Here is a 112,125-nt window from a genome sequence, read left to right on the forward strand (position 1 = left end):
CAGGCGGGTGACCGCTTCGGAGGCTCGCAGCTCGTGCAGGGAAACCGTGTAGCCCCTGGGGCGGGTGCTGTTCTCCGACGTCCACAGGTTGGACAGGCAGACGGCGAGCTGCGGGACGGTGCGCAACCCGAAGAACCCGCGGAACCGGCGTTGCGCGATGCGGACCGCCCAAGCCGCGGCGAGCCCGAGGCCGGCCCAGAAGAGGAGATTGGCGATGACATTGGTCGCTATGTCCATCAACACCACGACAGGGTCCCGGTTGCGTCGCGGGAAAGGGGCCAGGGTGATCTGATTGTGAGATCTGAGTTCGGCGTCCGCCGAAGCGTCCCGCTCCTAGGTTCGGGGCCATGGACGAATTCCGCGCCCTCCACATCCCCGGTTCCCCGCTCCTGCTGCCGAACGCGTGGGAGTTCGGCGTCGGCGCTTTCCTCGCCGCGCAGGGCTTTCGCGCCCTCGGAACCACCAGCCTCGGCGTCTCCGCGGCCACCGGCGAACCCGACGGCGCCCCCTCGACGCGGGACGCGACCGTGGGCCTCACGAAGCGCCTGACGAGGCTGGACGTCCTCGTCAGCGTCGACATCGCCGACGGCTTCAGCGCCGACCCCGCCGCCGTCGCCGACCTGGCCGCGGAACTCGGCGACGCCGGTGCCGTCGGCGTCAACCTCGAGGACGGGCTCGGCCCGGCCGACCACCACGTCTCCCTGATCAAGGCCGTCAAGGACCGCGTGCCCGACCTCTTCCTCAACGCCCGCACCGACACCCACTGGGCCGGCGACCACTCCGTCGAAGAAGCCGAGAACCGAGCCAAGGCCTACGCCGACGCCGGCGCGGACGGCCTCTTCGTCCCCGGCCTGGCGGCCCCCGCGGACGTCGAACGGATCGTCGGGATCGGCCTCCCGCTCAACCTGCTGTTCCTCCCCGGCAAGGTCACCTTCGCCGGCCTGGCGGAGCTGGGCGTCGCCCGGGTCAGCCTCGGCTCGCTCCCGTACCGCATGGCCCTGCGGGCCGCGGCCGAGACGGCGCAGGCGATCCGCGACGGCCGCGACCTGCCGCTGAGCCCGCCGGGCTACGCCGACGTCGTCGCGTTGCTGCCGTAATCGGGTTGCCCTGGTCTGCCAGCCTGAAGACCATGACCGACTTCGCCGTTCCGCCCGGCTACCTGAACACGCCCAGCGTCGGCATCCCGCCGGCCCCGGTGGCGGGGGCGGTCGCCGAGTCCGTCGAACGGTGGCGCACCGGCGCGACGCGGCCGGGGGAGTTCGACCAGTACGTCGACCGGTCGCGGGCCGGGTTCGCGCGCCTGCTCGGCGTCGATCCCGGGCGGGTCGCGATCGGCGCGTCGGCCTCGCAGCTGGTCGCCGACGCCGCCGCCGCGCTGCCCGCCGGCACCCGCGTGCTCGCCGCCGAAGGGGACTTCACCAGCGTGACGTTCCCCTTCGCGGCCAACCCCGGTGTGACGGTGACCGAGGTGCCGCTCGAGGCACTGCCGGAGCGGGTCGAGGGCCACGACGTCGTCGCGGTGAGCGTCGTCCAGTCCGCCGACGGCCGGCTCGTCGATCTGCCGGCGCTGCGGGCCGCCGCCGAGGCCGCCGGGGCGGCGGTGCTGCTCGACGCGACCCAGGCCGCCGGCTGGCTGCCCCTGGACGTCGCCTGGGCGGACTGGGTGGTCGCGGCGGGCTACAAGTGGCTGCTGTCCCCGCGCGGCTGCGCGTGGCTGTACGTGCGGCCGGACGCGCAGGAGCGCACCCGGGCGGTCGCGGCGAACTGGTACGCGGGGGAGGACCCGTGGACCACGGTCTACGGCCTCCCGCTGCGCCTGGCCGGCGACGCCCGCGCGTTCGACCTCTCGCCCGTCTGGCTCGCCCAGGTCGGCGCGGCCGCCGCGCTGGAGTACTTCGGCGGGCTGGACCTCACGCAGGTCGCGGCGCACAACACCGGCCTCGCCGACCTGCTGCTCGAGAAGCTCGGCCTCCCGCCGCGCGGCACCGCGATCGTGTCGCTCGACGCCGATCCGGAGCGGGTCGCGGCGGCGGGCATCGTCTCGAGCGTCCGCGGCGGCCGGGTGCGCGTCGGCTTCCACCTCTACAACACCGCTGACGACGTCGAACGCGTCTTACGCGCATTGGAGTGAACGCCCCGGAGACGGTGAACTACCGTATGGCCCCGTGGTTGGTGCGCATTTCACCCCAGGCCCGTCCGACACGGCCCCGCTGGGCGCGGTGCCCCCGCAGCCGCGGCCGCCCGCCCCGGGCCCGCCGCCGAGGGACACCAGGGCCCTGGCGCTGCGCGGCGCCGGGCTGGTCGCGATCGCCGTCGTCGCCGGGCTGCTGTGGTACCTGATCCGGCACGACTCGACGCCGGACGAGCCCGTCGCGCAGCCACCGGCCCAGAACACCGGGCAGTACCAGTTCACCAAGGTCGCCGGCCCGGACCGCGTCAACGACTGCTCGGCCAAGTCCTACGGCCAGACCCAGAAGTTCTTCGAGGACACGCCGTGCCAGTCGCTGGCCCGCGCGCTGTACACGACGGAGACGGGCGGCGCGAAGGCGCTGGTGTCGGTGGTCGTGGTGGGCATGCCGGACTCGACGAAGGCGAAGGCGCTCAAGACCCTCACCGAGAAGGACGGCACCGGCAACGTGACCGACCTGGTCCGGGACAAGACGTTCGCCGGCTCCGGCGTCCCGAGCCTGAGTGGCAAGAACTCGGCGTACTCGTCCAAGGTCGAGGGCACGAACACGACGATCGTGCTGGCCGACTTCTACGACAAGCACACGGACAAGGAACTGATCGAGAAGATCGCCGACGACGCCCTCCGCTTGTCGGCCGACCTCAAGGGCTGACCCGAGCGCCCCGAGCTGCGTGTCGTGAATGACTCATTCATGTCACCAGGCGACATGAATGAGTCATTCACTACGTCCGTGCGGGTCAGCCGGCCTGGCCGGGCATGGCGATCGCCGTGGGCTTCTCGCCCGCTTCGGACCGCCACGGGGTGCCGCGGCGCGAGGCCGCGACCAGCGCGTGCAGCGCCGTCGTGCGCAAACCCGCGTCGTCGGTGTGGTTGATGACCGCCAGCCACGCGTTCGCGCAGTCGGCCTCGGCCGTCGCGACCACCAGCGACGCCGACTTCGCGTCCGTCACCGGCTTCTTCGGGACGTACGCCGCTTCGGGCGCGACCGGGGTCGCCCCGGCCGCCGACAGCATCGTCTGCAGCAGGTCGCGACGCACCGCGTGCTCCGCCGCGCCGGCCTTCTCGGCGTCGCCGAAGTCGCCCGGCAGGAACGCGCTGACCAGGCCGTACACCCAGACGGCGGCGTGCTCGGCGGCGAGCGCGGTCTGCAGCGGGTCCACCGCCTCCGCGGGCGCCGCGCCGGCGGCCGCCACGGGCGCCGGCGCGTCCTCGCCGGGGCCCAGGGCCGGGGCCGTGCGCTGGAGCGCCGCGCAGCCCGCCGCCACCGCCGCGACCAGGCCGGCGCGGTAGCGCGGCAGCCCGCCGACGAGGTCCTCGGCCTGCTTGCGCGCGGTCGCCAGCCGCTCCTTCAGGTCGCTCAGCGCGGCCGGGGCCGGCGGCGTCGCGGACGTCGACGGCTTCGGCCGGTTCAGCCGGTCCACTTCGGACTTCAGCGCGGCCGCGTGCGCCGCGCGCGCGTCGGCGAGCTGGCCGGCGGCGTCGGCGTCCTCGCCCTTGGCCAGCGCCCGCGCGGCGGCGGCGTCCGCCTCGGCGGCGGCCAGCAGCGGCTGCAGGGGGTCGGGGCTCGCGTCGTAGCCGGGCCCGCACGCGGCCAGCGGGACGGCCAGCGCGGCCAGCGCCCCCGCGCGGAGGGCGGCACGACGGGTCAGGTCGGTCGGTCTTCCGGTCACGTCGGCCCATCCTGCCAGGCCCCGGGGCGGCCCCGCCGCTCGCGCGGAGGGAACGGGGGACCGGATAAGCTGGTCCACCACCGACCCGCGCAACCGAGGAGAGCCCCACGTGCCAGGAGAACTCGCCAGCCGGCTTCAGCCGATAGTGGCCGAAGCCGTCACCGCCGCGGGTTTCGACCTCGACTCGTTCGAGGTGCAGCAGGCCGGCCGGCGGCAGCTGGTCAAGGTCGTCGTCGACGCCGACGACGGTGTCGGGCTGGACGAGGTCGCCGAGGTCAGCCGCAAGGTCTCGGCGGCGCTCGACGAAAACGAGCACGTGCTCGCGAGCGCCTACACGCTGGAGGTCACCTCGCCGGGCCTCGACCGCCCGCTCACCCAGCCGCGGCACTGGCGGCGCGCGCGGTTCCGCCTGGTGAAGATCACCCCGGTCGAGGGCACGGCCTTCATCGGGCGGGTCGGCCACGCGGGCGAACACGCCGCCCGCGTCCTCGAAGGCGGCAAGGTCCGCGACGTCCGCTACGCCGACGTGGCGAAGGCGGTCGTGGAGATCGAGTTCAAGCAGCCGCCCGCCGAGGACCTGAAACTGCTCGAAGACGACGCGTCCGGCATGATCGCGGCCGAGACGGAGAAGGGGTCGAAGTGAACGTCGACATCGCCGCGCTGCGGGCGATCGAACGGGACAAGGACATCCCCTTCGAAACGGTGATCGAGGCCATCGAGACGGCCTTGCTCACCGCGTACAAGCACACCGAGGGCCACCAGCCACACGCCCGCATCGACATCGACCGCAAGACGGGCCTGGTGCGCGTGCTCGCGCACACGCTGACCCACGACGGCCAGGTCGACGAGGAGTGGGACGACACCCCCGAGGGCTTCGGCCGGATCGCCGCCACCACCGCGCGCCAGGTCATCCTGCAGCGGCTGCGCGACGCCGAGCACGAAAAGACCTTCGGCGAGTTCTCCACCAAGGAGGGCGAGATCGTCGCCGGGGTGATCCAGCGCGACGCCCGCGCCAACGCCCGCGGCATGGTCGTGGTCCAGGTGGGTGACACCGAGGGCGTGCTCCCGTCCGCCGAACAGGTGGCGGGGGAGTCCTACGAGCACGGCAGCCGGATCAAGGCGTACGTGGTCACCGTCTCGCGCGGCAACCGCGGCCCGCAGATCACGCTCTCGCGCTCGCACCCCAACCTGGTGCGCAAGCTGTTCGCCCTGGAGGTCCCGGAGATCGCCGACGGGACCGTCGAGATCGCCGCCGTCGCGCGCGAGCCGGGGCACCGCACGAAGATCGCGGTCAAGTCCACCGTGCCGGGCGTCAACGCCAAGGGCGCCTGCATCGGCCCGGTCGGCGCGCGCGTGCGCAACGTGATGAGCGAGCTGGCCGGCGAGAAGATCGACATCATCGACTACTCCGAGGACCCGGCCCGGTTCGTGGGGAATGCCCTGTCGCCGGCGAAGGTTGTTTCGGTACGAGTCGTGGACGAGCGGGCGAAGACGGCCCGCGTCGTGGTGCCGGACTTCCAGCTGTCGCTGGCGATCGGCAAGGAGGGCCAGAACGCCCGCCTCGCCGCCCGCCTGACCGGCTGGCGGATCGACATCCGCAGCGACGCCGCACCGGCGGACGACGAGGGTGATCAAGACCACGCCCGTCCACCGCGGCCCGCCGCGACAACCGGTTCGGCTGAGTGAAGGTCGAAGCGCTAGACTCAGGAGTGGTTCGAAGCCCGCGGCGGGTAGCCGAGCACCAGCCCCACCGGAATTCCCCGGTGCGGACTTGTGTCGGCTGCAAGCGGCGGGCATTGATCGGTGAGCTGCTGCGCGTGGTCGCGGTGGCCGGGCGGGTGGTCGTCGACGAGCGTCGGCGGCTGCCGGGCCGGGGGGCTTGGCTGCACCCCGACCCGGACTGCCTGGCCAAGGCCGAACGGCGGCGAGCCTTCCCGAGAGCCTTGCGGGCTCCCGGGGCGCTCGACGCCCGCGAGGTCCGCGAGCACGTCGGGCGCACCACCCCGCACCACGAACCCGGGACGTCCCCGGGGTCGCGAGGAATCAAGGAAGCAGGTCGACCCGTCATGAGTCAGCCGTGAAGCTGAAGCCATGAGCGTCAGACAATAAGGACGAGGTCAGCGGGTTTTCCGCCTGGCCTCCCCTAGATGAGGAGAGTTGTGCCAGGCAAGGCCCGCGTACACGAGCTCGCGAAGGAGCTCGGCATCACCAGCAAGGACGTTCTCGCGAAGTTGAAGGAACAGGGCGAGTTCGTCAAGTCCGCGTCGTCCACGGTCGAGGCGCCCGTCGCCCGCCGTCTCCGCGACGCGTATGCGCCCAAGGGCGCGAAGAAGCCCACCCCCGGCCCGTCGGCGCGCCCCGGCCCGCCGGCCGCCAAGCCCGGGCCCGCCGCCCCGAAGCCCCCCGCGCCTGCCCAGCAGGCTCCGGCGGCCCAGGCGGCACCCGCCCCGGCTCCGGCCGCACCCCAGCAGCAGGCGCCCGCGGCGTCGAAGCCGGCCACCCCGGGGCAGCGTCCCGGCCCCCGGCCCGGCCCGCGTCAGCAGCCCGCCGCGCCCGCACCCCAGGAGCAGGTCCCGGCCGCGAAAGCGGAGGCGCCGGCCGCTCCCAAGCAGGACACCCCGGCCGCGCCCGCGCAGGGCACCGGCTCGGTCGTCCCGCCGAAGCCGCAGGGCCCCAAGCCCGGCGGTCCCAAGCCCGGTCCGCGCACCCCGCGGGTCGGCAACAACCCGTTCGGCGTCGGTTCCGGCGCCCCGCCGCGCCCGCAGGCCCCGCGCCCCGGTGGCGGTCAGGGCGGCGACAACCGCCCGCCGCGTCCCGGTGGCGGTCAGGGCGCCGGTGAGCGCCCGGCCCCGCGGCCCGGTGGCGGCGCCGGCGGCAACCGGCCGAGCCCGGGCAACATGCCCCCGCGGCCGAACCCCGGCATGATGCCGGGCCGCACGCAGCGTCCCGCCGGTCCCGGTGGCGGCGCCCGCGGTGGCCCCGGTGGCGGCGCCCGTGGCGGCCCTGGTGGCGGCGGCGGTCGTCCCGGTGGCGGCGGCGGCGGTTTCCGCGGCGGTCCCGGTGGCGGCGGCGGTGGCTTCCGCGGCGGTCCCGGTGGCGGCGGCGGTGGCGGCGGTTTCCGTCCCGGCGGCGGCACGGGTGCCCCGGCCGGTGGCGGCGGCTTCCGCGGTGGCGGCGGCGGTCGTGGCGGCCCCGGTGGCCGTGGCGGTACCGCGGGTGCCTTCGGGCGTCCCGGTGGTCCCTCGCGCAAGGGCCGCAAGTCGAAGCGGCAGAAGCGCCAGGAGTACATGGACAACATGCAGGCGCCCAGCGTCGGCGGCGTCCGCCTGCCCAAGGGGCAGGGCGAGACGATCCGGCTGCCGCGGGGTGCTTCGCTGACCGACTTCGCCGAGAAGATCGACGCCAACCCGGCTTCGCTGGTGCAGGTGCTCTTCCACCTCGGCGAGATGGTCACCGCGACGCAGTCCGTGTCGGACGACATCCTCGAGCTGCTCGGCGGCGAAATGAACTACACGGTTCAGGTCGTCAGCCCCGAGGAAGAAGACCGCGAGCTGCTGGAGACCTTCGACATCACCTACGGCGACGACGCGGGTGGCGAAGAGGATCTGCAGGTCAGGCCGCCGGTCGTGACCATCATGGGTCACGTCGACCACGGTAAGACCCGCCTGCTCGACACGATCCGGAAGACGAAGGTCCGCGAGAGCGAGGCCGGCGGCATCACGCAGCACATCGGTGCGTACCAGATCGAGACCGAGCTCGAGGGCAACCCGCGGCTGATCACCTTCATCGACACCCCGGGTCACGAGGCGTTCACCGCCATGCGTGCCCGTGGTGCCAACTCGACCGACATCGCGGTGATCGTGGTGGCGGCCGACGACGGTGTGATGCCGCAGACGGTCGAGGCGATCAACCACGCGCAGGCCGCCAAGGCCCCGATCGTGGTCGCGATCAACAAGATCGACAAGGAAGGCGCGAACCCGGACAAGATCCGGCAGCAGCTGACCGAGTACGGCCTGGTCGCCGAGGAGTACGGCGGCGACACGATGTTCGTCGAGATCTCCGCGCGGCAGAACATCAACATCGACGGCCTGCTCGAGGCGATCCTGCTGACCGCGGACGCCGCTCTGGACCTCCGGGCCAACCCGGACATGGAGGCCCAGGGTGTCGCGATCGAGGCGCACCTCGACCGCGGCCGCGGCCCGGTGGCCACCGTCCTGGTCCAGCGCGGCACGCTGCGCGTCGGTGACTCGGTCGTGGCGGGTGACGCCTACGGCCGCGTCCGCCGGATGGTCGACGAGCACAACGTCGACGTGACCGAGGCGCTGCCGTCGCGTCCCGTCCAGGTCATCGGGTTCACCTCGGTGCCGGGTGCGGGCGACACCTTCCTGGTGGTCGACGAGGACCGCGTCGCCCGGCAGATCGCCGAGCGCCGCGCCGCTCGTACGCGCAACGCGCTCAACGCGTCGCGCCGCAAGCGGGTCAGCCTCGAAGACCTCGACTCCGCCTTGAAGGAGACGAACAGCCTCAACCTGATCATCAAGGGTGACAACTCGGGTACCGTCGAGGCCCTCGAAGCCTCGCTGCTCCAGCTGGACGTCGGCGACGAGGTCGAGCTGAACGTGGTCCACCGCGGTGTCGGTGGCGTGACCGAGTCGGACATCGACCTGGCGACCGCGTCCGACGCGATCGTCCTCGGGTTCAACGTCCGCGCCCAGGGCAAGGCGACCGAGCGGGCCACCCGCGAGGGCGTCGACGTCCGGTACTACACGGTCATCTACCAGGCGATCGACGAGATCGAGCAGGCCCTCAAGGGCATGCTCAAGCCGGAGTACGAAGAGGTCGAGCTGGGCCGCGCGGAGGTCCGCGAGGTCTTCAAGTCCTCCAAGATCGGCACGATCGCGGGTTGCCTGGTCATGTCCGGCGAGATCCGGCGCAACGCCCGGGCGCGTCTGCTTCGCGACGGCACCGTCGTCGCGGAGAACCTGCCGATCAGCTCGCTGCGGCGGTTCAAGGACGACGTGGTCGAGGTCCGCGAGGGCTACGAGTGCGGTCTGACCCTCGGTTCGTACGGCGACATCAAGGTCGACGACGTGATCGAGACCTACGAGCAGCGCGAGAAGCCTCGCGCCTGACGCTCGGGTGCCGGGTGCGCGCGGGAGGTTTCCCGTGCGCACCCGGCCCATCCCTACTACACCACCAAAACTGCCTATGTTCGTCGGAGCTCTCGAGCTCGACATCCTGCTCGGCGACGTCCATTCGCTGAAGCAGAAGCGATCCGTGGTCCGTCCGGTGCTGGCCGAGGTGCGCAAGCGCTTCGCCGTGTCGGTGGCCGAAGCCGGGCACACCGACCTGCACCGCCGGACCCTCATCGGGGTGGCCGTGGTCGCCGAAGGTGGCGAGCACGTCCGGGACGTGCTCGACTCGTGTGAGCGGTACGTGGCGAGCCGGCCGGAGTTCGAACTGCTCTCCGTCCGCCGCCGGCTGCTCGGTCCAGACGATTAGATTTCTCTAGGAGAACGACATGGCTGATCCGGCTCGGGCTCGCAAGCTCGCCAAGCGGATCTCGCAGATCGTGGCGTCCGCGATCGAGCATGAGGTCAAGGACCCCCGGCTGGACTACGTGACCATCACGGACACGAAGGTCACCGGCGACCTGCACGACGCCACGGTGTACTACACGGTGCTCGGCGAGAAGCTGGACTCCGTCCCGGACTTCGCCGGTGCCGCGGCCGCGCTCGAATCGGCGCGCGGCGTGCTCCGCACGAAGGTCGGCCAGGGCACGGGCGTCCGCTACACACCGACGCTGACGTTCGTCGCGGACACCATCCCCGAGGAGTCGAAGCGGATCGAGGACCTCCTCGCGAAGGCCCGCGAGGCCGACGCGGAGGTGGCGCGCCGCGCGACCGGCGCCCAGCACGCGGGCGACGTCGACCCGTACAAGGCGCCGCGCGAAGACACCGAAGACGACGAGTTCGCGGAGGAGGAGAGCCGGGGCTGACCCGTGCTTTCCCGCCGTGGCCTGCTCGCCGGCAGCGCGTTGACGCTGCTGGCGGGCTGCTCGTCGGCGCAACCGGCTCCCGGTCCACCTCCGGTGCCGGCACCGACTCGCCCGTCGGCGCCGCGCGACCCGGTGACGGTCCAGCGCATGCACTCGGCCGCCCGCGGCACGGACGTCGACCTGGTCCTCATCACGCCCGAAGGCGTTCCGGCATCGGGCCTGCCGGTGTGCCTGGCCCTGCACGGCCGCGGCGCCCGGGCGCGGACGTTCCTCGACCTGGGCGTTCCCGCGGCGTTGACACAGGCCGTGCGCGAGGGCGTACCGCCGTTCGCGGTGGCCGCCCTCGACGGCGACCACTACTGGGTCGATGTCGGCGAGGACGACGACCCCCAACGCATGCTGACCGACGAAGTCCCGGGCTGGCTGGCGGCCCGCGACCTGCGCCCGGCTTCGGCGGTGTTCGGGATATCCATGGGCGGCTTCGGCGCGTTGCGCTTCGCCCGCGCGCACCCGGACCTGAAAGCGGTCGCGACGGCGAGTGCCGCCCTGTTCGTCAGCTGGCCGGATGCCCGCAGCCGCAAGGTGTTCTCGGACGAGGCCAACTGGCGCGCCGAGGAACCGTTGCTGCACACGGGAGAACTGCGCCCGGACGCGCTCGGCGTCTGGTGCGGCGAGTCGGACCCGTTCCTGGGCGCGGACCGCAAGCTGGTGAAGGCGGTTTCGCCTGCCGTGTCGAGGTTTTCGCCGGGCGCCCACAAGGACGAGTACTGGCGAGGGATCCTGCCGGACGTCCTGAAGTTCGTGGGGCAGCGGCTAAGCTGACGCGCGCGCGAACAGGATCGCCGACGGCACTTCGCTTTCCGGGCGGATCAGCCATTCCGCCTCGACCGTGAACCCGGCCGCCCGGACCCGCCGCGCCAGCCACCACGGCTGGCGCAGGTGGATGTGCACGCGCATCGGGTGCCCGCCGTAGCCCTCGGTCTTCAGGCGGGTTCCCGCGCCGACGTGGTAGCCGATCATCAGCAGGCCGTCCGGGCGCAGCACGCGGCGGAAGTGCGCCAGTGTCACCGGTACCGACTCGTCCGGGATGTGGATCAGCGACCAGGACGCCAGCACACCCGCGACCGACGCGTCGGGCAGCGCGAGGTCCGTCATCGACCCCACCTCGAACCGCAGTTCCGGATGGGCCTGCCGGGCCAGGTCGATCATCCCCGGCGAGAGGTCGATGCCGGACGCGTCGACCCCCAGCGAAGCCAGGTACGCCGTGAAGTGGCCCGGGCCGCAGCCGACGTCCACCGCCGGGCCGCCGACCTCCGCCGCGAACAGCGTCAGCGCCGCCTTCAGCTGCGGCTGCGCGGACAGGGCGTCCGCCATGAACTCCGCGTAGCTCGACGCCACGGTGTCGTACGACGTGCGGGTGTCCGCGAGCCACGTCATCGCGCGCGCAGCCCGTCGAGGACCATGCCGAGCGCGCGCCGCCAGTCCGGGGTCGCCGTCGCCGCCGCGAACACGAAGGCCAGGTCCTCCGCGCGGAAGTCCGTCCGCAGCGCGCCGGCCTCCTGAGCGCGCGAGATGATCCGGTTCATCCGGGAACCGTTGGCCTGCTTGGCTTTTTCCAGTCCGGACGCGGGGTCGAACACCCGCGAGCACACCTCGGTGAAGCCGCGGTCGGAGACCTGCATCAGCACCGAACGTTCGAGGAACAGGACGAAACCCGCCCAAGGGTCTTCGCACGCGAGAGCCTCCGCCAACACGGCCTCAGACTCTTCCAGCACCGGCAGGAACGCCGCCTCGACCAGGTCGGCCCGGGTCGGGAACCGGTTGTAGAGCGTCCCGATCGCGACCTCGGCGCGGCGCGCGACCTCGTCCAGCGGCGCGTCGACGCCCTTGGCGCCGAACACTTCCCGCGCGGCCGCCACCAGCGCTTCCCGGTTGCGCCGGGCGTCCGCGCGCAGGGGGCGTTGCTCGACGGTCACGGTCCGGAGTATAGCCGCGAAGGTTGCCTTCTGATCGGAACCTCACAGTGCCGACGGCCCGCGCCCGCCGGGAGCACAATGGGGGACAGCGGGGCAATCCCCGCGTCGAGGCGGCCACCGAGGGAGGTCGGCACCCGTGCACTCCGATCTCTCCCCGGCCGGGCGCACCGGAGTCCTCCTGGTCGGCACCCGCGGGCAGCGGGGCCCCGGGGAGGTGCTGATCAGGATCAGGGGCGGCCTGGAAACCTTCCTTGCCTGGTCCGACACGGAGCTGGCGAAGGGCACGACCGTCCTGGTCGTGGAAACCCGGGGCCGGCGCGCGGTCGACGTCGTGGCGTGGGACGCCTCGGAACCCACTTCCTAGTGTGCGAAGAAGGACAGCCATGTTCGGGTATCGCGTTCCCGCGCCCAACGAGGCGATGCTGATCTCCGGGGGCAAGCACAGCCAGGGCGACTCGCCGTTCCGGGTCGTCACCGGCCACGGCGCGTTCGTCATGCCGGTCTTCCGGAAGGTCCGGTTCCTCACGCTTTCCATGTGCGAGGCCGAAGTGACCGAAGTGTGCGTCACGAAACAGGCCATCGCCCTCACAGTGCGGGCGGTGATCGCGTTCAAGGTCGGCAACGACACCGAGAGCATCGTCAACGCCGGTCAGCGGTTCCTCTCCGACCAGGACCAGATGTCCGTGCTGACCGGCCGGATCTTCGCCGGCCACCTGCGTTCGATCATCGGGTCGATGACGGTCGAGGAGATCATCACCGAGCGGCAGAAGCTCGCGACCGAGGTGCTGGACGGCTCCGCGGTCGAGATGGCGAAGATCGGGCTCACCGTCGACGCGCTGCAGATCCAGTCGATCGACGACATGAAGCTCGGCTACATCGCGGCGATGGCCGCGCCGCACAACGCCGCCATCCAGCGGGACGCGCAGATCGCGCAGGCCGTGGCGAACCAGGCCGCGGCGGAGGCCGAGCAGAAGTCCCAGCGGACGCAGGCGGAGTACGCCCGGCAGACCTCGATCGTGCAGGCGCAGTACCGAGCCGAGGTCGAGGCGGCGCAGGCCGAAGCCGCCCAGGCCGGACCGCTCGCGCAGGCCAAGGCCCAGCAGGAGGTCATCGACGCGCGCACCGAGCTGGCCCAGCGCGAAGCCGAACTGCGTCAGCAGCAGCTGGTGGCCGAGGTGATCAAGCCCGCCGGCGCGGAAGCCGAGCGGATCCGCACTCTCGCGCTGGCCGAGGCGGAGCGGATGCGCGTGCAGGCCGAAGCGGCCGCGTCGAACAACCGGGTCGCGCTCGACCGGATGCTCATCGACCAGCTGCCGCAGATCGTCAAGGAAGCCGGGCGCGGCCTGTCCGGGGCGAACGTGAACATCCTCAACGGCGCCGACGGCCTGGGCGAGATGGCCGCCGGGCTCGTCGGCCAGGGACTGTCCATCTTGGACTCGCTGAAGCGCGGGCTGAGCACGCCGCCGGCCGCTCCGATCGGAGTGCCGGAAGAGAACGGGCAGGTGACCAAGCCCGAGCTCACGCGGTAGCGCTTTGTCGACTCAAGAAGCGGGCTTCACCGCGACGACCAGGTCACGCAGGATGGCCTGGTCGACCCGGTGGGTGAACTCGTCCCACGGCCCGCCTTCGCGGACGTCGAGCCCGGCCTTGCGCAGCACCTCGACGAGTTCTTCGCGCGGCAGCACGGTGGTGTTCCACGAGATGCCGAGCGCCCCGCCGGGCCGCAGCACCCGCGTCCACACCGGGACGGCCGCGGCGAGCAGGTCGCGCGGGCTGCGCTGCAGGCCCGCCTCGCGGTGGCTGCCGTGCTGGACGCCGTACGGCGCGTCGGTGACGATCACGTCGCACGAGTTCGCCCGCAGCACCTCGTCGGTGGTCAGCGTGTCGGCCTGGAAGTAGGTGAGCTTGCGGGTGTCGCCCGCTTTGTACGCTTCCTTGTCCAGCGCGTACTCGATGTCGAGCCGCCGGCCGAGCCGGACCTTGTTGCGCCGCAACTGACCCGAGTCGGCGGTGTGCTTGACGCGCTTGTTGCGCAGCCACGTCTTGATGAACGCCTCGTAGGCCTCGAAGTCCTTGGCGTCGACGTCCAGGCCGGTGGCGTGCAGGCCGTACATCATCGCCTGGTTCAGCGTGGTGCCGCGGCCGCACAGCGGGTCGAGCAGGTACTTCGGCCGGTCGGAGAACGGGTCCGCGGTCGCCAGCAGCGTCACGTTCAGCAGCAGCTTCGTGAACGACTCGTTGGTCTTGCCCGGGTACTTCTGGATGGTCAGCAGGTCCGAGTCGGCCTTCGCCAGCGGCGTCACGGTGACCGGGCGCAGGACGCCGTCGCCGAGTTCGAACAGCGCGTACAGCGACGAAAGGTTCGACAGCAGCGCGAGGTCGCGCTCGCCGAGGGGCACCGAGCTGGTGAAGCGCACGTACCCGACGCCGCCCAGCTCGACCTCCTCGATCCCGGACAGCTCGGCCGGCAGCACCGCGCCGAACACCGCCAGCTCGGCGCGCAGCAGCGCGGGGGAGGAGGCGGCGTAGACCCGGTTGGCTGACGGGTGGACCAGGATCACGTACTCAGGCATCCCGCAGAGCGTAGCGTGACGCACCGTGACCCCTACTTTGGCGCAGGACATCCGGGACGCGGCCGCGCTGCTCGCGTCGGCGACCGACGTGACGGTGCTCGGCCACGTCCGCCCGGACGCGGACGCCCTCGGCAGCGCGCTCGCCCTCGGCCGGGCGCTGCACCAGCGCGGCGCTCGCGTCCGCGTGTCGTTCGGCGAGCCCGACGAGGCCCCGGAGACGCTGCGGTGGCTGGACGAGGACGGCCTGCTCACCCACCCGGACGACCTGCCGGACAGCGAAGCGCTGCTGGTCTGCGTCGACACGCCGGTGCCGAAGCGGCTGGGCCGGCTCGCCGGGCGCGTCGAGCTCGCCGGCTCGGTGCTGGTGATCGACCACCACGCGACCAACACGTTCTACGGCGGCTGCAACGTCGTCGACGAGACCGCCGAGGCCAGCGCGATCCTCGTGTTCCGGATCCTGGACGCGATGGGCGTCGAGCTCGACGAGCCGATCGCGCGCGGGATCTACGCCGGGATCGTCACCGACACGAGCGGGTTCCGCCGGGCGAGCCCGGAGACGCACCGGATGGCCGCGCGGCTGCTGGAGGCGGGCGTCGACCCGGAGAAGGTGGTGCGGCGGATCGTCGACGAGCGGCCGTTCGGCTGGCTGCCGATGCTGTCTTCGGTGCTGCGTGACGCTTCCCTGGAGCCGGAAGCCGCGCAGGGGCGGGGTTTCGTGCACGCGGTGGTGCGGATCGACGAGGCTCGGACGGTCCGTGGCGAAGAGGTCGAGTCGGTGATCGACGTCGTCCGCTCGGTGCGCGAGGCGGCCGTGGCGGCGGTGCTCAAGCAGGACGTGACGAACCCGGCGCAGTGGCAGATTTCCCTGCGCTCGATCGGCATCGACGTCTCGGCGGTGGCGGCGGAGTTCGGCGGCGGCGGGCACCGGCAGGCCGCGGGCTGCACGATCGCCGGGACCGCGCCGGAGGTCCTCGCCGGGTTGCGCGAGGCGCTGGAGCGGGCGCCGCTGCTGTAGGCACTAGCGGCCTGCCTCGCCGCCCGCGCCTGTCGTCTCCCGAGCGGCCCACCCCGGCCGCGCGGGTCGGACGGCGGGCCGGGAAAGTTCCCGCGTTCCCGCCGGTCAGAACTGTCGGTGCCGGCGGTTAGAGTCCGGTCCGTGGTGAACGTGGAGGAGACGGAGCGGATCCCGGCGAAGCGCGTGCTCGGCCTGGCCGTGCCCGCGCTGGGGGTGCTGGCCGCCGAGCCGTTGTACGTGCTGGTCGACACCGCGGTGGTCGGCCACCTGGGCGCGCTGCCGCTGGCCGGGCTCGCGCTCGGCGGCGTGGTGCTGGCCCAGGTGTCGAGCCAGCTGACGTTCCTGTCGTACGGCACGACGTCCCGCACGGCCCGGCTGCACGGGGCGGGCCGTCGCGCGGACGCGGTGCGCGAAGGCGTCCAGGCGACGTGGCTGGCGGTGCTCGTCGGGCTGGTCGTGCTGGTGGCCGGGCAGCTGCTGGCGTGGCCGATCGCGCGGGCGCTGTCGGGCAGCGACGAGGTGGCCGGCGCGGCCGTGTCGTGGGTCCGGATCGCGCTGTTCGGCGCGCCGCTGATCCTGGTCACGATGGCGGGCAACGGCTGGATGCGCGGGGTGCAGGACGCCGCGAAGCCGTTGCGGTACGTGCTGGCGGGCAACGGGATTTCGGCGGTGCTGTGCCCGGTGCTCGTCTACGGGGCGGACCTCGGGCTGGAGGGCTCGGCGATCGCGAACGTGGTGGCGCAGGTGATCTCGGCGTCGCTGTTCGTCGTGGCGCTGGTGCGCGAGAAGGTGGGGCTGCGCCCGGACTTCAAGGTGATGCGCGCCCAGCTGGGCCTGGGCCGCGACCTGGTGCTGCGCAGCTTGGCGTTCCAGGCGTGCTTCATCTCGGCGGCGGCGGTGGCGGCCCGCACGTCGACGGAAGCCGTGGGCGCGCACCAGGTGGTCCTGCAGTTGTGGACGTTCTTGGCGCTGGTGCTGGACTCGGTGGCGATCGCGGCCCAGTCCCTCGTGGGAGCGGCGCTGGGCGCGAACGCGGCCCGGCAGGCGCGCGGGGTGGCGGCGCAGATCACGGGGTACGGGCTGCTGCTGGGGTGCTTCCTGTGCGTGTTGTTCGCGGCGTTGTCGTGGGTGCTGCCGCACGCGTTCACGTCCGACGCGGGGGTGCTGGCCGAGATCCCGCACGCGTGGTGGTTCTTCGTGGCCCTGCAGCCGATCGCGGGAGTGGTGTTCGCACTGGACGGCGTGCTGCTGGGGGCGGGGGACGCGGCCTTCTTGCGCAACGCGACCCTCGGCAGCGCGGCGCTCGGCTTCCTTCCGCTGATCTGGGCGTCACTGGGCTTCGGGTGGGGTTTGACGGGGATCTGGATCGGGCTGTCGCTGTTCATGGTGTTGAGGCTGGTGTTCGTGCTGGTCCGCTGGCGGTCGGGCAACTGGGCGGTGACAGGCGCGATCCGCCCGGCGTGAGAGGCAGTCGGGTGACGGCGGTTACCTGTGGGCAAGACCACCCGGATAACGGCTATGTTTCGTCGTTGCTTAGGCGCTACAAGTAGTAGGGACGGCAGCGCAGGCGTCCGCCACGAAACGCCGAAACCCTGGAGGAACTTGTGCCGCCCGCCACCGGCCGCGCCACCGCCCGGTCCTGGCTCATCTGGCTCGCCGCCGTCACCGTCTACCTCCTCGCGGTCTTCCACCGCACCTCCTTCGGCGTCGCCGGGCTGCAGGCGGCCGAGCGCTTCGGCGTCGGCGCGGCCGCGCTCGGGACGTTCACCGTCCTGCAGGTCGGCGTCTACGCCGCGATGCAGATCCCGACCGGCGTCCTGGTCGACCGCTACGGCCCGCGCCGCGTCCTGACCGTCGCCGTCCTGATCCTCGGCGCCGGCCAGCTGCTCCTCGGCGTCGCCCACTCCTACGGCCTCGGCCTGCTCGCCCGCGGTGTGCTCGGCCTCGGCGACGCGCTCACCTTCGTCAGCGTCCTGCGCCTGGTCGCCGCCCACTTCCCGGGCCGGCAGTACGCGCTGCTGACGTCGTTCACCGCGGCTGTCGGCTACATCGGCAACCTCGCCGCCACCGTCCCGCTCTCGCTGGTGCTCGACAGCGCCGGCTGGACGCCCACCTTCCTGGCCGTCGGCGCCATCACCGTCCTCTACACCCTGGTCGTGACGCTCCGGGTCCGCGACGTCCCGGCCGGCGAACAGCCACCCGTCCGTGAGGAAGTCCGCCCGCGCCAGCTCGCCCACCAGGTCGCCGAGGCCTGGCGGACGCCGGGGACGCGCCTGGGCTTCTGGGTGCACTTCAGCACGATGTTCGCCCCCAACGCCCTGACGCTGCTGTGGGGCGTTCCGTGGCTCGTGCAGGGCCAGGGCCAGTCGAAGGCCACGGCCAGCGCGCTGCTCACCGTGTTCGTCTTCGGCTCGATGGCCGGCGGCCCGCTGCTCGGCGGCGTGATCGGCCGGCGCCCGTCGCTGCGGATGCCGCTGGTCGGCGGGTACATCGGCGGCGCCGCGCTGATCTGGGCGGTGCTGCTGAGCTGGCCGGGCACGGTGCCCGTGCCGGTCCTGGTGCCCGCCTTCGCGTTCCTCGCCCTCGGTGGCCCGGCGTCGATGATCGGCTTCGCGCTCGCCCGCGACTACAACCCGCTCACCCGCGTCGGCACGGCGACCGGCGTGGTCAACGTCGGCGGTTTCGTGGCGACGACCATCGCCGCCCTGCTCGTCGGCGTGTTGCTGCAGTGGACGGGCGGCAGCTTCCGGCTCTCGCTGCTGGCCATCGTCGCGATCCTGGCGCTGGGCACCTTCCGGATGCTCGTGTGGTGGCGCCGCACCCGCGCCCACCTCTTCCTCGCCGAAGCCCGCGGCGAGGAGCTGCCGGTCCGGATCACCCGCCGCCGCTGGGACGCCGCCCTGCCGGAGACGCCGATCGTGGCCGCGTGACCGAAGCCTGCAGCAGCTGCGGCGCGACCGCGAACCCGCGTCGCTCGTAGGCCGGCACGGCCGACCCCGAGGAGTGCACCGTGACGCGCTCCAGCCCGAGTTCGCAGGCCAGCCGCAGGACGGCCTCGATCAGCAGCCCGCCGAGCCCGCCGCGACGGGCTTCCGGCACGACGTAGACGCTCTGCACGTCACCGCACGCCCTCGTGAACGCCGTCGGCGTCGGCACGCGCGGGGTGACCGCGAGGAACGCCATCCCGAGCACCCGCCCGGCGCGCACCACGACGAGGCAGTGGTGGGTGGCCGCGTTCTCCCGCACCCAGGCGGCGAACTCGCGCACGAACTCCGCGCGGCCGTCGCCGGGCAGGCCGTCCCGCTCGGCCACCCAGCGCCACCGGAGTCCGGCGACGGCGGCCAGTTCGGCGGGCCGGACGGCCCGGACTTCGATCTCCGTCACGCCCCCATCCTGGCGGCTCCGAGCGGCCTGATCGACCCACGATCGGTGGCCAGTAGGGTTTGCCGCGTGTCGAGCCCCAAACCGCCCCGCCGTCCCGCCCCGCCGCCCGGTCTCCTGATCGTCGACAAGCCCGCCGGCATGACGTCGCACGACGTCGTCGCCCGCGCCCGCCGGATCATGGGCACCCGCAAGGTCGGGCACGCCGGCACGCTCGACCCGATGGCGACCGGCGTGCTGGTGCTCGGCATCGAGCGCGCGACCAAGCTGCTCGGCCACCTGGCGCTGGACCGCAAGACCTACCTGGCCACCCTCAGCCTCGGCAGCAGCACCACGACCGACGACGCCGAGGGCGAAGTCCTCACCACAGCGGACACGAAGCAGACCACGGACGAAGACATCGCCACAGGTGTCGAAAAGCTGACCGGCGACATCCAGCAGGTGCCGAGCGCGGTCAGCGCGGTCAAGATCGACGGCAAGCGCGCCTACGCCCGCGTCCGCGCCGGCGAGGACGTCGTGATCCCGGCCCGCCCGGTGACCGTCTACCGCTTCGACGTCCTGGGCATCCGCCACGAGGACGACCACGTCGAGGTCGACGCCGTCGTCGAGTGCTCGTCCGGCACGTACGTCCGCGCGCTGGCCCGGGACCTCGGCGCGGACCTCGGCGTCGGCGGGCACCTGAAGGCGCTGCGGCGCACCACGGTCGGCCCGTTCACGCTCGCCAGGGCCCGGACCCTCGACCAGCTCGAGGAGAAGCCGGAACTGAGCCTGGACCTCGACGCCGCCGTCGCCGCGGCCTTCCCGCGCCGCGACCTCGACGCCGCCACGGCGAAGGCGGTCCGGCACGGCCAGCGCATCCCGGCCGCCGGCGTCGAAGGCACCTACGGGCTCTTCGGCCCCGACGGCCGGGTGCTCGCGCTGGCCGCCGACGAAGAAGGCGTGTCCCGCGCAGTGGTCGTGCTGCTGCCCGCCTAGGGTGGCTCTTGAGAGACGGGAGTCTGACGTGCTGCGGTGGCGTGGGCTGGGGGACCTCCCCGGCGGCTGGGGCCGGTGCGTGGTCACCATCGGCGTGTTCGACGGTGTGCACCGCGGGCACCAGGAGCTGGTGAGCCGGACCGTCGCCGCGGCGGCCGAGCGCGGGCTGCCGAGCGTCATGCTGACGTTCGACCCGCACCCGTCGGAGGTCCTGCGCCCCGGCAGCCACCCGGCGCAGCTGACCACGTTGCGGCGCAAGGCGGAGATCGTCGAAGGCCTCGGCATCGACGTCTTCTGCGTGCTGCCGTTCACCCTGGAGCTGTCCCGGCTGCAGCCGGAGGAGTTCGTGCACGAGGTGCTCGTCGACCGGCTGCACGCGGCCGCGGTGATCGTCGGCGACAACTTCACCTTCGGCGCCAAGGCCGCCGGCGACGTCGCCCTGCTGCGCACCCTCGGCCGCCGGTTCGGCTTCGCCGCCTACGGCGCCGAGCTGCAGGGCAAGGAACTGTCCGAAGAGGACCAGTCGGCGATCACGTTCTCCAGCACCTACGTCCGGTCGTGCATCGACGCCGGCGACGTCGTCGCGGCGGCCGAGGCGCTCGGCCGCCCGCACCGCCTCGAGGGCATCGTCGTGCGCGGCGACGGCCGCGGCCACGAGCTCGGCTACCCGACGGCGAACCTGTCGACGCCGCGCTTCGCCGCCGTCCCGGCCGACGGCGTCTACAGCGCCTGGTTCACCCGCTCGGCCGACCCGGCGCGCCGGCTGCGCGCCGCGGTCTCGGTCGGCACGAACCCGACGTTCTCCGGGCGCGAGCGGACCGTCGAGGCGTTCGTCCTCGACGTCGACGAGGACTTCTACGGCCAGCACGTGGCGATCGACTTCGTGACGCGGCTGCGCGACCAGGTCCGGTTCGCCGACTCGGCCGGGCTGGTGACGCAGATCGACGACGACGTGATCGAGACGAGAAAGGCACTGGAGGTGCCCCCGGACACCCCGACCGGGGGCGAATAGGGGAATTCGCGGTCACGCACGTGACAGCGATGGCAAAATGCGCACGGACGGTGCGCGCGAGCGGGGACAAGGGGAGCGGAACTGGTGGAGGACCACAAGATCGTCCAGCGGAACATCGCGTTGCAGCGCGAGTGGTACGGGGAGCCGCTCGGTGACCGCGTGCGCCGGCTCGTGGTCGCGTTCGACGTTTCGCAGGCGTTCCTGGCCGAGGTCCTCGGGATCAGCGCCCCCATGCTCAGCCAGGTGATGAGCGGGCGGCGGGCGAAGATCGGCAACCCCGTCGTGCTGGCCAGGATGATCATGCTCGAGCGCAAGATCCTGGTGCCCGAGGTCGCCGCCGGCAACCGCGACGCGATGCTGGCCGCGATGGAGGACGTCCGCGACTCCCGCCCGACCGTCGGCCGCGACAACATCCCGGTCATCAACGAAGACCGGCGGGTGCTCGCCTACCTGCGTGACGTCGCCGAGGACGAGGACCTCGGCGAGGCCGCCAAGCGCCTCGACGACGACTTCCCGGCCATCGCCGACCTGCTGCGCCGGGCGGGCAACGGCTCCTGATGCCGGTCCTGTTCAGCGCGCTGCTCCCGCCGGACGACGTCGTCGAGCAGGTCGCCACGGCCCTCGGCGACCCCGGCGACGGCCTGCGCTGGGAGCCGCCGGAGCGCTGGCACGTCACCCTCGCCTACTACGGCCACGACGACGTCGGCACCCGCGCGGCCTGGCTGGCCGACCGGCTGGCCGGACGGGCCGCCGTCGACGTCCGGCTGGAAAAGGCCGCGACGTTCCCCGGGGTGCTGTGGTTGACTGTCGCCGGAGCGGAGCTGACGCCCCTCGCGCACGCCGCGGGGGCCGACGCCGAGGCGAGGCCCTACACAGCCCACCTGACGCTCGCGCGGTTCCCCCGGGAAGAACCGGGGCCCGCCGCGCGTTGGACCGAAAGGCTGGCCCGCTTCACCAGCCGTCGCTGGACGGCGGGCGAGGTGGCGCTGATGACCAGCGAGCGCGAACCGGGTGGCCCCCGCTACCGGGTGGCCCGCGCCTTCGAGCTGGACCGCGCCTGAAGCCGCTGTTCAGGGGGCTGGTAACCTCACGAGCGGGTCCGGCTGCAGTCCGTGGCGGCCGTGACCGTCTTCCCGGCGTGCATCCGGCGTCCGGGGCCGCACGGCACTGATTATTTCGAGGAGCAACACAAGTGGCGCTGTCCACCGAAGAGAAGAAGTCGATCCTGGCCGAGTACGGCGTGCACGACTCGGACACGGGATCCCCCGAGGCCCAGGTCGCGCTGCTGACCAAGCGGATCGTCGGCCTCACCGAGCACCTCAAGGCTCACAAGCACGACCACCACTCGCGTCGCGGGCTCCTGCTGCTGGTCGGCCGTCGCCGCCGGCTGCTGAACTACGTGATGAAGGTGGACATCGAGCGTTACCGTGCGCTGATCCAGCGCCTCGGCCTGCGCCGATAGCTTTACCCGAGGGGGAGTGACCACGCGGTCGCTCCCCCTCGCCACACAAACGGCGCGAGCGCGCACGAGGGTCCGTCCGCCGGTCCTCGGTAGTGGTTCCCGGGAAGAGTCCCGGGGGCTTCGATCGAAGACCGGCCTCATTCCTCGAGCGTCCTCAGGCGAAACGGGTCCCAGGGTGGGAGACTCGCGCCGTACAGAGGAACCAAAGAGGAGAACAATCTATGACCGACTCCACCGGAGTCACCGTGCACGAGACCGAAGCCGTCATCGACAACGGCAAGTTCGGTACTCGCACCGTCCGCTTCGAGACGGGCCGCCTGGCCAAGCAGGCCGCCGGCGCCGTGGTCGCGTACCTCGACGAAGAGACCATGCTGCTCTCGGCGACGACCGCGTCGAAGCACCCGAAGGAGCACTTCGACTTCTTCCCGCTGACCGTGGACGTCGAAGAGCGCATGTACGCCGCGGGCCGCATCCCCGGCGCGTTCTTCCGCCGCGAGGGCCGCCCGTCGACCGACGCGATCCTGACCTGCCGCCTGATCGACCGGCCGCTGCGCCCGTCGTTCGCCGACGGTCTCCGCAACGAGATCCAGGTCGTCATCACCGTCCAGAGCCTCAACCCGGACGACCCGTACGACGTGCTGGCCATCAACGCCGCGTCGGCGTCGACCCAGATCGCCGGCCTGCCGTTCTCCGGCCCGGTCGGCGGCGTCCGCGTCGCGCTGATCGAGGGCCAGTGGGTCGCGTTCCCGACCTGGTCGCAGCTGGAGAAGGCGACCTTCAACATGGTCGTGGCCGGCCGCATCGTGGGCGATGACGTCGCGATCATGATGGTCGAGGCCGAGGGCACCGAGCACACGCTCGACCTGATCGCCGCCGGCGGCACCGCGCCGGACGAGGTCGCGGTCGCCGCGGGCCTCGAGGCCGCGAAGCCGTTCATCAAGGTCCTGTGCGAGGCGCAGCAGCGCCTGGCCGAGGCCGCCGCGAAGCCGACCGGCGAGTTCCCGGTCTACCCGGCCTACCAGCAGGACGTCTACGAGGCCGTCGCGGCGATCGCCACCGACGACCTGGCCCGCGCGCTGCAGATCGCCGGCAAGCAGGACCGCGACGCCGCGACCGACGAGGTCAAGGCCGCCGTCCTGGAGAAGGTCGGCCTCGGCGAGGGCGAAGCCTTCGAGGGCCGCGACAAGGAGATCGGCGGGGCGTTCAAGGCCCTGACGAAGAAGATCATGCGCCAGCGCGTCCTCACGGAGAAGATCCGGATGGACGGCCGTGGCCTCACCGACATCCGGTCGCTCGCGGCCGAGGTCGCCGTGATCCCGCGGGCGCACGGCTCGGCGCTGTTCGAGCGCGGCGAAACCCAGATCCTGGGCGTCACCACGCTGAACATGCTGCGCATGGAGCAGCAGATCGACTCGCTCTCCCCGGAGACGACGAAGCGCTACCTGCACCACTACAACTTCCCGCCCTTCTCCACCGGTGAGACCGGCCGCGTCGGTTCGCCGAAGCGCCGCGAGATCGGCCACGGCATGCTCGCCGAGCGCGCCCTGGTGCCGGTGCTGCCGAAGCGGGACGAGTTCCCGTACGCGATCCGCCAGGTCTCCGAGGCGCTGGGCTCCAACGGCTCGACCTCGATGGGCTCGGTCTGCGCGTCCACGATGAGCCTGTACAACGCCGGCGTGCCGCTGAAGGCGCCGGTCGCGGGCATCGCGATGGGCCTGGTCTCCGACGAGGTCGACGGCGAGACCCGCTACGTGGCGCTCACCGACATCCTCGGTGCCGAGGACGCCCTCGGCGACATGGACTTCAAGGTCGCCGGCACCAAGGACATCATCACCGCGCTGCAGCTGGACACGAAGCTCGACGGCATCCCGTCGGAGGTCCTCGCGGCCGCGCTGAAGCAGGCGAAGGACGCGCGCATCACCATCCTGGAGGTCATCGCCGAGGCGATCGACAGCCCGGACGAGATGAGCCCGTACTCGCCGCGCGTCACCAGCGTGAAGATCCCGGTCGACAAGATCGGCGAGGTCATCGGCCCGAAGGGCAAGATGATCAACTCGATCACCGAGCAGACCGGCGCCGACATCTCCATCGAGGACGACGGCACGATCTACGTGGGCGCTTCGGACGGCCCGTCGGCGGAGGCGGCGATCGACCTGATCAACGCCATCGCCAACCCGCAGCTGCCCAAGGTCGGCGAGCGCTTCCTCGGCACCGTGGTGAAGACGGCCGCGTTCGGCGCGTTCGTCTCGCTGCTGCCGGGCAAGGACGGCCTGGTGCACATCTCCAAGCTGGGCAACGGCAAGCGGATCGCCAAGGTCGAGGACGTGGTCAACGTGGGCGACAAGCTCCGCGTCGAGATCGCCGACATCGACAACCGCGGCAAGATCAGCCTGATCGTCGTCAAGGACGATGAGGCCGCCAAGCCCGCCGAGGGTGACGAGAAGAAGGCCGACGCCGACAAGGCCGACGCCAAGTAAGACGCAAGTTCCGCCGAAGGCCTCCTCGCCGCACCCGGTGGGGAGGCCTTCGTGGCATCGTGAGTAAGGAACCCATGGCACGGCAGGTTTCCGGGCACGAACAGCCCGTCGGCACCACCCGCACGCTCGAGTCCACCCCGGACGGCGCGGTCGTCAAGCGCAGCGTCCTCCCCGGCGGCCTGCGGGTGATCACCGAGCACGTCCCGGCGTCCCGGTCGGCCACGGTCGGGCTGTGGGTCGGCATCGGCTCCCGCGACGAGCCGGCCGCCGTCGCCGGCGCCGCGCACTACCTCGAGCACCTGCTGTTCAAGGGCACGAAGCACCGCGACGCCACGCAGATCGCCGAGGAGATCGACGCCGTCGGCGGCGAGTTCAACGCCTTCACGGCGAAGGAGCACACCTGCTACTACGCGCAGGTGCTCGACGCGGACCTCCCGCTGGCCGTGGACCTGGTCACCGACGTCGTGTTCGAGGCGCTCTGCACCGACCGCGACATGGACATGGAACGCAGCGTCGTCCTCGAAGAGATCTCGATGCGCGACGACGACCCCGAGGACCTCCTCCACGAGACGTTCGTGACGGCGGTCCTCGGCGACCACCCGCTCGGCCGCCCGGTGCTGGGCACCGAGAAGTCGATCATCGGGATGTCGCCGTCGGCGCTGCGGAACTTCTACAAGCGCCGCTACACGCTGCCGCGGATGGTGCTGTCCGTCGCCGGGAACATCGACCACAACCACGTGCTCCGCCTGGTCCGCAAGGCCCTTCGCGAGAAGCTGGCCGGGTCCGCGACACCGATCGCGCCGCGCGAGGGCCGTGCCCGGATCAAGACCCTCCCCAAGCTGGCCCTGCACACCGACGACACAGAGCAAGCGCACGTCATGCTCGGCCTGCGGTCGCTGTCGCGCCACGACGACCGCCGCTTCGCGCTGTCGGTCCTCAACGCGGCGCTCGGCGGCGGCATGTCGTCGCGGCTGTTCCAGGAGATCCGCGAGCAGCGCGGGCTGGCCTACCAGGTGTACTCGTCGGTCGCGAGCTACGCCGACACCGGGCACCTGGCCGTGTACGCGGGCTGCCAGCCGGAGAAGCTCGGCGACGTCGCCGGCGTCATCCGCGAGGTCCTCGACAAGGTCGGCGTCGACGGCCTGACCGACGCCGAGGTGGCCCGCGCCAAGGGCCAGCTGCGCGGCGGGATCGTGCTGGGCCTGGAGGACACGTCGTCGCGGATGTCGCGGATCGGCAAGAACGAGCTCAACTACGGCCACTATCTGGGCGTCGACGACACGATCGCGCGTATCGACGCCGTCACCACCGAAGACGTGTGTGCGCTCGCTCGCACTTTGTTCGCGCGGCCGGGCGGGGTCTCGGCGGCGGCGGTCGTCGGGCCGTACGCTCACGCCGACGACCTTCCTGACGACCTGCACGAGGTGATCGCTTCATGACCATCAACGTCGGTGTGCTCGGTGCGCGCGGCCGGATGGGCGCGACGGTGGTGAACGCCGTCGAAGGCGCTTCCGACATGAAGCTCGTGGCCGCGCTGGACGCGGGCGACGACTTCGCGGCGCTGGCCGACGCCCAGGTGGTCGTCGACTTCACCCACCCCGACGCCGTCATGGGCAACCTCGAGTACCTGGTCGAGCACGACATCCACGCGGTCGTCGGTACGACGGGCTTCAGCGAATCCCGCTTGGCCTCCCTGCGCGCGTTGCTGGAGCCGAAGCCGTCGCTGGGTGTGCTGATCGCGCCGAACTTCGCCCTTGGCGCGGTTCTCGCGATGCGGTTCGCGGCCCAGGCGGCGAAGTTCTACGCGTCGGCGGAGATCATCGAGCTGCACCACAACCGCAAGGCCGACGCACCGTCCGGCACCGCCGCGCACACCGCCCGGATGATCGCCGCGGCGCGGGCGGAGGCGGGCGTGACGCCGGGCCCGGACGCGACGACGTCCGAACTCGACGGCGCCCGCGGCGCGACGGTCGAGGAGGTCCGCGTGCACTCGGTCCGCCTGCCGGGCCTGGTGGCGCACGAGGAGATCCTGTTCGGCGGCGAAGGGGAGACCCTGACGATCCGCCACGACTCCCTCGACCGGACGTCGTTCATGCCGGGCGTCCTGCTCGGCGTGCGCGAGGTGCTGAAGCGCCCCGGCCTGACGGTCGGCCTGGAGAACGTGCTCGACCTGTGAAGGCTCGCAACGTCGCGCTGCTGCTGACGGCGGCGCTGGTCGTCTACCTGTTCCTGCTCGCGGACCGGGCGTTCGCGCTGTTCAAGACGGGCACGGGCGTCGGCATCGCGCTGGGCGTGGGAGTGTTCCTGCTGCCGCTGCTCGGCGTGTGGATCATCGTGATGACCTGGCGCAACGGGGTGCAGATCCAGCGTCTGTCGCGCCGGCTGGACGCCGAAGGCGCGCTCCCGGACGTCTCGGACCTCCCGCGCCGGCCCTCGGGCCGGGTCGATCGTGACGCGGCCGACGCGTGGTTCGCCGAGCGTCGCGCGGAGGTCGAAGCGGACCAGGAGAACTGGCGGGTCTGGTACAAGCTGGCGTACGCGTACGACATCGCGGGTGATCGCCGGCGGGCCCGCGAGACGATGAAGAAGGCTGTGGAGCTGGAAGCCGCCGACCGCTGAATTCGCGGTGTGGCATTTCGCTGACAGTTGTCGTTCATTCGGGAAATGTGCGGTGTTCGTACTATCGCCCGCATGAAACCGACTTCATCGTCACCGGGGTTGCGGGCGTTGTCCGCGTCGCTGCGCGAAGTGCGCGAAGGCAGGAAATTCGGGTTGCGCGAGCTGGCGCGGGCGCTCGAGATCGATCCGCGGCTGTTGTCCCAGTGGGAGCTAGGGTTGCGGGTGCCACCGGTCGAGGAGGTGGCCCGCATCCTCGGCTACCTGCGGATCGACCGGGCGACGACGCAGCGGATCCTCTTCCTGGCAACGCATGCGAAGGAACCCAACTGGCTGGACTCCAACCCGTCGGATCTGCCCGCCGCCCTCACGGGGGTCATGCAGTGCGAGCGCACGGCGAACCAGATCACCAACTGGTCCCCGCTCGTGATCCCCGGCCTGCTCCAGACCCCCGACTACGCCCGGGCATTGCTGACCGCCTCCGAAATCAAGCCGGCCGAGGCGGATGCGCGGCTGGTGGTTCGCTTGGAACGCCAGCGGATTCTTTCCCAGCGCAACCCCGTTCGCCTGCAGGCCATCATCTCCGAATTGGCGATCCGCGAGGTGGTCGGCAACGGGGACATCATGTCCGACCAGATCGACCATCTACTGGCCTCAACTGCTACATCTAACATTTCAGTTCGCGTAGTGCCCGCCGACGTGGGCTATCACCAGGGCAAACTCGGCATGTTCACCCTCTACGACTTCCCTGCCGAGCCGTCGATCGTGTTGATCGAGCACCATCACGCCAGCGCCTTCCTCAACGAGTTGGAGGCTATCTCGAGCTACCGAAAGCTGGTAAAGCTCTTACTGGGCAAGGCAATGACCGAAGATGCCTCGGAAGCTTTGCTTCGGGAGGCGGTGAGGTAGGGGGCAGGGTGTTCATCTGGCGCAAGTCGAGCTACAGCGGAGCCGAAGCAGAGTGCGTCGAGGTCGGCTTCACCTGGCAGAAGTCGAGCTATAGCGTGCAAACCGAGTGTGTGGAGGTGGCTCTGTCCACCACCGTCGGGGTGCGGGACACGAAAGCCCGTCACCTGGGCCAGCTCACCGTCTCCCGCGCAGCCTGGACCGCCCTCTGCTCAGTGGTGCAGCCACCCAGCGAACACCGCAGGTGAAGCGGCTATCAAACTGAAGCGGATCCACCTTCCGGCCAGCCCGGTCGTCAAGAAGGTCATGAGCCGCATGCGGACCATGCCGGCCAGCACGCTCGTCGCCATGAACGGGGGCAGGCCCACCAGGGAACTCACCCCGTAGGTGCCGGCCATCCAGTGCGGATGCCGGTGGCAGCGCTCGCGCAGCGCCTCGACCCAGCCGCGCATCCGCTTGGTGCGCAGCTGCCAGCGGACGCGTCGCTCGGTCAGCGGCCGCTCGCGGTGCAGGCGGTCGTGCAGGGCCTTCGGCAGCTTGATCGTGCCGCGCGCGGCCAGGAAATACAGCGTCTTCCCGGCGATCTGCCCGACGGCCACCGCCGCCCCGAGCCACAGCCAGTGCAGCCCCGGCTGGCTCGCGCACAGCCCGAGCAGGAACACCTCGGCGTTGATCAGCGGCACGATGGCCGAACCGAACGCGACGCCCAGCGTCAGCAGGATCCAGCTCATCGTGTCACCTCCTCAAATTCGCCCGTGTACTCCAAGTTATCAGTTCGAAATCTCCGCGCACTGGGGTTAACCCCCCTCTTCGGCGGGTGGTCCGCACCAGAAGATCACCTGCGCGACGTCTTCCGGCCACCTCCCGCTGGAACGCTGACCGGGTGGCCGCCGAGCAACCCCGAACGCCCGCCGACCGATTCGGCGCTCTCTGCCAGGCGATCGTGCGCGTCCTCCCGCTGGGTCTGTCGCGGATCGTGGCGCCGACGTTCCTGGGTTTCTGCGTCATCAACGGTCTGACGTTCGGCGTCGACCTCGGGTTGCTGACGATCTTCCACGGGCTGTTCGGCTGGCCGGTGTGGCTGGCGATCACGCTGGCGTACGTCTGCGCGTTCGGGCTGAGCTTCGTGCTGAACCGGACGTTCAACTTCCATTCCCACGCGGCCGTCGGAATGCAGCTCGTGCTTTACATCGGTGCGATTGCTGTCAATTACGCGGCGTTTTTGCTGGGTGTGGGCGCGGGCCTGACGGCGCTGGGCGTCGAATACCACGTGTCACGGCTGCTCGCGGGCGCGTGCGAGGGCGTGTTCATGTACGCGGTGATGCGCTGGGTGATCTTCCGGGACTCAGGCCAGGGCGAGGTCGAGGGTGCCGGTGAGCCGGACCTCGCGGACCATGCGGTCGCCGGTGTCGAGGGTGCGAACCGTACCGTCGGGGTTCCAGCCGGCGCGGCGGTAGAAGCCGAGGGAGGCGTGGTCGCCCTGGGCGACCCAGGCGATGCCGCGCGTGGCGCCGTCGGCCCGGAGGCCCGCGGCGGCCGTCGCGAGTAGCCGTCCGGCGTGGCCTCGGCGTCCCCACCGAGGTTCGACGAGCAGGGTGGCGACGAGGCCGGTGGTTTCCGCGTCTTCGGGAAGGCTGCCGTCGGCGGCGGCGACCTCGCTCTCGGGGGCCCGGCCGACGACGCAGAAGCCGACGGTGAAGTCACCCTCGGTGGCGACGTAGACCTGGCTGCCGGGGTACTCGATGGTCTCGGTCCAGGTGCCCGCGAGGTCGGCGGCGTCCAGTTCGGCCAGGGCGTTCTTACCCAGCAGGTCCTCGTAGGCGGCGTGCCAGGTGTCGCGCTGGAGGCGGGCGATCTCCGCGGCGTCGGACAGGTCGGCGGGGCGGACGGCGGCGTCGCTCATGGGCTGAAGATAGCGGTGCGCGTTTTTGTCGGTGGTGGGTGGCACCATGACGGCACCATGCAAACGATCAGCGTCTCGACGGCCCGGAAGACGTTCCTGGCCGCACAGGGCTTCGCCGACCCCCGTCCCTCTGTCGCGCCTTCGCGGCGGCATCTGAAACGGGTGCTGTCGCGGGTCCAGCTGCTGCAGCTGGATTCGGTGAACGTGGCGGTCCGGGCGCACTACATGCCGGTGTTCTCGCGCCTGGGCGCGTACGAGCCGTCGCTGCTGGACGGCGCGGCATGGTCGCACTCGGCGCGTCAGCCGCGGCTGCTGGTGGAGACGTGGGCGCACGAGGCGAGCCTGCTCCCGATCGAGGACTGGCCGCTGATCCGCTCGGGCGCGAAGCGCGACGGCTGGTGGAAGCACTACGGCCCGCTGATCGAGAAGTCCCCGGGCCTGGTCGACGAGATCCTGTCGGTGGTGAAGGAACTGGGCCCGATCGGCGCGGGCGGCATCGAGCGCGAGGTGGCGGCGGACGCCCAGCGCCGTGGCCCGGGCTCGTGGTGGGAGCGGTCGGAGGTCAAGCGAGTCTGCGAGTACCTGTTCGGCATCGGCCAGCTGACGACGGGCACGCGCCGCTCGTTCGAGCGGCTCTACGACCTGACGGAGCGAGTGGTGCCTCCGGAGATCCTGTCGGTTTCGGTGTCGCCGGAGGAGGGCGCTCGGGGCTTGATCGAGCGTTCGGCCCGGGCGTTGGGGGTGGCGACGGAGACGGATCTGCGCGACTACTACCGCTTGGGCCCGGCGCCGGCCCGCCAGGCGGTGGCGGAGCTGGTGGAGTTGGGAATCCTGGAGCCGGTCTCGGTCCGCGGCTGGAAGGCGGTGGCGTACCGCCATGTTGAGGCCCGCACCCCGCGCGCGGTGACGGGCCGGGCGCTGCTGTGCCCGTTCGACCCGCTGATCTGGGAGCGGGCCCGCACGGAGCGGCTGTTCGGGTTCCACTACCGCATCGAGATCTACGTCCCGGAGCCGAAGAGGGTGTACGGGTATTACGTGTTCCCGTTCCTGCTGGACGGTTCGCTGGTGGCCCGGGTGGACTTGAAGTCCGACCGGGCGGCGGGGGTGTTGCGAGTCCAGGGAGCGTTCGCGGAGGAGGGGGCGGACGTGGCCCGGGTGCTGCCGGAGCTGGCGGCGGAGCTGAAGCACATGGCGGAGTGGCTGGGCTTGTCCGGCGTGGCAGTGGGCACGCGCGGTGATTTGGCCCGGCCGTTGGCAAAACTGGTGCGCTGAAGCGCCCCAATGTGGCCTTCGGTGCGTCAGACGCACCGAAGGCCACATTGGGTGCGTGAGACGCACCGAAGGCCGCCTTGGGGCGCATACGCCGAGCCTGGCTCGCCGCAGAAGGTCCGCGGTCCAAAGGGGACCTCCCAGGTGAGCCGCACCGGCCGAACCGGCCCCGCGCGGCAAGCGGACCGAACCCGGCGGGAACCGTGCGAGACCGGCGAAGCGCAAAGAAACGGGCCGTTCCCGGAGATCCCCGCCGGGAACGGCCCGCCACCCCCTTGACCAAGCGGCCGCTGGAGCCGCCGGTCGTGCGAGTCGTCCCCGCCGGGAACGGCCCGCCACCCCCTTGACCAGACGGCCGCGGGAAGCCCGCCCGGTCTTACGGATCGCCCCCGGCCCCCGCCTGGAACGAGCCTCAGCCGGCCGCGCGCGTCACGACCGCGTTGCCGGAGCCCGTCCGGGCCCGCACCTTCAACTGCACCCCACCCTCGGGAGCGCTGTCCGCCACATCCAGCTCGCTCGACACCCGCCCACCGCTCGACGCCAGCTCGACCTCGGCCGCGGTCCCGCCGCGGATACCGACCCGCACCTCACCGGACCCCGTGATCAAGTCCAACGACCCCGAAGCCGCGTCGGCCACCGACAAGTCGCCGCTGCCCGTGCGGGCCATCACCTCGCCCGACACCGCCCCCAGCCACACGTCGCCCGTGCCGGTGGCCAACGTCGCCGACCCGGCGATCGACGACGCCTCGACGTGACCGCTGCCGCTGCGCAGCTGCAACCCACCGAGCGTCGGGCCGAGCTTGATCGCGCCGCTGCCCGTGCGGATCGTTGCCGAGCCGTCCGCGCGGTCGAGCTTGACCTCGCCCGATCCCGTCAGCAGGTCGACACGCCCGGCCGAGCCGGTCACCGTCACGTCCGCCGCGCCCGCCCGGACGTCGACGTGCGAGCCCGCCGGCGCGCGGACGATCACCGACAGCGCCACGTTCCGCAGCTGCCACGCCTTCGGTGCCTGGACGACCAGGCGGTTGCCCAGCTTCTCGATCCGGCTCTGCCGCACCGCCTCGGCCGGGTTGGCCCCCGACGGGTCCACCCCCAGCTGGTCGCCGAACCGCTCGCCGACCCAGGACAGGAGGCTGTTGACCCCCGCCACCCACGGCTGCTGCTCGCCCTGGTCGTGCCGCAGCTCGACCCGCGCACCGGACTCGCCCTCCAGGACGACCTGCACGCGGCCGATCGTCACGCCGACGTCCAGGTCCAGCGGACCCTCGGTCTCGAACTCGTCGATGCGGACCAGTTCGTCCACGGTCTCTTCGTCACTCATCGGAAAATCCCCTCAGCCCTCGACCCAGCCGTGCAGGTGCGACCCGGGCCGGTCGCCCTTGCCGTGGTGCTTGGGGCCCGCGCCCAGCGAGCCGTGCCCCAGCGCCCCCTGCACCGCCTGGGAGACGAACGTGTTCAGCGAGACGCCCTGCGCCGCCGCCGCGCGCTCGGCCTGGCCCTTGATCTGCTCGACCAGGCGCAGCGTGATGCGCGAGATGTCGCCGCCGTCGATCGGCGGTGGTGGCGGCGTGGTGTCACGTGGTGTCGAGCGTGACGTCGGCTCCTCGGCGGAGCCGGTGACGACCACGCGAACGTCCCGGCCGTCCAGTCGCACGTCGACCACCTGGCCCGGCAATGCGGCCGTGACCTCGGCAGCGAGGTCGGCGAGGGCGTTCATGAGCGTAAGGCGGACGGCGGGCTCGAGCGCGGAGGACAGCAGCGCGGCCGCCCGCCGGGTGTGCTCGTCCCCGGCGGCAGCCGTGTTCGCGAGGTCCTCGCGAAGGTTGGCGATGTACGGCGTCAGGTCCATGACACCACTATGACGTCACTCGTGGTGTCAGTCAAGCGAGCGGTTAGGCTCACGTGGGGAGCCGGCGGAAGGAGTGCGAACGTGGCCGAAACCGTGTCACCGAGGGTGCAGCTGATCGCGAAGACGGAGTTCTTCCCGCCGGAGGACGTGCCCTGGTCGACCGACGCCGAAGGCGGCGAAGCGCTCGCCGAGTTCGCCGGCCGCGCCTGCTACCAGTCCTGGAAGAAGCCGAACCCCGCCACCGCGACCAACGCCGGCTACCTCGAGCACATCATCGACGTCGGCCACCTTTCGGTGCTGGAGCACGGTTCCGTCACCTTCTACATCACCGGCATCTCCCGCTCCCTGACCCACGAGCTGATCCGGCACCGCCACTTCTCGTACTCCCAGCTCTCGCAGCGGTACGTGCCCGAGCGCGACGCGGAGATCGTCGAGCCCGAGGTCATCGCGAACGATCCCGTGCTGCACGAGAAGTTCCTCGCCGCGGCGCAGGCGAGCGTCGACGCCTACACCGAGCTCCTGGCCGGCCTCGAGGAGAAGTTCGCCGACGTCCCGAGCGCGACCCTGCGCCGCAAGCAGGCCCGCCAGGCCGCCCGCGCGGTGCTGCCGAACGCGACCGAAACCCGCATCGTCGTCACCGGGAACTACCGGGCCTGGCGCCACTTCGTCGCGATGCGCGCCACCGAGCACGCCGACGTCGAGATCCGGCAGCTGGCCGTGGAGTGCCTGCGGCACCTGCAAAAGGCCGCGGCGAACGTGTTCGCCGACTTCACCATCTCGACGCTGCCGGACGGCACCGAGATCGCGACGAGCCCGAAGGTGTTCGAAGGCTGATGAAACGACTGGCGATCGACGTCCGGCCCGGCGACTACGCCGTGGTCCGGCTGCCCGCGGACGCCCCGGTGCCCGCCGAGCTGCTCGCGCCCGGCGAACCCGCGTTCGTCTCGGTGACCCGCACGCCCGAGGAGCTGTCCATCATCTGCCCGGCCGGGCGGGAACCGGCCGGCGGCACGGCCGAGGACGGCTGGCGGCTGCTCTCGGTCCGCGGGCCGCTGGAGTTCACGCTCACCGGCATCATCGCCGCGCTGGCCTCGGAGCTGGCCGCGGCCGGCGTCGCGCTGTTCTCGATGTCCACGTTCGACACCGACCACATCCTGGTCCGCGGCACCGACCTCGGGCACGCCGTGAAGGCGCTGCGCGAGTCCGGGCACGAAGTCGCGCACCCCTGACGCTTTTCGGCGGGCGATTCACGGGTACTCGCTCCCGCGAGGGTGGGAGCCATCACCCTTGAAATCGAAAGTTCGGCGCGCCTAAACTTCGATTTGGGATCCCCGACACCCCGGTGAGAGGCAGGCGACATGGCGGTCACGGAGGCTGTCCGGCCGAGATTGGCGTCGCGCCTGCGCGCCGGGTCGGCCCTGCTCGGCCCGGCGTTCGTCGCCGCGATCGCCTACGTCGACCCGGGGAACGTCGCCTCCAACATCAGCGCCGGCGCCCGCTACGGCTACCTGCTGGTCTGGGTGATCGTCGCGGCGAACCTGATGGCCGTGCTCGTCCAGTACCTGTCGGCGAAGCTCGGCCTGGTCAGCGGGATGTCGCTGCCGGAGGCCCTGCGCGCCCGGCTGTCCCGGCCCGCGCGGCTGGCCTACTGGCTGCAGGCCGAGGTCGTCGCCATCGCCACCGACCTCGCCGAGGTCGTCGGCGGCGCGATCGCGCTCTACCTCCTGTTCGACCTGCCGCTGATCGTCGGCGGCCTGATCACCGGCGCGGTCTCGCTGACGCTGCTGGCGGTCCAGGACCGCGGCGGCCAGCGGACGTTCGAGCGCGTCGTCACCGGCCTGCTGCTGGTCATCGCGGTCGGCTTCCTGGCCAGCCTGTTCGTCGAGCCGCCGTCCGCGGCGGACACGCTCGGCGGGCTCGTGCCGAAGTTCGACGGCGCGGGCAGCATCCTCATCGCCGCCGCGATGCTGGGCGCGACCGTCATGCCGCACGCCGTCTACCTGCACTCCGGCCTGGTCCGCGACCGCCACGGGCTGCCCGACGTCACCACCCGCCGCCGCCTGCTGCGCGCCACCCGCGCCGACGTCGGCCTGGCGATGCTGCTCGCCGGCGCGGTGAACCTCGGCATGCTGCTGCTCGCGGCGACGAACCTGCAGGGCCAGGACGGCGTCGACAGCATCGAGGGCGCGCACCACGCGGTCTCGCTGGCGCTCGGCCCCGGTATCGCGCTGATGTTCGCGATCGGCCTGCTGGCCTCGGGGCTCGCGTCGACGTCGGTCGGTGCGTACGCGGGCGCGATGATCATGCAGGGCCTGCTGCACAAGCGGATCCCGCTCGTCCTGCGCCGGCTCGTCACCCTCACCCCGGCGATCGTGGTCCTCGCCCTCGGCGCCGATCCCAGCGCCGCGCTGGTCGTCTCCCAGGTGGTGCTGTCCTTCGGGATCCCGTTCGCGCTGGTACCGCTGATCCGGCTGACGGCGGACCGGCGGCTGATGGGCGCGGACGTCAACCGCCGGCTCACGACGGTCGCGGCGTCGGTCGTCGCGGGCGTTATCATCGCGTTGAACCTGGTCCTGATTTACCTGACCTTCACCGGCTGAGCGGATGGCCCCGATCTACGCCCTCAACGCAGAATGCGGCGGACGGGAAACCCACGCCCGCGACCTCGCCCGCCACTTCGACGGCTGGCCGTCCCGCGTCTTCTCGGACGGCGCCGGCTGGTGGTGCGGAGTGGCGCCCGAGGGGCTGAGCCGCACCGGCGCGCACACCGCCGAGGAGGCGGCCGCCATGACCGAGGCCGGCCGCCGCCTCTACTGGCTCCTGCGCACCGCCCCGCCGGTCTACCGCTACGCGCTCGCCGGCGTCGAAACGGACGGATTCCGCACGTACGCCGAGCTGATGGCCGAAAAGGACCTGACGAGGTTCCCGGGGCTCGTGGTCAGCGAAGACATCTGGGCCGCCACGGGCGGGCGCGCCGAGTTCAGCGACTTCGCGCCGGGCTACCGCTGGATCCCGTACCGGGGCGAAACGCACCGCTGAGTCACAATTGCGCGGAACCCCGAACGCTCCGCGGCGGTCCGACTAGCATCTGCGCGACCGCCGCCAAAAGGAGCACCGTGACCGACGAACAGACCCGGCCGTATCCACCGCGGGCGCCCGCCACGCCTGGTCAGCGGGTGGTCGCGGGCCGCTATGCGCTCCTCGGCGAGCTCGGCCGCGGCGGCATGGGCGTCGTGTGGCGGGCGCAGGACCAGGTCATCGGCCGCCAGGTCGCCGTCAAGGAGCTGCGGCTGCCCGACGCCGAGTCGGCCGCCGTCTTTTCCGAGCGCGCGCTGCGCGAAGTGCGCACCGGCGGGCGGCTCAACGACCCCGCCGTCGTCACGGTCTACGACGTCGTCACCGACGGCGGCACCACGTTCATCGTCATGGAGCTCGTCGAGGCGCCGTCGCTGGCCGACCTCGTGCGCCAGCGCGGCCCGATGCCCGCCGCGCAGGCCGCGCTGATGGGGGAGCGGGTGCTGGCCGCGCTGCAGGCCGCGCACGCGGCCGGGATCGTGCACCGCGACGTCAAGCCGGCGAACATCCTGGTCGCGCCGGACGGCCGCGTGAAGCTCACCGACTTCGGCATCGCCCACGCCGTCGACGACCCGCGCCTGACCACCAGCGGCATGATCGTCGGCTCGCCCGCGTTCATGGCGCCGGAGCGCGTCGAAGGCCGTGAAGCGCTGCCCGCGTCCGACCTGTGGTCGCTGGGCGCGACGCTGTTCTTCGCCGTCGAAGGCACGATCCCGTTCGAGCGCGCGACCACGGCCGCGACGCTGCACGCGATCATGACCGAGATCCCGTACCTGACCCGTGGCCAGGGCCCGCTCGCCGCGGCCATCCTCGGCCTGCTCGTCGCGAACCCCGACGCGCGCCTCACCGCGGCGCAGGCGCAGAACCTGCTGACCACGGCGCAGGGCGTGCGGCCGACCCCGCCCGGCGGCACCGCGATGGTCAACCCGATGACGCGGGTCGCGCCCCAGCCGCCGAAGAAGGACCACCGCGCGCTGTGGCTGTCGGCCGCCGGGGTGCTGGTCGTCGCCGCCCTGGTCGGCGGCTTCTTCGCCGGCAAGGCGTTCGAGGCCCCGGCCGTCGACGAGCAGAAGCTGCCGACCATGAGCTTCGGCCTCGGCGGGCAGATGCGCGTGGACGCCAGCTCCAGCTACCTCTGCTACAACGCCGCGGTCCAGGACGGCGGCGAAATCAGCGACGCCAACGACGGCGACTGCAAGGACAGCCACACCCTCGAGATCTACGACGCCGGGGACGTCATCGGCACCGCGAGCTGGTCCGACAGCGACGCGACCGTCGCCGGCTACCCGGGCCTGGGTGCCGTCACGGCGGCCGCCGAAGCCCGCTGCGCGGCCTCGTTCCGCTCGTCGATCGTCCCCGAGACCAAGCGCGACGGCCTCAAGTACCGGGCGCTCGTGCCGACCCAGGCGCAGTGGCAGAGCGTCCCCACCGAGAGCGGCGAATACCCGACGCGCGAGTTCTACTGCGTGCTGGCCAAGTCCGACGGCGGGCCGATCTCCTCGCCCATCGTGACCAAGGTCAAGTAGAAGTTCCGCGACGAGCGGCCGGGTCGCGGAAATCCTCCGCACTTCGCCGGACGTGACCAGGTCGGCGCGGTTTTGTCGGTGCGACGGGGTACCGTCTCAGCATGTCCAACCCACCTACCGCAGCGCCCGGACGGCCGTTCGGGCGCGTGCTCACCGCGATGGTCACCCCCTTCGACGCCGAGGGCGCGCTGGACCTGAAGCGGGCGCAGGAGCTGGCCGAGCACCTCGTGGAGCTGGGCAACGACGGTCTCGTGGTCAACGGCACCACCGGCGAGAGCCCGACCACGAGCGACGCGGAGAAGCAGGAGCTGATCCGCGCCGTGGTCGAGGCCGTCGGCGACCGCGCGACCGTCGTGGCCGGCGCGGGCACCAACAACACGGCGCACAGCATCGAGCAGGCGAAGCAGGCCGAAGCGGCCGGCGCGCACGGCCTGCTGGTCGTCACCCCGTACTACTCGCGGCCCAGCCAGGCCGGCCTGCACGCGCACTTCACGACCGTCGCGGACAGCACCGGCCTGCCGGTGATGCTCTACGACATCCCGCCGCGCTCGGTCGTGCCGATCGAGGTCGACACGCTGCTGCGGCTGGCCGAGCACCCGCGGATCGTCGCGGTCAAGGACGCCAAGGGCGACCTGATCGCCGGCTCCGAGGTCATCGCCAACACCCACCTCGCGTACTACTCCGGTGACGACGGCCTGAACCTGCCGTGGATCTCCGTCGGCGGCACCGGCGTGGTGAGTGTGATCGGTCACGTCGTCGCGGGCCGGATCCGCGCCATGATCGACGCCTACGAAAACGGCGACACGTCCACCGCGCGCACCAACCACCGCGGCATGCTGCCGGTGCTGCGCGCGATGTCGCGGGTCGGCGGGGTCGCGTTCAGCAAGACGGCGCTGCGGCTGCGCGGCTTCGACGTCGGCGACCCGCGGCTGCCGATCGTCGCTCCGACCGCCGAGCAGACCACCCTGATCGCCGCCGATCTCGGCCAGGGCGGCGTGCCGCTGGGCGACACGGCGGCCCAGGACTGGCATGGTGAGCGGGTGGCACAAGCAGATTCGCGAGCGGCCTACGTCGCGCCGACCTCGCACACCAGCGTTGGGACCCTGCCTCGGTGAGCTCACTTCCCCCAGGTCCAGGCCCCACCAACGCCCCGCCCGCACTCCCCGAAGGAGCCCTGCGCGTCGTCGCGCTGGGCGGCATCGGCGAAGTCGGGCGCAACATGACCGTCTTCGAGTTCGGCGGCCGGCTGCTCATCGTCGACTGCGGGGTCCTCTTCCCCGAGGACGACCAGCCGGGCGTCGACCTGATCCTGCCCGACTTCCGCGCGATCGAGGACCGCCTCGACGACATCGAAGGCCTGGTGCTCACCCACGGGCACGAGGACCACATCGGCGCCGTCCCGTTCCTCCTGCGCCTGCGGCCGGACCTGCCGATCTACGGCTCGCGGTTCACCAACGCGCTGCTCGCGGCCAAGGCCAAGGAACACCGGCAGCGGCCGAAGCTGATCGAGGTCCGCGAGGGTGAGCGCCGCGACGTCGGCGCGTTCAACCTGGAGTTCTTCGCGGTCAACCACTCCATCCCGGACGCGCTCGCGGTCGCGATCCGCACCCCGGCGGGCGTGGTCCTGCACACCGGCGACATCAAGCTCGACCAGCTCCCGCTCGACGGGCGCCTCACCGACCTGGCCGGCTTCTCCCGGCTCGGCGACGAGGGCGTCGACCTGTTCTGCGTCGACTCGACCAACGCCGAGGTCCCCGGGTTCGTGATGCCCGAGCGCGACATCGGCCCGGTCCTCGACGACGTCATCCGCCGCGTCGACCAGCGCGTGATCGTGGCCTGCTTCGCCAGCCACGTCCACCGCGTCCAGCAGGTCCTCGACGCCGCCGAGCGGCACGGCCGCCGGATCGCGTTCGTCGGCCGGTCGATGGTCCGGAACATGGGGATCGCGGCCGAGCTGGGCCTGCTGAACGTGCCGGACGGCCTGCTCGTCGACCTCGACCAGGCGAGCACGCTGCCGGAGAGCAAGGTCCTGTTCGTCTCGACGGGTTCGCAGGGCGAGCCGCTCTCGGCGCTGTCGCGGATGGCGCGCGGCGAGCACCGGCAGATCTCGATCCGCGCGGGCGACACGGTCGTGCTGGCCAGCTCGATGATCCCGGGCAACGAGACCGCGGTGTTCGGCGTGGTCAACGGCCTGACCCGGCTCGGCGCCAACGTCGTCCACCAGGGCAACGCGAAGGTGCACGTGTCCGGCCACGCGTCGGCGGGGGAGCTGCTGTACCTGTACAACGCGGTGCGGCCGAGCAACGTGATGCCGGTCCACGGCGAGTGGAAGCACCTGCGCGCGAACGGCGAGCTGGCGATCCGCACCGGCGTCGCCCCGGAGAACGTGGTCATCGCCGAGGACGGCGTGGTCGTGGACCTCGTGGACGGCAAGGCGGCCCGCACCGGCCGCGTCGAGGTCGGCCACGTGTACGTGGACGGTCTGTCGGTCGGCGACGTCGGCGAGTCGACGCTGTCGGACCGGCTGGTCCTCGGCGAGGGCGGGTTCATCTCGATCAGCGTCGCGGTGGACTCCAGCACGGGCCGCGCGGTCAGCAGCCCCACGGTGTCCGGCCGCGGCTTCTCCGACGACCCGAAGGCGCTCGCCGCCGTCGTGCCGCTGGTGGAGATGGAGCTGGCGCGCACGGAGGCCGAGGGGATCACGGACACGCACCGGATCGCCCAGGCGGTCCGCCGGGTGGTGGGCCGCTGGGTGGCCGACACCTACCGCCGCCGCCCGATGATCGTCCCGACGGTCATCCCGGTCTAGCAGCGCCCCAAGGCGGCCTTGGTTGCGTCTGACGCACCCAAGGCCGCCTTCGGTGCGTCAGACGCACCGAAGGCCACATTGGGGCGCTTTCGTCAGCGTGTCACCGTCGCCAGGCCCAAGGCGAAGGCGACCGTGGCGAGCTGGCGGAACAGGGCGCGGCGTGCCCGGCGCTGGTCGGTTCGTGTCGGCTTCATGCGTACCCCCAAGCGGTAGGCATCCAGTGTTCCGCGCCCGCGGGGCGGGCACATCCCGCTGCGGGACGACGGCCGCCTCCCTCCCCGGTATGAGCCGTTGTTAGGCCGTCCGGACCACGAACCGGTGCTTTGCCCGGCGCTAACCTTGGTCCCAGCCCGCCTCGGGAAGAGAGGCCGCCGATGGGACGTCACTCCGACGGGAAACGCCGGTTGCTGGTGCCCGCCGTCGCGACCGGTCTCGTCGTCGTCCTCGGGGTCGCGGCCTGGGTGACCGTTTCGGCGGTGCGGTCCCGGCCCACCTGCGTGCAGCCGGCGAAGGTCCTGGTCACCGCCTCCGCCGACATTGCGCCGGCGCTTTCGCTCGTCGCCCGGGATCTGGACCTGTCGTGCGGTTCCGTCGAGGTCCAGACCAGGGAGGCGGCGTCGGCCGCCGAGCGGCTCGCGATGTCCGACGGCAGCCCGCGGCCGCAGGTGTGGGTGCCGGACTCGACCCTCGCGCTGCGGCGCGCCCACCGGCTCGGCGCCGGCGACGTCCCCGAGAGCGGGGCGTCCGTGGCCAGTTCGCCGGTCGTGCTGGCCACCGCGGAGGACGTCGTCAAGGGCATCGGCTGGCCCGAGCGCAGTCCCACGTGGGCCGACGTGCTGGGCGCGCCGGGGGCGGTCCCGGGGATGTCCGACCCGGCCCGCGACGCGGTCGGCGCGCTGGCGTTGCTCGGGCTGAAGGAGAGCGTCCGGGCGGCCCCCGAGCCCGCGGGCGCGTACGTCGCGTTGCTGCGGCGGGTCTCGGCCAACACGCTCGGCGCGGAGACGGACCTGATCGCGCGGCTGCCGGGCTCGAGCGGCAGCGGCGGGACGGCCTCGGTGACGGCTTTCCCCGCGTCGGAGAATTCGGTGCTGCGCCACAACGTCGAGGACCAGTCGTCACCGCTGGTCGCCGTCTACGCGACGGCAGTGCCCACTTTGGACTACCCGTTCGCGGAGCTGGGCGGGATCACCCCGCAGCAGCGCCCGATCGTCGACGCGTTGCGCGACGCGGTCCTCGGCGACGCGGGCGCGGACGCGATCGCGAAGACGGGCTTGCGCGCGGCGGGCGGCCAGGCGCTGCGCGACCACACGGACGACCCGCGCGTGTCGCCGCCGGGCATCCGGACGGCGAACCTCCCACCCGCGGGCTCCGTGGACGAGCTGCTCAACCAGTGGGCCGGGGTCAACCTGAGCGCGCGGGTGCAGGTGCTCGTCGACGTGTCGGGGTCGATGAACGCCCAGGTGCCGGGGACGGGGCTGAACCGCATGCAGGTGTCGATGCAGGCGACGGAGAAGGCTCTGCACCTGTTCAAGCCGACGACCCAGCTGCGCATGCTGGCGTTCTCGACCCGCCTGGACGGCGACAAGGACTACCGCGAGCTGTTGCCGATGGCCTCGGTGGCCCAGCACCTGTCGAGCGGCGCGTTGCAGCGGCTGGCCCAGGTGAAGGCAATGCCGGACGGCGGAACGGGGCTGTACGACAGCGTCCTGGACGCGTACCGGACGGCTCGCCGGGAGTGGGAGCCCGGCCGGCTGAACCTGGTGATCGTGCTGACGGACGGCCGAAACGAGGACGCGCACAGCATTTCCCGCGAGGAGGCGCTGGCGGAGCTGACGAAGCTGCAGGACCCCCACCGCCCGATCCCGTTGATCGGAGTGGGCATCGGCCCGGACGCGGACAAGGCAGAACTGGACCAATTGACCGCGGCGACGGGCGGGCAGGCGTTCTTGGCCCCGGACCCGGCGAAGATCACGGACGTGTTTTTCGGGGCACTGAGCCGGATCGCCGGCGGATGAGGGCGTACACGCCCAGGATCACCGCCAAGCTGATCAAACTCAAGTACAACTGGGAACGCGCGTCTTCGTCGACGAACAACATCGACGCCACCACGACCAACGTCACCACCAGCGTCAACCAGCTGAGCCACGGATACCCCCACATCCGCAGCTTCAGCAACTCGGGCGACGACGCCTCCAACCGCCGCCGCATCCGCAGCTGTGATCCGCAGATGATCGCGTACACGAACAGCGCCACCGCGCCCGCCGAATTGATGATGAAGTAGAAGATCTTGTCCGGCGACACGTAGCTCATCACCACCGCCACGTAACCGACCGAAGTGGACGCCAGGATCGCCTTCCACGGGACCCCGCGCGCGTTCGTGTCCGAAATCCACGACGGCGCCCATCCGTGCCGCCGCAGGGCGAACAACATGCGGGATGCCGTGTACAGCCCCGAATTCAGCACCGACAGCGCCGCCGTCAACACGACCGCGCTGACCAAAGTGGACGCCGCCGGGACGCCGAAACGGCCGAACGCCGCCGCGAACGGGCTTGTCTCGCTCGGGATCTCGCGCCACGGTGTGATCATCACCAGCAGGGCCACCGAACCCACGTAGAACACGATCACGCGCCACACGATCGTCGAAGTCGCCTTGCGGACCGCCGTCTCCGGCTGGTCGGACTCCGCCGCCGCGATCGTCACGATTTCCGCGCCGAAATAGGAAAAGATCACGATCACCACGCCGTGGACGACCGAGAACCCGCCGTTCGGCACGAAACCGTCGAGGCCGATGTTGCCCACCGACAAGTGCGCACCCGGCCAGAGCCCGAGCACGAACAGCAGGCCCAGCACCAGGAACACCACGATCGTCGCGACCTTGATCGACGCCAGCCAGAACTCCGTCTCGCCGAACGAGCGCGCCGACGCCAGGTTCGTCGCCGTCAGCACCAGCATCAGCGCCAGCGAAAACACCCACTGCGGCACGCCGGGGATCCAGCCCTGCAGGATCTTCGCGCCGGCCACCGCCTCGAACGCGACCACGCCGACCCAGAAGTACCAGTACAGCCAGCCGATCGTGAAGCCCGCCCAGCCGCCGAGCGACTCCCGCGCGTACTCCATGAACGAGCCGAGCGCCGGCGCGGCCGTCGCCATCTCGCCGAGCATCCGCATCACGAGCACCACGAGCAGGCCGCCCAGCGCGTAGGACAGCACGGCCGCCGGGCCCACCGTGTGGATCACCGCGCCGCTGCCGATGAACAGGCTCGCGCCGATGATGCCGCCGAGGGCGATCATCCGGACGTGCCGCTGCCGGAGTTCGGGCCGCAGCCCCGACGTCGTCATGGTGGGGGATTGTCGCATTCCGACGCCAGTTCGTGAAGAACTCAGCTCGTCAGGATCTCGGACTTCCGCTGCACCAGGTACGCGCCGGCCAGCAGGATCGCCGAACCGAGCAGCTGCGGCCAAGTGAGTTCCTCGCCGAGCAGCGCCCACGCCGTCACGGTCACGATCACCGGCTCGACCAGCCCGAGCACGCTCGCCACCGACGCCGGCAGGTGCCGCAGCGACGAAATCCCGAAGACGTAGGCGAACACGGTCGCCACCAGCACCAGCAGGACCAGCAGCAGCCACACCGGCGGGCGCCACGCGCCGAACGCGACGTCCGTGCCGAGCAGCTCGACCGGCCACGTCCACGGCGGCGCGACGATGCTCACCAGCACCGCGCCGATCACCATGCCCCAGGTGACCAGGCCCAGCGGGTCGATGTCGGCCACCGCGCGCTCGCCGAGCAGGAAGTACCCGGCCGAACACAGCGCCGCGCCGAAGCCGGCGAGCAGCCCGAGGCCGTTCAACGTGACGCCCTGCCAGACCTGCGCCACCAGCGACAGCCCGAGCATGGCCAGCGCGATGCCGCCCCACACCGACCGCGGCAGCCGGTGGCGCCGCACGAACCGCACCCAGAGCGCGATGAGCACCGGCGAGACGAACTCCAGCAGGATCGCGATGCCGACCGGGATCCGGCCCGCCGCGACGAAGTACAGCAGCTGCACCCCGGCCACGCCGAGCAGGCCGTAGCCGGCCAGCACCGGGAGCTCGGCCCGGCGCACCCGCAGCTTCCGCGGCGCCACCAGCGCCACCCCGGCGAGCAGCACGAGCCCGGCGACGCCGATCCGCATCGCGGCCACCTGCTCCGGGCTGAACCCGGCGGACATCGCGGACTTGCCCAGCGTGCCCGACGTGCTGAAGAACAGCGCGGCGAGCAGGACGAGAGTGGTCCCGCGGCCGCGGTGGGCCACCCGGGGTGGCGCGAGGACGGGCAGCTCGGTGGTCACCACCGCGACTGTAGGGCCCGCCGCGTCACTGCCAAAGCGCTTTTTCCGGTTACTCGGACTGCTTGAGCCCGGTCGCGACGTGCGTCGTGATCGTCGCGAGCCGGCGCCCCTGGACGCGCAGCGCGCCGAGCGCGAGGTCGTCCGGCGCCGCCGACTTGCGGGAGACGAACGAGCCGCCGTACGGGTTGCCGGACTCCATCAGGTGCGGGTCGGTGTAGCCGAGCGGGACGACGATCGCGCCCCAGTGGTAGAAGACGTTGTTGATCGCCAGCAGCGTCGACTCCAGGCCGCCGTGCCGGGTGGACGCCGTCGTGAACGACGTCGCGACCTTGTCGGCCAGCTTTCCCTGCGCCCACAAGCCACCCGTGCTGTCCAAATAGGACTTCAGCTGGGCCGCCGGGCCGCCGAAGCGGGTCGGGCTGCCGAAAGCGAGCCCGTCCGCCCACTCGAGGTCGTCGAGGGTGGCGAGCTCGTGGTGCGGCCCCGAGTCGATCCACGCCTGCCACCGCGGGTTCTTGGCGATCGCGTCGGCGGGGACGGTCTCCGGCACGGTCCGCACCCGCACGTCGGCGCCGGTTTCGCGCGCTCCGGCGGCGAGTGACTCGGCGAGGGCGGCGGTGTTGCCGGTCGAGCTGTAGTAGACGACGAGTATCCGTGTGCTCACGCCCACCGACTGTAGGGCAGCCGGCGCCGCGTCTCAGGATCCGGACTTCGGCTTCCAGGGGCTGACCGTGTCGGTCGGGCGCGTCGGGTCGTGGAAGCGCGGCCGGTCCAGCTCGCCCGCGCGCAGCGGGACGAGGCCGTCGGTGATCGCCTGCATGATCTTCGCGTGCGCGCGCACGCCGGCGCCGGGACGCTCCGGCTCGACGTCCGACAGGTCGACCGGGTCGCCGAAGTGCACCCGGAACTTCGGCCGGCGCAGGGGAGCGCTGAGCCCGGACCGGGCGAGCGGGACGAGGTCGGCCGGGCCGTTGACGGTCTCGGTGCCCCAGTAGACGGCCTCGTGCGCGCCCCACTGGCTGATCGGGATCACCGGCACGCCCGAAGCGAGGGCGAGCCGGGCCGCGCCGGTCTTGCCGCGCTCGGGCCACAGGCCGGGGTCGTGGCTGATCCGGCCCTCCGGGTAGACGATGATCGGCTCGCGCGTGGTCTTGAGCGCCTCGACGGCCTCGGCGAACTGCCCGACCGCGGTGCCGGCGTGCTTCCGGTCGACGCGCAGGTGGCCGCTGACCCGCAGCGCCGGCCCGATGACCGGGGCGTCCAGGATGCCGCCGGCCAGCATGAACCGCGGGTTGATGCCGATCCGCTTGCACGCCGCCATCAGCACGAACGCGTCGAAGACGCCGATGTGGTTGGCCGTCATCAGCAGCGGCTTGCCGCGCAGCTGGGCGGGGATCCGCCCGGTGATGGTCAGCTTGCCGACCAGGTTCACCAGCCCGCGGTCGATGTTCAGCATGGTCCGCCAGATGGCGGGGGCCCGGCGGGAGGTGTTGTCGGAGTGCAGCGCGACCATGGGGCAGAGCATGGCAGACGCCGATTTCACCCGAATGCGCACTGGTCGAATCGGTTCGTGTCGAGCGCCCCAAGGCGGCCTTGGTTGCTCCATTCATGCCCCCGCCGCCACCCTCAACGGAAGCGCTTCGCGCCGCGGTGCTGATCAACGCACCGCAGGCCACGTCGGAGTGCTCTCTGCGCGAGCCAGGACCCCCCCGGATCGCGGGCAGGAACGACCGGTCTTTCCGGATCCAGAACGACCGGTTGTTCCGTAGGGAGAACGACTGGTCTTTCTGAAGCAGGAAAGACTGGTCGTTCCCCCACGAAGCCCCGCAAAGCTCACCCGGTCGGCCGCTCAAGTCCCCGTGTGAGGCAGAAGTTCACCCTGGGCCGAGAGTGGCGCATGGGACGAACGCCGACGGCCGGTTACCGTAAAAGGCATGGCTGGGTCGGCGACGAGGAAGCGAAGCACAAGTAGCGGCGCGAAGGGGGCAGCGGCGCGTAAGCCGCGTACACCCGCGAAGTCCCGTCCAGCCGCCCGCAAGCCGGCCCCCCGCTCGCGCCGCAAGACGCCCGGGATCTTCGGCAAGGGCGTCCGCGGCACCTGGAACCTGCTGGCCAAGGGCATCGGCACGCTGGCCCGCACGGTCGGCCGCACGCGCGAACTGGAACCCGAACACCGCCGCGATGGCGTCGCGCTCGGCCTGATCGCCCTGGCCATCATCGCGGCCGTCGGGGTCTGGTGGCGGGCCGCCGGGCCGATCGGGGCCGGGGTCGAGATCGCCACCCGGACCGTCCTCGGCGCCGGGGCCGTCACGCTGCCCCTGGTCCTCGTGGTCGTCGCCGTCGCGCTGATGCGGTCCGAGCCGCACCCGGAAACCCGGCCGCGGATGGTGATCGGGACGATCATGGTCGTCCTCTCCGTGCTCGGGATGCTGCACATCTTCACCGCGCTCCCGGAGACCAACGACGGCCGCATGTACGCCGGCGGCATCATCGGCGCCTTCTCCGGCGGCCTGCTCACCATGGGCGTCACGACCTGGGTCGCCGTCCCCCTCCTCATCCTCGCGCTCGTCTTCGGCGTGCTCGTCTTCACCGGCACCCCCGTCCGCGAGATCCCGCACCGCCTGCGCAACTGGGGCCTCGACGAAGACGAACTCGCCGAGGCCGAGCAGCAGAAGTCCGGCTTCGCCACCGACGAAGACACCGTCACCGAGGCCGACCCGAAGTCCGCGCGCCTGCGCAAGCCGTCGCGCCGCCGTCAGGCCAGCGACGCCAACCCCGAGCAGCTCGACATCGACGCCGCCCTCGCCGAGGTGCCGACGCCGATCAAGCCGCCCAAGCCGAAGCCCGCGCCGGAAGTCCCCGAGAAGAAGCCGAAGAAGGCGCCGGAACCGCCGCTGGCCGTCACCCGGACGGTCGAGGGCGACTACCAGCTGCCGCCGCCCGACCTGCTGAAGCTCGGCGACGCGCCGAAGTCCCGCAGCAAGGCCAACGACGCCATGATCGAGGCGATCACCGGCGTGCTGGAGCAGTTCAACGTCGACGCGCAGGTCACCGGCTTCACCCGCGGCCCGACGGTCACCCGCTACGAAGTCGAGCTCGGCCCGGGCGTGAAGGTCGAGAAGATCACCGCGCTGACCAAGAACATCGCCTACGCCGTCGCGACCGACAACGTCCGGCTGCTGGCGCCGATCCCGGGCAAGTCCGCGGTCGGCATCGAGGTGCCGAACTCCGACCGCGAGATGGTCCGCCTGGGTGACGTCCTGCGCGCGCCGTCCACGGTCAAGGACAACCACCCGATGGTGATCGGCCTCGGCAAGGACATCGAGGGCCACTTCGTCACCGCGAACCTGACGAAGATGCCGCACCTGCTGGTCGCCGGGTCCACCGGTTCCGGTAAGTCGAGCTTCGTCAACTCGATGCTGGTGTCGCTGCTCGCGCGCTCGACGCCGGACGAGTGCCGGATGATCCTGATCGACCCGAAGATGGTCGAGCTGACGCCGTACGAGGGCATCCCGCACCTGATCACGCCCATCATCACCCAGCCGAAGAAGGCCGCCGCCGCGCTGGCCTGGCTGGTGGAGGAGATGGAGCAGCGCTACCAGGACATGCAGGTCAACAAGGTCCGGCACATCGACGACTACAACAAGAAGGTGAAGTCCGGCGAGATCACCGCGCCGCCGGGGTCCGAGCGCGAGTACCGGCCGTACCCGTACATCATGGCGATCGTCGACGAGCTCGCCGACCTGATGATGACCGCCCCGCGCGACGTCGAGGACGCGATCGTCCGGATCACGCAGAAGGCCCGCGCCGCGGGGATCCACCTGGTCCTGGCGACGCAGCGGCCGTCGGTCGACGTCGTCACCGGCCTGATCAAGACGAACGTGCCGTCGCGGCTGGCGTTCGCGACGTCGTCGCTGACCGACTCGCGGGTCATCCTCGACCAGCCCGGCGCGGAGAAGCTGATCGGCATGGGGGACGCGCTCTACCTGCCGATGGGCGCCGGGAAGCCGGTCCGCATCCAGGGCGCGTTCGTCGGCGACGAGGAGATCGCCGCGGTCGTCAACTACGCCAAGGAGCAGGCGCAGCCGGACTACCAGGACGGCGTCACCGCGCAGAAGGCCGGCGAGAAGAAGGAGATCGACCCGGACATCGGCGACGACCTCGACGTCCTGCTGCAGGCGGCGGAGCTGATCGTGACGTCCCAGTTCGGCTCGACGTCGATGCTGCAGCGCAAGCTGCGGGTCGGGTTCGCCAAGGCGGGGCGCCTGATGGACCTGCTGGAGAGCCGCGGGATCGTCGGCCCGTCGGAGGGCTCGAAGGCGCGTGACGTGCTGATCAAGCCGGAGGAGCTGGACTCGGTCCTGTACCTGATCCGCGGCGGCGACCCGTCGCCGTCGGACTCGGACGACGAGTAGTGCAACCCGCCGCCGGGTCCGTTCCGTCCTGAGCGCATGGACCCGCAGCGCATCGCAGCAGGATTGTTCGCCATCGCCGTCGTCGCGGTGGGCGCCGGGAGTTCGGTCGCCTCCGGACAGCCGGTCCCGGCCCGGCCGGCGGCGCCGTCGACGGTGAGCGCCGCGCCGCGGGGCGACGTCACCCTGCACGTCGGTCAGGAAGCCGCGATCCAGGGGAAGGACCTGGCGGTCCGCTACCTGCGCGTCGTCTCCGACTCCCGGTGCCGCCCGGACATGACGTGCATCTGGCAGGGGGAGGCGACGCTGGCGTTCCTGTTGAGCGAGCCGGGCCGCGGCGAGAGCACGACGGCCGAACTGCACAGCGGCCCCCGGACGGGCCCCCAGGCGACCTCGTTCGCCGCCGGCCGGGTCGAGCTGGTGTCGGTGAGCGAGGACGGCCAGGAGGCCACGATCCGGGTCAGCTGAGGGGCGTGCCCCAGTGGTCGAGGTAGGCCACTTCGGACAGCGGGATCCGCTCGGCCGGCTTGAAGTCGGGGGTCGTCGTGTACGCGACCGGAAGCAGCCCGGCCTGGGTGTGGCCGTCGGGCACGCCGAGGATCTCCGCCGCCTCGGCCTCGCGTGAGAGGTGGTACGTCGTGAGCGTCGAACCCAGCCCGCGGGAGCGCAGCGCCAGCTGGAAGTTCCAGACCGCCGGGAAGATGCCGCCGTAGAAGGCCGCGTCGGTCGCGTTGTCGCCCGCCGGGCGGCCCCGCAGAACCGGGATCACGAACACGGGCACCCGCTCGATCACGTCGATCAGGTGCCGGCCCGACGCCAGCGCCCGCGACGGGCCTTCCTTCGCCCGCTCGGCCAGGTAGGCCTCGCCGACCTCGCGGAAGAGCGCGCCGAGCCGCTCCTTGACGCCCTGGTCGCGCACCACCAGCCAGCGCCACGCCTGGGCGTTGCCGGGCGTCGGGGCCTGCAGCGCGAGGTTCAGGCACTCCTCGAGGACCGCGGGCTCCACCGGCCGGTCGAGGTCGAGCTTGCGCCGGACGGCGCGGGTCGTGGACAGCAGGTGATCGATCTCCATGCCCCCATCCTGGCCCGGGTCCGGCACGACCCGGGCCAGGGGAGCGGGCTCAGCCGCCGAACTTGCGGACCGCCTGGTAGTACGTCCAGGCCGCGCCCTTGCAGGCGATGTTCGACCCGCACACGTTCTTCAGGTCCGAGTACAGGTTGTCGTCGATCTTCAGCCGGTTCGCCTCGGTGAACCGGCCCTGCTTCTTGTAGTTGCGGTACCCGAAGTCGTGCCGGTGGCAGCCGGGGAGGAACTTCCAGCCGAACGGGTTGTCCGGGGCCCACGAGCAGCCGTCGGACGACCAGTCGAGCTGGCCGTTGTACGGCGCCTGGTTCCGGATCGTCTCGAAGTTCGAGAGCGAGGTGCTGAAGAGGTACTGGTCGGTCACGGTCGGGATGTCGACCGCCGCCGCCGTGCCGGCGCCCAGCAGGGCACCTCCGCCGACAGTCGCGGCCACCGCGATGGTGGCCCCCAGGTTCCGCAGAGTCGTGCGCATCTTGTGCGTTCCTTGCTGATCAGGTGAGGAATTGACCTGATCATCCTGGGACACCGGGGTGGCATGCGTCACCGCCCGGAAGGATGTTAAGGGGAAACCTTCAAACTTAGGGGTGCTCAGAGCTCCAGCAACATCCGCGAGTTGCCCAGGGTGTTCGGCTTGACGTAGGGCAAGTCGAGGAACTCCGCGACACCGGTGTCGTGCGAGCGCCGCATCTCCTCGTACACCTCGTGCGACACCGGGGTGCCCTGGATCTCCACGAAGCCGTGGCCCTGGAAGAAGCTCGTCTCGAACGTCAGCACGAACAGCCGCCTGAGACCCAGCTCACGGGCCTCCTCGATCAGCCGGGCGACCAGCACCCGCCCGACGCCCTGGCCGCGGACGGCCTTGTCGACCACCACGGTCCGCAGCTCGGCGATGTCCTCCCATAGCACGTGCAGCGCGGCCGCGCCGACGACCTCGCCGCCGGCCTCGGCGACCCAGAACTCCTGGACCGCTTCGTACAGCGTGACCAGGTCCTTCTCCAGGAGGACGCGGCCGGCGTCGGAGTCGACCAGGGCCTTGATCTTGCGGACGTCGGCGATCCGCGCGCGGCGGACGGCGGGGGAGGCGGACGGCACGATCGTCAACATTGCCACATCGGCGGGCGCGGGCGGCGACACGACCGGGCTACGCCGTCGTCGGGCCGCCCGGGACCGGCGGCTACCCTGAACGTCGTGCCTTCTCCTGCCGTTGACCCTGCCGCCACCCGACGCGTCTCCCTGCTGACCCTGGGCTGCGCCCGCAACGAGGTCGACTCGGAGGAGCTGGCGGGCCGGCTGGCGGCCGGCGGCTGGGAGCTGGCGGCCGATCCGGAGGACTCCGACGTCGTGGTGGTCAACACCTGCGGCTTCGTCGAGTCGGCCAAGAAGGACTCCGTCGACACGCTGCTCGCCGCGTCCGACACGGGCAAGAAGGTCGTCGCGGTCGGCTGCATGGCCGAGCGCTACGGCCACGAGCTCGCCGACAGCCTCCCCGAAGCCGACGCCGTGCTGGGCTTCGACCACTACGCCGAGCTGTCCGACCGGCTCGACGACGTCGTCGCGGGCCGGAAGGTCGCCTCGCACACGCCCGGCGACCGCCGCAAGCTGCTGCCGATCAGCCCGGTCCAGCGGCCCGCCGCCGCGGAGAACGTCGAGGTCCCGGGCCACGCGCAGCACGGCTGGGGCCCGCGGGTGCTGCGCACGCGCCTCGACGACTCGCCGGTCGCCGCGCTGAAGATCGCCTCCGGGTGCGACCGGCGCTGCTCGTTCTGCGCGATCCCGTCGTTCCGCGGCTCGTTCGTCTCGCGGCAGCCCGACGAGGTCGTCGCCGAGGCGATGTGGCTGGCCGAGCACGGCGTCAAGGAGCTGTTCCTGGTCAGCGAGAACTCGACGTCCTACGGCAAGGACTTCGGCCGCGACGGCGCCACCGCGCTGGAGCGGCTGCTGCCGCGGCTGGCGGGGATCGACGGCATCGAGCGCGTCCGCGTCTCCTACCTGCAGCCGGCCGAGACGCGCCCGCAGCTGGTCAAGGCCATCGCGACCACGCCGGGTGTCGCCGAGTACTTCGACCTGTCGTTCCAGCACTCCAGCGAGCAGGTGCTGCGCCGGATGCGCCGGTTCGGCTCGACCGACTCGTTCCTGGCGCTGTGCGAGCAGATCCGCGAGTACGCGCCCGAGGCGGGCATCCGCACCAACGTCATCGTCGGCTTCCCCGGCGAGACCGAGCACGACCTGAGCGAGCTGGAACGCTTCCTGACCGGCGCGCGCCTCGACGCGGTCGGCGTCTTCGGCTACTCCGACGAGGACGGCACCGAGGCCGAGACGTTCGACGGCAAGCTGGACGCCGAAGAGGTCGCGAAGCGCGTCACGCGGATTTCGGCGCTGGTCGAGGAGCTGACCGCGCAGCGCGCCGAGGACCGGATCGGCACGTTCGTCGACGTCCTCGTCGAGCTGGACGACGACGGCGAGCTCACCGGCCGCGCCGCGCACCAGGCCCCCGAGGTCGACGGCGAGTGCGTCATCCTCGACGCGCCCGAGAAGACGGAGGTGGGCGACTTCCTGCGTTGCGAGGTCGTGGACTCCGCGGGCGTGGACCTGATCGTCCGCGCGGTACCGGACGCCGACCGGTGAGTGCGCTCCCCAGCGACGCCGCCGACGAGGGCACGGCCCACGACGGCCCCGCCCAGGTCCCGGTGGCGACCCCGGTCCCGACGCTCAACGTCGCCAACCTGCTGACGCTCTCGCGGCTGGTCCTGGTCCCGCTGTTCGTCGTCGCGCTGTTCACCGGCGACGGCCACGACACGACCTGGCGGGCGATCGCCACCGGCCTGTTCGCCGTCGCCTCCTTCACCGACCAGCTCGACGGCTGGGTGGCCCGCAAGTACGGCCTGATCACCGACTTCGGCAAGATCGCCGACCCGATCGCGGACAAGGCGCTGACCGGCGCCGCGCTGGTGGGGTTGAGCATTCTCGGCGAGCTGGGCTGGTGGGTCACGATCGTCATCGCGGTCCGCGAGATCGGCGTCACGCTGCTGCGGTTCTGGGTGATCCGGCACGGCGTGATCCCGGCCAGCCGGGGCGGCAAGGCCAAGACGATGGCGCAGATCGCCGCGATCGTGGCGTACCTGCTGCCGCTGCCCGCGGGCGCGGACCCGGTCCGGTGGGCGCTGATGGGCCTGGCCCTGGTGCTGACCGTCGTGACCGGCGTCGACTACCTGGTCCGGGCCGTGCGGCTGCGCGCGGCCGGGCGCCGGGTCACCGGGAGCTGAGGGTGGACGAAAAGGCCCTGGTCGCGGCCCTGACCGCGCGGGGCGAGACGGTCGCCGCCGCCGAGTCGCTGACCGCCGGGCTGGTGTGTGCGACCTTGGCGAGCGTGCCCGGGGCCAGCGCGGTCCTGCGCGGCGGCCTGGTCGTCTACGCCACCGAGCTGAAGACGGTCCTCGCCGGCGTCGACGCGGGCCTGCTCGCCGAGCACGGCGCCGTCCACCCGGAGGTCGCCGCGCAGCTGGCCGAGGGCGCCCGGGACCGCTGCGGCGCCACCTGGGGCCTGGGGCTCACCGGCGTGGCCGGGCCGTCGCCTCAGGACGGCGTCGCGCCGGGCACCGTGCACGTCGGGCTCGCCGGGCCGGGAACACGCACACTGCGTCTTTCGGGGGCTCGGGTGGCGGAGCCCCCGGCCCGAGGCGAAGCCTCGGTTGTCACAGTCCGTACGCTGGCCCTGTCCGGCGACCGCGACTTGATCAGGACCCAATCGGTCCGGGCGGCGTTTGCCCTGCTCGGGGAACATCTGGCGTGAAACGGGCGTTCGCCCTTGGCGTACGGACACACCAACTCCTGCGCTCGGGGCACCGCTCTGGGTAACGTAGGGGGTACTTGTTCGGAAGGGAGGCGCGTGATGACCGTGCTGTTGCGTGAGGCGATCGGTGATCGGCTCCGTCATGCCCGCACCAACCAGCGTCGTACGCTGCGCGACATCTCCCGCGCCGCCAGGGTCAGCCTCGGCTACCTCTCGGAGGTGGAGCGGGGCCAGAAGGAGGCGTCGAGCGAGCTGCTCGCGTCCATCTGCCAGGCCCTGGACCTTCCGCTCGGCGAGCTGCTGCACAACGTGGCGGCGGACGTTTCGGCCCTCGACAACGTCGAGGTCGCACCGGTCGACGAGCGGATCGTGGAAGGCGCGCCCCGGGAGAAGAGGGGCGCCGAGGCCTCGGCGGCCGGCATCGAAGGTGGTCGCCTGATGTCCGAGCTGATCGGGAACGACCTCGCCGACCTGCGGGTTTCCCCGGCGCCGAGGATGAACACGACGTTGCGGACGACGATCGGGCAGCCGAAGCTGGCCTCGACCATCGCCGCATAATCACAGGTCGGACACGACGACGGCCCCGGGCAACCCGCCCGGGGCCGTTCGCGTTGCCTACTCGGGGTGATCAGGGCGATCCCTGAATTCCGCCGGGTCGCCTGGAACGGACGTGGCCGACCTGACACGATGGAACCCAACGCCGGGGTCGGTGCGTTGCAGATGCAGGGGAGCGACGCCCCACCTCGAGGACCTAGGCCCGTGGGACGCAAGAAGGCAGGCGGAGGAGATGGCCAACCCGTTCGTGAAGTTCTGGAAGTACATGATGGCGGCGTTCTCGTCGAAGATCGACGAGCACGCCGACCCGAAGGTACAGATCCAGCAGGCCATCGAGGAGGCGCAGCGCAACCACCAGGCGCTGACGCAGCAGGCCGCCTCCGTGATCGGCAACCAGCGGCAGCTGGAGATGAAGCTCAACCGGCAGCTCGGCGACGTCGAGAAGCTGCAGGCCTCGACCCGGCAGGCGCTCGTCCTCGCGGACGAGGCCCGCTCCAAGGGTGACGAGCAGAAGGCCGTCGAGTTCGAGAACGCCGCGGAGAGCTTCGCCACGCAGCTCGTCACGGCCGAGCAGAACATCGAGGACCTGAAGACGCTGCACGACCAGTCGCTGCAGGCCGCGGCGCAGGCGAAGCAGGCCGTCGAGCGCAACTCGCAGATGCTGCAGCAGAAGCTGGCCGAGCGCACCAAGCTGCTCTCGCAGCTGGAGCAGGCGAAGATGCAGGAGCAGGTCTCCGCTTCGCTGAACCAGATGAGCCAGCTGGCGGCGCCGGGCAACACGCCGTCGCTGGAAGAGGTCCGCGACAAGATCGAGAAGCGCTACACCACGGCTCTCGGCCAGGCGGAGCTCGCCCAGAACTCGGTCCAGGGGCGGATGATGGAGGTCCAGGCCTCCACCACGCAGCTGGCCGGCCACTCGCGGCTCGAGCAGATCCGCTCGTCGATGCGCGGCGAGTCGGTCGCCCAGGTGACCGACGGCGGCAAGACGGCGGCCCAGAAGCCGGCGAGCGGCAGCTCGGCCGACATCCAGCGCGAGATCCAGGCGCGCGTGCAGGCCGAGCAGGGCAAGAACCCGGCCTGACGCCGGCAGTCCGAAGGGGGCGAGCATGGGGCAGCAGGGCAGACGACGCGACTTCAGCGAGTTCGGTGCGAAGCTGGAGAAGCACATCGAGAAGCTGCCCGACTACGCCGTGCGCGCCCAGGAGAAGCTCCAGAAGGTGCAGAAGTACTTCCCGCCGGCCGACCAGGCCGGCGGGAAGCCCGCACCCCAGCGGCCCCGGCCGAACCCGCTGCAGCGGCCGCCGGTGCGCCGCCCGGACGTGTCGGCGACGTTCTCGACGATGGCTAACCAGGTGCCGGCCTTCGCCGAAGCCCGCGCCAAGTGGGACCGCTGGAACCACCCGGCCGCGAAGCTGGAACGCCGCAAGCGCCGGACGTCGCGGGCGATGACGCTGTGGATCATGCTGACGATCCTGTGCGGCGTCCTCACCGTGGCGGCCGGGATGGGGTGGATGAGCGCCACCGGCGCCCCGATGATGCCGCAGGCGATCACGGCGTTCGCCGGCGCCGTCGTCTTCGGGACGTTCGGCGTCCGAAGCGGACTCAAGCTCCGCGAACTCAAGAACACCGCGCTCCCGGCCGCGCCGGCGGGACCACCGCCGCTGCCGCCCGCCGGGTCCGTCGCCCGCGAGCCGATGGAACGGCTGGCGGAGTGCGAAGCGTCGCTGGCCGAACTGCTGCGCCAGCTCTCGGTACCGTCCTCGGTGGGCACGACGCCGGTGTCCGAAGTGTCCGTCGCGGATGCCCGGCAGACCGCGACCGAAGCCGCCGCCGCCCTGCGCGGTCTCGCCGGCCGCATCCAGGCGATCGAACGCGGCCGGAACTCCGCGCCGGCCCGCGAACAGGCGGCCTTGGACGCGGCGGTCGGCAAGCTCCGCGAACAGCTGGACGACGGCCTCGAGGGGTACCGCGGCCTGGTCGCCGCGGCAGGCCACACGGTCGCCGCCTCGAGCGACGGTCTCGTCACGTCCAAACAGGCCCTCACCGACGCCACCGACCACTTGGCCGGCCTCGCGATGGCGTTGCGCGAGCTTTCCTGACGAAACCACGGCCCGATCACGCGAATCGCGCCTTCGTTGCGCCGCTTGGGACTTCAAACTCGGCCGTTCGGGTGCCGCCGACCGGGCGAATCGGATCTTCGTCACCCGGCGTGCGTGATCGTGCGTTTCACCCCGGCGTCGCGCCCTGTTCACCTCCCGGCTCCGAAACCCGCGCGTAATCGGAAACTGGTGGCGACGGAAACGTAACCCACCTAACGTTTCTGTCATGCAGGTAGAGGTGTCACTAGCCGGGAGGCCCGCCGTGGACTGAGGTTCGCCGGCGCCGACCGTACACAGTGGACTTTCTCGACCGCCGAGGAAAGGACGCCCCGTGAACACGCTCCCGCCGGATCCGGACCCCGTCCCCGCCACCCCGCCCACCGCCTCCCACCGTGTCATCGAGGCCTTCGAGCGCATCACCGAAGCCGACCGCCCCGACCTCTGGTCCACCCTCCGCGCCGTCGAAGACGTCCTCGTCGACGCCAAGGCCGTCGACGAGCGCGTCAAGGCGGGGGAGGACCTGCCGCTCGCGGGCACCGTCTTCGCCGTGCCGGAACTGATCGACGTCGCCGGGCAGCCGTCCGGCCGCTCGGTCCCCGAAGCCAGTGCCACGATCGTCTCCCGGCTCACCGCGGCCGGTGCCGTCGTGCTCGGCGAGACCGGCGCGGGCACCGTGGCCTCGGCCTGGGACCGCACCAAAGTCGGCGGCCGCGGCGCTGCCGTCGCCGTCGCGCTCGGGATCGTCGACCTCGCCCTGAGCACGGCGGGCGCGGTCCCGGCCGCGCTGAACGCCGTTGTCGCGCTGAAGCCGACCCGCGGCCTGCTGCCGATGACCGGCGTCCGCTCCGCCGATGCCGTCTCCGTGTACGCGACCGGGCTCGTCGCCGCCCGCCGCGCGCTCGCCCTGATGACGGGGCCGGACGGCGTCTCGCCGACGCGCACCTGGCCCGCCGACGTCCGCCTCGGCGCCGGCGAGCATCCGCGTATCGCCTACCCGAAGAACCTGCCCCTGAGTCCCGCCGCGGCGATGGCGTTCGACAACGTCGTGAAGCGGCTGACGGCGGCCGGCGCCGTCCTGGAGCCGATCGTCCTCGGCGAGCAGGACTTCGAGGACGCGCTCCTGCTGCCCACCGTGCCCGACCACCCGGACCTGGTCGAAGCCCTGGCCGACCCGGCCGCCGTGCAGCACCGCCTGACCGCGTGCACGGCGTTCGCGAACCTCCTCGACCTGGCGGCGGTCACCGTCCCGGTGCTGCCGGGGGACAAGCGCCCCTTCGGCGTCACGTTCCTGACGCGGGCGTTCGAGGACCAGATCGGTCTGGACCTCGCGACGGTCTGCACCGACGAGCCCATGACGCCCTACCCGGAACCGGGCGAGGACGTCGTCGTGTTCGGCGCACACCTGCGCGGCCAGCCGCTCAACGCCGACCTCACCGAGCTCGGCGCCCGGTTCACCGGACCGGTCCGGACCACCGAGGGCTACCGGATGGTCCTCCTGGACACCGAACCACCGCAGCCCGGCGTCATCGAAGGCGGCACGACCCTCGACGGCGAACGCTGGCGCCTGTCCCCGGCCGCGTTCGAGAGGTTCGCTGCCACGCTGAAGGAGCCCTTCGTGCTCGACCGCGTCGTGCTGGACGACGGCACCGCGCCCCTGGCCGTCCGGTGCCTGACGGCCGAGGGACCCGGTCTGGACCGCTACGAGTCCTGGCGCGGGTACGTCCGGTTCACTTCGACGGCCGGGCCGCGAGACCCCGGCTGACCCGGCGCACCAGGCCCGGGCCGTGCAGCGCGAACCCGGTGTAGAGCTGCACGAGCGACGCCCCGGCGTCCACCAGCCGGACCGCGTCGTCGGGTCCGGTGATCCCGCCGACGCCGATGATCGGCAGGCTCCCGCCGGTGTGGTCGTGCACGAACCGCACGACCTCCGCCGCGCGGGCGGTCAGCGGCCGGCCGGACAGCCCTCCCGCCTGTCCGGCCAGGCCGCTCTCCGACGGCGCGATGCCGTCGCGGGACAGCGTGGTGTTGGTGGCGATGATCCCGGCGACGCCGTGCTCGAGCGCGACCTCCAGGAGTTCGGCGAGGGCGTCGTCGGTCAGGTCCGGCGCGACCTTGACCAGCACCGGCGTCGGGGCGCCCGCTCCGGCGAGTTCCACCGACGTCGTGCGCAGCTCGCCGAGCAGTTCGGCGAGCGCGGCGCGGTCCTGCAGCTGTCGCAGCCCCGGCGTGTTGGGCGAACTGACGTTGATCGCGAAGTAGTCCGCGTACGGGTGCAGCGCACGCAGGGAGAAGCGGTAGTCCTCGACGGCCTCGTCGAGCGGCGTCACCTTCGACTTCCCGATGCTGACCCCGAGCGGCACGCCGGGTTTCCCGTCGCGCGCGAGCTTGGCGGCGAGCGCTTCGGCGCCGTCGTTGTTGAAGCCCATGCGGTTGATGATCGCGTCGCTGGCGGGGAGGGTGAACAGCCGCGGCTTCGGGTTGCCCGGCTGCGCCAGCCGCGTCACGGTGCCGACTTCGACGAACCCGAAGCCGAGCGCGGCCCACGCGGGCAGCGCGCGCCCGTTCTTGTCCATCCCGGCGGCGAGGCCGACGCGGTTGGGGAACCGCAGGCCCAGCACGGTCACCGGATCGTCGACGCGGAAGGCGCCGCGGGGCGCGAGCTTGCCGAGCCGGGCCAGGACGCCGACCGTGCGCTCGTGCACCAGCTCGGGGTCGTGGTAGGACAGCCGGTACAGCGCCGGGCGGACGATCTTGTCGAAGAACACGCCCCCATGCTGCCAAACGGCCCGCGGACCGCTACCCGAGCGCCGCTTTCACGTGAAAGCGACCACTAGTCGCGGTCCTTCCACTCGTCCTCGAGCATCGCGTAGACGAGTTCGTCGGTCCATTCGCCCTTGACGATCTCGTTCTCCTTCAGGTGCGCCTCGCGGCGCATCCCGAGGCGTTCCATCAGCGCGGCGGAGGCTTCGTTGCGGCCGTCGCACCGGCCGATGATGCGGTGCAGCCCCAGGTCCTCGAAGCCGAGCCGCAGCAGCTCGGTCGTCGCCTCGGCGGCCAGGCCCTTGCCGTGGTGGTCCGGGTGGAAGACGAAGCCGATCTCGCCCTGCCGGTGCTCGCTGCTGAGCCACTCGAGGTTCAGGTCGCCGATCAGCTGCCCGGTCGAGGCCAGCTCGACCGCGACGGCCAGGAACTGCCCCTCTTTCGTCAACGTCGAGCTGTGCACCCGTTTCGCGAGCGCCGCGGCCGATTCGGCGCGGCTGCGCGGGCCCCAGTACAGGTAGCGGGCGACGTCGGCGCGGGACTGGAAGGAGTTCAGCGCGTCGAGGTCGTCGGGCGTGAACGGGCGCAGGAGCAGCCGATCCGTGGTGATCGGGTAGTCGGGCCTGAGCATGCTCCCAGGCTAGCGACCTTCAGCCGTCCGGGGGACAGAACGGCGCAACGCGATCGGCAAACCCGGCGGTCGGATCGCCGGACGGTCGTTCGGCGACGATCGGCGGCCTGACCTGCACAAATGAGCGCATGAAGGAACCCCCGGGGAGCCTCTCGGACGCCGTCAAACGTCTGAGCCCGAGCCGGACTGGTGCTCGGGAACCCCGGGGGCACGGTGACTGCCTGGTATTCGCTATCAGGCATCACGTGAAGCAGGCGATGAGCCAGAAGGTGGCTCAGGTGTAGCGCTGCTCAAAGTCCTTCACGTGCCATCCGCTAGCGGACAGCCACCTCACGAGTCCTGTTGGAATACAACTTAGGACCACCTCCTTTCTCGTGTACTGCCACGCTAGGCGAAGATCCCGGTGTCCGGCAACGTCATTTCTGTGATCTCGGTCCGCAGGAGGGCTTTCCGCCGCTCGTCGAGGAAGGACGCGTCGACGGCGTTCTCCGCCAGCCGCACCAGTTCGGCCGCGGTCAGCCCCAGCGTCTCGGCGACGGCGACGTACTCGCCGGTGAGCGTGGCACCGAACATCGGCGGGTCGTCGGTGTTGAGCGTGACGACGACGCCGTGGTCGAGCATGCGCCGCACCGGGTGCGCGGCGACGCTCGGCACCTGCCCGGTGCGCACGTTCGACGTCGGGCACACTTCGAGCGGGATCCGGTGTGCCGCAAGGTGTTCCAGCAGGGCGGGGTCGGCGGCGCAGCTGGTGCCGTGGCCGATCCGCTCGGCGCCGAGGTCGTGCAGCGCGGACCAGATCGTGGCCGGGCCGGTGGTCTCGCCGGCGTGCGGGACGCTGTGCAGCCCGGCTTCCCTGGCCCGCGTGAAGAACGGCTCGAACAGCACGCGCCCGACGCCGGGTTCCGGGCCGCCCAAGCCGAAGGACACCAGGCCTTCGGGACGTTCGCGCAGCGCGAACACGAGCGTCTCCCGCCCGGCCTTGACACCCTTCTCGCCGGGGATGTCGAAGCACCAGGCCAGTTCCACGCCCAGTTCGGCGGCGCGGGCGCGGCCGGTTTCCAGGCCGGCCACCAGCGTGTGGACGTCGTGGCGGTCGCGCACGAGCGAGGTGACCGCGAGGTACACGGTGGGGAAGTGGGCGAAGTCGCGGAAGGTGAAGAACTCCGCGAGCTCGCGCTCGTCGGTGGGAACGCCGGCGGCGGGGCGCCGCCGGGCCAGGTCCAGCACGGTCGGCAGGCTCGCCGAGCCGACGAGGTGGACGTGCAGTTCGACCTTGGGCAGGGCGTGCGCGAAGGCGCGCAGGGCCTGCCCGGCCGGGATTCCGGGCATGACTGAGCTCCCTGGGGTTTCGGAAGGGGTGACGGGAAGCGCGCGCGGCTCAGGGAGCGAGGTCGCCGCGTTCGGTGTCGGCCCCGTAGAGCGGGAGCTTGAACGTCGTCACCGGCTCAGCTCACTGCGGCGGATAAGGCCCGTGCTGGTCCCTCGGGCAGAACCACGTCGGCCGCCGCTGGACGTCGTGGCCCTGCGTGCGCACCAGGAGCTTGCCGCCGCAGCGGAAGCAGCCCTGGCGGGTCCGCTCGTACACCCAGTTCTTGCGGTTGCGGTCGAGGTGACCGGTGGTGCTCTGGTCGAAGCGGCCGGAGCGGGCGTTGGCCAGCAGCAGCTTCCGGGCGAGCGCGACCGTGCGTTCGGCGTCCACTTCGGACACCGGCGTCCACGGCGTGACGCCGAGCAGGAAAGCGATTTCGCACTTGTAGAGGTTGCCGACGCCGGCCAGCACCCGCTGGTCGAGCAGGGCGAGGCCCAGCTCGCGCCCGGGCTCGGCGGTCAGGTTCGCGATCGCGCGGTCCGCGTGCGTTTCGGTCCACTGTGGATCGAGGAGGTCCGGGCCGAGGTGGGCGACGAGGTCGGCTTCCTTCGGCGTGGCCACGAGTTTGAGGTCGTGCACGCGGAAGCCGATCACCTGGGTGTCCGCCGCGGTGAAGATCACGCGGGCGTGGTGGCCGGGCCGGCGCCACTTCGCGCCGGCCGGGTAGACGTCCCACATGCCGTCCATCATCAGGTGCGAGTGCAGCGTCAGGTCGCCGGAGAAGCGCGTGAACAGGTGCTTGCCGACCGTCCCGACGCCGAGCACCTCGCGGCCGGCGAGGTCCACAGTGGCCAGTTGCGGCACGCGAAACTCGCCGCGCAGCAACGTCTTTCCCGCCAGCGCCCGGTCGAAGCGCTTTCCGACGAGGTAGACGGTGTCACCTTCGGGCACGGCTCACCCCGCGGATTCGGACACCTCGGCGGGGGCCTCCGGGGTCTCCGGCGCCGGGCCTTCGGGCCAGTCGGGGCCTTCGGGCTCCTCGCCGGCGATGCGGTGGCGGCCCGCCCGGTTGGAGCGCAGGATCTTCGCCAGCACCATGTTGAACGTCAGCGCGATCTCCTGGGCGCCGGGCGAGTGCCACTCGTGGATCGGGCTGCACGCCCCCTGGGCCTGCTGCACGGCCAGGCGGTCGGTGATCGCCGTCGGCATCACCAGGGAGCCGAAGTTCTCGCGCAGCTCGGCGATCCGGAACTGGTGCTCGTAGGACCGCACGCGCAGCTTGTTGACCAGGACGCCGATCGGGCGCAGGTCCGGGTTGAGCTCCTTGCGGATCTTCTCGATCGCTTCGAGGGCCCGGTGCGCGCCGGCGACGGCGTACATCGTCGGCTCGGTGACGATCAGCGCGCTGTCCGCGCCGACCAGCGCGGACTTCGTCAGGCGGCCCAGCGACGGCGGGCAGTCGAGGATCACCAGCTCGTACGGCGTTTCGCGCAGCGGTTCGCGGTGCAACTCGTCGAGCGCGCGGGAGAAGTTCGCGAGGCGCTCGGGGTCGGCGTCGGGGTCGTTGAGCATTTCCAGCTCTTCGGCGCCGACGAGGACGTCGACGTCCTCGCTCCAGACGCTCGGCGCGATCGCGCGTTCGAGCACCTCGCGGGTGGGGGTTTCCAGTACGTCGGCGAGGGTCGCGTCGGTGTACGGCGGGTCGAGGGAGGTCGTGGCGTTGCCCTGCGGGTCGAGGTCCACGACCAGCGTCCGGGTGCCCCTACGCAGGGCGGCGGACGCGATACCGAGAGCGACCGTCGTCTTGCCGACGCCTCCCTTGAGGCTGAGTACGGCGACCGTGTGCACGTTCACCAGCCTACGGGTGTGCGCGAGGGGCGCCGCCGGGCAAGGGCCGTTTCCCATCCGACCGGAAGCAGGCCGACCCTCCAGCGGCACGTGACGGTTGCTGCGAGAGTCATCGGCCGTAACTGTAGTCGGATGGGGAACTAACGACACAGCACTCGAAGGGAGGAGCCGGGGAGCCGGGCAGGGGCGGGCACTACCCTGTGCGGCATGAAGACGGAGACCGTGGCCGCCCGGGGTTCGGGCGCCGTCCGCCGGGTGCTCGAGGCCGAGATCGAGGCCGCCCGCGCCCGGGGCGCCGAGCACCCCCGCGTCGTCGACGTGGGCGGCGGCAGCGGCGGCTGGGCGGTGCCGTTCGCGGCGGCGGGCTGCCGGGTGACCGTCGTCGAGCCGAGCCCGAACGCCCTCGCGACGCTGCAGCGACGTGCCGAGGAGGAGGGCGTCTCCGAGCTGATCACGGTCGTCGCGGACGACTCCGACGCGCTGGGCCGGTACGTCGAGGCGGGCTCGGCCGACCTGGTGCTGGCCCACGGCCTGCTGGAGATCGTCGACGACCCGGCCGCGGTGCTCACCGCGCTGGCCACGGCGGTCGCCCCGGGCGGCGCGGTGTCGGTGCTGGTCGCGAACCGGCACGCGGCGGTCCTGCACCGCGCGCTGGCGGGCCGGGTGGCGGAGGCGCGCCAGCTGCTCGAGAGCGTCGACGGCGTCGTCGCGGGCGACACGGTCCTGCGCCGCTTCTCCGCGGCCGGCCTGCGTGCCGACCTGGAGGCGGCCGGCCTGGACGTCACGCTGCTGCAGGGCGACCGGGTGATCTCCGACCTGGTGCCCGGCGACGTCCGCGAGGACGAGCTGGCGGAGTTCGAACGGGCGGCGGCGGGGTCGCCGGCGCTGCGGGACATCGCGGGCCGCCTGCACGCGGTCGCGCGGCTCGCCTGACCCCTTTCCAGCGGGTTTCGGCCGTCGCGCTGCCGGGTGATCCGAAACTGTCGGTGGTGCCCGGTAGCGTCCTCGATGTGGGGCGAAATGCTGAGTTGCCGGGCGGGATGGCCCGGTTCCGGGTCCGGCCCGGGGAACCGCCGCCGGACGACACCGGCTGCGGGATGCTGCACGTCGACATGGACGCGTTCTTCGTGTCGGTCGAGCTGCGCACCCGGCCCGAGCTGGCGGACAAACCGGTCGTCGTGTCCGGCGGCGGGCCGCGCGCGGTCGTGGCGGCGGCCAACTACCCGGCGCGGAAGTTCGGCGTGCGCTCGGCAATGCCGTTCTCGACGGCGAAGCGGCTGTGCCCGCACCTGATCAACATCCCGCCGACCGGCGGGCTCTACAGCGAGGTCTCCCGCGGGGTGATGGGGATCTTCCGCGAGCTGACCCCGCTGGTCGAGCCGTTGAGCCTGGACGAGGCGTTCCTGGACGTCAGCGGGGCGCTGCGCCGCCTGGGCGCGACGCCGGCGTCGCTGGGCGCGGAGATCCGTTCCCGGGTGGCGGCCGAGCACGGGATCACGTGCTCGGTCGGGGTGGCGAAGGTCAAGTTCGTCGCGAAGCTGGCGTCGGGGATGGCGAAGCCGGACGGCATGGTCGTCGTGCCCGCAGCGGAGACGTTGGCGTTCCTGCACCCGCTGCCGGTGTCGGCGCTGTGGGGCGTGGGCGCGCGCACGGAGGAAAGCCTGCGCCGGCTGGGGCTGGACACGATCGCGGACGTGGCGGCGTTCCCGCCGGACCGGCTGAGGAAGTCGCTGGGAGCGGCGGTGGGCGAGCACTTGTACCGGCTCGCCCACGGCATCGACGAGCGCGCGGTGGTCGTGGATTCCCCGGAGAAGTCGATCGGCGCGGAGCACACGTTCGACGTCGACCGCCACGACCGGGGCGCGCTGGGGCTGGAGCTGCTGCGGCTGTCCGAGCGGGTAGGGGCGACGCTGCGGGCGCGCGGGGTCCGCGGGCGGACGGTCTCGATCAAGGTGCGGTTCGCGGACTTCCACACGATCACGCGGGCCCGGACGCTGGTGTCGGCCACGGACGTGGCGAGGGAGATCCACGCGGTGGCGGTGTCGTTGCTCACGGAACACGCGCCGACGGGGGCGGTCCGGTTGATCGGAGTGCGTGTGGAGGGGCTCGATACCGGGGAGGCGGGGGAGCAGCTGGTGTTCGATTCCCCGGCGCCCCGGTGGCGGGACGCGGAGGTGGCGGCGGACGTGGCACGGTCGAAGTTCGGGTCCGCCGCGGTGCGGCCGGCTTCGCTGCTCGGGCCGCGGGAGAGATAGCGCGGGCGAGAGCCGGAGGGCCGGGCCGGGCAGGTAGGGCCGAGCGGATTGGCCGGTTGCCCGCACTGCGCTGACTTCGCGCTTTGTGGCGGCGAGCCCGGACTTCGTGTGTTCGCGCCCCGTCGTGTCCCGGGAGGCGGCGAGCCTGAACTTCGCGTGTTCGCGCCCCGTCGTGTCCCGCGAGGCGGCGAGCCCGAACTCCGCGTATTCCCGCCCCTCGCGTCCCGCGACAACCGTCCCCACCGCCCCTCGCCACGCCGTGCACAGACTGTGATCTTCGGCCCCGGCAGCCGTCCCCCACATCGCCGTTCAACGCGTTAACCGGTCACAATCGGCGACGGTGACCGTCCGCAACCCCGATCCGGAAGGATTTAGCCCAATTCGATCCCTTCTGGATGCGGGATCGGGTAGTCGTCCGGGCGCGGGCCTCGTATCCTGGACAGTGCCACCCCGCCTGGGGTTGGCTGTTGGGTCCAGGACGTTGCGCGGCCCGGCGCCCGCGACAGCTGTGCCGGAGGAGGAAAGATGCCACTCTCCGAGCATGAGCAGCGGCTGCTCGATCAAATCGAGCGCGAGCTCTATGCCGAGGACCCCAAGTTCGCATCCACGGTGCGTGGCACCCGGTTGCGTCGCCCCGCTCGCCGACGGCGTATCCAGGGCATCGCCCTGTTCGTAGTGGGCGTGGCCCTGCTGGTGCTGGGCGTGGTGGTGCCGCAGTTCCGGGTGGCCGACATCCCGCTGATCAGCGTGCTCGGGTTCCTCGTGATGTTCTTCGGGGTCATGTTGGCCGTCACATCGATTCGGCACGGCGCCGACGGGGACGGCAAGGGCGGTGGATCGGGATCTCGCGGGGCCAAGCAGTCGGGCCGCCGGAGCTCGTTCACCCAGCGGATGGAAGAGCGCTTCCGCCAGCGCTTCGAGGAGCAGTAGCGCCGCAAGACCAAAGAGATCCGCGTCCCGGCCGGGACGCGGATCTTCTTGTGTGCTCAAGTGGCGAGTCACCCCCCGCGGTGACACCGGGTGACCCCCGGCCGGGTGACCCACTCGCAGCCGTGACGACATGAATGACTCATTCATGTCGCCAGGCGACATGAATGAGTCATTCACTACAAGCGGACGGCCGGGGCGGTGTCAGTCGCGGCCGCGGAACAGGGACTTCGGGAACAGCCGGCCCTTCCAGGACAGCGGTGCGTTCCGGTGCAGGCTTCGCCGCAGGTGGTCGAACGCCGACGGCAGCGTCGGGTCTCCCTGGCCGTCCTCGCCGTACCAGGACTTCTCGACCACGCCGATCACCGTGCGGAGACCGTCGCGGCCCTCGTCGTCCAGGTGGTGCTTCGCCGCCAGCTTCTGACCCGCCACGCGGACCGTGTCGCTCGGCGGGATCGGCAGCCCGCGGTCGGCGCACTCGGCCCGCAGCTCGGACCACGCCGCGTCCGCCGCGCCCGGGCGCTGCGAGACGATCTCCTGCAGCCGGCGGCGCCGTCCGACGTCGCGCGCCGCCGACGGGCCCAGCAGACCCGCCAGCAGCAGCACCACGATCAAGCTGAACCACCAGGCCACCAGCCAGGTCAGCACGCCCAGCACCGCCACCCACAACGCGGCCGCGATCAGCGGGAGCCAGTTCTTGAGGACCGCGCCGAACCCGGCCGCCGCGGGCTCGCGGTCCGGCCTTCGGCGACGCCCGCCGGCGACCACCAGGACCGTCGCCACCAGCGCGAGCGCGACCAGCACGCCCACGAGCACCCACACCGCGGCCGGCGTGCCCTCGTCGGTGTCCTGCGGGCCCTGCGCCTGCTGGTTCTGCTCGGTGTCGCGGGGCGCGCCGGTCGGCGCCGCGCTCGACTGGACCGTGCTCGGCGCCACCTGCGTGTCGTCGGGCTGGTTGCCGTCCTGGGTACCGGCCTGCAGGTACGACGGGGTGATGCCGCGGCCGTCGGACAGCGGCGTCGGGTCGAACGTCACCCAGCCCTTGTCGCCGAAGTACGCCTCGACCCACGCGTGCGCGTCCTGCGTGGTGATCGACAGGTAGTCGTTGACCTGCACGCCCGGCGTGAACCCGATCGCCACCCGCGACGGGATGCCCGCCACCCGCAGCATCACGGCCATCGCCGACGCGAACTGCTCGCAGAAGCCGCGTTTGCCGTTGAGGATGAAGTCGGCGAGCGCGTCGGAGTCGTTCGCCGGCGCGGTCTTCGTGTCGTAGACGAACCCGTTCTGCGCCGTGAAGTAGCGCCAGATCGCCGACGCGCGGTCGAAGTCGTTGGACTCGCTCGCGATCAGCTGCTGGGTCTTCGCGCGGACGCGGTCGTCGACGCGGTCGATCTGCGTGTAGCGCGGCGGCAGGTCCTCGACGCGCGGCGTCACGCGCAGCTCCTGGGCCGTGGGCTCCTTCAGCGACGCGTATTCGGTGTAGGCGGGCGGGACCTCGCTGCGGGTGGTGAAGACGGTGCCGCTGACCTGGTCGTAGAGGTAGCCGTTGGCCGCGCCGTCGATCACCCGCGGCGCGCCGTACACCGGCAGCCAGTTGTCGCGCCAGCTCGCCGGTTCGACGTCGATCTTGCGCGCGGCGCCGCTGCCGTCGTCGCCCGGCGCGGGCGGCAGCTGCGGTCCGACCGGGACGCCCTGCTGCGAACGGCCTTCGTCGTGCAGGCCCCAGCCCTTGTTGGGGTAGTAGGTGTCCAGCGTCATCGCGCGCAGCAGCCGCCGGTCGGTGCCGAGGCCGCGGACCTTGAACAGCTCGCGGTTGGCGCCCTGGTCGAGCATGCCGCGCAGCTCGGTGAACGGCTGGATGCCGAAGCCGCCGGAGCCCGCGCCGGGGCCGTCGCCGCCGTTGCCGAACGGGATCCGCCCGACCGTGCCGACCCACGTGATCGCGCCGCCGAACAGGCCGAGCACGATCGCCGCGGCCACGACGGCGACCGGCGCGGACAGCACGCCCGGTTTGCCGCTGCGCCCGGGCGCTTCCCGGGTCCGCCAGCGGCGGTGCCGGTGGTTGCCGTCGACCGCGAGCAGGCCGGCGAACGCGGCCCCGCCGAGCAGGAACGTCCACCACGGCAGCATTTCTTCGGAGAGAGCGGCCGGCACGGCGTAGACGCAGAGCAGCACGAGCCCGGTGGCGGCGGGCGCCGCGGCGGCGACGGTCAGCGTGTCGACCAGGACGGCGACCAGGCCGATCAGGATCGTCACGAGGCACAGGATCGGCTGGCTGCCCTCGACGGGCGGCAGCCCGACGCGGATCTGCTCGGCGGCGGCCGAAAGCGTGTTCCCGATTTCGCCGAACGCTTCCGGACCGGGGATGACCTGCAGGATCCCGTGCGTGGTGAACGCGCCGGTGATGAGGAAGAGCAGGACGACGAGCTGCCCGAGGCCGACGAGCACGGTCGGCACCTGCAGCGAGCGCAGCGCGAGCCCGGTGGCGGCGATCAGCAGCACGGCGACGAAGAGGTAGCCGAACCAGGCGAGCCCGGAGACGACGCTGGTCACGGAGGTCGCGGCGCAGAGGGTGGCGATCCCGGCGGCGGCGGGCGCGAGCAGGCTGCCGCGCCAGGCGGAGAGGGGATGCGGGGAAGCGGGCCGCCGGGGCGGGGTCGCGGCGGACCCGGACGGCCGGGGCGGGGCGGTGGTGCTCATCGCGAACCGCCCATCGGGGAGTAGTGATTGGCTGGAGTGCGCTGGGCGGCCGGCTTGACTGTGCTCATCGCGGACCGCCGATCAGCGTGCCGCGGCGGGCGCCGCTGCGGCACAACTCCGCCCACACCTGAGGCATCGGCGACCCCGGTCCCGCGATCACGACGCCCCAGCCGGCCGCGCGCAGCAGCGCCGCCGAGTCCTCGGTCGCCGCCGCGCGCTGCTCCGGGGCGCTCACCCCCGCCGACCACGTCGGCGTGTCCAACAACACCGCGAGGCTCCGGATCCCGCGCGGGCGGAACTGCGCCAGCTCGTGCACGGCCTCCGTGCTGACCGTGCCGAGCACGGCGATCAGCTCCTGGCCCTCGCCCGGGTCGCCGGCCAGCGTGATGTCCCGCTGGTGCGCCGGCTGCAGCGCCGCCAGCGCGTCGAGCACCACGTTGTCGTAGTGGTCGCCGCCCTCGCCCGGGGTGTCCGCGAGCGTCACGCCGTGTTCGGTGACCAGCCGGACGCGGTGCCCGGACCGGCGCAGGTGCACCGCCGCCGACGCCGCGAACGACACCGCCCACTCCAGGCTCGCCGCCGGGCCGCTGCCGTGGTGGGCGGCCGCGCGGTGGTCGAGCAGCACCGTCGTGCCGCCGCGCCACGGCCGTTCCTCGACGCGGACCATGATCTCGTCGCGGCGGGCCGTCGAGCGCCAGTGCACCTTGCGCAGGTCGTCGCCCTGGCGGTACTGGCGGACGATCACGTCGGCCTCGCCCTGCCCGGCGTGCAGCCGGACCGTGCCGTCGTCGCCGACGCCGATGCCCGCGCCGCTCGGCAGGCCCCACAGCGGGACCACCCGCGGCACGACGACCAGCCGCGAGTGCCCGATCAGCTCGCGCTCGAACTCGCACAGCCCGAACGGGTCGGTGATGGTCGCGCGCAGCGGCCCGACCTGCTGGATCCCGCGCAGCACCGGCTGCAGCGGGTAGCGCAGCGCGACCTTCCGGTCGTGCGGGAGGCGTTCGACGACGAACCGCGGCCGCGAGCCAAGCGCGTACGGCACGCCGTCTTCGAGCAGGATCTCGCCGGCCGGCAGCCGCCCGCTGCGCCACAGTTCGAGCTGCACTTCGCCGTTGCCGCCGACCGCGACCCGCTGGGGGTGCAGCGCGCGGGTGGCGCCGATGCGCAGCCGGGTCGCCGAGATGAACACGGCGACCAGCAGCGGCAGCGCCACCACGAAGACGGCGACCCGCAGCAGGTCGCGTTCGTTGAGCACGAACGAGCACACCGCGGCCGCCAGCCCCGCGGCCAGCAGGCAGCGGCCGCGGGTGGTCAGGCCGGACAGGGCACGCAGCACGTCGTTGTTCTCCCGTTCGCCGGCGGTCTACTGGGGCCGGGAGCCCTGCGGCACCGGCACCCGGTGCAGCACCGCCCGCACGACGTCGGTCGCCGACCGGCGCGCCGCGTGGGCCTCGGTGGTCAGCACCAGGCGGTGCGCGAGCACCGGCACCGCGACCGTGTGCAGGTCGTCCGGCACGACGTAGTCGCGCCCGGACAGCGCCGCCTGCGCCCGCGCCGCGCGGACGAAGTGCAGCGTCGCGCGCGGGGACGCGCCGAGCCGGATCTCCGGGACCTGGCGGGTGGCCGCGACGACGTCGACGGCGTAGCGGCGGACCTCCGGCGCGATGTGCACGCCGCGGACGGTCTCGATCAGCCGGTGCACGGTCGCGCCGTCGGAGACCGGCTGCAGGTCGTCCATCGGGTTGTGCCCGGCGTGCTCGTCGACCATGGCCAGCTCGGCCTGCTGGTCGGGGTAGCCGATGGAGACCCGCGCGGTGAACCGGTCGCGCTGGGCTTCGGGGAGGGCGTAGGTGCCTTCCATCTCGATCGGGTTCTGGGTGGCGATCACCATGAACGGCTCTTCGAGGTGGTAGGTCGAGGTGTCGACGGTGACCTGGTGCTCTTCCATGCACTCCAGCAGCGCCGACTGCGTCTTCGGCGAGGCGCGGTTGATCTCGTCGCCCACCACGATGTTCGCGAACACCGGGCCGGGCCGGAACTCGAACTCGCCGCTCTGCCGGTTGTAGATGGAGACGCCGGTGACGTCGCTGGGCAGCAGGTCCGGGGTGAACTGGATGCGGCTGACCGTGCAGTCGATCGACCGGGCGAGCGCCTTCGCCAGCGACGTCTTCCCGACGCCGGGCACGTCCTCGACCAGGAGGTGGCCTTCGGCGAGCAGCGTGACCAGCGCGATCCGGATGACGTCGGGCTTGCCGACCAGGACCCGCTCGACGTTGGCGGCGATCCGCCGCGCGGTTTCGTGCAGTTCGTCCAGCGACACTCTGGCGGGGCGGCCGGGGACCCGGCCGTTGCCCGTGGACTCCGCCGGATAAGGCGGCCGCCCGGATGCCTGCTCGCCCGATCCGGGCGCCGCAGACTGGATTCTCGACGTCACTCGACCTCCTGGTGGCGCATGGCCGCGCGCACTGTGCGCACCGCCGGGCCGAACGGCCCCCATCGCTGCTGTCCGCGCGCAGCGACCAGCCTTCCATCCAGTGTGTCAAACCCGGGCGAACCTGGGGGCGGAACCCCGCGAAGCCCCGGGGAGCACGCCCGGCACGACGGTTGATGACACTGCGCAAGCAGGGACGATACCCCGAACGGGTGTGTTGTCACCCGATTCTGGGCGCTCCCGCTGACGCCCTGTCCTGCCGTATGCTGCGGTTCGAGGTCGCCCGGCTACGGAGAGGCGTGATCGCTCATGAGCGAGGTCCGAACCCAGCCACCGTTCGACCTGCGCGGCTTCGCGGTCGCGCCCGAGCTGGCCACGGACGCCTACACGAAGCTCGGCCGGCTGCAGGACGTCGTCGGCGAGATGGTCCGCGAGGCCAAGGTGCTCGGCCGCACGGTGCCGCTCGGCGGCGGGTACGCGGGGGAGATCGGCAAGTTCATGGCCGAGTACGGCATCGGCGGGCGGGGCTCGGCGGTGCAGCAGCTGACGGCGTTCGGCAAGGAACTCGAGACGCTGAAGCACCGGATCGGCGAGGCACTCGCGAAGTACCAGCACGCCGACGAGCAGGCGGCGGACGGGGTGGACTGCACGGGTGGCTGACGGGGTTGACGCGGAACGGAACGCCGGACGGCTAGCGGCCCGGCGCGGCCGGTGGCCCGCGCCGGTGGCGTTGCGAGGTCGGGGGTCGGCGCCGATGGCGCGGCGAGGTCGGGAACCGGCGCTGACGGCGCGGCAAGCCCGGGGGCCGGCGCCGGTGGCGCGGCGAGGCCGGTGGCTCGCGCCTGTCTTCCTCTTCTTGCTCGCGGCGTGCGGGCAGCAGCCCGCGCAGCCGGCCACCGCCGGGCACACCTCGGCGCAGGCCACCGCCACCGCCGAGCCCCCGCCCGTGGCCTGGACCGGCCTCGCCGCGATCGACCCCTGCACGCTGCTCTCCCCGCAGGACCGGTCGACCGCCGGGATCGGCGTCATCGGCAAGCCGAAGGACATCGCCGGCGCCCGCGCGTGCGACTGGAGCGTGCCCGGCACGTTCGGCGTCACCGTGACCCTCAGCGACACCGACGGCCTGGCCGACCTCGAGGTCGCGAAGAAGACGGCCACGAAGACCAAGGTCGGCGCCCACCCGGCGCTGCAGGTGGCGGACAAGAAGGCCGCCGACGGCACCTGCGCCGTGCTGCTCGGGGTGGGCGACGCGGCCAGCGTCCAGATCGACGTCAGCAACACCGGCTTCTCGGACACCCCGCTCGCGTGCCGCCGCGCGGGCACGGTGGCCGGGCTCGTCGAACCGAAGCTGCCCTGAGGAAGGTGCGCCGTGCCCGAACCCCCCGTTCCGACCGCGCGGTACGAGTCCTACAGCCACGAAGCCATGGCCGCCGAGGTCGAGCGGGGCAACGACCCGGTCGCCGCGGGCGAGGCGGGCGCGCGCTGGGACGGGCTGGCGAAACGGCTGCACGAGTCGACCGCCGACCTCGCCGCGTTGGTCGCGTCCTCGGAGGAGAACTGGCGTGGCCAGGCGGGCGACGCGGCGCGGGCGGCGCTGGGCCGGGCCGCGCGGTGGCTCTCGCACTCGGCCGCGGTTTCGGCGTCGGTGGGCAGCGCGGTCGGCGCGCAGGCCGACGCGGCCGCGCGGGCCCGCGCCGACATGCCGCCGCCGGTGGTCTACGACCCGGCGTCGATGATCCGGGACGCGGCGTCGTCCGGGAACGTGCTGGTCCTGGCCGGGCTGGCGGACGAGATGGCGGCCCGCCGCGCGGAGGCGGAAGCGGCGCGCCAGAAGGCGATCGACGTCATGCGCACGCGCGACGCGGCGTTGCGCGGCCACGTGCCGGCCGCGGAGTTCGAGGATCCGCCGACGCTGGGGCCGGCTTGATCCGGGTTTCGGCGTCGGCGTTCGACATCCTCTGGACCGACCTCGGCCACGACCGCCCGCCGGAGCCGCTGACGGTGCGCAGCGTCGGCGGGACGGAGGAGGAACGCGCCGAGGTGCGTAAGGCGGTGTACGAGAACCTGGCCGGCCGGGGGCTGTACGACGGGTCCCGCCTCGAGCCGGCGCTGGCGGCGCGGTTGGAGGTCCTCGCGGGCGGCGATGTGTACGTGGCGTGCGAAGCGCTGGCGGACATGACGTCGGACTTGCCGTTCCGCGCGGTGACGGCGGCGCACGGTCGCCGCGGCGTGCTGGCGACCCAGCCGGAGCAGACGATCGCGCTGGATTCGATCGGCGCGGGCGAGTTGTGTTCGGCGATCGTGGACGTGTTGCCGGAGTTGACGGCCGGGCCGGGGTACGGGATCAATCTGTCGGCTTCGGCGTTGGCCGACCCCGCGGCCGTTTCGGGGGCGGCTTCGGCGCAGTTGCAGGAGGTCTTGGCGATCCAGGCGCGGCCGGTTTACGCGGCGGGGCAGTTCAGTGTCAGCCGGCGGGTGGCTTCGGGGCGGGTTGAGCGGGTGGGCGGGTTGACTTGGTTCGACACCGACGTGGGTGCTTACTGCGCGACCAAGACTGCGGGGCGGGGTGGGCAGGAGTGGGTCACCGTGAGCCCGGTCGACAGCGCCCGGCTCGCGTCCCGCGTCGCGGCTTTGGTGACCCCCGAGGACTGACGATCCCGCTGCCGTGTAGTGAATGACTCATTCATGTCGCCTGGCGACATGAATGAGTCATTCACGTCGCCCGGCCAGCAGTACCGGCGGTCGTGGGCGTGCTGCCGCGGACCGGTAGGCGGAGACGAGATCCTCGACCACTGCGGCAGGCTGGGTGCGCAGCCGGCTGGGCAGGGTCTGCACCAGAGCGATCCCGGCGGCTGCGTAGCGGTTGTTGCGGGCGAGCGTGGTCGCGTAACCGGGTCGTCCGAAGTGGAACTCGCAGGAGTCGATCTCCCACGCCAAGGCGACGTCGTCGAACCAGGCGTCGGGGGTGGCGATGTACCGGCCGTGTTCGTCGTGGATTCCGAAGTTCCAGACCGGCTCGGGCAAGCCGCTACGACGCCACACACCCATGGCCTCCGCCTCCGCGGCCGATCGCGCACCGTTTTCGATCTCCTTGAGCACGGCGCGCGGCAACGCGGTTCCGCGTCGGCTCCCCAGCTCCAGTTCCGCGCTCAGCTCGCCCGGGTCGAGGCGGAGCTGCTGGACCACTTCGGCGAGCAGAGCCCGGATCGGCGGGCGTTCGCGCAGGCGCCGGCACTCGTCCAGCACGGCCCGGACTGCCGGCGCCAGGGGAAGTCCGTCCGAGCGGACCGGGACGGGCATTCGCCTGGTCCGCTCCACGAGCACGTAACCGCTGCTGGTGGTCTTCAGGTGGGAGGGGAGGAGAAGGTGGATCGGTTCGCCCGCGTGGGCATCCCGCTTCAATCCTTGGCGTCGGCACGATTCGAGGCCGGTGATGACAGCCTGGTCGCCGCTGTAGACCAACGCCCCCTCGACGAGTTGCCGCCGGGTCGGCTCGCCGGTCCGCAGCAGCACGACACCCGGCAGGAGCCGCTGCCACGGGCCGCCCGGAAGACACCGTCGGTAGCTGGTCACCTGGGGCACGCCGAGGGTCTCGAGCCGTGCCACCGTAATCACACCGCGCCGGCTGGCAGCGAAGAGTGCCTCCGCGTCGCGCGTCCAAGGGCCTCTGGTCACCTGTCCGATCGTGGCGGGACCGGCCGCCCGGCAACAGGCCTCTCCGTAATCTGTGGACTACTCGCGGTGATTCGGCGAGTTGTGGATAACTGGGCTCCCGGGCCCGGATGACGTGAATGACTCACTCATGTCGCCAGGCGTAGTGAATGACTCATTCATGTCGTTTCGGCGGCGCGTCCCTGCCCCACCGGCCCCCCCACCCGCGTCCCCACCTAGCCCCACCCCGGGTCCCCACCTGCCCCCACCCGAGGCCCCCAGGGTTCTTTCGCGGCCGTTATGCGGACGCATGGGGTACAGCTGAGGTTGCTCCGGCCCCCGGCAAGGGGGATCTTGGCCACCGTCCCCCACGGCACCCCTCACCTACCCCCACCCTGCTGACCTGCGCAAACAGAACACACGACGGAGTGAGCCGCCGGTTTCACGCGTTGACTGTGGTGAAAAGTGGGGTACGGTGGTGGCCAGTGGGGCGGAAGGGAAGCCCCGGAGCCGCAGCCGGAGGTTCGCCACCGGGTGCGGTAGGGAGGTGGAGGCCGTGTTCCTCGGCACCCACACCCCGAAGCTGGACGACAAAGGGCGGCTCGCGCTGCCCGCGAAGTTCCGTGACGCCTTGGCGGGTGGGCTGATGCTTACCAAGGGGCAGGACCACTGCCTCTTCGTCTTCCCCCGCGCCGAGTTCGAGCAGATGGCGCGCAAGGTCGCCGAGGCCCCGTTCACCAACGAGGCGGTTCGGGCCTACCAGCGCTACCTGTTCGCCGGCACGGACGAGCAACGTCCGGACGGCCAGGGGCGCATCAGCATCGCGTCCGAGCTCCGCCGCTACGCGGGGCTCAGCAAGGAGTGCGTGGTGATCGGGGCGATCACCAGGCTGGAGATCTGGGACGCCCAAGCGTGGCAGGGCTACCTGGAGGAACACGAAGACAGCTACGCGAAGGCTCGAGAGGAAGTACTGCCGGGCGTCTTCTAGACGTGCGGTCGCGGTGCACCGTCGTCGTCGGGGGACGAGGGGTTCGCCGCCCGCGCCACGGGGGAAGCCCACCCGGATGCCGTGAGGCCTCTGTCCGCTCAACAGCCCTGGTGCACCTTCCCCGGTACCAGGTCGGCAGCGGGCGGACAGGGACCTGACGGCATCCGCCATATTTCCCCCGGGCCAGGCGAGAAAGGGGGGAGGGAACACCATGACGGCACCCGAGCACGTCCCGGTACTGCTGAGGCGCATCGTCGAGCTGTTCACCCCCGTGTTCGCCGAGCGCGACGGCGTCCTCGTGGACGCGACCGTCGGCCTCGGCGGGCATTCCGACGCCCTCCTCGACGCCTTCCCGCGGCTGCGCCTCGTCGCCCTGGACCGTGACCCCGCCGCTCTCGAAAAGTCGGAAGAGCGCCTCGCCCGGCACGGCGACCGCGTCGACTTCGTGCACACCGTCTACGACGGGCTCCCGGAAGCCCTCGAAGGACTCGGGATAGCCAAGGCCGACGGCATCCTCTTCGACCTCGGCGTCTCGTCGATGCAGCTGGACCGGGCCGAGCGCGGCTTCGCCTACTCGAAGGACTCGCCGCTCGACATGCGGATGGACCCGACCACCGGGTTCACCGCCGCCGACGTGCTCAACACCTACGCGCCCGGCGAGCTGATCCGGATCCTGCGCGACTACGGCGAGGAGCGCTTCGCGCAGCGCATCGTCAAGGCCGTCGTGAAAGCCCGCGAACAGGAGCCGTTCACGACCAGCGGGCGCCTGGTCGAGCTGCTCTACGACGCCGTCCCGGCCGCCACCCGCCGCACCGGCGGGCACCCGGCCAAGCGCACCTTCCAGGCGCTGCGGATCGAGGTCAACGGCGAGCTGGAGGTGCTCCGCCGCGCCATGCCCGCCGCGCTGGGGGCCCTGCCGGTCGGCGGGCGGATCGTCGTCGAGTCCTACCAGTCCCTGGAAGACCGGCTGGTCAAGCAGGCGCTGGCCGAGCTCGCGAAGTCCCGCACCCCGGAGGGACTCCCGGTCGAGCTGCCGGGACACGGACCGGAGCTGAAGCTCCTGACCCGGGGCGCCGAGAAGGCCGGCGAAGAGGAGATCGAACGGAACCCGCGCGCCGCCTCGGTGCGGCTGCGGGCCGCAGAGAGGATCGGAGAGCCGCGATGACCGCTCCCGCGAAGTCCCGCCGCCCGGCCGCGCCGGCGACGCGGGGCCGCAGCGAGGCCGCCCGCACCTCGACCACCGTCGAGCCGGACCCGCAGACCACCCAGCCGGGCAAGGCCGCGCCGCGCCGCGCGTCGCGGGGCCGCACGTCCGCGGCCGAGCGCGCCTACGCGCGCCGCGCCCAGCGGGCCGACCTGCTCAAGGAGCGCGAGCCGCGGCCACGGCCGAAGGCCGAGCCGGCGGAGCCCAAGCCGAAGTTCAAGCTGCGGCTGCCGAAGTCGCGCGCGTCGTTCGTGCTGATGATGATGGCGCTGCTGGCCGCCGGCGTGGCGACCACGCTGTGGCTGACCACGCAGGCGATCGCCGACTCCTACCGGCTCGAGCAGCTGCGCACCACGAACGCGAGCCTGGCCGAGACGAAGGAGCAGCTGCAGCGCGACGTCGCGAAGGCCGAGTCGCCCGCGTCGCTGGCCCCCGCCGCCCAGCAGCTGGGCATGGTGCCGGGCGGCGACCCGGCGCGCATCGTCGTCGGCCCGGACGGGAAGACGTCGCTCGTCGGCGAGCCCAAGAAGGCCAAGGCGGACACGCCGGCGGCGCCGGTCGCGCCGCCCGCCGCGCCCGCCGCGGGCACGCAGTCGCAGCAGGGCGCGCCGATCGAGGGCGACCAGCCCGCCGTGCCCGCCGACGAGCAGCCGCCCGCGCAGCCGGGGGCCGGCCAGTGATGGCTGCCGGCCGGGGACAGGCCCGCGCCCGCACGAGGGGCAGCGCGCGGCGGACCTACGCCGCCGGGACGCGCAGCGCGGCCGCCCGGCGGGGAAACGGCGGCCACCGCGGCCGCTTCTCCGCCGTGCGCCTGATCCTGGTCGCGATACTGCTCGTCGCGGGCGTGAAACTGGTGCAGGTGCAGTGGTTCGACGCCGCGGCGCTGTCGGCCGCGGCCGAGCGGCAGCGCACCCAGACCATCGACATCCCGGCCCAGCGCGGGTCCATTGTGGACCGCAACGGCGCCAAGCTGGCGTTCAGCGTCGAGGTGCGCTCGCTTTCGGTGAACCTCAAGGCGTTCCACAAGAGCATGGCCGACTTCGCCGCGAAGAACCCCGGCACGGCGAAGACGTTCGACAGCGAGACCGCGGCGGCCGCGAAGTACATCGCGGCCAAGGTGCCGACGCTCACCGAGCAGCAGCTGCTCGACTTGTTCCACAAGCCGGTTTCGTTCACCTACCTGGAACACAACGTCGAGCCGTCGGTCGCCGCCGACATCGTCAAGAAGTACCCGTGGATCGGGATCGAGAAGCGCGCGCTGCGCGAATACCCGGGCGGCAGCCTGGCGTCCAACATCGTCGGCGCCGCGAACTGGCGCTCCGACGACCCGGACGTGTCCAAGCACAACCTGCACGGCCTGGTCGGGCTGGAACTCGTGCGCGACAACGACCTGGCGGGCACGCCGGGCCGGATGCTGGTCAACACGAAGAACGGCAGCGACAACGTCGTCATCCCGGGCACCGAGCGCGACCTGCAGGCCGCCGTGCCGGGGTCGGACCTCGAGCTGACCATCGACTCCGACCTGCAGTACGAGGTGCAGCGGCAGCTGTCGGACTACGTCCGGCAGTCGCACGCCAAGGGCGGGCAGGCGGTCGTCCTCGACGCCAAGACCGGCGAGGTCTACGCGCTGGCCAACGACACGACGTTCGACCCCAACGACCAGAGCACGTGGACCCCCGACGACCTCAACAACCCGGCGGTCACCACGCCGTTCGAACCGGGGTCGGTCAACAAGGTCGTCACCGCCACCGGGGCGATCGACTACGGCATCGCGACGCCGGAGTCGACGATCCAGGTGCCCGGCGCGCTGCAGGTGGCCGACAAGACCGTGCACGACGCCTGGACCCACGGCACGCAGACGTTCACCACCGCCGGGATCTTCGCCAAGTCGTCCAACATCGGGACGCTGCTGCTGGCGCAGAAGATCGGCGAGGAGCGTTACTCCGACCTGCTCAAGAAGTTCGGGCTCGGCCAGCGCACCGGCGTCGGCCTGCCCGGCGAGAGCGCGGGGGTCGTGCCGGCGCGCAGCCAGTGGTCGGCGACGACGTTCGGCAACCTGCCGATCGGGCAGGGCCTGTCGATGACCGTGCTGCAGATGGCCGGGATGTACCAGGCGATCGCGAACGACGGCCTGCGCGTCGAACCCCGGATCGTCAAGGCGAAGGTGAACCCGGACGGGACGACCGTGCCGGAGCCGGCGCCGAAGCAGGTCCAGGTGGTCAGCCCGCAGACGGCCAAGACGGTGCGCGACATGATGCGCGCGGTCGCGCAGAACGGCAAGGGCCTGCAGAAGGGCACCGCGCCGTCGGCGGCGGTCGAGGGCTACCAGATCTCCGGGAAAACGGGCACCGGCCAGCAGGTCGACCCGCGGACGAAGGCCTACAGCGACCACCTCTACAACATCACCTTCGCCGGCATCCTGCCCGCCGACCACCCGCGGTTCGTGGTCGGGATCCGGCTGGACGCGCCGGACACGACGCTGCCGGTCGGGCACTCCGCCGCGCCGCTGTTCCACACCATCGCGTCGTACCTGACGCAGCGGTACCAGATCCCGCTGTCGGACGGCCCTTCGCCGGAAGTCCCGCTGATCGTGCCGTAAGCACCGTGCGTGAAGGCCCCCTTACCTGCGTGAGGGGGCCTTCACGCGTTCAGCGTCCACATCGGTCCGAAGAACCCGGGAAAGCGTTGCGGCGCAACAGGGTGCGGATCGCCGTTTAGCACATGTGCCTCAGCCGCCCGCAATCGCCGTACCGCGTGCGACTGCCCCAACCCGCCGCCGGTAGCCTCTTGGCCGTGTCCGTGTCCTCGTCCAGTTCCCAGGTGCCGGAAAGCCCGGTGAAAGCGGTCCCCGCGCCGCCCCGCCCGGCGCGCATCGACCCGGTCCCGCTGGCGACGCTGCTCGCCAGGGCGGACGCGCGGCTGATCGCCGGCTCGCCCGACGCCGCCGACCTCACCGTCACCGGCACCACCCTGCGGGCCCAGCACGTGCTGCCCGGCGACCTGTTCGCCGCCCTGCCCGGCGCCCGCGCGCACGGCGCCGACTTCAGCGACCAGGCGGTCGCGGCCGGGGCCGTCGCGGTGCTCACCGACGCCGAAGGCGCCGAGCGCCCCGGGCTGCGCGACGCCGGCGTCCCGATCCTCGTGCACGCCGACCCGCGCGCCGCCCTCGGCGAGATCGCCGCCTGGATCTACGGCGAGCCCTCCCTGCGGCTGGCCGTCCTCGGCGTCACCGGCACGTCCGGCAAGACCACGACGTCGTACCTGGTCGACGCCGGCCTGCAGGCCGCGGGCCTGACCACCGGCCTGATCGGCACGGTCGAGACCCGGATCGCCGGCGAACGGCTGGTCAGCGGCTTCACCACTCCGGAGGCGCCGGACCTGCAGGCGTTGCTCGCCGTGATGCTGGAGCGCGGCGTCACGCACGTGCCGATGGAGGTCTCCAGCCACGCGCTCGCGCTCGGCCGGGTCAACGGCACCCGGTTCGCGGTCGGCGCGTTCACCAACCTCTCCCAGGACCACCTGGACTTCCACAAGGACATGCAGGAGTACTTCGCCGCGAAGTCCCTGCTGTTCGACGGCCGCTCGACCACCGAGGTCGTCGTCGTCGACAGCGCGTGGGGCCAGGCCCTGCTGACGCCGCAGACGATCACCGTCACCACGGACCCGGGCACCGAGGCCGCGTGGAAGGCCACCGACCTGCGGGCCACCCCGCACGGCGAGCAGACGTTCACGCTGCACGGCCCGGACGGCGTCAGCGCGCCCGCCCGGATCCCGCTGCCCGGCGAGTTCAACGTCGCCAACGCCGTGCTCGCCGCCGCGATCCTCGGCAGCGCGGGAATCGCCCTGGAGCACATCGTCACCGGGCTCGCCGAGGTGCAGGTGCCCGGCCGGATGGAGCGGGTCCACGTCGGCCAGGAGTTCACCGCCGTCGTCGACTACGCCCACAAGCCGGCCGCGGTCGCCCAGGGCCTGGACGCACTGCGGGCCCGCGCCGAGGGCCGGATCATCACCGTGCTCGGCTGCGGCGGCGACCGCGACACCGCCAAGCGCCCGATGATGGGCGAGGCGGCGGCCCGGCGCAGCGACGTCCTGATCGTCACCGACGACAACCCCCGCTCCGAAGACCCCGCGGCGATCCGCGCCGCGATGCTCGCCGGCGCTCGCGCCGTCGGGCCCGCCGAGGGCGGCGAGGTCATCGAAATCGGCGACCGCCGCGAGGCCATCGAACACGCCGTCGCGCTGGCCGAGCCGGGCGACATCGTCTTCCTCGCCGGCAAGGGGCACGAGTCCGGCCAGGAGGCCGGCGGCGTCGTGCACCCGTTCTCCGACCGCGACGAGCTGGCCGCGGCCATCCGCAACAAACTCGAGGTGAGTGTGTGATCGTGCTCAGCCTGGCCGAGCTCGCCGACGTCGTCGGCGGCCGGCTGCACCGCGCCGACCCGGGCGCGCAGGTGACCGGCACCGTGGAGTTCGACACCCGGAAGCTCACGCCCGGCGGCCTGTTCGTCGCCCTGCCAGGGGAGAAGGTCGACGGCCACGACTTCGCCGCGCAGGCCGTCGAGGCCGGCGCGGTGGCCGTGCTGGCCGCCCGCGAGGTCGACGCCCCGGCGATCGTCGTCCCGCCGGTCGGCGACGGCGAGGCCCACGAGCGGTCGGTCGCGCTGACCGGCGACAAGGACGGCTCCGGCGCCGCCGTGCTGGCCGCGCTGGCCAAGCTCGCCCGGTTCGTCGTGCAGCGCCTGGCCGAGGGCACCCTGACGGTCGTCGGCGTCACCGGCTCGTCCGGCAAGACCTCGACCAAGGACCTGATCGCGCAGCTGCTCGAGCCGCTGGGGCCGACGGTCGCGCCGCCCGGGTCGTTCAACAACGAGCTGGGCCACCCCTGGACGGCGTTGCGCGCCGACGCCGACACCCGCCACCTGGTGCTGGAGCTGTCCGCGCGCGGACCCGGGCACATCGCCCACCTCGCCGAGATCGCCCCGCCGCGGATCGGCGCGGTGCTCAACGTCGGCAGCGCGCACGTCGGCGAGTTCGGCTCGCGCGAAGGCATCGCGAAGACCAAGGGCGAGCTGGTCGAGGCCCTGCCCGCGGACGGCGTCGCGGTGCTCAACCTCGACGATCCGCTGGTCGCGGCCATGGCGAGCCGCACGAAGGCCCGCGTGGTGTTCTTCGGCGAAAGCGCGTCCGCGCAGGTCCGGGCGACCGGTATCACGCTCGACGACCAGGCCCGCGCGTCCTTCCGGCTGGTCACCCCGGCCGGGGAGGCGGACGTGCGGCTGCCGCTGCACGGCGAGCACCACGTGAGCAACGCGCTCGCGGCCGCCGCGATCGCCTTGGAGCTGGGCTCGTCGCCGGACGAAATCGCCGCGCGGCTGTCGGCCGTCGAACGGCGTTCGGCGCGGCGCATGGAGGTCGTGACCCGCGAAGACGGCGTCACGATCCTCAACGACTCCTTCAACGCCAACCCCGAGTCGATGCGGGCCGGCCTGAAGGCCCTCGCGGCGATGACACGGGAGTCCGGCCGCCGGTCCTGGGCCGTGCTCGGCGTGATGGGCGAGCTCGGCGCGGACGCGGTCACCGCGCACGACGAGATCGGCCGGCTGGTCGTCCGGCTCAACATCGCCAAGCTCGTCGTGATCGGCCCCGAGGCGGCGGCCATGCACCAGGGCGCGCACCAGGAGGGTTCCTGGGGCGAGGAGTCGGCACTGGTACCCGACGTCGAGGCCGCGATCGCCCTGCTGCATGATCAGCTCCGCCCCGGGGACGTGGTGCTGGTCAAGGCCTCCAAGGCCGCCGGCCTCTGGCGGGTCGCCGAAGCTCTGCTCGAACCCCGGGAAACCGACAACTCCGAGAATCGCTCGAACGGTGGTGACGCGTGATCAGCATCCTGATCGCGGCCGCGGCGGGCCTGCTGATCTCCATCCTGCTCACGCCCTACCTGATCCGGGTCTTCTCCCGGCAGGGCTTCGGCCAGGAGATCCGCGAGGAAGGCCCGCAGGGACACAAGTCCAAGCGCGGTACCCCGACCATGGGCGGTGTCGCGATCATCATCGCGATGGTCGTCGGGTACTTCGCCGCGCACTTGATCAACTGGATGTTCAACTCCCGCAGCGGCGCGCCGACGGCCTCCGGGCTGCTCGTCCTGATGCTCGCGGTGGGCCTGGGGATCGTCGGGTTCCTCGACGACTTCATCAAGATCCGCAAGCAGCGCAACCTGGGGCTGAACAAGACCGCGAAGCTGGTCGGCCAGCTGGTCGTCACGATCGCGTTCGCGGTGCTGGCGCTGAACTTCGCGGACTCGCGCGGCATCACGCCGGCGTCGGAGAGCCTCTCCTACGTCCGCGACCTCGCGCTGATCACCTTCCCCGCGGTGTTCTTCGTGATCTTCTGCTACATCGTCATCTCCGGCTGGTCGAACGCGGTGAACTTCACCGACGGCCTCGACGGCCTGGCCGGCGGGTCGGCGGCGATGGTGCTGGCGACCTACGTCGTCATCGCGTTCTGGCAGGAGCGGCTGAACTGCGCCAACGGCCCGGCGCCCGCCTGCTACGACGTCCGCGACCCGCTCGACCTCGCGGTGGTCGCGGCCGCGGCGACCGGCGCCTGCGTCGGGTTCCTCTGGTGGAACGCGGCCCCGGCGAAGATCTTCATGGGCGACACCGGCTCGCTGGCCCTCGGCGGCCTGGTCGCCGGCCTCTCGATGACGACCCGCACCGAGCTGCTCGCCATCGTCATCGGCGGCCTGTTCATGGTTGAGATGATTTCGGTGGTCGCGCAGATCGCGGTGTTCCGGACCACCCGGCGAAGGCTCTTCCGGATGGCCCCGTTCCACCACCACTTCGAGCTCGCCGGGTGGGCGGAAACCACGGTCATCATCCGGTTCTGGCTGCTCTCGGCGATCTGCTGCATGTTCGGCCTGGGCCTGTTCTACAGCGAGCAGCTGGGCTTCGGAGGCTGACCGTGCAGATCTCCGGTCGTCACGTTCTCGTCGCGGGTGCCGGGGTCACCGGCAAGTCGATCGTGCCCGTGCTGGTCGACCTCGGCGCGCGCGTCACGGTCACCGACGGCAACGCCGAACGCCTGGCCGAGCTGGAAGGCCTGGGCGCCGAGCTGGTGCCCGGGCTGAGCGAGCCCCCGGACGACGTCGTCCTCGTCGTCACCAGCCCCGGCTGGCGGCCGACGTCGCCGCTGCTGGTGGCCGCGGCCGAGGCCGGCGTCGAGGTGATCGGCGACGTCGAGCTGGCCTGGCGCGTCGGCCGGCTGCGCGAGCACCCCCCGGCGTGGCTGGTGGTCACCGGCACGAACGGCAAGACGACCACCGTGGGCATGCTCGAGTCGATCCTCAAGGCGGCCGGCGCGAACGCCGTGGCCTGCGGGAACATCGGCTACGCCGCCCTCGACGCGGTCCGCGCGGGCTACGACGTGCTGGCTGTCGAGCTGTCGAGCTTCCAGCTGCACTGGTCCTCGACGCTGGCCCCGGACGCGGCCGTGGTGCTCAACCTGGCCGAGGACCACATCGACTGGCACGGCTCGATGGACGAGTACGCGGCCGCGAAGGGGCGCGTCCACACCCGCGCCAAGGTCGTCGTGCACAACGCCGACGACGAGTGGTCCACCCGCATCGCCGAAGAGCACGCGCCCGAGACCGCCCGCCGCGTCGGCTTCCGGCTGGACACCCCGCGCGCCGGCGAGCTGGGCCTGGTCGAAGACCTGCTGGTCGACCGCGCTTTCGTCGCCGACCCGGCGACCAGCGCCGAAGAGCTGGCGACGCTGTCGGACGTCCGCCCGGCCGGCCCGCACAACGTCTCGAACGCCCTCGCCGCGGCCGCGCTGGCCCGCGCGCACGGCGTCTCGCCGGAGGCCGTGCTGAAGGGCCTGCGCGAGTACCAGCCGGCCCCGCACCGGGCCGTCGAGGTGGCCGAGGTCGGCGGCGTCCGGTACGTCAACGACTCGAAGGCGACCAACCCGCACGCGGCCGCCGGGTCGCTGCGGGCGCACGAGTCGATCGTGTGGATCGCCGGGGGTCAGCTCAAGGGCGCTTCGGTCGACGAACTCGTGAGCAGCATCGCCGGCCGCCTGCGCGGGGTTGTGCTACTCGGCGTCGATTCACCCGTGATCGCCGCCGCGGTCGCGCGACACGCGCCGGATGTCCCGGTGAACAGCCTCCGTCCGGGTGACGATGAACCCATGACTGCGGCGGTGAGTGCGGCCAGCGCGATGGCCCGGCCAGGTGACGTGGTGCTGCTGGCACCCGCCGCGGCGTCGTTGGACATGTTCCCGAACTACGGCGCACGCGGCGACGCGTTCGCCGCGGCGGTGCACGTCCTTCGCGACGACGCAGCGGGGGAGCCGAGTGACGACAACTGACACCAAACCCGTAGCGCCGCCGAAGCGGCCGCGCCGAGAGCGCAAGGAGAGCGGCTTCGTCGCCTTCCGGACCGCGCTGACCGCGTGGCTCTCGCGCCCGCTCGCGTCGTTCCACCTCGTGCTCGCGCTCACCGGCGTGCTCACCGTCATCGGCATCGTCATGGTGCTGTCGGCGTCGTCGGTGGCGTCCTACAACCCGAAGACCGGCAGCGGCGTGTACTCGCTGTTCACCAAGCACCTGGTGTTCGTCGCGATCGGCTCGGTCGTCTTCTGGCTTGGCCTGCGGGTGAACCTGGAGCGGATCCGCCGGATGTCGGCGACCGCGACGGTGGTCTGCCTCGGCCTGCTGGTGCTCGTGCTGACGCCGCTGGGCACGACGGTCAACGGCTCGCAGGGCTGGTTCAAGGTCGGCGACTTCACCTTCCAGCCGGTCGAGGCCGCGAAGGTCGCGCTGGCCTTCTGGGGCGCGCACATCCTGGTGATCAAGTACAACGTGATCCACCAGTGGCGGCACCTGCTGGTGCCCGTGGTGCCGATCGCGCTGCTGATGTTCGCCCTGGTCATGCTGCAGCCGGACCTCGGCGGCACGGTCACCCTGGCCGTGGTGCTGCTGGCGCTGCTGTGGTTCGCCGGCGCGCCGAAACGGCTGTTCGGCGTGATCCTCGCGGGCGGCCTGGCCGGGGTGCTCGTGCTCGCCGTCATCGCGCCCTACCGGCTCGACCGCGTCATGTCGTTCCTGTCGCCGGACGCCGACACCAGCGCCGAGGGCTTCCAGGCCAACCAGGCCAAGCTGGCCCTGGCCGACGGCGGGTTCTTCGGCAAGGGCCTCGGCCAGGGGACGTCCAACTGGGGCTACCTGCCGAACGTGCAGAACGACTTCATCTTCGCGCTGATCGGCGAGGAGCTCGGCCTGATCGGCTGCGTCGTCGTGCTCGCCCTGTTCGCCGGGGTCGCGATCGTGGGCCTGCGGATCGCCACCCGCAACATCGACCCGTGGATCCGGATCGTCTCCGGCACGCTCACGGTCTTCCTCGTGGCGCAGGCCGGCATCAACATCGGCTACGTCGTCGGCCTGCTGCCGGTCACCGGCGTCACGCTGCCGCTGATCTCCTACGGCGGCACCTCGCTGGTGATCACCATGCTCATCATGGGCGTGCTCGCGAACGCCGCCCGGCACGAGCCGGAGGCGGTGGCCGCACTGCGCACACAGGGGCCGGGTAAATTCGGACGCCTGCTGCGGCTGCCCGCGCCCGATCCGTACCGCCCGCCCGCCACCCGCAAGGGTGGGGCGCGCGCCGGGGCGAAGGCGGCCAGGCCCGCGCCCCGTGCGGCGCGGCCGGCCCCGGCACAGGAACGACGCAGGTCGGTCCGTGAACCGGTGCGCCGCAGCGCGGCACGGACGAGCACGGCCACGTCCCGCGGGGCCGCGCGCACAACAGCGAGCCGTGGTACCCGGAGTACCGCGAACCGGAGAGGTCATTGGTGAGTAACCCCGTCAAGGGAGCCGAGCGAGCCGCCTCGGGCAGAGGGCCCGTGGTCGTGGTCGCCGGAGGTGGCACCGCAGGACACATCGAACCCGCCCTCGCCCTGGCCGACGCCGTCAAGCGGCTGCGCCCGGACGCGACGGTCGTGGCGCTGGGCACCGAGCGCGGCCTGGAGAACAAGCTCGTCCCGGCCCGCGGGTACGAGCTGGAGCTGATCCCGCCGGTGCCGCTGCCGCGCAAGCCGACGCCGGAGCTGCTGCGGCTGCCCCTGAAGGTCCGCGACTCGGTCCGCAAGACCCGTGAGGTGCTGGAGCGGGTCGGCGCGGACGTCGTGGTCGGCTTCGGCGGGTACGTCGCCCTGCCCGCCTACCTGGCCGCGCGCGGGCGCGTCCCGATCGTCGTGCACGAGGCCAACCAGTCGCCGGGCCTGGCGAACAAGGTCGGCGCGCGGTTCGCGCGCCGCGTCGCGGTGGCCGTGCCGGGAACGCCGCTGCCGAAGGCCGAGGTCGTCGGGATCCCGCTGCGGCGCTCGATCACGTCGCTGGACCGCGCCGCGCTGCGCGCCGAGGCCCGCGAGCACTTCGGGCTGGACCCGGACGCGCCGACGCTGCTGGTGTTCGGCGGCTCGCAGGGCGCCCAGTCGATCAACGCCGCGGTGTCCGGCGCGGCCAAGGACCTGGCCGACGCCGGCGTCGGCGTGCTGCACGCGCACGGCCCGAAGAACACGCTGGTCGTGCAGGAGTTCCCGGGGCGCCCGGCGTACGTGCCGGTGCCCTATCTGGAGCGGATGGACCTGGCCTACGCGGCGGCCGACGTCGCGATCTGCCGCTCGGGCGCGATGACGGTCGCCGAGGTGACCTCGGTCGGCCTGCCCGCGGTGTTCGTCCCGCTGCCGATCGGCAACGGCGAGCAGGCCACCAACGCGCGGCCCGCGGTCGACGCCGGGGCGGCCCTGATGGTCGCCGACGCCGACCTGACTCCGGCCAAGGTCGCCGAGCTGGTCGTCCCGCTGGTCACCGACGCCGACCGCGTCGCGAAGATGGGCGCGGCGGCGGTCGGCATGGGCCACCGCGAAGCCGACGAGACCCTCGCCCGCATCGTTCTGGAGGCCGCCGGTGCTTGAACTGCCTGAAGAGCTGCGCCGGGCGCACCTGATCGGGATCGGCGGGGCCGGCATGTCCGGCATCGCGCGGATCCTGCTGGCGCGCGGGGCTTTCGTGTCGGGCTCGGACGCCAAGGAGTCGCGCGCGCTGCTGTCGCTGCGGGCCCAGGGCGCCGAGCTGTTCGTCGGCCAGGCCGCTTCGAACATTTCGGCTCTTTCGCAGCCGCCGTCCGCGGTAGTCGTCTCGACGGCGATCAAGGAGACCAACCCCGAGCTGGCCGCCGCGCGCGCGGCGGGCATCCCGGTGCTGCACCGGGCCCAGGCGCTGGCCGGGCTGATGGAAGGCCACCGGGTCGCCTGCATCGCGGGCACGCACGGCAAGACGTCGACGACGTCGATGCTGACCGTGGCGCTGCAGCACTGCCGGCTCGACCCGTCGTTCGCCATCGGCGGCGACCTCAACGAGTCCGGCGCCAACGCCCACCACGGCGAGGGCGGCATCTTCGTCGCCGAGGCCGACGAGAGCGACGGCTCGTTCCTGACGTATTCGCCGTCGGTCGCGGTCGTGACGAACGTCGAGCCGGACCACCTGGACCACCACGGCACCGCCGAGGCGTACACGAAGGTGTTCACCGAGTTCGTCGGCCGGATCGTGCCGGGCGGGCTGCTGATCGTCTGCGGTGACGACGCGGCGGCGGACGAGCTGGGGACGCAGGCCGAGGAGATGGGCGTGCGCGTGCGCCGGTACGGCCGCTCGGCGACGGACGCCCGGGTCTTGGACTACACCCCGGCGCCCGACGGTAGCGTCGTGCGGCTGCTGCTGGACGGCTCGGAGCTGTCGGTGCGGGTCGCCGTGCCGGGGGAGCACATGGCGTTGAACGCGATCGCGGCGCTGCTGGCCGGCATCGAGCTGGGCGCGCCCGCCGCCGAGCTGGCGGACGGGCTCGCGGCGTTCGGCGGCGTGCGTCGCCGGTTCGAGTTCAAGGGGCGGGCGGGCGACGTCCGCGTCTACGACGACTACGCCCACCACCCGACCGAGGTGGCCGCGCAGCTGCGCGCGGTGCGGACCGCGGCCGGGTCCGGCCGGGTCGTCGTCGTGTTCCAGCCGCACCTGTACTCGCGCACGAAGATGTTCTCGGCGGAGTTCGCCTCGGCGTTGTCCTTGGCGGACGAGGTCGTCGTGCTGGACGTCTACGGCGCGCGCGAGGAGCCCGAGCCGGGTGTCACGGGGGCGCTGATCGCCGACCAGGTGACGGCGCCGGTGCGCTACGAGCCGGCGTTCGACGTGGCCGCGCCGCTGGTGGCGGGCCTCGCTCGACCGGGCGACCTGGTCGTCACCATGGGCGCGGGGGACGTGACGCAGCTGGGGCCGGAGATCCTCGCCGAGCTGGACAAGCGCTGACACCATGAGTCCGACCAGGGAACGCCGCCGACCGTCCTCCGAGCAGGAGACACCGGATCGCGCCGCCCTGGCCCGGCAACGGCGAGGGCGGCGCTCCGAGGAGGAGCGCCGCCGCACCCGCGTCGCGCGCTCGGCCCCGCGCAACCGGCCCAACCGGCGGGCCGAGATCCGCCGCCGGTGGGTGGCGCTGCTGTCGGTGCTGACCGTGATCGCCTTGGTGTACCTGCTGTTCTTCAGCTCGATGCTGGGTGCGCAGGAGGTCTCGGTCAGCGGCTCCCGGACCGTTTCCGCCGACGCGATCCGCGGGGTGGCGGCGGTGCCGCTGGACAAGCCGATGCTGCGGCTGAGCACGGACGAGATCCGCGACCGCGTGGCGGCGATGCCGGGGATCGCCACGGTCGAGGTGTCGCGGTCCTGGCCGAACACGGTCGAGATCACGGTGACCGAGCGAACGGCGATCGCGTTCTTCGACAGCGGCCCGGGAGGAGACGGAGTCCACCTGGTCGACGGCGGCGGCGTGGTGTTCAAGACGGTGCCTTCGCGGCCCTCGGGGTTGCCCGAACTTCGCCTGCCCAAGGTATCGGCGGACGACCCGGTGACGCGCGCGGTGACGGCGGTGCTGGGGGTGATCCCGGAGCAGCTGCTGAAGCAGGTGACGACGGCGACGGCGAAGACCCCGGCGAGCGTGGAGTTCACGTTGTCGAGCGGGAAGATCGTCCGCTGGGGAACGGCGGAGCAGACGGACCGGAAGGCCAAGGTCCTCGCGGCGCTGTTGACCCAGGAGGGCAAGGTTTACGACGTCGCGGCGCCCGAGCTGCCGACCATCACCTCCTGAAGTCTTCAAACCAGGTGCGCCCGGGTTTCCGTATGCCGTACGATCTCGTACGGCATACGGAAACGAGGAGGGTGTCATGACGATCCTGGTGACGGGAGCGACCGGCAGCGTCGGCCGCCTGGTGGTCGACGAGCTGCTCGCCGCGGGAGCCTCGGTGCGAGCCCTGACCGTCGATCCCGAGCGTGCTCAGCTGCCTCCGGAGGCCGAGGTGGCCGTCGGATCGCTGGCGCGGCCGTCGACGCTGCCTCTCGAGGGCGTCTCCGCCGTCTACCTGGCGCCGATGGCGCGGACCGTCGGACGGTTCTGCGAACTGGCGACCGAGGCGGGCATCAAGCGGGTCGTCGCGCTGTCGGGGAGCAGTGTCGGCGACGGCCACGAAGGCTCCAGCGGCAACGAATACGGCGCCGTCGAGAAGGCGGTGCGGGAGGCCGGTTTCGCCTGGACCTTCCTGCGCCCCGGCGTCTTCATGAACAACACCCTCGACTGGGCGGACATGGTCCGCGCGGGCGAGGTGGCGATGGCCTACGGCGACGCGACGCAGACCCCGATCGACCTCGGCGACATCGCGGCGGTCGCGGCCCGCGTCCTCACGACCGAAGGGCACGTCGGTGCCACGTATGTCCTCAGTGGACCGGAAGCGATCAGCCTCCGCGGGCAGGTTGCCACGCTGGAATCGGTGCTGGGCAAGGAAATCCGCTTCCGCGAACTGACCCGCGACGAACAACGCGCGCAGTGGATCGGGTACGGCGTCCCCGAGCAGGCCGTCGACTGGCTCCTCGACGGCTTCGAAGAAACCTTGCGCCATCCGCAGGTGCCGACCGGCGTGGTCGAAGAGCTGCTGGACCGCCCCGGGACGACGTACGCCGAGTGGGCCGAGGCGAACCGGGCGGTGTTCGCCTAGGCCTGCTGGAGTATTGCGTCCGTTCGACGGGTGGCGATACCTTGCGTAGCAGTGTCGATGCGTTACGCATATCCTTGGGGTTGACGATGGTCAAGGCACGCTGCGCGGCGGTTCTCGCGGCGCTCATCCTGGCAGCGCCACTCGCTTTCGTTTCCCCGGCGGCCGCCCAGGCTTCGCCGAACGCGGTCGTCGTCTGGGACCTCAACGCGCAGACCGCCATCTGGGACATCGCGCACCAAGCTCCCCCACAGGTCGCCGGACGTGGTTTCGCCATGGTCAGCGGCGCCGTCTACGACGCGGTCAACGCGATCAAGGGCAGCCCGTACGAGCCCTACCTCGTCGCCCCGCGCGCCACCGGCCGGGAGTCGACGGACGCCGCCGTCGGCACGGCCGCCTACCGGGTCCTCGACGCGATTTTCCCGGCACAGGAGGAAAGACTGCGCGTCCAGTACGACGAATGGCTCGCCGGCCTCCCGGACGGACCGGCGAAGCGCGGCGGCATCGGGGTCGGCGCCCAGGCCGCCGAAGCGATGATCGCCGCCCGGCGGGACGACGGCGCCTTCGACCCCCGGCTCTGGACGGTCGGCACCCGGCCGGGGCAGTACCGCCCCACTCCGCCGGACTTCGAGAACACCGGCGCCTGGGTGGGGTTCCTGAAGCCGTTCGCCGTCCCGGACGCGACGATGTTCCGCACGCCGGGGCCGCCGGCGGTCACGAGCCGCACGTACGCCCGTGATTTCGCCGAGGTCAAGCGGCTCGGCTCGGCGACGAGCACGGTCCGCACCGCGGACCAGACCGACGCGGCGCTCTGGTGGCACGACCGGCGTTCGGTCAGCTGGGGAATGAAGCGCGATCTCGCGGTCACGCAGAAACTCGGCGTGCTGGAGACCGCGCGCTTCTACGCGCTGGCCGACTTCACCGGCACGGACGGGGCGATCGCGTGCGCCAATGACAAGGAGTTCTGGCACTTCTGGCGGCCGGTCACCGCCATCCGGTCCGCCGGCACCGACGGGAACCCCGCCACCACGGCCGACCCCGGGTGGACTCCACTGGTGGTCACCCCGCCGAACCCCGACTACCCGTCCGGGCACACCTGCCGCACCGCCGCGCAGATGACGGCGTACGCGCACTATTTCGGGCGGGACAACGTCTCCTTCAGCGCGTTCAGCGTCGACAGCGGCACCACGCGGCACTTCGGCAGCTTCTCGCAGGCGACCGCCGAAGTGGTCGGCGCCCGCATCTGGGCCGGCATCCACTTCCGGTCCGCGGACGTCGACGGCACCCGGCTCGGCGCGGCCGTCGGCAACCACGTCACCGAGCACTACTTCCGGCCCCGGGCCTAAACGCGGGTGCGCGTCATCCCGGCCAGTCCGAGCAGCGGGAGAGCGCCCGCGAAGACGACCACCGCGGTCCAGCCGCCCAGGTGGTAAGCGATCGAGCCCGCCTGTGAACCGATCGCGCCGCCGATGAAGAAGGTGCCCAGGTAGACGCTGTTGACGCGGGCGCGGGCCGACGGGTCCAGCTGGTAGATCACGTGCTGGCCGGTCACCAGCGTCGCCTGGACGGCCATGTCCACCGCGATCGCCGCGATCGCCAGCAGGACGACGCTGCGCGCGCCGAACCCGGCCAGCGCGAAAGCCGCCGCGCAGAGCGCGAACGCGGCCGCGGTGAGCCGGCGGCCGTGGCCGTGGTCGGACCACTTGCCGGCCAGCGGGGCGATGAGCGCGCCGGCCGCGCCCGCCAGTGCGAAGAGGCCGACGCCGAGCTGGGTGTAGTTGAACGGCGGGGCCGTCAGCACGAACGCGATCGTCGTCCAGAACGCGCTGAACGCCCCGAACATCGCCGACTGGTACAGCGCGCGGTGGCGCAGTGCGGGGTGCTTCTTCCACATGGCCAGGGTCGAGCGCAGCAGCTGTCCATAGTGGACGTCCGTTTTGGGCGCCCGCGCCGGCAGGATGAACCGCAGGACGACGGCGAGCGCGGCCATCGCGGCCGCCGAGATGAGGAAGACGACGCGCCAGCTGGTCACCTCGGCCAGCAGGCTGGCGACGACGCGGGAGAGCAGGATGCCGAAGAGCAGCCCGCTGACGACGCGCCCGACGATCCGGCCGCGGATGGCGTCGGGGGAGAGGTCGGCGGCGAACGGGATGAGGATCTGCACGACGACCGACGCCGCCCCGACGACCAGCGAAGCGATCAGCAGCACGGCGAACCCGGGCGCGACGCCGGTGACGACGAGACCGGCGCAGGCGACGGCGAGCAGCGTCGCGACGAGCCCGCGGTTTTCGAGGCGGTCGCCGAGCGGGACGAGCAGCAGCATCCCGGCGGCGTAGCCGAGCTGGGTGGCGGTGACGACCCCACCGGCGGCGGCCTCGCCGACGCCGAAGGTGTGCCGCAGCTCCGCGAGCAGCGGCTGGGCGTAGTAGAGGTTCGCGACGGTCAGTCCACAGGAGACGGCCAGCAGCAGCACGAGCCACCCGGGAGGGGCCTTTTGCTCGGTCTCGGTCATCGTTACCCCCTGGAACCGGTTTGATCGGTTCCCGACGGTACCAGTCAAACCGGTTCCGGCGTACTGTGACCCGTATGACGGACCGATTCCGCAGTGGCGCGGGCAGGCTGTGCCTCGACTTCGTCCGCACGTTGCGTTACCGCGGGTCCTCGTCGGAGGTGGAGGAACTGCCGGACGCGGAGGCGTGGGGAGCGTGGATCGACCAGCTGGGCCCGTTCGCGACCCCGGTCCACCCGGCTGCGGTCGGCGACGCACAGGCGCTGCGGGAGGCGATTTACGAGCTGCTGACCGGCGAGGTGCGGGAGGCGGTACGCCGTCGGGTGAACCGCTTCGCGGCGCTGCCGGTGCCCGCGCCTTCGCTGACGACCGCGGGCGGGCTGCGTTGGCAGGCGAGGGATCCCGCGGAGGCGATGCTGGCGCTTTTGGCGCGAGACGCGTTGGAGTTGGTGACGTCACCGGAGTTCGCGCGAGTCCGCAGGTGCGCGGGGCCGCAGTGCGGGGCGCTGTTCTTGGACACGTCGAGACCGGGGACGCGGCGGTGGTGCTCGATGGAGATCTGCGGCAACCAGGCGAAGAAGTCGACATATCGAGCCAAGGTGCACTGACGCGAAACGGCCCCCTCGCGAAAAAACGAGGGGGCCGTTCACAAAACTCAGTTGAGCGCCGCGTCCATGGTGATCGTCGTGCCGGCTAGGGCCTTCGACACCGGGCACGTCTTCTCCGCCGTCTCGGCGTACTCCGCGAACTGCTCCGCCGTCACGCCCTCGATGGACGCCCGCAGCGTGATCGCGATGCCGCTGATCTCGAAGCCACCCCCGGCCGCCGGGCCCAGCGTCACTTCCGCGCTCACGTCGATCGAATCCGCCGTCAGCTTCGCCGCTTCCAGTACTCCCGACAGGTTCATCGCCAAGCACGACGAGTGCGCCGCCGCGATGAGTTCCTCGGGGCTCGTCTGGCCGTCCGGGTTGCCCGCCCGGGTCGGGAACGACACGCTGAACGTGCCGGCGTTGGACGAGTCCAGCGTGACCTCGCCCTTCCCGTTCTGCAGTCCGCCGACCCAGTGGGTGGTCGCGTCACGGCTGGGCATCAGGGCCTCCATGTGTGTAGGCGGTGGCCGACGCCGTCAGCCGCCGCAGGGTTGCTATCAGTTCTCGCCGCGAGGCGTCGTCGAGGCCCAGTGCGCAGCCGATGGCCGACGGGACGCCCGCCGCGCGGGTGCGCAGGGACCGGCCCTCCTCGGTCAGGCTGACCACCACCGTGCGTTCGTCCTCGGGCAGTCGCGCCCGGGTCACGAGCCCGTTGGCCTCGAGCCGCTTGAGCAGCGGGGAAAGCGTGCCGTAGTCCAGGTGCAGCGCCTCGCCGATCTCCTTGACCGGCCGGGCGTCGGACTCCCACAGCACCAGCAGCACCAGGTACTGCGGGTAGGTGAGCCCCAGTTCGCCGAGCAGGGGACGGTACGTGTCCGTCACCGCGCGCGACGCCGCGTACAGCGCGAAGCAGGCTTGCTCGTCCAAAAGGAACTCATCCGGCACGTCCGTGAACCTAGCCCACGATTACATCGTGTGCAAGGTGTCCGGAACTGTCGGACCCCTCTGGCAGAGTCCCCGCCATGACCAGACCCGACCGCCCGCAGGTCCCGCTCACCGGCGGCGAGCGTGAAATCCTGACCGCCCTGCTCGACTACCACCGCGCCACCGTCGCGTGGAAAGCCGGCGGCCTCACCGAAGACCAAGCCCGCGCCGCGCACCTGCCGAGCGAACTGACGACCGTCGCCGGTCTGGTCGCGCACCTCACGCTCAACGAGTGGTTCTGGTTCGGCGTCGTCGTCGACGGTGAGGAGGACACCTGGGAGGAGAAGCTCGAGCAGGACCCGGACGCGGAGTTCCGGGTCTCGCCGGACACCCAGCTCGAAACCCTCCTCGCCGGCTACGAGAAGCAGTGTGCCCGCAGCCGCGAGATCGTCGCGAAGCACAGCTTCGACGACGAAGTGACCCACAAGGACGAAACCTTCAACGTCCGCTGGGTCCTCACGCACATGATCGAGGAGACCGCGCGGCACGTCGGCCACCTCGACGTGCTGCGCGAGCTCACCGACGGCCTGACCGGGGAGTGACCTTCTTCGGGGGCAACGGGAAGAACCCGCTGGTGCGCTCGACGTAGTGCGCGTACGCCGGGCGCGTGCGTGCCATTCCCTTCTCCAGCATGGGTTTCCCGGTCCCGCGGGCCAGGGTGAACGTCATCGCCACGGGAGAGAGGATCGTCAACGCGCCCGGCCACGTCGAGCACGCCAGCAGGTAGAGGCCCCACCACACGCACGCGTCGCCGAAGTAGTTCGGGTGCCGCGTGTAGCGCCACAACCCCGTGTCGAGCACCTTGCCCTTCGAAGCGGGATCCGCCTTGAACCGCCGCAGCTGCTCGTCGCCGATCGACTCGAACGCGAAGCCGACCGCCCACACCACCGCACCCAGCCAGCCCAGGACGCCGATCCCCGTGCCGTCCACCGCGAACTGCACCGGAAGGGAGACGAAGTACAGCACCACGGCCTGGAAAAGGTAGATCCGCACGAACATCTTGAGCGGCCCGTGGCCCATCCGCGCGTACCGCGGGTCCTCGGGCAGCTTGTGGTTGCGCACGTGCAGGTGCACCGACAGCCGCACGCCCCAGACGACCGTCAGGAGCACCACCACGAGCCGCAGCGAAAGCGGGCCGTCGCCGAACGGGAACGCCACCACCGCGACGATCGCGAAGCCGAGCCCCCAGAACGTGTCGATCGTGTCGTACCGCCCGCGCGACCGCGCGACCCCGAAGGTCACGACCACCGCCACGAGGGTGACGGCGGCCGTGACGAGCAGCTGCGGCATCAGCACCACTCCCGCGTCGCCGGCATCCCGGCGCGACCGTGCTCGTCGGGCCGCACGGAAAGGATCTGGTCCACGCCCATCCGGTTCTCCTCGAACGCCAGCGCCCCGCCCGCCAGGTACAGCCGCCAGACCCGCGCGCCCGTCTCGCCGATCAGCGCGACGACGTCGGCCCAGTTCTCCTCCAGGGTGTCGGCCCAGGCCCGGACCGTCCAGACGTAGTGCTCGCGCATCGCGTGCACGTCCCGCACCTCGAGGCCCGCGGTCTCCAGGTGGTCGACGGTCCGGCCCACCGGGCGCATCGTCATGTCCGGCGCGATGTACCGCTCGATGAACGCGCCACCGCCGGGGGCGACGTTCCCGCGGGACATCTGCTGGATGAGCACCCGGCCGCCGGGCTTGACCATGCGATGCAGTGTCGCCGCGTACGTCGGGTAGTTGACCTCGCCGACGTGCTCGCCCATTTCGATGGACGCGACCGCGTCGAACGGCGCGTCCGGCAGCTCGCGGTAGTCCTGGCGGCGCACCTCGACGCGGTCCTCGAGGTCGTGCTGGGCGAGCCGGCCGCGGATGTGCTGCAGCTGCTCGGCCGAGAGCGTGATGCCGACGGCGTGCACGCCGTGGTGCTTGGCCGCGTGGACCAGCAGCGAACCCCAGCCGCACCCGACGTCGAGCAGCCGCATCCCCGGCCGCAGCCCCAGCTTGCGGCAGATCATTTCCAGCTTGTCGTGCTGCGCCTGTTCGAGGCTCTGCGACTCGGTCGTGAAGTACCCGCTCGAGTAGGCCATCGAGTCGTCCAGCAGCAGCTGGTAGAAGGCGTTGCCGAGGTCGTAGTGGTGCGCGATCGCGGACTTGTCGCGCAGCAGGCTGTGCAGCTTGCCCGTCAGCCGGGCCTCCTCGGCGGGCGGCTTCGGCGGCGGCCCGACGACCCCCAGGCGGGTGGCGAGGCGGACGGCTTCGGCCCATTCGCGCGGGCCGAGCTTCGCCCGCTTCAGCTCCCCCGTGCGGGTGAGGGACCAGATCCGGCGGAAGCCGTCCGTCAGGTCCCCCTCGACATCGAGGTCGCCGGTGACGTAGGCGCGGGCGAGCCCCAGCTCGCCGGGCGCGTAGAGCAGGCGGCGCAGGGCACGGCGGTTGCGCAGCACCACCGTGGGCGCGTCCACTGGGCCGGCGCGGGTTCCGTCCCAGGTCCGCAGGCCGACGGGGAGCTGCCCGCCGAGGAGCTTTTCGGCGAACGAGGCGAGGCGGTGCGCGGTGCTGTTCGGCATGTCCGGGATTCGCTCTCCGCGGCGGCGTGGATTGGTCCGACCCCGAGCCAATCCGAACCCGGGGCGGTCCCGAAGGACCGGTGTGGAGATCACGGGAGAACGCATCGCCGTCATCGGCAGCGGGGTGGCCGGGCTGACGGCGGCATACCTGCTGCAGCGCAAGTACGAGGTGCTGCTCTTCGAGGCGGACGACCGCCTCGGCGGGCACGCGCACACGCACGACGTGCCGAGCTCGCACGGCGGCACGATCGGCGTGGACTCCGGCTTCATCGTCCACAACGAGCGCACCTACCCGACGCTGCTGCGGCTGTTCGGCGAGCTCGGGGTGCGCACGCGCGACACCGAGATGTCGATGAGCATCCGGTGCGACGGCTGCGGCCTGCAGTACGCCGGCGCGAAGGGGCTGGCGGGCCTGTTCGCCCAGCGCGGCAACCTCGCCCGGCCCCGCTACCTGCGGATGCTGGGGGAGGTGAAGCGGTTCCACCGGCACGCGAAGCGGCTGCTGGCGGAGAAGGACGCCGGCGACGTCACGCTCGGCGCGTTCCTCGCCATCGGCGGCTACACGCGCTACTTCGTCGACCACTTCATGCTGCCGCTCGTGTCGACGGTCTGGTCGGCCGACCGCAGCGACACCCTCCGCTACCCGGCGCGGTACCTGTTCGAGTTCCTCCGCAACCACGGCATGCTGAGCGTGAAGAACTCGCCGGCCTGGCGGACGGTCGCCGGCGGTTCCCGCGAATACGTCGAACGCGCGGCGAAGCAGCTCACCGCCGTCCACCTGTCGACGCCGGTGCGCTCGGTGCTGCGGACCGCGGGCGGCGTCGAGGTCCGCGACGACGCCGACACCCCGCACCGGGTCGCCAAGGTCGTCGTCGCCACGCACGCCGACCAGGCCCTGTCGCTGCTGGCCAACCCGACCGACGCCGAGCGCGAGGTGCTCGGCGCGTTCCGCTACTCGGCCAACGAAGCCTGGCTGCACACCGACACGAGCGTCCTGCCCTCGCTGGCCGACGCGCGCGCGGGGTGGAACTACCGCGCGCCCGTCTGCGGCGCGCCGACCGGGGCGGTCCAGGTCAGCTACGACATGAACCGGCTGATGCGCCTCGACGAGCCGACCGGGTACGTCGTCACGCTCAACCCCGGCGACGGTCCCGAAAAGGAGCACCTCGTCGCGCGGATGGCGTACGAACACCCCGTCTACACGCCGGAATCCGTTGCGGCGCAACGCCGGCTGCCCGAGCTCAACGACGGCGTGCTCGCCTACGCCGGTGCCTACCACGGCTGGGGCTTCCACGAAGACGGCTGTTCCTCAGGAGCCCGCGCCGCCGAAAGCCTGGGAGTCGTGTGGTGACGAACGCGCTCTACGACGCCACGGTCGCGCACGTGCGGCGGATCGACCCGCCGCACGCGTTCGCGCACCGCGTGTACCTGTGGCTGGTCGACCTCGACGCGCCGCCGCGGCTGCCGTGGTGGTCGCGGCCGTTCGCCCGGTTCGACCGCCGGGACCACTTCGTGGCCGGCGACCCGCGCGGGATCCGGGAAAAGCTGGACGCGTGGCTGGCCGAACGCGGCGTCCTGCGCGGCGGGAAGGTCGTCATGCTCGCCGCCGCGCGCGTGCTCGGGTACGCGTTCAACCCGATCAGCGTCTACTGGTGCCACGACGCGCAAGGCCGCCTCGAGTGCGTCGTCGCCGAGGTGCACAACACGTACGGGGGCCGGCACGCCTACCTGCTGCGCCCCGACGAAGCCGGGCTCGCCCGCGCGGCCAAGGAGTTCTACGTCTCACCCTTCCAGGAGATGGACGGCGAGTACCGGATGCGCCTGCCCCACCCGGACGCGTTGCTCGACCTCACCGTCGCGTTGCGCCGCGGGACCTCGACGCCGTTGGTCGCTACGCTGCGGGGAGTTCGCCGCCCGGTGAACCCGCGGTGGCTGGCCCGGCTCGTCCTGGCCCGGCCGCTGCTCCCGCAGCGGGTGTCCGCGCTGATCCGCCGCCACGGCGTCGCGTTGTGGCTGCGCAAGGCCGCGGTCGTGCCGCGCACCCCGCAGACCGCCGGAGGACAGCTGCATGGATGAGCACGCTCGCCCGCGCCCGGTCGCGCCGGTGCCCGCCGAAGTCCCCGCCGGTCCGACGGCCGAAGAGCTCATGGTGCGCGTCGCGAAGGGCGACGAACGCGCCTTCGAACTGCTCTACGACCAGCTCGCCGGGCCGATCTTCGGGCTCGTCCGGCGGATCGTGCGCGACGCGGCGCAGTCCGAAGAGGTCGCGCAAGAGGTGCTCGTCGAGCTGTGGCGCACCGCGACGCGGTACGCCCCGGACAAGGGCTCGGCGCTGAACTGGGCGATGACCCTGGCGCACCGCCGCGCGGTCGACCGCGTCCGCTCGGCGCGCGCCAGCACCGAGCGCGAGCAGAAGGCGACCTTCGAAGCCGCCCGCGGCCGCCCGTTCGACGAGGTCGCCGAGTCCGTCACCGCGCGGCTCGAACGCTCCCAGGTGCGCCGGTGCCTGTCCTTCCTGACCGATCTGCAGCGCGAGTCCGTGCTGCTCGCCTATTACCAGGGCTATACGTATCGCGAGGTGGCCGAAGTGCTGTCGACGCCGCAGGGAACCATCAAGACGCGGCTGCGGGACGGGCTGATCCGCCTGCGGGACTGCCTGGGGGTGACCGCTTGAGCACGCCCGAAATGCACACCCTGGCCGGCGCCTTCGCCCTCGACGCGGTCAACGACGTCGAGCGCGCGGAGTTCGCCCGCCACCTCGAGCAGTGCGACTCCTGCGCGCAGGAGGTCGCCGAGCTGCGCGCGACCGCGGCCCGGCTCGGCGCGGCGATGGCCGAGGACCCGCCGCCGGAGTTCAAGGAGCGCGTCCTGGCGGCCATGCACGCCACCCGCCAGCTGCCCCCGCGGACGCGGCCCGGCGCGCACGAGCGGTCCCGCCGCTCGGCGCGGGCGCCGCGCTGGGCGGTCGTCGTGGCGGCCGCGGCCGCCGTCGTCGGGCTCGCCGCGGGCGGGATCTTCGGCGGCATCGCGCTGACCCAGCAGCAGGAGCTGCAGTCCGCGCAGAGCCGGCTCGACCAGGCCCGCGACCGCTACGAGCCGGTGGCGGCGCTGCTCGCCGCGCCGGACGCGAAGACCGCGCACGGCGAGGCGCCCATCGGCGGCGGGGTCACGGTCATCGTGTCGAAGTCGCTGAACCGCGTCATGGTGATGGACACCGGGCTGCCGTCCCAGCCGGACGGCAAGGTCTACGAGGCGTGGCTGATCACCGGCGGGAACGCGCCGCGCTCGGCCGGGGTGATCGCCGCGTCCGACGACGGCGGCCTGGTCGTGGCCGACGGCGTGGGGCCGGTGGACAAGCTCGCGGTGAGCGTCGAACCGGCCGGCGGATCGCCCAGCGGGGCGCCCACCGACGTGCTCATGAGCATGCCCGCGCCGGCCTGACCGGACCGCCATAGCAGATCGGGCCGGGGCCGTGTTCGCGGCTCCTCGCTCTTGCGCGCTCGAACGTGTTGTGGCAAAACACCTTTGCGACACACGGCGTGCCTACTGGATTAGAGCCTGCCTGGTGCCTACCGTCCTGCCTAACGTCGGCGGTTGACATAACTCTCGATCTGGGGTTGAGGTTGAGAGTCGATCACCGGCGGGCTGTACGGGCACAACGATCAGGAAGGCGGACTTCGATGACGCCCCCGCACAACTACCTTGCGGTGATCAAGGTGGTCGGCATCGGCGGTGGCGGCGTGAACGCCGTGAACCGCATGATCGAGGTCGGCCTCAAGGGTGTCGAGTTCATCGCGGTGAACACCGACGCCCAGGCACTGCTCATGTCCGACGCCGACGTCAAGCTCGACATCGGCCGTGAACTGACCCGCGGCCTCGGCGCGGGTGCCGCCCCCGAGGTCGGCCAGAAGGCCGCCGAAGACCACCGCGAAGAGATCGAAGAGGTCATCAAGGGCGCCGACATGGTGTTCGTGACCGCCGGTGAAGGCGGCGGCACGGGGACCGGTGGCGCGCCCGTCGTGGCGCAGATCGCCCGCAAGCTGGGCGCGCTGACCATCGGCGTCGTGACCCGCCCGTTCACCTTCGAGGGCAAGCGCCGCGGCAAGCAGGCCGAAGACGGCATCCAGCAGCTGCGCAACGAGTGCGACACGCTCATCGTGATCCCGAACGACCGGCTGCTGCAGCTCGGCGACATCGGCGTGTCGCTGATGGACGCGTTCCGCTCCGCGGACGAGGTGCTGCTGTCCGGTGTCCAGGGCATCACCGACCTGATCACCACGCCGGGCCTGATCAACCTCGACTTCGCCGACGTCAAGAGCGTCATGTCCGGCGCGGGCTCCGCGCTGATGGGCATCGGCTCGGCGCGCGGCGAGGGCCGGGCCATCCAGGCGGCGGAGAAGGCGATCAACTCGCCGCTGCTGGAGGCGTCGATGGACGGCGCCCACGGCGCGCTGCTGTCCATCGCGGGCGGCTCCGACCTGGGCCTGTTCGAGATCAACGAGGCCGCGTCGCTGGTGCAGGAGTCCGCCCACCCGGACGCCAACATCATCTTCGGCACGATCATCGACGACTCCCTCGGCGACGAGGTCCGCGTCACGGTGATCGCGGCCGGGTTCGACGCGGGCGCGCCGACCCACAAGAAGCTCGACCCGCCGGCGTTCGGCTCGCGGGCTTCGGGGACCACCGCGTCGGCTTCGGCCGGGCAGGTCTCGAACCCGCCGACCCCGCCGTCGGGGGCCACCCCGGTGCCGTCGGCGGGCAGCTCCGGCTACCCGGTCGCGCCGCCGCGGTCGCACTCGCCGCTGCCCTCGGCCACCGGGAACCCGCCGTCGGGCGGCCTCCCGCAGCCGGGCGGCGGCTCGCGCGGCTACTCGCCGCTCGGCTCCAACGCCACGCAGGGCAGCCTGCCGGGCCGCGCGATGCCGGTGCACGACGACCCGTCCGACGACGAGGTCGACGTCCCGCCGTTCATGCGGCGCTAGACACCACGCTGAAGGCCACCGCCCGCGAACTAGAGTCGTGGGTGGTGGCCTTCACTGATGTTCAGGAGGATTCGTGCGGGTTCGGCGAGTGGTCACGACCAGGGCGGGCGGCGCGTCACGGCCGCCCTACGACACCTTCAACCTGGGGGACCACGTCGGCGACGACGAGGGGAACGTCTACGCCAACCGCAAGCGCCTCGCGGCCGAGCTGGGCCTGGCCGAGGACAAGCTCGCCTGGATGGAGCAGGTCCACGGCCGCACGGCGACCACAGTGGACGGCTCGGAAACGAAAGCCGCCGAGGCGACCGACGCCCTGGTGACCGCGACCCCGGGCGTGGCGCTCGTGGTGCTGGTCGCCGACTGCGTCCCGATCCTGCTGGCCGACGCCGAGGCCGGGGTGGTCTCGGCGGTGCACGCCGGCCGCGTCGGCGCGCGCGTCGGCGTCGTCCCGGCGGCGGTCAAGGCCATGCGAGAGGCCGGTGCCGAGGTGGGCCGCATCGAAGCCCTGCTCGGCCCCGCCATCTGCGGTGACTGCTACGAGGTCCCGGCCGACATGGCCGCCGACGTCGAGAAGCACGTACCCGGCAGCGCCTGCAAGACCCGCCAGGGGACGCCCGGCCTCGACCTGCGCGCCGGGCTCTGGCGGCAGCTCGCCGACCTCGGCGTCGGCAAGATCGGCGTCGACCCGCGGTGCACGAACGAGGACAAGACGCTCTTCAGCTACCGCCGCGACGGGACCACCGGGCGGATCGCGGGGATCACGTGGATCGAGGCATGACCGGCCGCAAGGCCGAGCTGGCCGCGAACCTGGCCGAGGTCGAAGCGCGGATCGCCGCCGCGTGCCGGGCCGCCGGACGCGCTCGCGACGAGGTCAAGCTGATCGCGATCACGAAGACCTTCCCCGCTTCCGACGTCGCGCTCCTCGCCGAGCTGGGCGTCACGGACGTCGGGGAGAACCGCGACCAGGAGGCCGGCCCGAAAGCCGCCGAAGTCCCCGGGCTGCGGTGGCACATGGTCGGGCGCCTGCAGCGCAACAAGGCACGGTCCGTGGTCGGGTGGGCACACGAAGTGCAGTCCCTGGATTCGGCCCGGCTCGCCGACGCGCTCGCGAAGGCCGTCCGTGCGGCTCGGGACGCCCAGATACGTGACGAACCCCTCGACGTGCTGATCCAGGCGAGCCTCGACGACGACCCGGAACGCGGTGGCTGCCCGCTGGACGAGCTCGGCGCACTGGCCGAGCGCGTCACTCACACGGGTGAACTGCGGCTTCGCGGCCTGATGGCCGTCGCACCGCTCGGCGCCGACCCCGCGGCCGCCTTCGAACGGCTCGCTCGCGCGGGTGAGGGCCTCCGCAAAGATCACCCGAATGCCGCAGACGTGTCCGCCGGGATGAGCCATGATCTCGAGCAGGCGATCACGCACGGCTCGACCTGTGTGCGTGTCGGAACCGCGTTGCTCGGTGGACGCGGTTTAGCCTCGCCGTAGGGAGCTCGCGCGGTCGTCACGTTTAGTGGTCGCCCGTGCGGGGCACTGACGGCGTGGAACATGAGTCAGTGCGGGAGCGGCTAGGGCTAGGGAGAGGCATGAGCGCGCTGCAGAAGCTGAAGGCCTACTTCGGGATGGTGCCCGCGGACGACGACGGCTACGACGACGGGGACGACTACCGGCGCGGCTACGACGACGACTACGACTCCTACGAGGAGCCGGCGCCGCGCTCGTCCCGCTCACGGTACCGCGACGTCGACGACACGTACGACGAGCCCGTCAGCCGCAGCCGGTCACGCTCCGTGGCCACCGCCGAGCCGGCCGTCCACGGCGCGCTCGCGGTCGACCGGCAGCCGGAGCCCGTGGCGCGCCTGCGCCCGGTCACCGAGCCCGTCCGGCCGCCGCTGCGCGATCCGCTCAGCCGGATCACGACGCTGCACCCGACGAGCTACGTCGAGGCGCGGGCGATCGGCGAGCACTACCGCGAGGGCATCCCGGTGATCATCAACCTCACCGAGATGGAGAACGCGGACGCCAAGCGGCTCGTCGACTTCGCCGCCGGGCTGGCGTTCGCGCTCCGGGGGTCGATGGACAAGGTCACCAACAAGGTGTTCCTTCTCTCACCGCCCGATGTGGACGTCACGGCGGAAGACCGTCGGCGGATTGCCGAAGGCGGATTATTCTTGCGGGGCTGAAGTCGCGCTTACCGCTGAGCGCAAGCAGACGTGATTTTGTCGACCCGATGCCGCGTCGACCCCCTCAACTGCGTCTTCTGCGGAGACGCCCGGTTAGAGTAGGTACGTGGAAGCTGTGTGGCTGGTCGTCTGGTACGTGCTGTTCGCCTTCTGGCTGCTGCTGACGGCGCGGATCGTGATCGAACTCGTCCGGACCTTCGCGCGTGAGTGGCATCCGGCCGGAGGGGTTGCGGTGACGCTCGAGACCATCTACACAGTGACGGACCCGCCGGTTCGCCTGTTCAGACGAATCATTCCGATGGTTCGAATCGGCGGCGTGGGACTGGACTTGTCGATTATGGTGCTGCTGCTGGTTGTGTTCTTCGCGATGCAACTGGCGACTCCAAGTTGATCGGGGAAGAACTTGGATGGACCTGCAGGCCGTGGAGTGCGTGAGGTGATCTGATGTCGTTGACCCCCGCTGACGTGCATAACGTTGCGTTCAGCAAGCCGCCCATCGGCAAGAGGGGCTACAACGAGGACGAGGTGGACGCGTTCCTCGACCTGGTGGAGACCGAGCTGGCCCGCTTGATCGAGGACAACAACGAGCTGCGCCAGCAGATGGAGCAGCTCGACGCCGAGCTCGAATCGACTCGTTCCGAGCTCGAGAACGCCAAGGCGAACGTCGGCGCGCCCCCGATGCGCGAAGAGCCGTCCCGGCGCCTCGCGCCGGTGCCGCCGCCGCAGTCCGCCATGGAGCAGACCCAGGCGCACTCGATGGTCGGCGACAGCGCCGAGCCGAACGTGCAGGCCGCCAAGGTCCTGGGCCTGGCCCAGGAGATGGCCGACCGGCTGACCGCCGAGGCGAAGACCGAGTCCGACGGGATGCTGGCCGAGGCCCGCACCAAGTCCGAGCAGCTGCTCTCGGACGCCCGGGCGAAGTCCGACTCGATGGTGAACGAGGCGCGCACGCGCGTCGACACGATGCTGAACGACGCGCGGACCCGGGCCGAGACGCTGGAGCGCCAGGCGCGCGACAAGGCGACGACGCTGGAGCGCGAGTCGCAGCGGAAGTACACCGAGACGATGAACAGCCTCAACGCCGAGAAGGGCGGGCTGGGCAAGAAGATCGAAGAGCTGCGCACGATCGAGCGGGAGTACCGCACGCGACTGCGCGGGTTCCTCGAGTCCCAGCTGCGCGAGCTCGACGACCGCGGCTCCGCGGCCCCGGCGTCGGCCTCCTCGGGCTCCGGCCAGTCGTCCGGTTCGTCCAGCGGCGGCCAGGGCTACTCGTTCGGCCCGCGGGCCGAAGCCGGCTGAGTTTTCGTCCCGGGCCCGCCCCGCCGACCCGGTCGGCGGGGCAGGCCACGGTTCGGAGTCGATCCGGTACCGCACGTGGGCGGGTCGGCGGACGATCTTGCCCTGTTCGTGCTGTAATTCAGCGTGCTTTACATCGTGCTGGTACTGGTACTGGCGGCTCTGGGGTTGCTCGTCACCGCGCTCATCACCGCGTCTTCGCTGTGGGCGTGGGTTTCCATCGGCCTCTCCGTGCTGGCGGGGCTGATCCTCGTCGCCGACTGGCTGCGCCGCCGTCGCCGGTCCACGGCGTCGACGCCGGCCGCGGCCGAGCCCGAGGCCGAACCGGCGCCCGCCGACGAACCCGAACCGGCCTCGGCCGAGGCCGTCGAGAAGCCGGCCGAGGAAGAGCAGACCGTCCTCATCCCGGCGGCCGGCGATCTGGGCGACCCGGCCGACACGCCCGAACCCGACCCGGCTCCGGTCGAGGCCGTGGAGACGCCGGCCGAAGCCGGCGAGGAACCCGGCACCGAAGGTGAGCCGGGCGAAGAAGAGACACCGGCGGCCGACCTAGCCGTCCTGGCCGACCTCGAGGACGAGGTCGTCGTGGTCGACGAACACCCGCGCTACCACCTGAGAACGTGCATCTGGCTGGGCAGCCGCGACACGATCCCGATCGGCGTCGGCGAAGCCCGCCAGCTCGGCTTCACCCCGTGCGACCGCTGCAGCCCCGACGCGACCTTGGTGGCCGCGCACCGCTAAGCGGCGAGATCCCCCAGGCCGAGGTGGGTTGCCAGGGCCATCGCCCCTTCCGGCGTCAGCCGCAACGCTCGGTGTGCCTGGCCGCGCCGGCGCACCCAGCCCGCGTCCACGAACCGCGTCGCGACCGCCGCGCCCAGCGCGCCCGCCAGGTGGTGGCGCTGCTCGCTCCAGTCCAGGCAGAACTTCAGCAGCGGACGCCGTCCCGCCGCCACCGCGTCCAGGTCGACGCCCAGGTCGCCGAACACCGCCCGCGCCGCCGGACCCAGCGTGTACGGGTGTTCGCGCAGCGGAGCCGAAATCCGGTCACCCGGCCGTCGCCGCGTGTCCGAAGCGCCGGACAGCGCGCCCCGATCGAGCAACGCCGACGTCACCGCCACCCCGAGCCGGCCCGCCAAGTGGTCGTAGCACGTCCGGGCCGTCCGCAACGCCTCCGCTCGCGTCCCCTCGCGCAGCGACGACACCGGTTGTGACGGCGAGAACCGCGCCAGCGTCTCCATCAGCTCCGCGGTGTCCGGGCCGGCCAGCCGGTAGAACCGGTGCCGCCCCGACTTCTCCGCGACGACCAGCCCCGCGTCCCGCAGCTTCGCCAGGTGCGCGCTGACGCCTTGCGCGGACAGCCGGGCCTCGGCCGCCAGCACGGACGCCGCCAGCGCCCGGCCGTCGGCCAGCGCCAGCAGCACGCGGACCCGCGCCGGGTCCGCGAACAGCGCCGCGGTGCGGGCGATGTCGGCGTCGCCTTCCATGCCCCCCAGGATGCCCCCGGCACACTTCCACCGCGACGGAAGCGTCCACGCGGTCCACTGGGGACATGCTCCTGCTCACCATGTGCGCCGGGATGTTCCTGGTGCAGCTGGACGTCACGGTCGTCAACGTCGCGCTGCCCAGCATCGGCACCGGCCTCGGCGCGGACCTCGCCGCGCTGCAGTGGGTGGTCGACGGCTACGCGGTCGTCCTGGCCGCCCTGCTGCTCACCGGCGGCGCCCTCGGTGACGTCTTCGGGCACCGCCGGGTGGTCGTCGCGGGGTTCGCGCTGTTCGGCGCGGCATCGGCCGCGTGCGGGCTCGCCGGGTCGGCACCGTGGCTCGTCGCCGCGCGGGCCGGCCAGGGCCTGGGTGCCGCGCTGCTGCTGCCGGGCACGCTGGCCGTGATCACGAACGCCCACCCCGGACGCGCCGAGCGCGCGCGAGCCCTCGGCGTCTGGGCCGGGGTGTCGGCGCTGGCGCTGGCGGCGGGCCCGGTCCTCGGCGGCGCGATCGTCGCCGCGGCGGGCTGGCGGCCGGTGTTCTGGCTCAACGTCCCGATCGTGCTGGCGGCCGCCGTCGCGACCCGGCGGCTCCTGCCGCGCGGCGACCGCGGGCCCGGGCGGATCGACGTCGCCGGCATCGCGACGGCCGCGCCCGCGCTCGGGGCCGGCGTCTACGCGGTCATCGGCGGGAGCGTCGCCGCCGGGGTGCTCGCGGTCGTCCTGCTGGGGGCGTTCCTGGTCGTCGAACACCGGTCGGCGCACCCGATGCTGCCGCCGGCCGTCGCCCGGCGGACGGCGGCAGCGAACTTCGTCGCGGCGGCGATGAACTTCGTCGGCATCGGCACGATCCTCGTGCTCACGCTGTACCTGCAGGGCGTGCGGCACGCCGGACCGCTGCGAGCCGGGCTCGAAGTGCTGCCGCTGTTCCTCCCGCTCTCGGTGCTGGCGCCGGTCGCGGGCCGGCTGACCGGCCGGTTCGGGCCACGGCCGATCATGGTCGCCGGACTGGCACTGGGCGCGCTCGGGACGCTGAACCTGGTGCTGGTCGGCGAAAGCAGCGGCTACCCGGCGCTGCTGCCGACGCTGCTGGGGCTCGGCGTGGGGATGGGCCTGCTGACGACGGCGGTGGTGACCGCCGCCGTCGGCGGCGTCCCGCCCGGCCGCGCCGGCGTCGCCAGCGGCATCAACAACACCGCCCGCCAGGCCGGCGGCGCGCTCGGCGTCGCGGTGCTCGGCGCCGTGACGGGTGGCAGCGACGGCCTCCACGCGGCCGGTCTGGTCGCGGGCGCGCTGTGGGTGGTCGCGATCGGCGTGACGCTGGCCTGGGTACGTGCCCCTCGTGACAACCCGGTTGCGCGGGCCGGTTAACCTGGTAACCAGCAAGGCGTCGATCCGGCCATCACCGGGGAGCCTCCGGAAGAACCGAGCTCCACGCTCTCAGTAGAACCGGACGGGTGCGGCCCGTGACAGCCGTCAACGAAGCGGCCTGCGGCGCGGTTTGACCAACGCGGCAGGCAAGCGGGGTGGTACCGCGGTGCGCCGCCAGGCGTTTCGTCCCCGTGTGGGTGACCGGGAATCCGGTCGTCCGTACGAGAGCGACGAACCGAGGAGCACCGGGATGTACCCCCAGGCCCAACTGGACGACGGCGCGACAGGCGTTCCGTCGCAGCCGTCCTTCCCCGCGCTGGAGAAGCAGGTCCTCGCCTACTGGGAGACGGACCGGACGTTCCAGGCGACCATCGACGCCCGCCCGGCCGGCGAGCACGGCGACAACGAGTACGTCTTCTACGACGGCCCGCCCTTCGCCAACGGCCTGCCGCACTACGGTCACCTGCTCACCGGGTACGTCAAGGACCTGGTGCCGCGCTACCAGACCATGAAGGGGCGCAAGGTCGAGCGCCGCTTCGGCTGGGACACCCACGGCCTGCCCGCCGAGCTCGAGGCGATGCGCCAGCTCGGCATCACCGAGACGTCCGAGATCGAAGAGATGGGCATCGCGAAGTTCAACGCGGCTTCGCAGGAGTCCGTCCTCCGCTACACCGACGAGTGGCGCGAGTACGTCACGCGCCAGGCGCGCTGGGTCGACTTCGACAACGACTACAAGACCCTCGACGTCACCTACATGGAGTCGGTGCTGTGGGCGTTCAAACGCCTGTGGGACAAGGGACTCGTCTACGAGGGCTACCGCGTCCTGCCGTACTGCTGGCGCGACGCGACGCCGCTGTCCAATCACGAGCTGGGCATGGACGCCGACGTCTACCGCAACCGCCAGGACCCGGCCGTCACGGTCGGTTTCCGGTTGCAGGGCAACGACAACGACCTCGACGGCACGTACCTGCTGATCTGGACCACGACGCCGTGGACGCTGCCGTCGAACCTCGCGACCGCGGTGCACCCCGAGGTGGACTACGTCGTCGTCGAGAGCGAAAGCCTGCCCGGCAAGCGGTTCCTGCTCGCCGAGGCGCGCGTCGCCGCGTACGCACGTGAACTCGGCGAAGAGCCGACGGTCGTCGCGCGCTACACCGGTTCGCAGCTGCTCGGCACCCGGTACGCCCCGCCGTTCCCGTACTTCACCGGCACCGAGAACGCGCACCAGGTGCTGGCCGCGGACTACGTCACGACCGACGACGGCACCGGGATCGTCCACATCGCACCCGCCTACGGCGCCGACGACAAGGTCGTCACCGACGCCGCCGGCATCCCGCCGGTCACCCCGGTCGACGCGCACGGCAAGTTCGACGCGACCGTGCCGGACTACGAGGGCCAGCAGGTCTTCGACGCCAACCCGAACATCGTGCGGGACCTGAAGAACGGCACGGGATCCGCGGCGCAGCAGGGTGCTCTGCTGCTGCGGCACGAAACCTACGACCACTCCTACCCGCACTGCTGGCGCTGCCGGAACCCGCTGATCTACCGCGCGGTCTCGTCGTGGTTCGTCGCGGTGACGCAGTTCAAGGACCGGATGGTCGAGCTGAACCAGCAGATCACCTGGTACCCGGAGAACGTCAAGGACGGCCAGTTCGGGAAGTGGCTGGAGAACGCCATCGACTGGTCGATCTCCCGCAACCGGTACTTCGGCACGCCGATCCCGGTGTGGCAGTCCGACAACCCCGAGTACCCGCGCACCGACGTCTACGGCTCGCTCGACGAGCTCGAGGCGGACTTCGGCGTGCGGCTGGACAATCTGCACCGGCCCTACATCGACGAGCTGACCCGGCCGAACCCGGACGACCCGACGGGGAAGTCCACCATGCGCCGCGTGCCGGACGTCCTCGACGTCTGGTTCGACTCCGGCTCGATGCCGTACGCCCAGGTGCACTACCCGTTCGAGAACGCCGACTGGTTCGAGCACCACTACCCGAGCGACTTCATCGTCGAGTACATCGGGCAGACCCGCGGCTGGTTCTACCTGCTGCACGTCCTGGCGACGGCGCTGTTCGACCGGCCGGCGTTCCGCACCTGCGTGTCGCACGGCATCGTGCTCGGCTCGGACGGCGCGAAGATGTCCAAGTCGCTGCGCAACTACCCGGACGTCAACGAGGTCTTCGAGCGCGACGGCTCGGACGCCATGCGCTGGTACCTGATGGCGAGCCCGATCCTGCGCGGCGGCAACCTGGTCGTCACCGACAAGGGCATCCGCGACGCCGTCCGCCAGGCCGTGCTGCCGCTGTGGAACTCGTACTACTTCCTCGCGCTGTACGCGAACGCCGAAGGCGTGGAAGGCAAGTGGCGCACGGATTCGCCGAACGTGCTCGACCGGTACGTCCTGGCGAAGACGCACGAGCTGGTCACCGACG

General features: G+C 71.9%; 112 protein-coding genes and 1 pseudogene (2 of these 113 only partly in view). 81 read left to right on the forward strand and 32 right to left on the reverse strand.

What is annotated here, in order from left to right; genetic code table 11:
* Window positions 1–237: the 5' portion of a hypothetical protein gene (locus tag ABFJ78_RS17545; RefSeq protein WP_436387404.1), read on the reverse strand. The gene continues 564 nt to the left of window position 1, outside the view; the window shows 237 of its 801 coding nt (coding positions 1–237); the start codon lies at window positions 235–237; the stop codon falls past the left edge of the window.
* 110 nt (window positions 238–347) lie between these two features.
* On the opposite strand from ABFJ78_RS17545, the gene ABFJ78_RS17550 reads away from it, so the two are divergent.
* The 3 genes from ABFJ78_RS17550 (at window position 348) to ABFJ78_RS17560 (ending at window position 2,840) form a co-directional block, all read left to right on the forward strand.
* The gene (locus ABFJ78_RS17550; protein ID WP_436387405.1) at window positions 348–1,097 is read left to right on the forward strand and encodes an isocitrate lyase/PEP mutase family protein; all 750 of its coding nucleotides are present in this window, start codon (window positions 348–350) and stop codon (window positions 1,095–1,097) included.
* 32 nt (window positions 1,098–1,129) lie between these two features.
* Window positions 1,130–2,131 (forward strand): aminotransferase class V-fold PLP-dependent enzyme, encoded by a 1,002-nt coding sequence (locus ABFJ78_RS17555; protein ID WP_436387406.1) that lies wholly within the window; start codon window positions 1,130–1,132, stop codon window positions 2,129–2,131.
* An 88-nt stretch (window positions 2,132–2,219) separates the two neighbouring features.
* Window positions 2,220–2,840 carry a hypothetical protein gene (locus ABFJ78_RS17560; protein WP_436387795.1) on the forward strand — a complete coding sequence of 207 codons (621 nt, stop codon included), beginning with the start codon at window positions 2,220–2,222 and terminating at the stop codon, window positions 2,838–2,840.
* Between the two features lie 85 nt (window positions 2,841–2,925).
* Here the strand turns inward: ABFJ78_RS17560 and ABFJ78_RS17565 are convergent, their stop codons facing one another.
* Window positions 2,926–3,858, reverse strand: coding sequence for a ferritin-like domain-containing protein (locus ABFJ78_RS17565; RefSeq protein ID WP_436387407.1), 933 nt, complete (start codon window positions 3,856–3,858; stop codon window positions 2,926–2,928).
* A gap of 109 nt (window positions 3,859–3,967) precedes the next feature.
* Between ABFJ78_RS17565 and rimP the strand changes: the two genes are divergently transcribed.
* From rimP to ABFJ78_RS17600, 7 genes are all read left to right on the forward strand, one after another.
* The gene (gene rimP, locus ABFJ78_RS17570) at window positions 3,968–4,501 is read left to right on the forward strand and encodes a ribosome maturation factor RimP (RefSeq protein WP_436387408.1); all 534 of its coding nucleotides are present in this window, start codon (window positions 3,968–3,970) and stop codon (window positions 4,499–4,501) included.
* The gene (nusA, locus tag ABFJ78_RS17575) at window positions 4,498–5,544 is read left to right on the forward strand and encodes a transcription termination factor NusA (protein ID WP_361094747.1); all 1,047 of its coding nucleotides are present in this window, start codon (window positions 4,498–4,500) and stop codon (window positions 5,542–5,544) included. Before rimP ends, nusA begins: the two co-directional genes overlap by 4 nt.
* A gap of 77 nt (window positions 5,545–5,621) precedes the next feature.
* Window positions 5,622–5,939: a YlxR family protein gene (locus ABFJ78_RS17580; protein ID WP_364271753.1), complete on the forward strand. Its 318-nt coding sequence runs from the start codon at window positions 5,622–5,624 to the stop codon at window positions 5,937–5,939.
* 78 nt (window positions 5,940–6,017) lie between these two features.
* Window positions 6,018–8,990 (forward strand): translation initiation factor IF-2, encoded by a 2,973-nt coding sequence (infB, locus tag ABFJ78_RS17585; protein WP_436387796.1) that lies wholly within the window; start codon window positions 6,018–6,020, stop codon window positions 8,988–8,990.
* 76 nt (window positions 8,991–9,066) lie between these two features.
* Window positions 9,067–9,360, forward strand: coding sequence for a DUF503 domain-containing protein (locus tag ABFJ78_RS17590; protein ID WP_436387409.1), 294 nt, complete (start codon window positions 9,067–9,069; stop codon window positions 9,358–9,360).
* Window positions 9,361–9,379: 19 nt separating this feature from the next.
* Window positions 9,380–9,856, forward strand: coding sequence for a 30S ribosome-binding factor RbfA (gene rbfA, locus ABFJ78_RS17595; protein ID WP_436387410.1), 477 nt, complete (start codon window positions 9,380–9,382; stop codon window positions 9,854–9,856).
* Between the two features lie 3 nt (window positions 9,857–9,859).
* On the forward strand, window positions 9,860–10,678 hold the full coding sequence (locus tag ABFJ78_RS17600; RefSeq protein WP_436387411.1) for an alpha/beta hydrolase: 819 nt from the start codon (window positions 9,860–9,862) through the stop codon (window positions 10,676–10,678).
* Here the strand turns inward: ABFJ78_RS17600 and ABFJ78_RS17605 are convergent.
* Both ABFJ78_RS17605 and ABFJ78_RS17610 read right to left on the reverse strand, forming a co-directional pair.
* Window positions 10,670–11,293 (reverse strand): class I SAM-dependent DNA methyltransferase, encoded by a 624-nt coding sequence (locus tag ABFJ78_RS17605; protein ID WP_436387412.1) that lies wholly within the window; start codon window positions 11,291–11,293, stop codon window positions 10,670–10,672. The genes ABFJ78_RS17600 and ABFJ78_RS17605 overlap by 9 nt on opposite strands.
* The gene (locus ABFJ78_RS17610) at window positions 11,290–11,832 is read right to left on the reverse strand and encodes a TetR/AcrR family transcriptional regulator (protein WP_436387413.1); all 543 of its coding nucleotides are present in this window, start codon (window positions 11,830–11,832) and stop codon (window positions 11,290–11,292) included. The genes ABFJ78_RS17605 and ABFJ78_RS17610 overlap by 4 nt, the downstream gene beginning before the upstream one ends.
* Window positions 11,833–11,968: 136 nt before the next feature.
* On the opposite strand from ABFJ78_RS17610, the gene ABFJ78_RS17615 reads away from it, so the two are divergent.
* Window positions 11,969–12,196 (forward strand): hypothetical protein, encoded by a 228-nt coding sequence (locus ABFJ78_RS17615; RefSeq protein WP_436387414.1) that lies wholly within the window; start codon window positions 11,969–11,971, stop codon window positions 12,194–12,196.
* 19 nt (window positions 12,197–12,215) lie between these two features.
* Window positions 12,216–13,361 (forward strand): SPFH domain-containing protein, encoded by a 1,146-nt coding sequence (locus ABFJ78_RS17620; RefSeq protein ID WP_436387415.1) that lies wholly within the window; start codon window positions 12,216–12,218, stop codon window positions 13,359–13,361.
* 12 nt (window positions 13,362–13,373) lie between these two features.
* On the opposite strand, the gene ABFJ78_RS17625 is transcribed toward ABFJ78_RS17620, so the two are convergent.
* Window positions 13,374–14,405 (reverse strand): TRM11 family SAM-dependent methyltransferase, encoded by a 1,032-nt coding sequence (locus ABFJ78_RS17625; protein ID WP_436387416.1) that lies wholly within the window; start codon window positions 14,403–14,405, stop codon window positions 13,374–13,376.
* A gap of 25 nt (window positions 14,406–14,430) precedes the next feature.
* Between ABFJ78_RS17625 and ABFJ78_RS17630 the strand changes: the two genes are divergently transcribed.
* The 3 genes from ABFJ78_RS17630 (at window position 14,431) to ABFJ78_RS17640 (ending at window position 18,350) form a co-directional block, all read left to right on the forward strand.
* Entirely contained in the window at window positions 14,431–15,420 is a 990-nt protein-coding gene (locus ABFJ78_RS17630; RefSeq protein WP_436387417.1) for a DHH family phosphoesterase, read from the forward strand.
* Window positions 15,421–15,564: 144 nt separating this feature from the next.
* Window positions 15,565–16,884 (forward strand): MATE family efflux transporter, encoded by a 1,320-nt coding sequence (locus ABFJ78_RS17635; RefSeq protein ID WP_436387797.1) that lies wholly within the window; start codon window positions 15,565–15,567, stop codon window positions 16,882–16,884.
* Window positions 16,885–17,024: 140 nt separating this feature from the next.
* Window positions 17,025–18,350: an MFS transporter gene (locus ABFJ78_RS17640; RefSeq protein WP_436387418.1), complete on the forward strand. Its 1,326-nt coding sequence runs from the start codon at window positions 17,025–17,027 to the stop codon at window positions 18,348–18,350.
* On the opposite strand, the gene ABFJ78_RS17645 is transcribed toward ABFJ78_RS17640, so the two are convergent.
* On the reverse strand, window positions 18,295–18,804 hold the full coding sequence (locus ABFJ78_RS17645) for a GNAT family N-acetyltransferase (protein ID WP_436387419.1): 510 nt from the start codon (window positions 18,802–18,804) through the stop codon (window positions 18,295–18,297). The two genes, ABFJ78_RS17640 and ABFJ78_RS17645, sit on opposite strands and share 56 nt — an antisense overlap.
* A 66-nt stretch (window positions 18,805–18,870) precedes the next feature.
* Between ABFJ78_RS17645 and truB the strand changes: the two genes are divergently transcribed.
* From truB to ABFJ78_RS17700, 11 genes are all read left to right on the forward strand, one after another.
* Window positions 18,871–19,776 carry a tRNA pseudouridine(55) synthase TruB gene (truB, locus tag ABFJ78_RS17650; RefSeq protein WP_436387420.1) on the forward strand — a complete coding sequence of 302 codons (906 nt, stop codon included), beginning with the start codon at window positions 18,871–18,873 and terminating at the stop codon, window positions 19,774–19,776.
* A gap of 28 nt (window positions 19,777–19,804) precedes the next feature.
* Window positions 19,805–20,788 (forward strand): bifunctional riboflavin kinase/FAD synthetase, encoded by a 984-nt coding sequence (locus ABFJ78_RS17655; protein WP_436387421.1) that lies wholly within the window; start codon window positions 19,805–19,807, stop codon window positions 20,786–20,788.
* An 84-nt stretch (window positions 20,789–20,872) separates the two neighbouring features.
* Window positions 20,873–21,346 carry a helix-turn-helix domain-containing protein gene (locus ABFJ78_RS17660; RefSeq protein WP_086683272.1) on the forward strand — a complete coding sequence of 158 codons (474 nt, stop codon included), beginning with the start codon at window positions 20,873–20,875 and terminating at the stop codon, window positions 21,344–21,346.
* The gene (thpR, locus tag ABFJ78_RS17665; RefSeq protein WP_436387422.1) at window positions 21,346–21,849 is read left to right on the forward strand and encodes an RNA 2',3'-cyclic phosphodiesterase; all 504 of its coding nucleotides are present in this window, start codon (window positions 21,346–21,348) and stop codon (window positions 21,847–21,849) included. The genes ABFJ78_RS17660 and thpR overlap by 1 nt, the downstream gene beginning before the upstream one ends.
* A 131-nt stretch (window positions 21,850–21,980) precedes the next feature.
* Entirely contained in the window at window positions 21,981–22,250 is a 270-nt protein-coding gene (gene rpsO, locus ABFJ78_RS17670; protein ID WP_003084034.1) for a 30S ribosomal protein S15, read from the forward strand.
* Window positions 22,251–22,471: 221 nt separating this feature from the next.
* On the forward strand, window positions 22,472–24,727 hold the full coding sequence (locus tag ABFJ78_RS17675) for a polyribonucleotide nucleotidyltransferase (RefSeq protein WP_436387423.1): 2,256 nt from the start codon (window positions 22,472–22,474) through the stop codon (window positions 24,725–24,727).
* Window positions 24,728–24,801: 74 nt separating this feature from the next.
* The gene (locus ABFJ78_RS17680; RefSeq protein ID WP_436387424.1) at window positions 24,802–26,166 is read left to right on the forward strand and encodes a M16 family metallopeptidase; all 1,365 of its coding nucleotides are present in this window, start codon (window positions 24,802–24,804) and stop codon (window positions 26,164–26,166) included.
* Entirely contained in the window at window positions 26,163–26,903 is a 741-nt protein-coding gene (dapB, locus tag ABFJ78_RS17685; protein ID WP_436387425.1) for a 4-hydroxy-tetrahydrodipicolinate reductase, read from the forward strand. The genes ABFJ78_RS17680 and dapB overlap by 4 nt, the downstream gene beginning before the upstream one ends.
* Complete coding sequence (locus tag ABFJ78_RS17690; RefSeq protein ID WP_436387426.1) at window positions 26,900–27,346, forward strand: tetratricopeptide repeat protein; 447 nt, start codon at window positions 26,900–26,902, stop codon at window positions 27,344–27,346. The genes dapB and ABFJ78_RS17690 overlap by 4 nt, the downstream gene beginning before the upstream one ends.
* A 72-nt stretch (window positions 27,347–27,418) precedes the next feature.
* Window positions 27,419–28,252 (forward strand): Scr1 family TA system antitoxin-like transcriptional regulator, encoded by an 834-nt coding sequence (locus tag ABFJ78_RS17695; protein ID WP_436387427.1) that lies wholly within the window; start codon window positions 27,419–27,421, stop codon window positions 28,250–28,252.
* An 8-nt stretch (window positions 28,253–28,260) separates the two neighbouring features.
* The gene (locus ABFJ78_RS17700) at window positions 28,261–28,497 is read left to right on the forward strand and encodes a DUF397 domain-containing protein (protein WP_436387428.1); all 237 of its coding nucleotides are present in this window, start codon (window positions 28,261–28,263) and stop codon (window positions 28,495–28,497) included.
* Here ABFJ78_RS17700 and ABFJ78_RS17705 read toward each other — a convergent pair.
* On the reverse strand, window positions 28,462–28,980 hold the full coding sequence (locus ABFJ78_RS17705) for a hypothetical protein (RefSeq protein ID WP_436387429.1): 519 nt from the start codon (window positions 28,978–28,980) through the stop codon (window positions 28,462–28,464). The genes ABFJ78_RS17700 and ABFJ78_RS17705 overlap by 36 nt on opposite strands.
* Before the next feature lie 245 nt (window positions 28,981–29,225).
* Here ABFJ78_RS17705 and ABFJ78_RS17710 point away from each other — a divergent pair.
* Window positions 29,226–29,576, forward strand: a pseudogene (locus ABFJ78_RS17710) (GtrA family protein); the annotation flags it as partial.
* 18 nt (window positions 29,577–29,594) lie between these two features.
* On the opposite strand, the gene ABFJ78_RS17715 reads toward ABFJ78_RS17710, so the two are convergent.
* Window positions 29,595–30,152, reverse strand: a complete 558-nt coding sequence (locus ABFJ78_RS17715; RefSeq protein WP_436387430.1) for an N-acetyltransferase family protein — start codon at window positions 30,150–30,152, stop codon at window positions 29,595–29,597.
* Between the two features lie 57 nt (window positions 30,153–30,209).
* On the opposite strand from ABFJ78_RS17715, the gene ABFJ78_RS17720 reads away from it, so the two are divergent.
* Entirely contained in the window at window positions 30,210–31,424 is a 1,215-nt protein-coding gene (locus tag ABFJ78_RS17720) for a winged helix-turn-helix domain-containing protein (protein ID WP_436387431.1), read from the forward strand.
* Window positions 31,425–31,833: 409 nt separating this feature from the next.
* Here the strand turns inward: ABFJ78_RS17720 and ABFJ78_RS17725 are convergent, their stop codons facing one another.
* Both ABFJ78_RS17725 and ABFJ78_RS17730 read right to left on the reverse strand, forming a co-directional pair.
* Window positions 31,834–32,742, reverse strand: coding sequence for a DUF4097 family beta strand repeat-containing protein (locus ABFJ78_RS17725; protein WP_436387432.1), 909 nt, complete (start codon window positions 32,740–32,742; stop codon window positions 31,834–31,836).
* 12 nt (window positions 32,743–32,754) lie between these two features.
* On the reverse strand, window positions 32,755–33,270 hold the full coding sequence (locus tag ABFJ78_RS17730) for a toxin-antitoxin system HicB family antitoxin (RefSeq protein ID WP_436387433.1): 516 nt from the start codon (window positions 33,268–33,270) through the stop codon (window positions 32,755–32,757).
* An 81-nt stretch (window positions 33,271–33,351) separates the two neighbouring features.
* Between ABFJ78_RS17730 and thyX the strand changes: the two genes are divergently transcribed.
* The 8 genes from thyX to ABFJ78_RS17770 all read left to right on the forward strand — a co-directional run bounded on the left by thyX (window position 33,352) and on the right by ABFJ78_RS17770 (window position 42,695).
* On the forward strand, window positions 33,352–34,104 hold the full coding sequence (gene thyX / locus ABFJ78_RS17735; RefSeq protein ID WP_436387434.1) for an FAD-dependent thymidylate synthase: 753 nt from the start codon (window positions 33,352–33,354) through the stop codon (window positions 34,102–34,104).
* The gene (locus tag ABFJ78_RS17740; protein ID WP_436387435.1) at window positions 34,104–34,499 is read left to right on the forward strand and encodes an ACT domain-containing protein; all 396 of its coding nucleotides are present in this window, start codon (window positions 34,104–34,106) and stop codon (window positions 34,497–34,499) included. The genes thyX and ABFJ78_RS17740 overlap by 1 nt, the downstream gene beginning before the upstream one ends.
* 129 nt (window positions 34,500–34,628) lie before the next feature.
* On the forward strand, window positions 34,629–35,870 hold the full coding sequence (locus ABFJ78_RS17745) for an Nramp family divalent metal transporter (RefSeq protein ID WP_436387436.1): 1,242 nt from the start codon (window positions 34,629–34,631) through the stop codon (window positions 35,868–35,870).
* Window positions 35,871–35,874: 4 nt separating this feature from the next.
* Window positions 35,875–36,309, forward strand: coding sequence for a hypothetical protein (locus ABFJ78_RS17750; protein ID WP_436387437.1), 435 nt, complete (start codon window positions 35,875–35,877; stop codon window positions 36,307–36,309).
* Window positions 36,310–36,386: 77 nt separating this feature from the next.
* Window positions 36,387–37,871 carry a serine/threonine-protein kinase gene (locus tag ABFJ78_RS17755; protein ID WP_436387438.1) on the forward strand — a complete coding sequence of 495 codons (1,485 nt, stop codon included), beginning with the start codon at window positions 36,387–36,389 and terminating at the stop codon, window positions 37,869–37,871.
* 101 nt (window positions 37,872–37,972) lie between these two features.
* Complete coding sequence (gene dapA / locus ABFJ78_RS17760; protein WP_436387439.1) at window positions 37,973–38,986, forward strand: 4-hydroxy-tetrahydrodipicolinate synthase; 1,014 nt, start codon at window positions 37,973–37,975, stop codon at window positions 38,984–38,986.
* Complete coding sequence (locus ABFJ78_RS17765; RefSeq protein ID WP_436387440.1) at window positions 38,983–40,680, forward strand: ribonuclease J; 1,698 nt, start codon at window positions 38,983–38,985, stop codon at window positions 40,678–40,680. Before dapA ends, ABFJ78_RS17765 begins: the two co-directional genes overlap by 4 nt.
* Before the next feature lie 374 nt (window positions 40,681–41,054).
* Window positions 41,055–42,695, forward strand: a complete 1,641-nt coding sequence (locus ABFJ78_RS17770) for a substrate-binding domain-containing protein (RefSeq protein WP_436387441.1) — start codon at window positions 41,055–41,057, stop codon at window positions 42,693–42,695.
* Here the strand turns inward: ABFJ78_RS17770 and ABFJ78_RS17775 are convergent.
* The 4 genes from ABFJ78_RS17775 to ABFJ78_RS17790 are packed head-to-tail and all read right to left on the reverse strand — an operon-like array spanning window position 42,649 to window position 46,521.
* Window positions 42,649–44,019: an amino acid permease gene (locus ABFJ78_RS17775; protein ID WP_436387442.1), complete on the reverse strand. Its 1,371-nt coding sequence runs from the start codon at window positions 44,017–44,019 to the stop codon at window positions 42,649–42,651. The genes ABFJ78_RS17770 and ABFJ78_RS17775 overlap by 47 nt on opposite strands.
* 41 nt (window positions 44,020–44,060) lie before the next feature.
* Complete coding sequence (locus tag ABFJ78_RS17780) at window positions 44,061–45,008, reverse strand: EamA family transporter (protein WP_436387443.1); 948 nt, start codon at window positions 45,006–45,008, stop codon at window positions 44,061–44,063.
* A gap of 49 nt (window positions 45,009–45,057) precedes the next feature.
* Window positions 45,058–45,672, reverse strand: a complete 615-nt coding sequence (gene wrbA, locus ABFJ78_RS17785) for an NAD(P)H:quinone oxidoreductase (protein WP_436387444.1) — start codon at window positions 45,670–45,672, stop codon at window positions 45,058–45,060.
* Window positions 45,673–45,705: 33 nt separating this feature from the next.
* On the reverse strand, window positions 45,706–46,521 hold the full coding sequence (locus tag ABFJ78_RS17790) for a lysophospholipid acyltransferase family protein (protein WP_436387445.1): 816 nt from the start codon (window positions 46,519–46,521) through the stop codon (window positions 45,706–45,708).
* 421 nt (window positions 46,522–46,942) lie between these two features.
* On the opposite strand from ABFJ78_RS17790, the gene ABFJ78_RS17795 reads away from it, so the two are divergent.
* Window positions 46,943–49,423, forward strand: a complete 2,481-nt coding sequence (locus tag ABFJ78_RS17795) for a DNA translocase FtsK (protein ID WP_436387446.1) — start codon at window positions 46,943–46,945, stop codon at window positions 49,421–49,423.
* A gap of 36 nt (window positions 49,424–49,459) precedes the next feature.
* Window positions 49,460–49,888 (forward strand): hypothetical protein, encoded by a 429-nt coding sequence (locus ABFJ78_RS17800; RefSeq protein WP_436387447.1) that lies wholly within the window; start codon window positions 49,460–49,462, stop codon window positions 49,886–49,888.
* On the opposite strand, the gene ABFJ78_RS17805 is transcribed toward ABFJ78_RS17800, so the two are convergent.
* The 3 genes from ABFJ78_RS17805 to ABFJ78_RS17815 form a co-directional block, all read right to left on the reverse strand.
* Window positions 49,881–50,492 (reverse strand): nitroreductase family protein, encoded by a 612-nt coding sequence (locus ABFJ78_RS17805; RefSeq protein ID WP_436387448.1) that lies wholly within the window; start codon window positions 50,490–50,492, stop codon window positions 49,881–49,883. The two genes, ABFJ78_RS17800 and ABFJ78_RS17805, sit on opposite strands and share 8 nt — an antisense overlap.
* Window positions 50,493–50,541: 49 nt before the next feature.
* Complete coding sequence (locus ABFJ78_RS17810; RefSeq protein WP_436387449.1) at window positions 50,542–50,976, reverse strand: phospholipase; 435 nt, start codon at window positions 50,974–50,976, stop codon at window positions 50,542–50,544.
* A gap of 116 nt (window positions 50,977–51,092) precedes the next feature.
* On the reverse strand, window positions 51,093–51,608 hold the full coding sequence (locus tag ABFJ78_RS17815; RefSeq protein WP_436387450.1) for an amino-acid N-acetyltransferase: 516 nt from the start codon (window positions 51,606–51,608) through the stop codon (window positions 51,093–51,095).
* 84 nt (window positions 51,609–51,692) lie between these two features.
* Here ABFJ78_RS17815 and rimO point away from each other — a divergent pair, with 84 nt between their 5' ends.
* From rimO to ABFJ78_RS17850, 7 genes are all read left to right on the forward strand, one after another.
* Complete coding sequence (gene rimO / locus ABFJ78_RS17820; RefSeq protein WP_436387451.1) at window positions 51,693–53,129, forward strand: 30S ribosomal protein S12 methylthiotransferase RimO; 1,437 nt, start codon at window positions 51,693–51,695, stop codon at window positions 53,127–53,129.
* On the forward strand, window positions 53,126–53,767 hold the full coding sequence (gene pgsA, locus ABFJ78_RS17825) for a CDP-diacylglycerol--glycerol-3-phosphate 3-phosphatidyltransferase (RefSeq protein ID WP_436387452.1): 642 nt from the start codon (window positions 53,126–53,128) through the stop codon (window positions 53,765–53,767). The genes rimO and pgsA overlap by 4 nt, the downstream gene beginning before the upstream one ends.
* Before the next feature lie 2 nt (window positions 53,768–53,769).
* Window positions 53,770–54,294, forward strand: coding sequence for a CinA family protein (locus ABFJ78_RS17830; RefSeq protein WP_436387453.1), 525 nt, complete (start codon window positions 53,770–53,772; stop codon window positions 54,292–54,294).
* A gap of 99 nt (window positions 54,295–54,393) precedes the next feature.
* Complete coding sequence (locus ABFJ78_RS17835) at window positions 54,394–54,852, forward strand: helix-turn-helix domain-containing protein (RefSeq protein WP_043785204.1); 459 nt, start codon at window positions 54,394–54,396, stop codon at window positions 54,850–54,852.
* A gap of 229 nt (window positions 54,853–55,081) precedes the next feature.
* On the forward strand, window positions 55,082–55,930 hold the full coding sequence (locus tag ABFJ78_RS17840; protein ID WP_436387454.1) for a PspA/IM30 family protein: 849 nt from the start codon (window positions 55,082–55,084) through the stop codon (window positions 55,928–55,930).
* 25 nt (window positions 55,931–55,955) lie between these two features.
* Window positions 55,956–56,948, forward strand: coding sequence for a phage shock envelope stress response protein PspM (gene pspM, locus ABFJ78_RS17845; RefSeq protein ID WP_436387455.1), 993 nt, complete (start codon window positions 55,956–55,958; stop codon window positions 56,946–56,948).
* Between the two features lie 331 nt (window positions 56,949–57,279).
* Window positions 57,280–58,710 (forward strand): allophanate hydrolase-related protein, encoded by a 1,431-nt coding sequence (locus ABFJ78_RS17850; protein WP_436387456.1) that lies wholly within the window; start codon window positions 57,280–57,282, stop codon window positions 58,708–58,710.
* Here ABFJ78_RS17850 and ABFJ78_RS17855 read toward each other — a convergent pair.
* The 5 genes from ABFJ78_RS17855 to ABFJ78_RS17875 form a co-directional block, all read right to left on the reverse strand.
* On the reverse strand, window positions 58,676–59,713 hold the full coding sequence (locus ABFJ78_RS17855) for a quinone-dependent dihydroorotate dehydrogenase (protein WP_436387457.1): 1,038 nt from the start codon (window positions 59,711–59,713) through the stop codon (window positions 58,676–58,678). The two genes, ABFJ78_RS17850 and ABFJ78_RS17855, sit on opposite strands and share 35 nt — an antisense overlap.
* Window positions 59,714–59,778: 65 nt before the next feature.
* Window positions 59,779–60,339: a GNAT family N-acetyltransferase gene (locus ABFJ78_RS17860; RefSeq protein ID WP_436387458.1), complete on the reverse strand. Its 561-nt coding sequence runs from the start codon at window positions 60,337–60,339 to the stop codon at window positions 59,779–59,781.
* A gap of 387 nt (window positions 60,340–60,726) precedes the next feature.
* Window positions 60,727–61,668 (reverse strand): adenosine deaminase family protein, encoded by a 942-nt coding sequence (locus ABFJ78_RS17865; RefSeq protein WP_436387459.1) that lies wholly within the window; start codon window positions 61,666–61,668, stop codon window positions 60,727–60,729.
* 121 nt (window positions 61,669–61,789) lie between these two features.
* Entirely contained in the window at window positions 61,790–62,599 is an 810-nt protein-coding gene (locus tag ABFJ78_RS17870) for a DNA-formamidopyrimidine glycosylase family protein (RefSeq protein ID WP_436387460.1), read from the reverse strand.
* Window positions 62,600–62,602: 3 nt separating this feature from the next.
* Window positions 62,603–63,496, reverse strand: coding sequence for a ParA family protein (locus tag ABFJ78_RS17875; RefSeq protein WP_436387461.1), 894 nt, complete (start codon window positions 63,494–63,496; stop codon window positions 62,603–62,605).
* Between the two features lie 207 nt (window positions 63,497–63,703).
* On the opposite strand from ABFJ78_RS17875, the gene ABFJ78_RS17880 reads away from it, so the two are divergent.
* From ABFJ78_RS17880 to ABFJ78_RS17890, 3 genes are all read left to right on the forward strand, one after another.
* Window positions 63,704–64,429 (forward strand): methyltransferase domain-containing protein, encoded by a 726-nt coding sequence (locus ABFJ78_RS17880; protein ID WP_436387462.1) that lies wholly within the window; start codon window positions 63,704–63,706, stop codon window positions 64,427–64,429.
* A gap of 107 nt (window positions 64,430–64,536) precedes the next feature.
* Window positions 64,537–65,751 (forward strand): DNA polymerase IV, encoded by a 1,215-nt coding sequence (gene dinB / locus ABFJ78_RS17885; protein WP_436387798.1) that lies wholly within the window; start codon window positions 64,537–64,539, stop codon window positions 65,749–65,751.
* 525 nt (window positions 65,752–66,276) lie between these two features.
* Window positions 66,277–66,681 carry a DUF3040 domain-containing protein gene (locus ABFJ78_RS17890; protein WP_372666942.1) on the forward strand — a complete coding sequence of 135 codons (405 nt, stop codon included), beginning with the start codon at window positions 66,277–66,279 and terminating at the stop codon, window positions 66,679–66,681.
* Between the two features lie 201 nt (window positions 66,682–66,882).
* On the opposite strand, the gene ABFJ78_RS17895 is transcribed toward ABFJ78_RS17890, so the two are convergent.
* The 3 genes from ABFJ78_RS17895 to ABFJ78_RS17905 all read right to left on the reverse strand — a co-directional run bounded on the left by ABFJ78_RS17895 (window position 66,883) and on the right by ABFJ78_RS17905 (window position 71,818).
* A complete protein-coding gene (locus ABFJ78_RS17895; RefSeq protein WP_436387463.1) occupies window positions 66,883–69,381 on the reverse strand; it encodes a transglutaminaseTgpA domain-containing protein in 2,499 nt (832 codons plus the stop codon).
* Between the two features lie 64 nt (window positions 69,382–69,445).
* Window positions 69,446–70,720, reverse strand: coding sequence for a DUF58 domain-containing protein (locus ABFJ78_RS17900; RefSeq protein ID WP_436387464.1), 1,275 nt, complete (start codon window positions 70,718–70,720; stop codon window positions 69,446–69,448).
* A 27-nt stretch (window positions 70,721–70,747) separates the two neighbouring features.
* The gene (locus tag ABFJ78_RS17905) at window positions 70,748–71,818 is read right to left on the reverse strand and encodes an AAA family ATPase (protein ID WP_436387465.1); all 1,071 of its coding nucleotides are present in this window, start codon (window positions 71,816–71,818) and stop codon (window positions 70,748–70,750) included.
* Window positions 71,819–72,124: 306 nt separating this feature from the next.
* On the opposite strand from ABFJ78_RS17905, the gene ABFJ78_RS17910 reads away from it, so the two are divergent.
* The 4 genes from ABFJ78_RS17910 to ABFJ78_RS17925 all read left to right on the forward strand — a co-directional run bounded on the left by ABFJ78_RS17910 (window position 72,125) and on the right by ABFJ78_RS17925 (window position 74,467).
* Complete coding sequence (locus ABFJ78_RS17910; protein WP_436387466.1) at window positions 72,125–72,475, forward strand: hypothetical protein; 351 nt, start codon at window positions 72,125–72,127, stop codon at window positions 72,473–72,475.
* A gap of 94 nt (window positions 72,476–72,569) precedes the next feature.
* Window positions 72,570–73,172 carry a DUF3558 domain-containing protein gene (locus tag ABFJ78_RS17915; RefSeq protein ID WP_436387467.1) on the forward strand — a complete coding sequence of 201 codons (603 nt, stop codon included), beginning with the start codon at window positions 72,570–72,572 and terminating at the stop codon, window positions 73,170–73,172.
* Between the two features lie 12 nt (window positions 73,173–73,184).
* Entirely contained in the window at window positions 73,185–73,742 is a 558-nt protein-coding gene (locus tag ABFJ78_RS17920) for a PPE domain-containing protein (RefSeq protein WP_436387468.1), read from the forward strand.
* Window positions 73,739–74,467, forward strand: coding sequence for an ESX secretion-associated protein EspG (locus tag ABFJ78_RS17925; RefSeq protein WP_436387469.1), 729 nt, complete (start codon window positions 73,739–73,741; stop codon window positions 74,465–74,467). The genes ABFJ78_RS17920 and ABFJ78_RS17925 overlap by 4 nt, the downstream gene beginning before the upstream one ends.
* A 57-nt stretch (window positions 74,468–74,524) precedes the next feature.
* On the opposite strand, the gene ABFJ78_RS17930 is transcribed toward ABFJ78_RS17925, so the two are convergent.
* Window positions 74,525–75,430: a hypothetical protein gene (locus ABFJ78_RS17930; RefSeq protein WP_436387799.1), complete on the reverse strand. Its 906-nt coding sequence runs from the start codon at window positions 75,428–75,430 to the stop codon at window positions 74,525–74,527.
* A gap of 592 nt (window positions 75,431–76,022) precedes the next feature.
* On the opposite strand from ABFJ78_RS17930, the gene mraZ reads away from it, so the two are divergent.
* From mraZ to ABFJ78_RS18000, 14 genes are all read left to right on the forward strand, one after another.
* Entirely contained in the window at window positions 76,023–76,454 is a 432-nt protein-coding gene (gene mraZ, locus ABFJ78_RS17935; RefSeq protein WP_285998176.1) for a division/cell wall cluster transcriptional repressor MraZ, read from the forward strand.
* A gap of 211 nt (window positions 76,455–76,665) precedes the next feature.
* Entirely contained in the window at window positions 76,666–77,619 is a 954-nt protein-coding gene (gene rsmH / locus ABFJ78_RS17940; protein ID WP_436387470.1) for a 16S rRNA (cytosine(1402)-N(4))-methyltransferase RsmH, read from the forward strand.
* On the forward strand, window positions 77,616–78,338 hold the full coding sequence (locus ABFJ78_RS17945) for a hypothetical protein (protein ID WP_436387471.1): 723 nt from the start codon (window positions 77,616–77,618) through the stop codon (window positions 78,336–78,338). The genes rsmH and ABFJ78_RS17945 overlap by 4 nt, the downstream gene beginning before the upstream one ends.
* On the forward strand, window positions 78,338–80,257 hold the full coding sequence (locus ABFJ78_RS17950) for a peptidoglycan D,D-transpeptidase FtsI family protein (protein ID WP_436387472.1): 1,920 nt from the start codon (window positions 78,338–78,340) through the stop codon (window positions 80,255–80,257). The genes ABFJ78_RS17945 and ABFJ78_RS17950 overlap by 1 nt, the downstream gene beginning before the upstream one ends.
* A gap of 236 nt (window positions 80,258–80,493) precedes the next feature.
* The gene (locus ABFJ78_RS17955; protein ID WP_436387800.1) at window positions 80,494–82,038 is read left to right on the forward strand and encodes a UDP-N-acetylmuramoyl-L-alanyl-D-glutamate--2,6-diaminopimelate ligase; all 1,545 of its coding nucleotides are present in this window, start codon (window positions 80,494–80,496) and stop codon (window positions 82,036–82,038) included.
* Window positions 82,035–83,537, forward strand: coding sequence for a UDP-N-acetylmuramoyl-tripeptide--D-alanyl-D-alanine ligase (locus tag ABFJ78_RS17960; protein ID WP_436387473.1), 1,503 nt, complete (start codon window positions 82,035–82,037; stop codon window positions 83,535–83,537). Before ABFJ78_RS17955 ends, ABFJ78_RS17960 begins: the two co-directional genes overlap by 4 nt.
* A complete protein-coding gene (gene mraY, locus ABFJ78_RS17965) occupies window positions 83,534–84,616 on the forward strand; it encodes a phospho-N-acetylmuramoyl-pentapeptide-transferase (protein ID WP_436387474.1) in 1,083 nt (360 codons plus the stop codon). The genes ABFJ78_RS17960 and mraY overlap by 4 nt, the downstream gene beginning before the upstream one ends.
* Window positions 84,617–84,618: 2 nt before the next feature.
* Window positions 84,619–86,025: a UDP-N-acetylmuramoyl-L-alanine--D-glutamate ligase gene (gene murD, locus ABFJ78_RS17970; protein WP_436387475.1), complete on the forward strand. Its 1,407-nt coding sequence runs from the start codon at window positions 84,619–84,621 to the stop codon at window positions 86,023–86,025.
* A complete protein-coding gene (ftsW, locus tag ABFJ78_RS17975; protein WP_436387476.1) occupies window positions 86,012–87,511 on the forward strand; it encodes a putative lipid II flippase FtsW in 1,500 nt (499 codons plus the stop codon). Before murD ends, ftsW begins: the two co-directional genes overlap by 14 nt.
* Window positions 87,508–88,632 carry an undecaprenyldiphospho-muramoylpentapeptide beta-N-acetylglucosaminyltransferase gene (gene murG, locus ABFJ78_RS17980; protein WP_436387477.1) on the forward strand — a complete coding sequence of 375 codons (1,125 nt, stop codon included), beginning with the start codon at window positions 87,508–87,510 and terminating at the stop codon, window positions 88,630–88,632. Before ftsW ends, murG begins: the two co-directional genes overlap by 4 nt.
* Entirely contained in the window at window positions 88,625–90,013 is a 1,389-nt protein-coding gene (gene murC / locus ABFJ78_RS17985) for a UDP-N-acetylmuramate--L-alanine ligase (protein WP_436387478.1), read from the forward strand. Before murG ends, murC begins: the two co-directional genes overlap by 8 nt.
* Before the next feature lie 4 nt (window positions 90,014–90,017).
* Window positions 90,018–90,848: a cell division protein FtsQ/DivIB gene (locus ABFJ78_RS17990; protein ID WP_436387479.1), complete on the forward strand. Its 831-nt coding sequence runs from the start codon at window positions 90,018–90,020 to the stop codon at window positions 90,846–90,848.
* A gap of 76 nt (window positions 90,849–90,924) precedes the next feature.
* Window positions 90,925–91,749, forward strand: coding sequence for an NAD(P)H-binding protein (locus ABFJ78_RS17995; protein WP_436387480.1), 825 nt, complete (start codon window positions 90,925–90,927; stop codon window positions 91,747–91,749).
* Window positions 91,750–91,835: 86 nt separating this feature from the next.
* A complete protein-coding gene (locus ABFJ78_RS18000; RefSeq protein WP_436387481.1) occupies window positions 91,836–93,092 on the forward strand; it encodes a vanadium-dependent haloperoxidase in 1,257 nt (418 codons plus the stop codon).
* On the opposite strand, the gene ABFJ78_RS18005 is transcribed toward ABFJ78_RS18000, so the two are convergent.
* Window positions 93,089–94,258 carry an MFS transporter gene (locus ABFJ78_RS18005; RefSeq protein ID WP_436387482.1) on the reverse strand — a complete coding sequence of 390 codons (1,170 nt, stop codon included), beginning with the start codon at window positions 94,256–94,258 and terminating at the stop codon, window positions 93,089–93,091. The genes ABFJ78_RS18000 and ABFJ78_RS18005 overlap by 4 nt on opposite strands.
* 74 nt (window positions 94,259–94,332) lie before the next feature.
* On the opposite strand from ABFJ78_RS18005, the gene ABFJ78_RS18010 reads away from it, so the two are divergent.
* Window positions 94,333–94,863 carry a CGNR zinc finger domain-containing protein gene (locus ABFJ78_RS18010; protein ID WP_436387483.1) on the forward strand — a complete coding sequence of 177 codons (531 nt, stop codon included), beginning with the start codon at window positions 94,333–94,335 and terminating at the stop codon, window positions 94,861–94,863.
* A 47-nt stretch (window positions 94,864–94,910) separates the two neighbouring features.
* Here ABFJ78_RS18010 and ABFJ78_RS18015 read toward each other — a convergent pair whose 3' ends face one another.
* The gene (locus ABFJ78_RS18015; protein WP_436387484.1) at window positions 94,911–95,345 is read right to left on the reverse strand and encodes an OsmC family peroxiredoxin; all 435 of its coding nucleotides are present in this window, start codon (window positions 95,343–95,345) and stop codon (window positions 94,911–94,913) included.
* Window positions 95,332–95,790, reverse strand: a complete 459-nt coding sequence (locus tag ABFJ78_RS18020; RefSeq protein WP_400905269.1) for a MarR family winged helix-turn-helix transcriptional regulator — start codon at window positions 95,788–95,790, stop codon at window positions 95,332–95,334. Before ABFJ78_RS18020 ends, ABFJ78_RS18015 begins: the two co-directional genes overlap by 14 nt.
* Window positions 95,791–95,867: 77 nt before the next feature.
* Between ABFJ78_RS18020 and ABFJ78_RS18025 the strand changes: the two genes are divergently transcribed.
* The gene (locus ABFJ78_RS18025) at window positions 95,868–96,371 is read left to right on the forward strand and encodes a DinB family protein (protein ID WP_436387485.1); all 504 of its coding nucleotides are present in this window, start codon (window positions 95,868–95,870) and stop codon (window positions 96,369–96,371) included.
* Here ABFJ78_RS18025 and ABFJ78_RS18030 read toward each other — a convergent pair.
* Window positions 96,346–97,119, reverse strand: a complete 774-nt coding sequence (locus ABFJ78_RS18030) for a DUF1295 domain-containing protein (protein WP_436387486.1) — start codon at window positions 97,117–97,119, stop codon at window positions 96,346–96,348. The genes ABFJ78_RS18025 and ABFJ78_RS18030 overlap by 26 nt on opposite strands.
* Entirely contained in the window at window positions 97,119–98,384 is a 1,266-nt protein-coding gene (locus tag ABFJ78_RS18035) for a class I SAM-dependent methyltransferase (RefSeq protein ID WP_436387487.1), read from the reverse strand. The genes ABFJ78_RS18030 and ABFJ78_RS18035 overlap by 1 nt, the downstream gene beginning before the upstream one ends.
* 82 nt (window positions 98,385–98,466) lie before the next feature.
* Between ABFJ78_RS18035 and ABFJ78_RS18040 the strand changes: the two genes are divergently transcribed.
* From ABFJ78_RS18040 to ABFJ78_RS18090, 11 genes are all read left to right on the forward strand, one after another.
* On the forward strand, window positions 98,467–99,735 hold the full coding sequence (locus tag ABFJ78_RS18040) for an NAD(P)/FAD-dependent oxidoreductase (protein ID WP_436387488.1): 1,269 nt from the start codon (window positions 98,467–98,469) through the stop codon (window positions 99,733–99,735).
* Complete coding sequence (locus tag ABFJ78_RS18045; RefSeq protein ID WP_436387489.1) at window positions 99,729–100,460, forward strand: DUF1365 domain-containing protein; 732 nt, start codon at window positions 99,729–99,731, stop codon at window positions 100,458–100,460. Before ABFJ78_RS18040 ends, ABFJ78_RS18045 begins: the two co-directional genes overlap by 7 nt.
* Window positions 100,453–101,058 carry an ECF RNA polymerase sigma factor SigK gene (gene sigK / locus ABFJ78_RS18050; RefSeq protein WP_436387490.1) on the forward strand — a complete coding sequence of 202 codons (606 nt, stop codon included), beginning with the start codon at window positions 100,453–100,455 and terminating at the stop codon, window positions 101,056–101,058. The genes ABFJ78_RS18045 and sigK overlap by 8 nt, the downstream gene beginning before the upstream one ends.
* Window positions 101,055–101,825, forward strand: a complete 771-nt coding sequence (locus tag ABFJ78_RS18055; protein ID WP_436387491.1) for an anti-sigma factor — start codon at window positions 101,055–101,057, stop codon at window positions 101,823–101,825. Before sigK ends, ABFJ78_RS18055 begins: the two co-directional genes overlap by 4 nt.
* A 239-nt stretch (window positions 101,826–102,064) precedes the next feature.
* A complete protein-coding gene (gene ftsZ / locus ABFJ78_RS18060; RefSeq protein WP_436387492.1) occupies window positions 102,065–103,366 on the forward strand; it encodes a cell division protein FtsZ in 1,302 nt (433 codons plus the stop codon).
* A 73-nt stretch (window positions 103,367–103,439) separates the two neighbouring features.
* Window positions 103,440–104,144 carry a peptidoglycan editing factor PgeF gene (gene pgeF / locus ABFJ78_RS18065; RefSeq protein WP_436387493.1) on the forward strand — a complete coding sequence of 235 codons (705 nt, stop codon included), beginning with the start codon at window positions 103,440–103,442 and terminating at the stop codon, window positions 104,142–104,144.
* Complete coding sequence (locus tag ABFJ78_RS18070; RefSeq protein ID WP_436387494.1) at window positions 104,141–104,851, forward strand: YggS family pyridoxal phosphate-dependent enzyme; 711 nt, start codon at window positions 104,141–104,143, stop codon at window positions 104,849–104,851. The genes pgeF and ABFJ78_RS18070 overlap by 4 nt, the downstream gene beginning before the upstream one ends.
* 98 nt (window positions 104,852–104,949) lie before the next feature.
* Window positions 104,950–105,546 carry a cell division protein SepF gene (locus tag ABFJ78_RS18075; RefSeq protein WP_436387495.1) on the forward strand — a complete coding sequence of 199 codons (597 nt, stop codon included), beginning with the start codon at window positions 104,950–104,952 and terminating at the stop codon, window positions 105,544–105,546.
* A gap of 115 nt (window positions 105,547–105,661) precedes the next feature.
* The gene (locus tag ABFJ78_RS18080) at window positions 105,662–105,937 is read left to right on the forward strand and encodes a YggT family protein (RefSeq protein ID WP_072477845.1); all 276 of its coding nucleotides are present in this window, start codon (window positions 105,662–105,664) and stop codon (window positions 105,935–105,937) included.
* A 53-nt stretch (window positions 105,938–105,990) separates the two neighbouring features.
* The gene (gene wag31, locus ABFJ78_RS18085; protein WP_372666975.1) at window positions 105,991–106,845 is read left to right on the forward strand and encodes a DivIVA-like cell division protein Wag31; all 855 of its coding nucleotides are present in this window, start codon (window positions 105,991–105,993) and stop codon (window positions 106,843–106,845) included.
* A gap of 123 nt (window positions 106,846–106,968) precedes the next feature.
* On the forward strand, window positions 106,969–107,583 hold the full coding sequence (locus tag ABFJ78_RS18090) for a hypothetical protein (RefSeq protein ID WP_436387496.1): 615 nt from the start codon (window positions 106,969–106,971) through the stop codon (window positions 107,581–107,583).
* On the opposite strand, the gene ABFJ78_RS18095 is transcribed toward ABFJ78_RS18090, so the two are convergent.
* Complete coding sequence (locus ABFJ78_RS18095; RefSeq protein WP_436387497.1) at window positions 107,580–108,326, reverse strand: ArsR/SmtB family transcription factor; 747 nt, start codon at window positions 108,324–108,326, stop codon at window positions 107,580–107,582. The two genes, ABFJ78_RS18090 and ABFJ78_RS18095, sit on opposite strands and share 4 nt — an antisense overlap.
* Window positions 108,327–108,391: 65 nt before the next feature.
* Between ABFJ78_RS18095 and ABFJ78_RS18100 the strand changes: the two genes are divergently transcribed.
* A complete protein-coding gene (locus tag ABFJ78_RS18100; RefSeq protein WP_436387498.1) occupies window positions 108,392–109,696 on the forward strand; it encodes an MFS transporter in 1,305 nt (434 codons plus the stop codon).
* A gap of 250 nt (window positions 109,697–109,946) precedes the next feature.
* Window positions 109,947–112,125, forward strand: the 5' portion of a protein-coding gene (gene ileS / locus ABFJ78_RS18105; protein ID WP_436387499.1) for an isoleucine--tRNA ligase. The gene runs 992 nt beyond the window's last position; only the first 2,179 of its 3,171 coding nucleotides appear in the window; it begins with the start codon at window positions 109,947–109,949; the stop codon falls past the right edge of the window.

Source organism: Amycolatopsis sp. MEPSY49 (assembly GCF_051337345.1).
Taxonomy (GTDB): domain Bacteria; phylum Actinomycetota; class Actinomycetes; order Mycobacteriales; family Pseudonocardiaceae; genus Amycolatopsis.

What these genes read in the sequence shown, in the direction of transcription:
- ABFJ78_RS17550 (WP_436387405.1), top strand. Translation starts at nt 348, where the DNA reads ATGGACGAATTCCGCGCCCTCCACATCCCCGGTTCCCCGCTCCTGCTG.
- ABFJ78_RS17555 (WP_436387406.1), top strand. Translation starts at nt 1,130, where the DNA reads ATGACCGACTTCGCCGTTCCGCCCGGCTACCTGAACACGCCCAGCGTC.
- ABFJ78_RS17590 (WP_436387409.1), top strand. Translation starts at nt 9,067, where the DNA reads ATGTTCGTCGGAGCTCTCGAGCTCGACATCCTGCTCGGCGACGTCCAT.
- rbfA (WP_436387410.1), top strand. Translation starts at nt 9,380, where the DNA reads ATGGCTGATCCGGCTCGGGCTCGCAAGCTCGCCAAGCGGATCTCGCAG.
- ABFJ78_RS17605 (WP_436387412.1), bottom strand. Translation starts at nt 11,293, where the DNA reads ATGACGTGGCTCGCGGACACCCGCACGTCGTACGACACCGTGGCGTCG.
- ABFJ78_RS17620 (WP_436387415.1), top strand. Translation starts at nt 12,216, where the DNA reads ATGTTCGGGTATCGCGTTCCCGCGCCCAACGAGGCGATGCTGATCTCC.
- ABFJ78_RS17625 (WP_436387416.1), bottom strand. Translation starts at nt 14,405, where the DNA reads ATGCCTGAGTACGTGATCCTGGTCCACCCGTCAGCCAACCGGGTCTAC.
- thpR (WP_436387422.1), top strand. Translation starts at nt 21,346, where the DNA reads ATGCCGGTCCTGTTCAGCGCGCTGCTCCCGCCGGACGACGTCGTCGAG.
- ABFJ78_RS17675 (WP_436387423.1), top strand. Translation starts at nt 22,472, where the DNA reads ATGACCGACTCCACCGGAGTCACCGTGCACGAGACCGAAGCCGTCATC.
- ABFJ78_RS17680 (WP_436387424.1), top strand. Translation starts at nt 24,802, where the DNA reads ATGGCACGGCAGGTTTCCGGGCACGAACAGCCCGTCGGCACCACCCGC.
- dapB (WP_436387425.1), top strand. Translation starts at nt 26,163, where the DNA reads ATGACCATCAACGTCGGTGTGCTCGGTGCGCGCGGCCGGATGGGCGCG.
- ABFJ78_RS17695 (WP_436387427.1), top strand. Translation starts at nt 27,419, where the DNA reads ATGAAACCGACTTCATCGTCACCGGGGTTGCGGGCGTTGTCCGCGTCG.
- ABFJ78_RS17705 (WP_436387429.1), bottom strand. Translation starts at nt 28,980, where the DNA reads ATGAGCTGGATCCTGCTGACGCTGGGCGTCGCGTTCGGTTCGGCCATC.
- ABFJ78_RS17715 (WP_436387430.1), bottom strand. Translation starts at nt 30,152, where the DNA reads ATGAGCGACGCCGCCGTCCGCCCCGCCGACCTGTCCGACGCCGCGGAG.
- ABFJ78_RS17720 (WP_436387431.1), top strand. Translation starts at nt 30,210, where the DNA reads ATGCAAACGATCAGCGTCTCGACGGCCCGGAAGACGTTCCTGGCCGCA.
- ABFJ78_RS17725 (WP_436387432.1), bottom strand. Translation starts at nt 32,742, where the DNA reads ATGAGTGACGAAGAGACCGTGGACGAACTGGTCCGCATCGACGAGTTC.
- ABFJ78_RS17730 (WP_436387433.1), bottom strand. Translation starts at nt 33,270, where the DNA reads ATGGACCTGACGCCGTACATCGCCAACCTTCGCGAGGACCTCGCGAAC.
- ABFJ78_RS17740 (WP_436387435.1), top strand. Translation starts at nt 34,104, where the DNA reads ATGAAACGACTGGCGATCGACGTCCGGCCCGGCGACTACGCCGTGGTC.
- ABFJ78_RS17745 (WP_436387436.1), top strand. Translation starts at nt 34,629, where the DNA reads ATGGCGGTCACGGAGGCTGTCCGGCCGAGATTGGCGTCGCGCCTGCGC.
- ABFJ78_RS17750 (WP_436387437.1), top strand. Translation starts at nt 35,875, where the DNA reads ATGGCCCCGATCTACGCCCTCAACGCAGAATGCGGCGGACGGGAAACC.
- dapA (WP_436387439.1), top strand. Translation starts at nt 37,973, where the DNA reads ATGTCCAACCCACCTACCGCAGCGCCCGGACGGCCGTTCGGGCGCGTG.
- ABFJ78_RS17770 (WP_436387441.1), top strand. Translation starts at nt 41,055, where the DNA reads ATGGGACGTCACTCCGACGGGAAACGCCGGTTGCTGGTGCCCGCCGTC.
- ABFJ78_RS17775 (WP_436387442.1), bottom strand. Translation starts at nt 44,019, where the DNA reads ATGACGACGTCGGGGCTGCGGCCCGAACTCCGGCAGCGGCACGTCCGG.
- ABFJ78_RS17790 (WP_436387445.1), bottom strand. Translation starts at nt 46,521, where the DNA reads ATGGTCGCGCTGCACTCCGACAACACCTCCCGCCGGGCCCCCGCCATC.
- ABFJ78_RS17795 (WP_436387446.1), top strand. Translation starts at nt 46,943, where the DNA reads ATGGCTGGGTCGGCGACGAGGAAGCGAAGCACAAGTAGCGGCGCGAAG.
- ABFJ78_RS17800 (WP_436387447.1), top strand. Translation starts at nt 49,460, where the DNA reads ATGGACCCGCAGCGCATCGCAGCAGGATTGTTCGCCATCGCCGTCGTC.
- ABFJ78_RS17805 (WP_436387448.1), bottom strand. Translation starts at nt 50,492, where the DNA reads ATGGAGATCGATCACCTGCTGTCCACGACCCGCGCCGTCCGGCGCAAG.
- ABFJ78_RS17810 (WP_436387449.1), bottom strand. Translation starts at nt 50,976, where the DNA reads ATGCGCACGACTCTGCGGAACCTGGGGGCCACCATCGCGGTGGCCGCG.
- ABFJ78_RS17815 (WP_436387450.1), bottom strand. Translation starts at nt 51,608, where the DNA reads ATGTTGACGATCGTGCCGTCCGCCTCCCCCGCCGTCCGCCGCGCGCGG.
- ABFJ78_RS17835 (WP_043785204.1), top strand. Translation starts at nt 54,394, where the DNA reads ATGACCGTGCTGTTGCGTGAGGCGATCGGTGATCGGCTCCGTCATGCC.
- ABFJ78_RS17840 (WP_436387454.1), top strand. Translation starts at nt 55,082, where the DNA reads ATGGCCAACCCGTTCGTGAAGTTCTGGAAGTACATGATGGCGGCGTTC.
- pspM (WP_436387455.1), top strand. Translation starts at nt 55,956, where the DNA reads ATGGGGCAGCAGGGCAGACGACGCGACTTCAGCGAGTTCGGTGCGAAG.
- ABFJ78_RS17860 (WP_436387458.1), bottom strand. Translation starts at nt 60,339, where the DNA reads ATGCTCAGGCCCGACTACCCGATCACCACGGATCGGCTGCTCCTGCGC.
- ABFJ78_RS17865 (WP_436387459.1), bottom strand. Translation starts at nt 61,668, where the DNA reads ATGCCCGGAATCCCGGCCGGGCAGGCCCTGCGCGCCTTCGCGCACGCC.
- ABFJ78_RS17880 (WP_436387462.1), top strand. Translation starts at nt 63,704, where the DNA reads ATGAAGACGGAGACCGTGGCCGCCCGGGGTTCGGGCGCCGTCCGCCGG.
- dinB (WP_436387798.1), top strand. Translation starts at nt 64,537, where the DNA reads ATGGCCCGGTTCCGGGTCCGGCCCGGGGAACCGCCGCCGGACGACACC.
- ABFJ78_RS17890 (WP_372666942.1), top strand. Translation starts at nt 66,277, where the DNA reads ATGCCACTCTCCGAGCATGAGCAGCGGCTGCTCGATCAAATCGAGCGC.
- ABFJ78_RS17895 (WP_436387463.1), bottom strand. Translation starts at nt 69,381, where the DNA reads ATGAGCACCACCGCCCCGCCCCGGCCGTCCGGGTCCGCCGCGACCCCG.
- ABFJ78_RS17910 (WP_436387466.1), top strand. Translation starts at nt 72,125, where the DNA reads ATGAGCGAGGTCCGAACCCAGCCACCGTTCGACCTGCGCGGCTTCGCG.
- ABFJ78_RS17915 (WP_436387467.1), top strand. Translation starts at nt 72,570, where the DNA reads ATGGCGCGGCGAGGTCGGGAACCGGCGCTGACGGCGCGGCAAGCCCGG.
- rsmH (WP_436387470.1), top strand. Translation starts at nt 76,666, where the DNA reads ATGACGGCACCCGAGCACGTCCCGGTACTGCTGAGGCGCATCGTCGAG.
- ABFJ78_RS17945 (WP_436387471.1), top strand. Translation starts at nt 77,616, where the DNA reads ATGACCGCTCCCGCGAAGTCCCGCCGCCCGGCCGCGCCGGCGACGCGG.
- ABFJ78_RS17950 (WP_436387472.1), top strand. Translation starts at nt 78,338, where the DNA reads ATGGCTGCCGGCCGGGGACAGGCCCGCGCCCGCACGAGGGGCAGCGCG.
- ABFJ78_RS17990 (WP_436387479.1), top strand. Translation starts at nt 90,018, where the DNA reads ATGAGTCCGACCAGGGAACGCCGCCGACCGTCCTCCGAGCAGGAGACA.
- ABFJ78_RS17995 (WP_436387480.1), top strand. Translation starts at nt 90,925, where the DNA reads ATGACGATCCTGGTGACGGGAGCGACCGGCAGCGTCGGCCGCCTGGTG.
- ABFJ78_RS18000 (WP_436387481.1), top strand. Translation starts at nt 91,836, where the DNA reads ATGGTCAAGGCACGCTGCGCGGCGGTTCTCGCGGCGCTCATCCTGGCA.
- ABFJ78_RS18005 (WP_436387482.1), bottom strand. Translation starts at nt 94,258, where the DNA reads ATGACCGAGACCGAGCAAAAGGCCCCTCCCGGGTGGCTCGTGCTGCTG.
- ABFJ78_RS18010 (WP_436387483.1), top strand. Translation starts at nt 94,333, where the DNA reads ATGACGGACCGATTCCGCAGTGGCGCGGGCAGGCTGTGCCTCGACTTC.
- ABFJ78_RS18015 (WP_436387484.1), bottom strand. Translation starts at nt 95,345, where the DNA reads ATGCCCAGCCGTGACGCGACCACCCACTGGGTCGGCGGACTGCAGAAC.
- ABFJ78_RS18025 (WP_436387485.1), top strand. Translation starts at nt 95,868, where the DNA reads ATGACCAGACCCGACCGCCCGCAGGTCCCGCTCACCGGCGGCGAGCGT.
- ABFJ78_RS18030 (WP_436387486.1), bottom strand. Translation starts at nt 97,119, where the DNA reads ATGCCGCAGCTGCTCGTCACGGCCGCCGTCACCCTCGTGGCGGTGGTC.
- ABFJ78_RS18035 (WP_436387487.1), bottom strand. Translation starts at nt 98,384, where the DNA reads ATGCCGAACAGCACCGCGCACCGCCTCGCCTCGTTCGCCGAAAAGCTC.
- sigK (WP_436387490.1), top strand. Translation starts at nt 100,453, where the DNA reads ATGGATGAGCACGCTCGCCCGCGCCCGGTCGCGCCGGTGCCCGCCGAA.
- ftsZ (WP_436387492.1), top strand. Translation starts at nt 102,065, where the DNA reads ATGACGCCCCCGCACAACTACCTTGCGGTGATCAAGGTGGTCGGCATC.
- ABFJ78_RS18070 (WP_436387494.1), top strand. Translation starts at nt 104,141, where the DNA reads ATGACCGGCCGCAAGGCCGAGCTGGCCGCGAACCTGGCCGAGGTCGAA.
- ABFJ78_RS18075 (WP_436387495.1), top strand. Translation starts at nt 104,950, where the DNA reads ATGAGCGCGCTGCAGAAGCTGAAGGCCTACTTCGGGATGGTGCCCGCG.
- wag31 (WP_372666975.1), top strand. Translation starts at nt 105,991, where the DNA reads ATGTCGTTGACCCCCGCTGACGTGCATAACGTTGCGTTCAGCAAGCCG.
- ABFJ78_RS18095 (WP_436387497.1), bottom strand. Translation starts at nt 108,326, where the DNA reads ATGGAAGGCGACGCCGACATCGCCCGCACCGCGGCGCTGTTCGCGGAC.
- ABFJ78_RS18100 (WP_436387498.1), top strand. Translation starts at nt 108,392, where the DNA reads ATGCTCCTGCTCACCATGTGCGCCGGGATGTTCCTGGTGCAGCTGGAC.